General features: G+C 60.2%; 78 protein-coding genes (1 of these 78 cut by a window edge). 44 read left to right on the top strand and 34 right to left on the bottom strand.

The annotated features are described in order from the left end of the window. Positions 1–801, bottom strand: an 801-nt coding sequence (locus tag MOV61_RS00940; RefSeq protein WP_247135191.1) for a GlxA family transcriptional regulator, incomplete at its 3' end; no start/stop codon positions are given. Positions 802–896: 95 nt separating this feature from the next. On the opposite strand from MOV61_RS00940, the gene MOV61_RS00935 reads away from it, so the two are divergent. From MOV61_RS00935 to MOV61_RS00925, 3 genes are read left to right on the top strand one after another with little or no spacing between them, the layout of a single operon-like run. Beyond that, positions 897–2,042, top strand: a complete 1,146-nt coding sequence (locus tag MOV61_RS00935) for a DJ-1/PfpI family protein (protein ID WP_247135190.1) — start codon at positions 897–899, stop codon at positions 2,040–2,042. Between the two features lie 53 nt (positions 2,043–2,095). Beyond that, positions 2,096–3,325, top strand: coding sequence for a flavin-dependent oxidoreductase (locus MOV61_RS00930; protein ID WP_247035783.1), 1,230 nt, complete (start codon positions 2,096–2,098; stop codon positions 3,323–3,325). A 10-nt stretch (positions 3,326–3,335) separates the two neighbouring features. Next, positions 3,336–3,695, top strand: coding sequence for a hypothetical protein (locus MOV61_RS00925; protein ID WP_247135189.1), 360 nt, complete (start codon positions 3,336–3,338; stop codon positions 3,693–3,695). A gap of 1 nt (position 3,696) precedes the next feature. Here MOV61_RS00925 and MOV61_RS00920 read toward each other — a convergent pair whose 3' ends face one another. Both MOV61_RS00920 and MOV61_RS00915 read right to left on the bottom strand, forming a co-directional pair. Then, positions 3,697–5,160, bottom strand: a complete 1,464-nt coding sequence (locus MOV61_RS00920) for a sulfatase-like hydrolase/transferase (RefSeq protein WP_247135188.1) — start codon at positions 5,158–5,160, stop codon at positions 3,697–3,699. A gap of 17 nt (positions 5,161–5,177) precedes the next feature. After that, complete coding sequence (locus tag MOV61_RS00915) at positions 5,178–6,131, bottom strand: dihydrodipicolinate synthase family protein (protein WP_247135187.1); 954 nt, start codon at positions 6,129–6,131, stop codon at positions 5,178–5,180. A gap of 142 nt (positions 6,132–6,273) precedes the next feature. Here MOV61_RS00915 and MOV61_RS00910 point away from each other — a divergent pair, with 142 nt between their 5' ends. From MOV61_RS00910 to MOV61_RS00870, 9 genes are all read left to right on the top strand, one after another. Next, on the top strand, positions 6,274–6,996 hold the full coding sequence (locus MOV61_RS00910; protein WP_040125455.1) for a FadR/GntR family transcriptional regulator: 723 nt from the start codon (positions 6,274–6,276) through the stop codon (positions 6,994–6,996). Positions 6,997–7,027: 31 nt separating this feature from the next. Continuing rightward, the gene (locus MOV61_RS00905; RefSeq protein ID WP_408962330.1) at positions 7,028–8,614 is read left to right on the top strand and encodes an ABC transporter substrate-binding protein; all 1,587 of its coding nucleotides are present in this window, start codon (positions 7,028–7,030) and stop codon (positions 8,612–8,614) included. Positions 8,615–8,687: 73 nt separating this feature from the next. After that, positions 8,688–9,647 (top strand): ABC transporter permease, encoded by a 960-nt coding sequence (locus MOV61_RS00900; protein ID WP_247135186.1) that lies wholly within the window; start codon positions 8,688–8,690, stop codon positions 9,645–9,647. After that, positions 9,613–10,524 (top strand): ABC transporter permease, encoded by a 912-nt coding sequence (locus MOV61_RS00895; protein WP_247035766.1) that lies wholly within the window; start codon positions 9,613–9,615, stop codon positions 10,522–10,524. The genes MOV61_RS00900 and MOV61_RS00895 overlap by 35 nt, the downstream gene beginning before the upstream one ends. 10 nt (positions 10,525–10,534) lie before the next feature. Beyond that, a complete protein-coding gene (locus MOV61_RS00890) occupies positions 10,535–11,452 on the top strand; it encodes a dihydrodipicolinate synthase family protein (RefSeq protein ID WP_247135185.1) in 918 nt (305 codons plus the stop codon). A gap of 2 nt (positions 11,453–11,454) precedes the next feature. Further along, positions 11,455–12,465, top strand: a complete 1,011-nt coding sequence (locus MOV61_RS00885; RefSeq protein WP_247135184.1) for an ABC transporter ATP-binding protein — start codon at positions 11,455–11,457, stop codon at positions 12,463–12,465. A 3-nt stretch (positions 12,466–12,468) separates the two neighbouring features. Continuing rightward, entirely contained in the window at positions 12,469–13,437 is a 969-nt protein-coding gene (locus MOV61_RS00880) for an ABC transporter ATP-binding protein (RefSeq protein ID WP_247135183.1), read from the top strand. Positions 13,438–13,995: 558 nt separating this feature from the next. Then, positions 13,996–14,157: a hypothetical protein gene (locus tag MOV61_RS00875; RefSeq protein WP_157885335.1), complete on the top strand. Its 162-nt coding sequence runs from the start codon at positions 13,996–13,998 to the stop codon at positions 14,155–14,157. A 166-nt stretch (positions 14,158–14,323) separates the two neighbouring features. Further along, positions 14,324–15,055 carry a hypothetical protein gene (locus tag MOV61_RS00870; protein ID WP_247135182.1) on the top strand — a complete coding sequence of 244 codons (732 nt, stop codon included), beginning with the start codon at positions 14,324–14,326 and terminating at the stop codon, positions 15,053–15,055. Positions 15,056–15,075: 20 nt separating this feature from the next. Here the strand turns inward: MOV61_RS00870 and MOV61_RS00865 are convergent, their stop codons facing one another. Together MOV61_RS00865 and MOV61_RS00860 are read right to left on the bottom strand one after the other, a co-directional pair. Then, entirely contained in the window at positions 15,076–16,152 is a 1,077-nt protein-coding gene (locus MOV61_RS00865; protein WP_247135181.1) for a glycosyltransferase family 4 protein, read from the bottom strand. 7 nt (positions 16,153–16,159) lie between these two features. Further along, positions 16,160–17,578 carry an NAD(P)-binding protein gene (locus MOV61_RS00860; protein WP_247135180.1) on the bottom strand — a complete coding sequence of 473 codons (1,419 nt, stop codon included), beginning with the start codon at positions 17,576–17,578 and terminating at the stop codon, positions 16,160–16,162. Positions 17,579–17,945: 367 nt separating this feature from the next. On the opposite strand from MOV61_RS00860, the gene MOV61_RS00855 reads away from it, so the two are divergent. Next, on the top strand, positions 17,946–19,844 hold the full coding sequence (locus MOV61_RS00855) for a hydrolase (RefSeq protein ID WP_309493481.1): 1,899 nt from the start codon (positions 17,946–17,948) through the stop codon (positions 19,842–19,844). Between the two features lie 88 nt (positions 19,845–19,932). Next, positions 19,933–21,369: a lipopolysaccharide biosynthesis protein gene (locus MOV61_RS00850; RefSeq protein WP_247135179.1), complete on the top strand. Its 1,437-nt coding sequence runs from the start codon at positions 19,933–19,935 to the stop codon at positions 21,367–21,369. A gap of 5 nt (positions 21,370–21,374) precedes the next feature. Here MOV61_RS00850 and MOV61_RS00845 read toward each other — a convergent pair whose 3' ends face one another. The 4 genes from MOV61_RS00845 to MOV61_RS00830 all read right to left on the bottom strand — a co-directional run bounded on the left by MOV61_RS00845 (position 21,375) and on the right by MOV61_RS00830 (position 27,169). Beyond that, positions 21,375–22,463, bottom strand: a complete 1,089-nt coding sequence (locus MOV61_RS00845; RefSeq protein ID WP_247135178.1) for a glycosyltransferase family 2 protein — start codon at positions 22,461–22,463, stop codon at positions 21,375–21,377. Then, the gene (locus MOV61_RS00840) at positions 22,460–24,133 is read right to left on the bottom strand and encodes a Wzz/FepE/Etk N-terminal domain-containing protein (RefSeq protein ID WP_247135177.1); all 1,674 of its coding nucleotides are present in this window, start codon (positions 24,131–24,133) and stop codon (positions 22,460–22,462) included. Before MOV61_RS00840 ends, MOV61_RS00845 begins: the two co-directional genes overlap by 4 nt. Continuing rightward, positions 24,130–26,160, bottom strand: a complete 2,031-nt coding sequence (locus MOV61_RS00835; RefSeq protein ID WP_247135176.1) for a glycosyltransferase family 1 protein — start codon at positions 26,158–26,160, stop codon at positions 24,130–24,132. The genes MOV61_RS00840 and MOV61_RS00835 overlap by 4 nt, the downstream gene beginning before the upstream one ends. Before the next feature lie 289 nt (positions 26,161–26,449). Further along, the gene (locus MOV61_RS00830) at positions 26,450–27,169 is read right to left on the bottom strand and encodes a sugar transferase (RefSeq protein WP_247135175.1); all 720 of its coding nucleotides are present in this window, start codon (positions 27,167–27,169) and stop codon (positions 26,450–26,452) included. Positions 27,170–27,454: 285 nt separating this feature from the next. Between MOV61_RS00830 and MOV61_RS00825 the strand changes: the two genes are divergently transcribed. From MOV61_RS00825 to MOV61_RS00815, 3 genes are all read left to right on the top strand, one after another. Beyond that, positions 27,455–28,573 (top strand): glycosyltransferase, encoded by a 1,119-nt coding sequence (locus MOV61_RS00825; RefSeq protein ID WP_247135174.1) that lies wholly within the window; start codon positions 27,455–27,457, stop codon positions 28,571–28,573. A 108-nt stretch (positions 28,574–28,681) separates the two neighbouring features. After that, positions 28,682–29,935 carry a polysaccharide biosynthesis/export family protein gene (locus MOV61_RS00820; protein WP_247135173.1) on the top strand — a complete coding sequence of 418 codons (1,254 nt, stop codon included), beginning with the start codon at positions 28,682–28,684 and terminating at the stop codon, positions 29,933–29,935. Positions 29,936–30,075: 140 nt separating this feature from the next. Further along, entirely contained in the window at positions 30,076–30,369 is a 294-nt protein-coding gene (locus MOV61_RS00815) for a hypothetical protein (protein ID WP_247135172.1), read from the top strand. Positions 30,370–30,413: 44 nt separating this feature from the next. Here MOV61_RS00815 and MOV61_RS00810 read toward each other — a convergent pair whose 3' ends face one another. Next, positions 30,414–31,427: an NAD(P)-dependent oxidoreductase gene (locus tag MOV61_RS00810; RefSeq protein ID WP_247135171.1), complete on the bottom strand. Its 1,014-nt coding sequence runs from the start codon at positions 31,425–31,427 to the stop codon at positions 30,414–30,416. Then, a complete protein-coding gene (locus MOV61_RS00805; protein WP_247135170.1) occupies positions 31,411–33,057 on the bottom strand; it encodes a GMC oxidoreductase in 1,647 nt (548 codons plus the stop codon). The genes MOV61_RS00810 and MOV61_RS00805 overlap by 17 nt, the downstream gene beginning before the upstream one ends. Before the next feature lie 186 nt (positions 33,058–33,243). Between MOV61_RS00805 and MOV61_RS00800 the strand changes: the two genes are divergently transcribed. After that, positions 33,244–34,383 (top strand): glycosyltransferase, encoded by a 1,140-nt coding sequence (locus MOV61_RS00800; protein ID WP_247135169.1) that lies wholly within the window; start codon positions 33,244–33,246, stop codon positions 34,381–34,383. A gap of 42 nt (positions 34,384–34,425) precedes the next feature. Then, positions 34,426–35,355: a family 16 glycosylhydrolase gene (locus tag MOV61_RS00795; RefSeq protein ID WP_247135168.1), complete on the top strand. Its 930-nt coding sequence runs from the start codon at positions 34,426–34,428 to the stop codon at positions 35,353–35,355. Positions 35,356–35,377: 22 nt separating this feature from the next. Here MOV61_RS00795 and MOV61_RS00790 read toward each other — a convergent pair whose 3' ends face one another. Together MOV61_RS00790 and MOV61_RS00785 are read right to left on the bottom strand one after the other, a co-directional pair. After that, complete coding sequence (locus MOV61_RS00790) at positions 35,378–36,781, bottom strand: hypothetical protein (protein WP_247135167.1); 1,404 nt, start codon at positions 36,779–36,781, stop codon at positions 35,378–35,380. A gap of 28 nt (positions 36,782–36,809) precedes the next feature. Continuing rightward, positions 36,810–37,910 (bottom strand): sterol desaturase family protein, encoded by a 1,101-nt coding sequence (locus tag MOV61_RS00785; protein WP_247135166.1) that lies wholly within the window; start codon positions 37,908–37,910, stop codon positions 36,810–36,812. Between the two features lie 582 nt (positions 37,911–38,492). Here MOV61_RS00785 and MOV61_RS00780 point away from each other — a divergent pair. Further along, positions 38,493–39,419, top strand: a complete 927-nt coding sequence (locus MOV61_RS00780) for a transcriptional regulator (protein ID WP_247135165.1) — start codon at positions 38,493–38,495, stop codon at positions 39,417–39,419. A gap of 40 nt (positions 39,420–39,459) precedes the next feature. Here MOV61_RS00780 and MOV61_RS00775 read toward each other — a convergent pair whose 3' ends face one another. The 7 genes from MOV61_RS00775 to MOV61_RS00745 all read right to left on the bottom strand — a co-directional run bounded on the left by MOV61_RS00775 (position 39,460) and on the right by MOV61_RS00745 (position 48,120). Next, positions 39,460–41,007 carry an alpha-N-arabinofuranosidase gene (locus MOV61_RS00775; RefSeq protein ID WP_408962331.1) on the bottom strand — a complete coding sequence of 516 codons (1,548 nt, stop codon included), beginning with the start codon at positions 41,005–41,007 and terminating at the stop codon, positions 39,460–39,462. Positions 41,008–41,051: 44 nt separating this feature from the next. Further along, positions 41,052–41,948, bottom strand: coding sequence for an ABC transporter ATP-binding protein (locus MOV61_RS00770; RefSeq protein ID WP_051900617.1), 897 nt, complete (start codon positions 41,946–41,948; stop codon positions 41,052–41,054). Beyond that, complete coding sequence (locus tag MOV61_RS00765) at positions 41,945–43,012, bottom strand: ABC transporter ATP-binding protein (RefSeq protein ID WP_247135163.1); 1,068 nt, start codon at positions 43,010–43,012, stop codon at positions 41,945–41,947. The genes MOV61_RS00770 and MOV61_RS00765 overlap by 4 nt, the downstream gene beginning before the upstream one ends. After that, on the bottom strand, positions 43,012–43,872 hold the full coding sequence (locus MOV61_RS00760; RefSeq protein WP_247135162.1) for an ABC transporter permease: 861 nt from the start codon (positions 43,870–43,872) through the stop codon (positions 43,012–43,014). Before MOV61_RS00760 ends, MOV61_RS00765 begins: the two co-directional genes overlap by 1 nt. Continuing rightward, on the bottom strand, positions 43,869–44,876 hold the full coding sequence (locus MOV61_RS00755; protein ID WP_247135161.1) for an ABC transporter permease: 1,008 nt from the start codon (positions 44,874–44,876) through the stop codon (positions 43,869–43,871). Before MOV61_RS00755 ends, MOV61_RS00760 begins: the two co-directional genes overlap by 4 nt. Before the next feature lie 64 nt (positions 44,877–44,940). Then, on the bottom strand, positions 44,941–46,839 hold the full coding sequence (locus tag MOV61_RS00750; RefSeq protein ID WP_040125420.1) for an ABC transporter substrate-binding protein: 1,899 nt from the start codon (positions 46,837–46,839) through the stop codon (positions 44,941–44,943). A gap of 249 nt (positions 46,840–47,088) precedes the next feature. Further along, positions 47,089–48,120 carry a LacI family DNA-binding transcriptional regulator gene (locus MOV61_RS00745; protein ID WP_162182364.1) on the bottom strand — a complete coding sequence of 344 codons (1,032 nt, stop codon included), beginning with the start codon at positions 48,118–48,120 and terminating at the stop codon, positions 47,089–47,091. A 178-nt stretch (positions 48,121–48,298) separates the two neighbouring features. Between MOV61_RS00745 and MOV61_RS00740 the strand changes: the two genes are divergently transcribed. From MOV61_RS00740 to MOV61_RS00725, 4 genes are all read left to right on the top strand, one after another. Then, entirely contained in the window at positions 48,299–50,683 is a 2,385-nt protein-coding gene (locus tag MOV61_RS00740; RefSeq protein WP_247135160.1) for a CaiB/BaiF CoA-transferase family protein, read from the top strand. 3 nt (positions 50,684–50,686) lie between these two features. Then, positions 50,687–51,526, top strand: coding sequence for a hypothetical protein (locus tag MOV61_RS00735; protein WP_247135159.1), 840 nt, complete (start codon positions 50,687–50,689; stop codon positions 51,524–51,526). Between the two features lie 244 nt (positions 51,527–51,770). Continuing rightward, positions 51,771–52,883 (top strand): mandelate racemase/muconate lactonizing enzyme family protein, encoded by a 1,113-nt coding sequence (locus MOV61_RS00730; RefSeq protein ID WP_040125415.1) that lies wholly within the window; start codon positions 51,771–51,773, stop codon positions 52,881–52,883. A 35-nt stretch (positions 52,884–52,918) separates the two neighbouring features. After that, a complete protein-coding gene (locus MOV61_RS00725) occupies positions 52,919–54,514 on the top strand; it encodes an ABC transporter substrate-binding protein (RefSeq protein ID WP_247135158.1) in 1,596 nt (531 codons plus the stop codon). 115 nt (positions 54,515–54,629) lie between these two features. On the opposite strand, the gene MOV61_RS00720 is transcribed toward MOV61_RS00725, so the two are convergent. From MOV61_RS00720 to MOV61_RS00695, 6 genes are all read right to left on the bottom strand, one after another. After that, positions 54,630–55,649, bottom strand: a complete 1,020-nt coding sequence (locus MOV61_RS00720) for an ABC transporter ATP-binding protein (protein WP_247135157.1) — start codon at positions 55,647–55,649, stop codon at positions 54,630–54,632. Further along, positions 55,646–56,647 (bottom strand): ABC transporter ATP-binding protein, encoded by a 1,002-nt coding sequence (locus MOV61_RS00715; protein ID WP_247032731.1) that lies wholly within the window; start codon positions 56,645–56,647, stop codon positions 55,646–55,648. Before MOV61_RS00715 ends, MOV61_RS00720 begins: the two co-directional genes overlap by 4 nt. Positions 56,648–56,649: 2 nt before the next feature. Continuing rightward, positions 56,650–57,543, bottom strand: a complete 894-nt coding sequence (locus tag MOV61_RS00710) for an ABC transporter permease (RefSeq protein ID WP_040125407.1) — start codon at positions 57,541–57,543, stop codon at positions 56,650–56,652. Continuing rightward, positions 57,544–58,479: an ABC transporter permease gene (locus MOV61_RS00705; protein WP_040125405.1), complete on the bottom strand. Its 936-nt coding sequence runs from the start codon at positions 58,477–58,479 to the stop codon at positions 57,544–57,546. It abuts the gene before it with no gap. A gap of 93 nt (positions 58,480–58,572) precedes the next feature. Then, on the bottom strand, positions 58,573–61,152 hold the full coding sequence (locus MOV61_RS00700; protein ID WP_247135156.1) for a hypothetical protein: 2,580 nt from the start codon (positions 61,150–61,152) through the stop codon (positions 58,573–58,575). 168 nt (positions 61,153–61,320) lie between these two features. After that, positions 61,321–62,937 (bottom strand): ABC transporter substrate-binding protein, encoded by a 1,617-nt coding sequence (locus tag MOV61_RS00695; protein WP_247135155.1) that lies wholly within the window; start codon positions 62,935–62,937, stop codon positions 61,321–61,323. Between the two features lie 277 nt (positions 62,938–63,214). Between MOV61_RS00695 and MOV61_RS00690 the strand changes: the two genes are divergently transcribed. Beyond that, positions 63,215–64,345: a LacI family DNA-binding transcriptional regulator gene (locus MOV61_RS00690; RefSeq protein WP_247135154.1), complete on the top strand. Its 1,131-nt coding sequence runs from the start codon at positions 63,215–63,217 to the stop codon at positions 64,343–64,345. Between the two features lie 131 nt (positions 64,346–64,476). After that, positions 64,477–66,675: an alpha-amylase family protein gene (locus tag MOV61_RS00685; RefSeq protein ID WP_247135153.1), complete on the top strand. Its 2,199-nt coding sequence runs from the start codon at positions 64,477–64,479 to the stop codon at positions 66,673–66,675. A 90-nt stretch (positions 66,676–66,765) separates the two neighbouring features. Here the strand turns inward: MOV61_RS00685 and MOV61_RS00680 are convergent, their stop codons facing one another. From MOV61_RS00680 to MOV61_RS00665, 4 genes are all read right to left on the bottom strand, one after another. Further along, on the bottom strand, positions 66,766–67,983 hold the full coding sequence (locus MOV61_RS00680) for a GGDEF domain-containing protein (RefSeq protein WP_247135198.1): 1,218 nt from the start codon (positions 67,981–67,983) through the stop codon (positions 66,766–66,768). 147 nt (positions 67,984–68,130) lie between these two features. Next, entirely contained in the window at positions 68,131–70,557 is a 2,427-nt protein-coding gene (locus tag MOV61_RS00675) for a PAS-domain containing protein (protein WP_247135152.1), read from the bottom strand. Between the two features lie 273 nt (positions 70,558–70,830). Beyond that, on the bottom strand, positions 70,831–71,088 hold the full coding sequence (locus MOV61_RS00670; protein WP_247135151.1) for a hypothetical protein: 258 nt from the start codon (positions 71,086–71,088) through the stop codon (positions 70,831–70,833). A 165-nt stretch (positions 71,089–71,253) separates the two neighbouring features. Next, positions 71,254–73,119 carry a chloride channel protein gene (locus MOV61_RS00665; protein ID WP_247135197.1) on the bottom strand — a complete coding sequence of 622 codons (1,866 nt, stop codon included), beginning with the start codon at positions 73,117–73,119 and terminating at the stop codon, positions 71,254–71,256. A gap of 93 nt (positions 73,120–73,212) precedes the next feature. Here MOV61_RS00665 and MOV61_RS00660 point away from each other — a divergent pair, with 93 nt between their 5' ends. Both MOV61_RS00660 and MOV61_RS00655 read left to right on the top strand, forming a co-directional pair. Further along, positions 73,213–73,668, top strand: coding sequence for a MarR family winged helix-turn-helix transcriptional regulator (locus MOV61_RS00660; protein WP_309493466.1), 456 nt, complete (start codon positions 73,213–73,215; stop codon positions 73,666–73,668). 23 nt (positions 73,669–73,691) lie between these two features. Next, positions 73,692–74,135 carry a MarR family winged helix-turn-helix transcriptional regulator gene (locus MOV61_RS00655; protein ID WP_247135150.1) on the top strand — a complete coding sequence of 148 codons (444 nt, stop codon included), beginning with the start codon at positions 73,692–73,694 and terminating at the stop codon, positions 74,133–74,135. Positions 74,136–74,204: 69 nt separating this feature from the next. On the opposite strand, the gene MOV61_RS00650 is transcribed toward MOV61_RS00655, so the two are convergent. Continuing rightward, positions 74,205–75,221, bottom strand: a complete 1,017-nt coding sequence (locus MOV61_RS00650; RefSeq protein ID WP_247135149.1) for a LacI family DNA-binding transcriptional regulator — start codon at positions 75,219–75,221, stop codon at positions 74,205–74,207. Between the two features lie 144 nt (positions 75,222–75,365). Here MOV61_RS00650 and MOV61_RS00645 point away from each other — a divergent pair, with 144 nt between their 5' ends. The 8 genes from MOV61_RS00645 to MOV61_RS00610 all read left to right on the top strand — a co-directional run bounded on the left by MOV61_RS00645 (position 75,366) and on the right by MOV61_RS00610 (position 82,564). Beyond that, positions 75,366–76,400 (top strand): Gfo/Idh/MocA family protein, encoded by a 1,035-nt coding sequence (locus MOV61_RS00645; RefSeq protein ID WP_247135148.1) that lies wholly within the window; start codon positions 75,366–75,368, stop codon positions 76,398–76,400. 11 nt (positions 76,401–76,411) lie between these two features. Continuing rightward, positions 76,412–77,317 carry a sugar phosphate isomerase/epimerase gene (locus tag MOV61_RS00640; protein WP_247135147.1) on the top strand — a complete coding sequence of 302 codons (906 nt, stop codon included), beginning with the start codon at positions 76,412–76,414 and terminating at the stop codon, positions 77,315–77,317. Between the two features lie 78 nt (positions 77,318–77,395). Beyond that, the gene (locus MOV61_RS00635) at positions 77,396–78,628 is read left to right on the top strand and encodes a sugar ABC transporter substrate-binding protein (protein WP_247135146.1); all 1,233 of its coding nucleotides are present in this window, start codon (positions 77,396–77,398) and stop codon (positions 78,626–78,628) included. A gap of 73 nt (positions 78,629–78,701) precedes the next feature. Beyond that, positions 78,702–79,604: a carbohydrate ABC transporter permease gene (locus MOV61_RS00630; RefSeq protein ID WP_247135145.1), complete on the top strand. Its 903-nt coding sequence runs from the start codon at positions 78,702–78,704 to the stop codon at positions 79,602–79,604. Beyond that, the gene (locus tag MOV61_RS00625) at positions 79,601–80,428 is read left to right on the top strand and encodes a carbohydrate ABC transporter permease (RefSeq protein ID WP_247135144.1); all 828 of its coding nucleotides are present in this window, start codon (positions 79,601–79,603) and stop codon (positions 80,426–80,428) included. The genes MOV61_RS00630 and MOV61_RS00625 overlap by 4 nt, the downstream gene beginning before the upstream one ends. Continuing rightward, positions 80,425–81,495, top strand: a complete 1,071-nt coding sequence (locus MOV61_RS00620) for an ABC transporter ATP-binding protein (RefSeq protein WP_247135143.1) — start codon at positions 80,425–80,427, stop codon at positions 81,493–81,495. Before MOV61_RS00625 ends, MOV61_RS00620 begins: the two co-directional genes overlap by 4 nt. A 410-nt stretch (positions 81,496–81,905) precedes the next feature. Next, positions 81,906–82,154 carry a type II toxin-antitoxin system VapB family antitoxin gene (locus MOV61_RS00615; RefSeq protein WP_247135142.1) on the top strand — a complete coding sequence of 83 codons (249 nt, stop codon included), beginning with the start codon at positions 81,906–81,908 and terminating at the stop codon, positions 82,152–82,154. Next, entirely contained in the window at positions 82,151–82,564 is a 414-nt protein-coding gene (locus MOV61_RS00610; RefSeq protein WP_040125380.1) for a type II toxin-antitoxin system VapC family toxin, read from the top strand. The genes MOV61_RS00615 and MOV61_RS00610 overlap by 4 nt, the downstream gene beginning before the upstream one ends. Positions 82,565–82,748: 184 nt before the next feature. On the opposite strand, the gene MOV61_RS00605 is transcribed toward MOV61_RS00610, so the two are convergent. Next, positions 82,749–83,507 (bottom strand): IclR family transcriptional regulator, encoded by a 759-nt coding sequence (locus tag MOV61_RS00605; protein ID WP_040125876.1) that lies wholly within the window; start codon positions 83,505–83,507, stop codon positions 82,749–82,751. A gap of 111 nt (positions 83,508–83,618) precedes the next feature. Here MOV61_RS00605 and MOV61_RS00600 point away from each other — a divergent pair, with 111 nt between their 5' ends. Genes MOV61_RS00600 through MOV61_RS00565 form a run of 8 tightly spaced genes read left to right on the top strand, consistent with a single transcriptional unit; the run spans position 83,619 to position 93,090 of the window. Beyond that, complete coding sequence (locus tag MOV61_RS00600) at positions 83,619–84,554, top strand: polysaccharide deacetylase (protein WP_247135141.1); 936 nt, start codon at positions 83,619–83,621, stop codon at positions 84,552–84,554. A 43-nt stretch (positions 84,555–84,597) separates the two neighbouring features. Further along, on the top strand, positions 84,598–86,091 hold the full coding sequence (locus MOV61_RS00595) for an ABC transporter substrate-binding protein (RefSeq protein ID WP_247135140.1): 1,494 nt from the start codon (positions 84,598–84,600) through the stop codon (positions 86,089–86,091). A 19-nt stretch (positions 86,092–86,110) separates the two neighbouring features. After that, complete coding sequence (locus tag MOV61_RS00590) at positions 86,111–87,031, top strand: ABC transporter permease (protein WP_247135139.1); 921 nt, start codon at positions 86,111–86,113, stop codon at positions 87,029–87,031. A 10-nt stretch (positions 87,032–87,041) separates the two neighbouring features. Next, the gene (locus tag MOV61_RS00585; protein ID WP_247032586.1) at positions 87,042–87,905 is read left to right on the top strand and encodes an ABC transporter permease; all 864 of its coding nucleotides are present in this window, start codon (positions 87,042–87,044) and stop codon (positions 87,903–87,905) included. Between the two features lie 28 nt (positions 87,906–87,933). Continuing rightward, on the top strand, positions 87,934–88,716 hold the full coding sequence (locus tag MOV61_RS00580; RefSeq protein ID WP_247135138.1) for an SDR family NAD(P)-dependent oxidoreductase: 783 nt from the start codon (positions 87,934–87,936) through the stop codon (positions 88,714–88,716). A gap of 9 nt (positions 88,717–88,725) precedes the next feature. Next, positions 88,726–89,718, top strand: coding sequence for an ABC transporter ATP-binding protein (locus tag MOV61_RS00575; protein ID WP_247135137.1), 993 nt, complete (start codon positions 88,726–88,728; stop codon positions 89,716–89,718). Beyond that, positions 89,715–90,692: an ABC transporter ATP-binding protein gene (locus tag MOV61_RS00570; protein ID WP_247135136.1), complete on the top strand. Its 978-nt coding sequence runs from the start codon at positions 89,715–89,717 to the stop codon at positions 90,690–90,692. The genes MOV61_RS00575 and MOV61_RS00570 overlap by 4 nt, the downstream gene beginning before the upstream one ends. 43 nt (positions 90,693–90,735) lie before the next feature. Next, entirely contained in the window at positions 90,736–93,090 is a 2,355-nt protein-coding gene (locus MOV61_RS00565) for a penicillin acylase family protein (RefSeq protein WP_247135135.1), read from the top strand. 104 nt (positions 93,091–93,194) lie between these two features. On the opposite strand, the gene MOV61_RS00560 is transcribed toward MOV61_RS00565, so the two are convergent. Both MOV61_RS00560 and MOV61_RS00555 read right to left on the bottom strand, forming a co-directional pair. After that, the gene (locus tag MOV61_RS00560; protein ID WP_258718732.1) at positions 93,195–93,641 is read right to left on the bottom strand and encodes a transposase; all 447 of its coding nucleotides are present in this window, start codon (positions 93,639–93,641) and stop codon (positions 93,195–93,197) included. Then, positions 93,526–94,018 carry the final stretch of a LacI family DNA-binding transcriptional regulator gene (locus tag MOV61_RS00555; RefSeq protein WP_247135196.1) on the bottom strand. It continues 539 nt past the right edge of the window, so 493 of the gene's 1,032 nt are visible here — the last part of the coding sequence; its start codon lies off the right edge, out of view; the stop codon is at positions 93,526–93,528. The genes MOV61_RS00560 and MOV61_RS00555 overlap by 116 nt, the downstream gene beginning before the upstream one ends.

Here is a 94,018-nt window from a genome sequence, read left to right as displayed (position 1 = left end):
CGCCATCCGCGCCGTTTCGAGCCGCAGGCGCTCCACGGCCTTGGCCGGCGTTGTGCCGGTTTCGGCTGCAAACGCCCTGGCAAAGTTGCGCGGGCTCATCGCCGCCTGGTCGGCGAGGCGCTCGACGGTCAGCTGGTCGGCCAGATGCTCGCGCATCCAGCCGATCAGTGCGGAGAACCTGCCCGTGTGCCCTCCAAGATCGACAAGCGCTGAAAACTGGGACTGGCCACCGGGCCGGCGTTGATGAACGACAAGCTGTTGGGCGGTCCTGCGCGCGATATCCGCGCCCAGATCATCTTCGATAAGGGCAAGCGCCAGGTCGATACCGGCAGATATGCCGGCAGAGGTCCAGACATGACCGTCCTGGATATAGATACGCTCCGCATCGAGCTCTATCTTTGGATAGCGGCGAGAAAAGTCATGCGAACTGCTCCAATGCGTCGTGGCCCGACGTCCATCGAGGAGCCCGGCTTCGGCGAGCAGATAGGCCCCGGAACACACGCTCGTCACGCGCCTTGCGCTCGTGCGTTTCAGCCATTCGAGAATTTCGCGCACTGCCTCCATGGAGCGGATGATCTCGCCGCCCGAGATCATCACCGTGTCGAAAGGCCCATCCCGGAGCGGGGCAGCCGACAGCTTGAGGCCCGACGAACTCTCGATCTCGCCGCCACCCGGCGCCATCAGGATCAGGTCGTAACTGCCCGGCCGGAATCGCTCCGCCATCTCGAAAGCCGACGTCGGCCCCGCCGTATCGAGAAGCTGGAAACCCGGATGCACGACAAGAGCAACTGTGCGAACCATGGCAGTTTTTGCCCGATTAATGTCATTTCAGTCAGACGATAGCAGCGGTAACTTTCCCTGCAAACAGGGCAACCGATCGATCGGGCGAAACTATCATGACGTGGCGGTTTGTTCTTACAGGCGGGTTGGGGCTTGCTGCGGTCTTCCTGGTGGTCGCCGGGGGCTGGATAGTCTCTCTGCCGTCTGCGTCCTCGGCCGGGACCGTCAAGCCTATTCCCGGCGAGGAGACACGCGCCACAATCGAGGCTTTGAAGCCGTCCAAACGCGTCCGCCCGGTGATCGCGATCGTCGGCATCAACGACGGGACGGAGATCACCGACTACCTGATGCCCTACGGTATCCTGCGCCGCGCCGATGTCGCGGATGTCGTGGCGCTGGCGACGCAGCCCGGGCCGATGGTTCTCTATCCGGCGTTGAAGGTCGAGCCGCAGGCGACGATCGCGGATTTCGATGCGCAGCATCCGGAAGGCGCCGATTACGTCATCGTCCCGGCGATGGTCCGCGAGGACGATCCGGCGGCATTGCGCTGGATCAGGAGCCAGGCGGAAAAAGGCGCGCTGATCGTCGGCGTCTGCGTCGGTGCCAAAGTGGTTGCTGCCACCGGCCTTCTCGACGGCCGGAAAGCGACGACCCACTGGTATTCGCTGGACGCCATGCTGAAGGAACATCCGAGCATCCGCCATGTCGCCGACCGCCGCTTCCTCGTTGACGGTCGCGTTGCGACGACGACGGGGATCAGTGCCTCCATGCCGATGTCGCTGACGCTGATTGAGGCGATCGCCGGGCAGGAGAAAGCCGAGGCTGTCGCGGCCGATCTGGGCGTCGCGAATTGGGATGCGCGACACGACAGCGGCGCCTTCACGTTCACGCGTCCTTTCGCATTGACGGCGATCGGCAATTCGCTCGCCTTCTGGCGCCGCGAAACGCTCGGCATCGAACTGTCGAAAGGCGTGGACGAGGTGTCGCTTGCGCTTGTCGCGGATGCCTGGTCGCGCACCTACCGCTCGCGCGTGATGACCTTCGCAGCCAGCGCGGATGCGGTGGAGAGCCGCAACGGCATCCGCATCATCCCCGACAAGGTGAGCGCGTCGACAACGCGCGTGCCGGCAGCGCCGCTGGGCAGCAAACCGGCGGAGGCGCTGGACGATACGCTGAAGGCCATCGCCGACCGCTATCGGGAAAACACGGCCGATTTCGTGGCCATGCAGCTCGAATACAGGAGACGAGTGACGCCGCAATAGATCGTCGCGGCTTACATCCTGCCGCTCGTCCCGCAAACGAGAAAGGACCAGTCATGAAAGCTCTCATCGCAGGCGCCGGCATCGGCGGATTGACGACCGCGCTTCAACTCCACGAAGCCGGGATCGAGGTCGAGATCTTCGAACGCGTCGGCGAGGTTCGTGAACTCGGGGTCGGCATCAACATGCTGTCGCATGCCGTGGCGGTGCTGGCCGATCTCGGACTGCAGGCCGGCCTCGACGCTGCAGGGATCCGTGTGCGGGAACTGATTTATACCAACCGTTTCGGTCAGGTCGTGTGGCAGGAATTGCGCGGCCTGGACGCCGGTCAAGAGGCTCCGCAGGTCAGCATCCATCGCGGCAAGCTGCTCGGCGTGATCCATAGGGCGGTGATCGCTCGTCTCGGACCCGACGTCATCAGAATGGGTTGCCGGGTGGAGGGCTTCGAGCAGACGGAAGATGGGGTCGCGGTTCATTTCAGCGGAACGGATGGATGGCGCGGCACGGCCCGCGGGGATCTGCTGATCGGCGCCGACGGCATCCATTCCGCGATCCGGGCGCAGCTCTATCCCGATGAGGGGCCGCCGATCTGGAGCGGGATCATGTTATGGCGCGGCGCCACACGCTGGCCGATCTGGCGCGATGGCCGGACGATGGTGATATCAGGCGGCAATTTCGCAAAATTCGTCTATTATCCGATCGGAGCCGATCCTGCGGAGCCTGAAATGCGGCTGACGAACTGGGCCGTGATGGCCAAGGTGGGCGAGCCCGGCACATCGCCGCTACGCCGCGAGGACTGGAGCCGGTCCGGCCTGTCGGACGAGGTGTTGCCCTTCGTGCGTGACCGTTTTCACCTCGATTTCGTTGATCCTGCCTCCATCATCCAGGCCACCGAAAATTTCTACGAATACCCGAATTGCGATCGGGATCCCTTGCCCCGCTGGTCGTTCGAGCGAGTCACGCTGCTCGGGGATGCCGCCCATGCCATGTATCCGGTCGGTTCCAACGGAGCGAGCCAGGCAATCCTCGATGCACGCTGCCTGGCACGGCATCTCCAATCCGGGGACGGTATCGAGGCGGCCCTTTCCCGCTACGATGCCGAACGGCGGCCGGTCACGTCGCAAATCGTTCTCTCCAACCGCCTGGGCGGTCCCGAAGGGGTCATCGACATGATCGAGGCCCGTGCGCCCGACGGTTTCGACGACATCGATACCGTGGCCTCGTTCGAAGAACGTAAAGCAACGGTTCGTGGTTACGCTTCGCTCGCTCGTGGGCGGAGCCAGTGAGGATGGTTCCATGGTTGCCACCGCCGCAATGCTTTTTCTCGCCGAAACGTGTCTCTACGCGATTGCATCGCTGACCCACGCGGGCCTCCTCGTCGAGGGTCATGAGCACAGGCAAGCAATGATCGCCGAAGCCGTGATCGCAGCGATCCTGCTGCTCGGGTTGTTATCCGTCAGGCTCCGCCGGCCGTGGAGCCGCGTGGCCGCAATTTCCGCGCAGTCCCTGGCTCTGCTGGGCACGCTCGTCGGCGCATTCACCATCGCAGCCGGTGTCGGTCCGCAGACCACGCTCGATTACGTCATACACGTAGTGATGATCCTGATCCTGGTCTGTGGTCTCGTCTGGTTGGTGAGGAGCCGAATTGTGTGGTGACCTACTTAATCCTGTTCTGCATCCGCTGAGCCGCATTGGGAAGGGACGATGTCGCGCGCGGTGCTGCGCCGGCGGCTTCCGCCTGCAGGAACGCGGCGATTTCGCCAAGCAACATGAGTTCGGTCGGGGCGTAGGCAGGATCCCCGGAAAGATTGATGGTCTCCTGCGGGTCGGTCTGAAGGTCGAACAGCTCCCGCTCGCTCGACCCTCCACTCGTATAGAGCGTCAGCTTGAAGCGCTGGTCCCGTGCCATGGTTGCCCGCATCGGCGGGTCCCAGAAACTACCGCTGTCGTTGACACCGGAATTGCGGTAGACGCAGATCGCGCTGCTGCGCCGCGTCGCGTTCCGCGATGCCATGGCCACCAGATCCTCGCTTTCCGGGCAGGATTGCGTATCGAGGCCTGCTGCTGCGAGGCACGTGGCCGCCACGTCGCGACCTTGCGCAAGCGCGGTGCATCGGGTGCCGGCGTTGACGTGGCCCGGCCAACGCAGCAGCAGCGGCACTCCGACGGTAGGTTCGTAGAGTGCAACTCCCTTGACGAAGAGCCCGTGATCGCCAAGCTGATCGCCATGGTCGGATAGGAATAAGACCAGCGTGTCGTCGGTCATCCCCGCTTCGTCCAGCGCCGCCAGAACGCGGCCGACCTGCTTATCAAGAAAGGTTATGGAAGCGGCATAACCGAGACGAATCCTGCGGATCTCCTCCGCAGAGAAGTCTGAGAAACGTCCGAGATAGGAACCCTGCTGCTCCCGGCGGACGCATCCGGGTTGTATCGTGCGCGAAACCACCGGCTCCGGAATCTTCGCCGCATCTATACAGTTTCCGAAGGCGAGGGGGTAATCCTCATAGGGGTCGTGAGGGTCGAACAGGCTCATCAGGCAAAAGAAGGGCTGTCTTTCTGCTTTCATCGATTGGATGAAGGCAATGGTTCGGTCTGCCGCCCACTTGCTCATGTGTTGCGCTTCGGGGTGATGAAGTTCCTTTCGGCCGTTGCGCTGGAGGGCGGCGAGGAAATCCGGCGCCGTCTCGCGAAGCCAGGCTGCATAACCGTTGAAGGAGCTCCCGATCGAAACCGATGGCTCGAGGCACCATTCGTAGATATCGAAACCGTCATGTGGGTGACGTTGCCGTTCTTCCTGAATGCGGCTGCTGACATGCAGCTTGCCGAAAAGTGCGGTCCGATAACCAGCCTCCCGCCGCAGCCGTTCGGTGAACAGCACTTCGTCCGGTGGCAGGTTGTCATGCACCCGCTGGACCGCATGATCCGGCACGGGCTTGCCGGTGAAGATGCTGGCCCGGGAAGGCGTGCAGATCGGGTTGTCGACTGTGCAGTGCTCGAATACCGCTCCGGCTTGGCCCAGCCGGTCGAGGTGAGGTGTCGGAATCCAGTCGCAGCCATAGATGCCGAGCGTATCCCGACGCTGCTGGTCCGTCATGATCATCAGGATGTTGGGTCGTGTCACGATGCCACCTCGACGTTTTAGAGCATGATCTCGGGAAGGGCGATCCTGGCCTTCTCACGCAGTGTGGAAACGACCGATGGATCGATCCAGCGATAAGGCCGACGTAGCCGGGTGCCGATCTCCGCCCATCCCCCGATTGCAGCCAGGAGCTTGTCCAACGCGGCGTTGGAATATCCGTGCACCCTGGCAAAGGGCGCTATGTGGTCATCTAGGAAGATGCGCAGCCGCTGCTCGATATCAAGCGACCGGTCGATATCGTCGGCCATCGACGCGGTCCACCGCTGTGCACCGGACGGGCTCAGGCAGGCAACGTTGGAGAATGCCCCGACTGCAACGCCCTGCTGGACACCTGTCGCAAGATGATGCCCCGGGACATAGATTCCCCACGCATCGAGATGCTTGCGGGCCTGATCGTACCAGGATGCATCTCCATCCCCAAGCTTGATGCCCACGACTTGCGGCACGCCCGCAAGGATTGTCGCCAGTTCCTCCGGGGTAAAGACGCGCTTGGCATGCGGCGGCTGGTAGAGCACCAGCGGAACCGGGCCGGCAGCGTCAGCGGCCATCTGCAGAAAATCGGTCGCCTCCGAGGCCGTCACAGGCCACCAGTCGGGAAGGATCACCTGGATTGCCTCGGGCTCAAGCGCCGCCGCCCGGCGCACCCGGTCCAGGGATATGCGGGGATCGGGCTGACACGCACCGATGACGAATGGCATCGCTGCAGGACTGCAGCGGTCTGCCAACAATTGTTGAATCTGGTCGAACTCCGCTTCTGTCTGATTGTGGAATTCGCCGGCGGTGCCGTTCGAGTAGATGCCGTCCACCTTGGCGGCAACCAGCCGGTCGATCGCGTCGGCCAGACGCGGGAAATCGATTGAATCGTCTTCATTGATCGGCAGCAGGAGCGTTGCCCAATTTCCGCGAATGCGGCCCCAGCGGTCATTCCGCCGCTCAAACTTCGTGGTCCCCACACTCCGCCTCCCCTTTTGCTGAAACCGAATCCATCCCAGCCGGACCCGTTCAATCGCTATCTAGAATTTATCGACTTGCTAGATATCCTACAAGTCGATATACCTCAATCATGTTGATTGTCGAAATGTGCATGGAGCAGTGTTGGCCAAGCCCATAAAACCTCTTGAGCGTCCGCCGCTTCTGCATGTCAGCGTGCAGGAAAGCCTGCGCAGCTATATCGAGGATAATGACCTGACGGCCGGCGCGGCTCTGCCGCCGGAGACTTTCCTGGCGCACCAATTGGGCGTGGGGCGCAATTCGGTTCGCGAAGCGATCAAGGCGCTGGAATCCGTCGGCATCCTCGAAACACGGCGCGGCATTGGCGTTTTCGTCAAGGAATTCTCGTTCGCGCCGCTTCTGGACAATCTCGCCTATGGGTTGCAGGCGTCGCTGCGTGATGTGGAGGAATTGCTGGAGATCCGTCGCGTATTGGAGACGGGCCTCATCGACAAGACCATCGAGATGATCAGTGACGATGACGTGGCCGAGCTTCGACGCCTTACCGATCGCATGCGCCAGCGCGCTGAGCGCGGCGAAAGTTTCGCCGAGGAGGACCAGCAATTTCATCAGCTTCTGTTCCGTTGCCAGAACAACAAGATGCTGAGCGCGCTGATCGATATCTTCTGGTCCGCCTTCTACAAAGCCTCGGGCTTCGCAAACCTGGCAAGTCCCACGCCCCTGGCGACCTGGCAGGATCACCACGAGATCGCGGAAGCCGTAGCGGCGAGAGATGTCGAAGCGGGCCGCAAGCGCCTGAGCGCACACTATTCCGGCATCCGGAAAGTCATCGCGATCAACCGGCCCGAGGAGGTCGATCCGGTTTAGCGATAGTCGAAATATAAAAGAGGAGGAGAGCATGCATCGACGGAATTTCGGTCGCCTTCTGGCGGCGGGAGCTTTGCTTTTTGCCACGACTGCCGCAATGGTGCCCGCAACGGCCCAGGCGCAGACGGGCAAGACCATTGTTGGCGGGTTCGACGTGGGTCCAGGCGGTTTCCAAGGCAATTTCAACCCGCTGACTGCAACAGCCGGCTTCACCTGGCTTAATACCTATTTCGAGCCGCTGGTAATCTACACATCCGATCTGTCGAAGCTTACCGGCGCTCTGGCTTCAGAGTTCACTCTTGGCCAGGACAACCTGACATACACGTTCAAGCTCGCCCAGACGAACTGGCATGACGGCACGCCTTTTACCTCGGCGGACGTCAAGTTCACCCTGGAGCTTGCCAAGAATGCCGAGAGCGGCAGCATTTTTGCCGCGCGGCTTGCCGATATCGCATCGGTCGAGACGCCGGATGCGCACACGGCAGTCGTCAAGCTCAGCAAGCCGAACTCGGCATTCCTCTCCGTTCTGTCGCAGCTGATGATGCTGCCGCAGCATGCGCTGTCGTCGGTGAACGTCAAGGAGGTCGCCAAGAGCCCGTGGTGGTCCACCCAGCCGGTCGGAACCGGTCCATTCAAGTTCGTGAAGCATGTCAGCGACCAGTATGTCGAACTGGCTGCCTATGATGGCTATCGGGGCGGAAAGCCGAAAGCGGATCGCCTGATCAACCGCTATTTCGCCAATCCGGCTGCGGCTGTCGCGGCCCTCAGGGCGGGCGAGATCCAGTTCACCTTCGCCGAACCCGACGACGCCAAGACCTTCAAGGGCAACGGCAGTTTCCGGGTCATCGAGGGCGACTCCTACGTGGTGAACTATATCGGCTTCAATCACCGCGCCGGAATCTGGGACGACCTTCGCGTCCGTCAGGCGGTCATGTACGCCATCGACCGAAACGCCATCGTCTCCAGCCTGTTCGGCGGTGCCGCCAAACTCGCCAACTGCGGCTATGTCGCGCCGCAGCTTCTTACGAAGGATCTGGCCGGCTATGCCTACAATCCGCAAAAGGCAAAGGACCTGCTGGCGGAGGCGGGCTGGGAGAAGATCAACGGCGGCAAGCCGATTCCGTGGCTGACCTACTACAATACGCCGCAGGTCGCCAACGTCATGGCGGCGGTGCAGGCGATGCTGGCGCAGGTCGGCGTCAACGTGGTTCCGCGCGCGCTCGACGTTCCGAGCTATAACGGCATCGTGCGAAGCGAAAAGTGGCAGGATTTCCCGCTGGTCTATGCGGGGCTGCAGAACGGCCCCAATCCGGGATCGCTCAATGTCGGGCTGAATGCCGCACAGACACCTCCGTCCGGCAACAACATCATGCGCGTCGAAATGCCTCCGCTGACCGATGCGTTGAATGCGGCGATGGCGGAAACCGACCCGGCCAAGGCCGACGGCAGATGGCAGAAGGTCTGCAAGGAAATGAACGCTGCGCTTCCCTGGGCACCGATGTGGGTGGCGAGCCGCTATGGGGTCGTGTCCAGCAAGCTCAAGGACTTCTTCTGGACGCCCGCTCCAGGCGGTGGCCCCTACGTCTCCCATCCGGAAAAATGGGATCTCGCTCCTTGATGTGCCCGTGAGCCGGGATGCGGTCTGGTGAACAAGCCCGACCGCATCCCCTGCGGACCCTGTTGGTGAAAACATGCTGCAATACATCCTTCGCCGTACGGCTGTCGGCCTGCTGATGCTGCTGGCCCTGACGGTTCTCATCTTCACGTTGCTGCGGCTGACGCCCGGCGATCCGATCGATGCCTATGTCAATCCGTCTGTGCCCATTTCCGCGTCCGATCTCGAGATGCTTCGCACCCGGCTCGGTCTCGATCGGCCGCTGCCGGCGCAATATTTCGCCTGGCTGGGTGCGGCCCTGATGGGGGATTTCGGCTATTCCATCCAGTATAATGGCGAAGGAGTGCTGCCGCTTGTCCTCAGCCGCATCGGCCCGACGATCCTGCTGATGTTCAGTGGGCTTGTCATCGCCGTCGTTGTCGGCATCTCAACCGGCATCTTTGCGGCCGTCCGCCGCAACAAATTGGCCGATCTTTCACTTTCGACGGCGGCGTTCGTGGGAATTTCAAGTCCGGCTTTCCTGACCGCCCTGCTGGGGCTCTATGTATTTGCGGTCAATCTGCGCTGGGTGCCGGCCGGCGGCATGCTGACGCCGGGCGCGCCTTTCTCCGTCGGTGACCTGCTGGCCCACCTCATCCTGCCCGCTACCCTGCTTTCGATCGGTCATGGCGCACTGATCATGCGATACATGCGCTCTTCGCTGCTCGAAGTGCTGTCGCAGGACTATGTGCGCACGGCGCGCGCCAAAGGTGTCCGGGAGTTCTGGGTCATCGTCAAACATGCCGTCCGCAACGCCCTGCTGCCGGTGATCACGCTGATCGGCTCCACCATCGGCATCGCCATCGGGGGTGCGATCTTCATCGAGAGCGTGTTCGACTGGCCGGGCATGGGTCTGCTGATGGTCAATGCAGTCGTCCGGCGCGATTACCCGGTCATCATGTGCGCTACGCTGCTGACTGGCGCCTGCGTCATCCTGGTCAACCTGTTGACCGACATCGCCTATGCCGCTGTCGATCCGCGCATCAAGGTGGCATAAGATGGCGAGCTTGACACATGCCAGCTCCGCCGGTCCCATCCGACGCGCACTTTCCCGCTTTTTCGAGAACGGTGCGGCCGTGGTCGGCTTGGCCATCCTGATCCCGATCCTTGTCCTCACGCTCACTTACGATCTCTGGTGGCTCCACAAGCCCAACGACATCGACCTTTTGGCGATGAACCAGGGGCCGTCGTCGGCCCATTGGCTCGGCAGCGACGGGGTGGGGCGGGATATCATGGCGCGGCTGCTGCAGGGCGGACGGATCTCGCTGCTGGTGGCGACGGTATCGATGGCGATCTCCACGTTCCTCGGTTTCTTCATCGGAGCCATCGCCGGCTTTGCCGGACGTTTCGTTGATGGTGCCACGATGCGGTTCGTCGATCTCGCCATGACGTTGCCGCCGGTCATTTTCCTTCTGGTTCTCGCCTCGATCGTCGGCAGCGGCATAGTCCCCACGATCTTCGTGATTTCTCTGCTGTCGTGGCCGGTTCTCTCCCGCATGGTCCGGGCCCGGCTGCTGGAACTGCGCGAACGTGACTTCGTCGTGGCGTCCCGGGGCATGGGCGCCGGCCTCTGGCACCTGCTGATCCGGCATGGTCTGCCCAATACGATCGATATTCTCGTGGTCTACGCCACCCTGCAGGTGGCAAATGGGATCCTGCTGGAGGCCGGTCTCTCATTCCTGGGGCTTGGGGTCACGCCCCCGGAAGCGAGCTGGGGCAATATGCTGAACGCTGCCCGCGCCACGCATGTGCTCGAAAATTATCCCTGGCAATGGATGTTTCCGGGCGGCGCGCTCGTCGTGACCGTTCTTGCCATCAACTTCGTGGGCGATGGGCTTCGCGATGCCTTCGATCCGCGCTCCGAACTCAAGTGAAAGGTTGCACATGCCCCTCTTTACCGGCGTCATTCCGCCCGTCGTCACTCCGCTCACCACGACTTTCGCGGTGGATTATCCTTCCTTCGCGCGCGTCATAGACCATCTGCTCGATGGCGGTGTGCACGGCCTGTTCGTTCTCGGCTCGACCAGCGAAGTGGTGTTCCATGACGAAGCCACGCGCCGCCACATCATCGAACATGCGGTCGAGCAGGTGCGCGGCCGGGTGCCCATCCTGGTCGGCGTGATCGATCCCACAACCGAGCGCGTGATCGCCCATGCAAAGGTGGCGCAGTCGGCGGGCGCCGACGCGGTTGTCGTCACGGCGCCGTTCTATGCCCGGACAAACCAGGCCGAAACCATCGATCACTTCCGCTATATCCGGGAGGCGATCGACATACCGGTCATCGCCTACGACATCCCTGTCTGCGTCCACACCAAGCTCGAACGCCGGACCACCGTGACGCTTGCCCGCGAAGGCACGATCGTGGGCGTCAAGGACTCGAGCGGCGACGACGGCAATCTTCGTTATGTCATGGCAGACACGGCCGATCTGCCGGATTTCTTCGTCATGACAGGATCCGAGATCGTCGCCGACAGCGTCGTGAACATGGGCGCGCACGGCATCGTGCCGGGCCTCGGGAATGTCGATCCGCACGGTTATGTCCGCTTGTGGAACCTCTGCCAGGCGGGCGATTTTGCCGGTGCACGGCAGGAGCAGGAACGCCTGTGCCGGCTTTTCGAGATGGTCTGGGTCAGCTTGGGCCGGACCAGTGCGGGTTCGGCCGGGGTGGGGGCCTTCAAGACCGCCATGCGCAGGCTTGGGGTTATCGACACCAATGTCATGGCGCGTCCGCAGCGATCCCTGAACGATGAAGAGGCGGCCATCATCGACGGCATCCTGCGGCAAACCGGGCTTCTGGATTGACGATGAGTGCACAGCCGATCCTCGAAATTTCCGCGCTCAAGACGGTGTTCCGCATCGGCGATCGGGAGATCGGCGCCGTGCGGGACCTCAGCCTTACCGTGGCGACGGGAGAAACTGTGGCGCTGGTTGGCGAATCCGGCTCGGGAAAGTCGGTAACCAGTCTGTCGATCATGGGTCTTCTGCCGCGCGGCGTGGGCCGTATCGCTGCGGGTACGCTGCGGCTGAAGCGCAAGACGGGCGAAGTCGTCGAACTGCAGACCCTTGGCAGCGACACCCTGCGCCGGGTGCGCGGCAATGATATCGGCATGGTCTTTCAGGAGCCGCTGACCAGCCTCAATCCGGTTTTTACGATCGGCGAACAGATTGCCGAACCGATCCGCATCCATATGGGCAAATCCCATCGGGAGGCCTTGTCGGACGCCATCCAGCGGCTGGAGGATGTCGGCATTCCCGATCCGCGCCGACGTGCCGGGCAATATCCGCACGAACTCTCCGGTGGCATGCGGCAGCGAGCGACCATTGCCATGGCGCTCGCATGCAATCCGACGCTGCTGATTGCCGACGAGCCCACGACTGCCCTCGATGTCACCATCCAGGCGCAGATCCTCGACCTGCTCGGACGGCTGCAGAAGGAACGCGGCATGGGCATGTTGTTCGTCACCCACAATCTCGGGGTCGTTGCCGAGATCGCCGACCGCGTGGCCGTCATGTATGCCGGTTCGCTTGTCGAGACCGGTAGCGTCGCGCGGGTCTTCTCCCATCCGCGTCATCCCTATACCAAGGGGCTGATGCGCTCGGTGCCGCAGCTTGGAACCGCGACGCTCCTCAGGGAGGCGGGCACCCCGCTGCCGACCATCGCAGGATCGGTTCCGAGCCTCATGGACCTGCCGTCAGGCTGTCCTTTCGCTCCCCGCTGTCCCTACCACATAGAGGCCTGTTCAGAAGCCTACCCGGCGTTGGCGGACACCGGCGAGGGGCAGTTCAGCCGCTGCATCCGATGGCAGGAGATCTGACCGATGTCACAGGAATTTCTCCTCGAAGTGAGCCGGCTGGGCAAGGATTTTGCTCCGGTGGCATTTGCCCGCGGACCGGTCGTCCGCGCCGTCCAGGATGTCTCCTTCAACATCAAACGTGGTGAAGTCGTCGGGCTGGTTGGCGAATCCGGCAGCGGCAAGACCACCATCGGCCGCATGGTCGCGCAACTGATCGAACCGACCTCCGGCAGTATCCGTTTTGAAGGCTCGGAAACGACGAGCCTGACGCGCCGCGAACTTCGCAGCCTGCATGCGCGGGTCCAGTATATTTTTCAGGATCCCTTCGCCAGCCTCTCGCCGCGGATGACGATCGGCGAAATCCTCACGGAAGGGCTGGATATCCAGCGGATCGGTAGCAGGTCGGAGCGGGCCGCAAAAGCTGCCCAGGCGCTCACCTCGGTCGATCTGCCGCCAGATGCGATTTCCCGCTACCCGCACGAGTTTTCCGGCGGCCAGCGCCAGCGCATCGGCATCGCTCGGGCGCTGACGCTTGCGCCCGAGCTGATCGTCGCCGATGAACCGGTGTCGGCGCTCGACGTGTCGATCCAGGCGCAGATCGTCAACCTGCTGCGCGACCTGCAGACGCGGCTCGGCCTGACCATGTTGTTCATCGCCCACGATCTCGCGGTGGTCGAATATGTCGCCGATACGGTGATCGTGCTCTATCTCGGGCGGATCATGGAGATGGCGCCGAGCCGCGAGCTTTATGCCAGCCCGCAGCATCCGTATACGCGCGCCCTGCTTTCGGCTGTTCCGTCGCCCGACCCTTCACGGCATGCGAACCGGCAGATACTCAAAGGGGATATCCCAAGTCCCGCCAATCCCCCAAGCGGTTGCGTCTTCCGGACTCGTTGCCCGGTTGCGATTGAAGCCTGTGCGAGCGTCGTGCCGCCACTCAGGGAAGGGGGGAAAGGACACTTCAAGGCCTGCATCCGTGACGATCTCCATTAATCCGGCAAAGCAGGCAAATCATTGGCCATGAAAAACAGGCTCCTGTCGGCGTCTGGGTTGTCCGGCACGGTCCAGACTTCGACGTGGATTTACGTCATTGGGCGTAGCGCATCATCACAAAGAGTTTCTTCCTTCCCGGTGCGATTTGCTGTTCGCTTCCAATTCCGAAGCGGAGCCGCATTCTCGTCTTGTCTCATCGAAGGGCGGACGCGGTGAAGCCTTGAACCATCGATGGCCTGAATGGGGTGTTGATGCACATTAGGAAGGCCAGCGAAGCGAGTGGCGCGCATGAGCTTGCTCTTGAGAAAATCGGTGAAATTGATGGCGCCAGCAGCGTTGGCGCAGATGACCATTGCCTCGATTGTCTTTGGTATAATTACATATGATTACCAAGGAAATTTCCTGAATTCATTGGTTTATACTTCGTTGTGCTTTATTCTGATGCAAGCTGGCTATTTCGCAGGTATCTTCTACATGGTGTGGTCCGAGTTTAAGCGGAAATCACCGTAGGTCGATTCTTTGGGAATGACGGATTTTATCCTGATCGAAGGGTGAGTTATGACGAGCGACATCTGGATATCCATCAGGCTGCGGCTTGAAAGAGAGTGGCGGTTGCTTGATCCGGAGCGGATGACCTCTCCGCTGCTGTTGGAAGGAAACCAGGACGATCACATGCCGGCTTTGCCCAGACGGCGTCTGCGCATCGGAAGGGTCGATTGAGCCTCGACCGTCGGCCCGCCCCGTTGTCGCCGGATGGCGTCAATAGCGGGGAGCAGGGCAATTTCAGCCAAGTCAGCTCGTTTTCCGAGTGATCCTGTTGATCGCCTGACCCTGGTGTTTCCTGATGTGTTCCAGGACAGAATCGCGTGCTGCTACGGAGCCTGCCATGTCTTATCTCAGCAATGCCAAACAGTGGCTGTCTGCGCTATCGGATGGGGATGTTCATGGCATCGCTCATGAAATCAACAAAGACGGAATTTTTTGCGCTCCCGACTTCCTGGCAGCCGAAGATCTCAGCCAGATGCAAAATTTTGTCTCCACCACGATCACGCGCGAGGGCCGCCAGACGATTTCGCTGAAAAGCGATGAGCTCGCGGGATCAGGCCTCGACGACCTCGGCAATTCCCCGGAATTCAAGGCTCTCTTTTCCCGCCTCTATTCCATCGGTCTAGGCCGGCCAGCGCCTGACGTTAAATTCTATCAGATTCTTCGCTGCCTCACGGGTAAAAGCGTCACGGAACATTCCTTGATATTTCACTACGATTCCTACGCGATCACGGCGCTTCTACCGATCGAAATCCCGAAATTCGGCAAGCGCGGCGACTTCTTGATTATCCCCAATACCCGTGGAATCCGATCGAATTACCTCTTCAATCTCGCCGACAAAGCGATCCTCGACAATGCGCTCACCCAGCGGATCCTGCGCAGTCGCGCATCCGGCGGAAAGGGCGTGAAGCATGTGTCGTTGGTTCCCGGCAATCTCTATCTCTTCTGGGGTTACCGCAGCATTCACACGAATGAGCCTGTCGATGAAGGCGCTGTGCGGGCGACGGCGCTGTTCCATTATGCCGATCCACACGCCGACAGTTACCTGAAGCGGCAGCTCGGCCGAGGTTAATCCGATACGTCCCCCGACAACTAGGCCGGGACGACCTCGGCTCCAGGCGATAAGGCGGACTTGTAGACGCTGAGCGTCTCGCGGGCGACGCGCTCGATCGTCAGATTGTTGATATGCAACTGGCTCTTTGCCTTCCACATATCCAGCCGCTCGGGATCCGCCAGCAGGTCGCAGAGAACGGCTGCCAAGGCTTGCGGATCGCGCGGTGGGACAAGGATCCCGGCCTCTCCGAAACCGAGCAGCTGCGGGATGCCATCGACGTCCGCGCCGATCACCGCACAGGCCGCCTCACGCGCTTCCGACAGGACGAGCGGGGCAGGATCGGCATGGGAGGGAAGGACGAAGATGTCGGCGCCTAACATGTAGGGAAACGGTTCGTCGATGGCGCCGACGAATGTGATGGCGCTTGCGCAGCCCGTTTCGCTGGCCAATTGCCGGTAGGCGTCCTCAAAGGGCCCGCCGCCGGCGATATAAAGGTGGCTGTCGGGATATTGCTTGTGCGCCAGGCGGAAGGCTTCCAGGAGGTCGGGTAACCCTTTTCTGGGATGCAGCCCTCCGACGAAAAGTATGCTTGGGTTGTGAAGGGACGCGGGCGTCCTGTCGCGCCCTTCGAACCGTGCTGATCCGATTGTGCCGTTGAGAACGACGCGCAGTTTCGATGCCGCTATGCCGCGTTCCTGCATCGATTTCCCGACGGCATCGCTAACGGCAATCACGCATGTGCCAAGCCCCATCAGCACGGCGCTTTTTTCAAACGCATTGTGAACGGTGGTAATGAGCGGCGTCGACGATAAACGACAGGCAGGAACCGAAAGAACGGCGCTCGTCATCATATGCGCATGCACGATATCCGGCTTCCAGTCACGGACGAGGCGTCGCAGCGCCCAAAGCGACTTGAGCACGGTGAGAGGCTTTCTCTGCTGATCGACGAAAACCGTTTCCACCCTGTTGCATGCAAGCAATCCGCCGAAATCGCCTCCACCGCTTGCCATGCAGACAGTGTGGCCGAGCTTTACCTGAGCGCAGGCAAGGTCGACAGCCGCATGCACATTGCCGTTCAATCGCCGGGTGTGGTTCAGAACATGCATGATCCGCATAGTGGGCTCACGGGGTTGTGGGAGAGGATATCAGAAGCGGCGAGGGTGCCGGCTCCGTCTGGGGAGAAGTCTCGACCGCTCCCGGCGGCTGAGAGACCTTCCGTTCGAATCCGAGAGCGGTTTCCGCATCGAGGGTGGAGACACGGGCTGTCGGCTGGTAGTTGAACCCGCCGTGGCGTCCGTAGGACTGGATTCCAAACGCACGCAGTGCAGCGATGGCTTCATCCGCCTGGCGCGCGGCGTCCCGGCTGTAGACCGGATAGGCATTGGTCAGGACTTGGGCGCCTTCGAGTTTCAGATCCCCTCGAAACAGCCCGTTCGCCGCAACGTGCGCCCGAAAATCCAATTCGGCCATTTCAACCGGGCTGTCCGGTCGGTCGGCAACGACTTCGACGGCGAAATATTCCCGCCCATGGGCCTGGCCGTAGAAGTCGGAATAGACCGTCAAGCGCTTCCATGCACCATCATGCGAGAAATTGTAGATGATCGGCTGCTGAAAGCCACGCTCTCCGCTGAAGCTGAAATAGAGGCTGATGAGGGTGGTGGTATTGAGAACGTGGCGCCGCTCGATGGCACACAGGGCCTGCACCCGTTCGATCGGGATCGTCGAGAACAGCCGGCCTGCGGTAATCACCCGGTCTTCCAGCCTCAATTGAAAGCCGTTCTCCAATCGGTCGATTGCGACTGGTTTGACGCCCAGGGCGAATTGCACCCCTCGGTTCTCCAGGTTTTGTTGAGCGAGCCGGTAAAGGGGCGCAAATCCGGATTTGGGGCGGGCGAGCTGCTTGTTGGTCGGACCCTGGCGTCGGCGACGAAAAAGGCGATGGGCGAGGTTGCCCAGCGAGGCATGTTCGCTGATCCACAGCATCCTTTTTTTTGCCAGATCGATATCGATCTGATCAAGCGCGATCCCGTAAAACCTTCGCATATAGGATTCCAGGCCGGACCGCCGGAGAAGCTCGGCGCCAATCCAGTAGCGTGAAAAGTCTCTTGCGTTACGCATTTCGCGCTGGAACAGCCGCGCATAGAACACCGACCCGAAGATGCGCATCATCCCCTTGGCGCCGGCCCGCAAAATGTCGTCGCGCAGCGAAATCGGATAATCCGTGACCATCTTCTGGGGATTCAACCGTCCCCAGCGAGGCTCGATCGGCACATAGAGAGGGAGGAGTTCGGGAAAATGCGTCAGCAGAGGGGAATCGTCCTGGAAAATCAGGCTTCCGATGTCGAATGTATATCCATTCGTCGACCAGTCCATGTGGTTCCCGCCGATGTGGCCGTATTCATCGACGACCAGGATTTGCTGACATCCCTGGTTGGCCAGCACGGCGGCTGAAACGAGACCGCTAACCCCCGCTCCCAAAACAATGGCATCATACTCCAGATCGGCCGCCTTTTGAGGGGTGGGGAACGTCGCCTCCTGCATGCAGGTCTCCATCGTTTGATCTAGTACTTCCGAGTTATTACAGAACGGGAAATCCAATATATATTGCGTGTGCCTCGTTATTGTTCAAATAAATACCGGAGTGGTGATATTTTTGGCAGATATACTAATTGGTATATAGTAATTTAACTTGAAGGCATTTGTCTATGTCTGTTACACTCTGCCATCGGCACGAATACGTTCTTCTTCGGACGCGTTCGGGGGAAATTTTCTATCAGAGATTTGGATTGGCGCTGGCCCGCCAAGGCGCGCTGGTTCCGGTAATTTGCGAGGGGTATGCTGGATGCCGCGACGGAGCCTCGACGATCTCAATCGGCCCCTTCATTCCATAGAGCTGATTGCGACAGACGTGTTCGATACCCTTTTGTTGCGCAACGGCCTGTCCCGGCGGTCGCGCATCATTGCGGGTGAAAAGATGTTTGCCCGTTTTCTGCAGGGCCAGGGTTCGCCCATGTGCCCCGACGAACTGATCCGGGCCAGGCTGCTTGCCGAAAAGATGGCATATCGTGCCTTGAACATGGGAGGCGGTCGGGGCGAGGTGTGCCTTTGCGATGTCATCAGCCGCCAAGTTGCCATTCTCGGGCTGTCGCGTTCCGTGATAGAGAAGCGGATCGCCATCGAGATTGAAGTCGAAAAGCGGGCGCTTTTTGCGAATGGTGATTTTGCCATGCTGTTGCGGCGCCATCGTCAAGCCGGTGTGAGGGTCGTGGCAATCACCGATACGGGGCTGTCCGGTGAAAAAGTCGGTGAGCTCATCGACCATTTTCACGGCCCGGGCCTCCTGGACGAGATCTATTCAAGCGCGGACCTGAAGGCCAGCAAGCGGCAGGGCGACCTGTTTTCTCTGGTTCTAAAGGCTGAACGCGTGGATGCTTCGCGCGCCCTGCACATCGGTGACGACCTCCTCGCCGATTGCCTCGTCCCAAAGAGCATGGGGATACAGACCATCCATATGCCGAAGAACCGCCTCAAACGGCTCGTTTCACGGGGCAACGGAGCCCTGGCGGAAGGGCTGCGGCAAGTCAAAAGTGGATCGGGCTCCCGCGGGGCCATACCGCCAATCGGCGATCAGGTTCACTTCGGCGAACATGTATTCGGTCCGATCGTCGCAGAATTTTGTCTCTTTTTATGGCTATATGGTCAGCAGGCGAGTTCGGACCGCGATGCGACAATGCTCTTTTGCGCGCGCGGGGGACTTGGCATACGGGAAGCTTTCGAACGCCTCCAGTCCGTGCTCGACCTGCCTCTTTCGTTGAAGCGCGAGAACATCCTGATTTCGCGCCTGATTGCTGCCCGCTCAGCGGTGGCGGCCAGAAGCCCGGCTGTCCTCGACGAACTGGCGCGCGAATTCGAATGCGCAAGTTTCGCCGCCGTTGCCCATGCGCTCGGCAACGGTTCTTATAATCTACCTGACCAGTGGCAGCAGGTTTTCGATGCGAGCCGCTTTTTCGGCATGCTCGATACGACAGCCGGCAGCGCCGTCGCGCAAGACATCGACAGCCAGAATGACTGCTTCAAGATCCATATCGGGCAAATCGCAGGTGATGCCAAACGTATTATTCTCTGCGATACCGGGCTCTACGGCAGCACCCAGAGGCTTCTGTCCGCCGGGCTGCCGGAGCATCGTTTCGAAACGGTGCAGTTTGCGCGATGCAATTACAAGGGGCTTAGCGAAGACCATTTCCCCAATGTGGCTGGTCTCGTGGTGGAGGATCGCTTCTACAATCCCTTCAAGACGAGGACAGTGGTCCTGCGGTACTGGCACATCATCGAGAGCCTTTTCGAGCCGGCCATACCTTCCGTCAAAACGCTCAGCATGGGACATGACGGTATGGTGATCGGCAATTCGGGAGAGATTCGCTTCGGCAGGCTCGATCCGGCCGCTGGCAATCCGCTTCTCACCGGCGCGCTACGCTATATCGATGGCCTCTCCAGCGGCGCTCAGGTTTTAGGCGATGCGGATCGGGCCTGGCTGAGACTTAAGCAAGCGATCATAAACCCGTCCAAGGCGGATGTGATCGCCTTGGGTGTCGCTCCCCGATCGGTTGATTTCGGGCGAGGTGAGTTCATAGCGACTGTCGCGCCGGCGACACGGGCCGGAATGGCGCGCAAGTTGATGGCCGTGAAATCTCAGCTGTGGCGCGAAGGAGCGATTGCGCAGGAGTTTCCGCGGTTGAAGCCAGCCTTGCTCCGCGCCGTTGGAATGGCGCATGTCCTTCGAGGCTTCTCGGCCAAACTGAACCGTTGAAGAGCATTCGAGGACAATACCAACGACGGAAAAGAAGCCGGCCTCCTCGTTCGTGGAGCCCGGCGGTGAGACAGGGGCGTGGTGAAGAATGCTTGCGTTCGCAGCTCTCAAAGGAGCCAGTTGGCTCGTCTTTTCCCGCTTTGTCGGGCGGTTTATCGACTTTTTCAACGTACTCATTCTCGCCCGCCTGTTGTCCCCGACGGATTTTGGACTGGCGGCACTCGCAATGGCGCTGGTCGTCGTCATCGATACGGTTCTGGAGGTTCCGGTCACCCAGGCACTGGTGCGACTGCCGGTGCTCGATAAGAGCCACCTTGATACCGGCTTCACACTCGGCGTGTTGAGAAGTTCGGCGATCGCCGCGATCTTCCTTGTTGGGACCTGGCCGTATTCTCTGGTCAATGGAAATCCATTGCTCGTCCCGGTGATCGCCGCCATGGCGCTCGGCCCTATCGCGAAGGGATTCATGAGCCCCGCCATGGTGCATTTTGCCCGCGCGCTCGAATTCCGCCCGACATTCGCGATCGAAACGATCAGCAAGCTCTGCGCTTTTGCGGCCGCTGTCATCACCGTGGTTGCCGGAGGCGGCTATTGGGCGATCGTCGTCAATTTCGTGACCACCGCATTTGTCGCCACCGTCGCCTCTTATGCCGTGGCCCCTTACAGACCAGAGTTCTCGCTGAAGCGGCTCCCGGATTTTGCCGGCTTTATCGGCTGGTTCAGTTCGGCGCAATTGGTGTCCGCCTTGAATTGGCAGTTTGATCGTTTCCTGATCGGCTCTGCCGGAAACAGCGCCATGCTCGGCCGCTACGCCGTTGCAAGTGACATCGCCGTCATCCCGACCCAGAGCATAATCGGTCCGGCGCTGCAGCCGGTCATGGCAGCTTTTTCGCAGATTAGTTCGAATGCAGACCGAATGAGGACGGCCTTCCTCAAGGCAAGTCGTTTCGCGATGCTGATTTCGCTTCCCGTTTGCGTCGGCCTCTCCCTGACGGCAGATCTCGTGACCGCTATCCTGCTCGGAGCGCAATGGAGCGACGCGGCTCCCTATCTCAGCCTGCTCGCCCTTTCAGTCATTCCGATACCGTATTTCCAGACGCTTTATTCGGCGAGCCTCGCTCTCGATCGACCCTCCGTCATTTTCAGGCTCAATACGGTCGACCTGTGCTTCCGGGTCGTTCTGATCTCCATTGGCTTCTATCTGTTCGCCGCCCATGGAGCGAGCATTGCCCGAATTCTGGTCGCTTCCGTCATGGCTGTTTTCTACATTGCCGAGGCACGGCGGCTGTTCGGGCTGGGGCCATGGCAGCAGATCCGGAACCTTTGGAAAGTACTGGCTTCCGCTACCGTCATGGCAATCGTCGTCATCTGGTTGCGAACGGGAATGCCGGCCTCCGGTCTGCCCGTTGTGATACAGCTTGTCGCGGTAGCGGGCGCGGGCGCAGCCACTTATATCGCGACACTGTTCGGGCTGGGCATGCGGATTGCCCTCGCATCCGGAAGACCTGACCTGGTCGATCGCTAATCCGCTCAGGTCAGTGCTCGAATGAGCCCGCGCGTCGAGCGGGTCCCGGCGCCCAGACGATAGGCAAGCGCCTTTCGGGCGCGATCTCTGGGAAGCAGACTGACGGCCGTGAAGAACAGTGTCATGGAAACCTTCATCCGCAGCGGGTTTTTGTCCCGCCACAGTCGCCCAACAAGTCCAGACAGGCTGGCGAAGGAAATCCGTTCGCCCTCCGCCACGGCTAGATAAAAGCGCCGCTCGCGATAGAAATAGGCGTGCTCGGTGGATACGAGACCGGACCGATAGCCATAGCCTGGCAGGATCCGGCGCAGATGCTCAGTCCTGGCGACGAATCTCTGAAGATCCCGATGCAAAGCCTGCGTATTCAATTCGTCACCGAAGCCGGAATCGTTGCGGTCATGGACCCGGTAAAGACCGAGCGGCTGCGGCAGGCTCACCACGTCGCCGATGAATGGAGCCGCGAACAGGATAATGCCATCGACTGCCCTGTCATAGTCGGCGTCCTTCAGGAGCTCGCACACGTCGCGTCTAAAGACGTTGCCCGAGGTCGGGGGCGTCGCGTAGACACCGGTGCGTAAAACGCGCCCGGCCAGTTCACGCCCTCTGAACGCCTGGAGTTCGGGTATCGGGCCGCTGATGACATTGCCGTCGCCATCGATCCGCTTCAACGGAAACTGAAGTTTCGCAACGCCGTCGTCCAGGTTGCCGATGATCACTTCCAATGCTTCGGGAAGGAGCTCATCATCGGCATCGAGGAATAGGACGAAGGGTGCCTGTGTCTGCTCAAGGCCAAAAAGACAGGCCTTGCGTTGACCGCCATTTGCAAGCCGAAACGCACGCACTCCCAATCCGCGGATCACCTCCCACGAACCATCGGTGGAACCATCATCGATCACGAGAATCTGGCACTGCCTACACTTTTGCGAAAGGACGCTTTCAACCGCGCGCCGGATGAATTGCGAATAGTTGAAGCAGGTGATGATGATCGCGAGCTTGCAGATACTGCCTTCCGGATCATCCGCGGATCGGTAAGCTTCGAAGGAATCCTGCACTTGTGGAGGCGGTTCTCGGGAAACCACGGGGTCTGCGGTCATGACCTGACCCTGTTGACTACAGTGCCGATCACCGGCGCGCCAGCGCGCCGCAGCTGATTGTGAACGTCCTTCACCTCGTCAATCGTCGTGCGTCCACTTTTTGCGACGATCAAGACGGCATCGGCATGAAATGCCAGTGCCAGCGCATCCAGGGAGTTATCAAGGGCCGGAAGATCGAAGATGACATCTCCCTTCAATCGAGCAGTTTCCAGAATCCGCAACACGCTGGAATGACGGAAATCTGCAAAAATGTTGATATGCGGCTCTATCGAGTGGATCGGCAGAGTGGCAATGCCATCGAGATTGCCGAACGACAGCTGATCCGCCTTCAGACCTGAGATTGCGACGTCGGCCAGGGAAGTTGAAGAACTGGATGTCTCTTCGACCATGGACGGTAGCCCCGAATAGAAGAACGTCACATGGTGGCCGCTTCGGCTCAGAAGCTGCGCCATGCTGAGAGACAGGGTCGAAACGCCGGTCGCAGCGGTGGCCCCGATAAACGCGATCACGATGTTTCTTTCCCGCCGTTGTGATGCGCAAGCGACATCGACGGAGGTTTTCAAGTCACGAATGACGCTGGCGTATCGTTGAAGCGCCGGGCTATCGAAACGCCACCCGATGCCTGCCGTTTTTCCGGTGTCCGGAACCATCGCCAAGCATGGAATGCCAGATTCCTGCGAGAGTTCCTTCGCATCGCGTACCCGGCGATCAAAGGCCACGTTGATGGCTATGGTCGACATACCGATCAGGAACCCCAACAGCCCACCCAATGCGGCGATCAGTGTCTTGCGCGGGCCGGAGGGATCGAGTGGCGGAAGTGCGGCGCCGATGATCCGGGCATCGGCATCCGGTGTGGCCACCGCCGGCAACGTGCCGTTCCTCATTGCCTCCCGGGCAGCATTGACCTGGATAGCCAGCGCGTCCAGTCGTCCTTGCAGCGTGTCCGTGCCAGCTCGGGCCATTTGTTCTTTTGAGGCAATCGATTGCAGGATGTATCCCGACACCATGGCGTTTGCGACGCGGGCAGGGAGGTTCTGATTGTATGACCAGAATTCGATTTCGACGACGTAAGATTGCCCCACCCGCCGCGCGCTCAGCCGTTTGACGAAATTCGCAAAAGCAATGCGGCGTGCGTTTTCGCGGGGATCTGCGGTCGGATCCAGTGAATCCTCGGCCCGCCTCGACGTCTTCCCAAGCGTCGTCAACCCATTGTCCACGAGCGTCGACATCGTGTCCTGCACCTGAACCGCCAGGCCGCTGAATTCCTTGGGCGGCCGGGGGCCGAGTTCGGCGTCGCCTTGAAGGACAAGGCTTTCGAACACGGCGGATAGAAGCCGCTCCGAACGAATGATCTGCAATTCGCTCTCGGCGCTGTTCAGGTCCAGGTTCTGCTGCCCGCTGATGTCGCGGCCGGCGGAAGCAAATTGCCGCGGCTCCAGCAGAAGCGTTGCCGTGGCATTGTACACCCGGGGAAGAGAGTTCGCATAAAGAAAGGCGAGCAGGAACCCCGCCGCCGTACACGCGATAAGCCGTATCTTGTTACGCCACGCAAGCGCGATCATCAGGCGCAACAGCGCGAGTGGGCCCTCGCCGGCATCGCTCATCGGTTCGCGATCCATGCGCCACAGACGGGAAGCGTCCTCCAGAGGGCCGGGCCTGTTGAAAGTCATTTGGCCTTTCCTCCGGTCCGCAGCGCAAGAGCGTCGAAAACTGGCAATCGAGCAGCACGCTCAGGCTCCAGGCGTCCCCGCAAAACATCGGCAAAGCCCATGAGATTGCCTTTGACCCTCCCGCGTCGATCGATAAACGGTTCCGCCCATAGCAGCCGGCCGAAATTGCTGGCGATGTTGCGCAGAACCTGGTCGGCGACCTGCGCAAGCGTCATGGTGCCCTTGCGCATCATGTAAAGCGGGTTGACGATCTGAGAATATCCCAGCCGCTCACCGCTCACGCGGCCGCTCTTGACGCCCATATGTACGCCACAGGCCTCGTCCGATTTGACGAAGCGTCCACCCTGCCTGGCAAGTGCGGTCGCGAAGTCACGATCCTCCAGCCAGCCGTACAGGACCAGCCGTTCGTCGAACCTTGCGTCGCCGATGGCCGACATGCGGAAGGCCATGTTGCAGCCATAGGGACTGTAGGGTTCATGCCACCTCGAACCAGGGGGCGGTGCGCGATCCAGAAGGCGAAGGGCCTCATCGAAGGGGATGCCGGGGCCTTTGATTCCGTCGGCGATCACGTGCCCCGTCAGCCCGACGAGGCGGCTTTCATCGCGAAACGCGCAAAGGGCGGACGCCAGCCAATTCCTATGGGCGACGAAATCGTCGTCGAAAAAGACGACCACGTCCGTTCCGGCGGGCAGGTTGGCGAGCGCTCGGTTGCGTTGGGCCGCAAGGCCGGCCTTTCCGGTGACGATCGTCACTTTGGGATCGGAGACCAGGTCGCCGACGTCGGACGTATCGACGCAGGACACCACCAGCGTATCCGGTCGAACCGTCTGGGTTGCGAGAAGATGGCGCACCGTCGCGCTGACGATGGCCGGGCGACCGCGCGTGGCGATGACAACCGCCAGGCTGAGTTCCGTCGAATTGGAGGATTTACGGAGAACGAGGCTTTTCGTAGGGTCTTCGAGCAGTTCCCGATAACCCGCTGCGGTGTTCGCCCAGGAGAAGTTGCGCACCTGCTCCAAGCCCCGGCCGCGCAACTCGCCTTTGAGCAGATCCGAGCCCTTCAGGGCGGCGATATGTCTGATCCACGCCTCCGGCTGGAAGGGAGAGGCCATCAGCGCCGCCGAACCGCATACTTCGGGCATGCTTGCGCAGTCGGACGCTACGACGGGGCAACCCAAGGCCATGGCTTCGACAATCGGCAGCCCAAAACCCTCGGTGATGGAGGGGAACGCCAGACAGAGTGCTTGCTTCAGGAAATAGGCAAGGTCGTCGTCCGACACCCGCCCCACGAGGAGGAGGTTCGGCCGTTTTTCGAGAAGGTCGGAGGCAAAAATGCCGGCGCTTCCGCCGGCGACGACGATGTCGATATCCAGGTCGTCAAGAGCCGCCGCAGCCTTCATCAGCAAGCCAAGGTTTTTGTGCGGGGCACGGGAGGCGAGCGCCAGAACGAACTGGCGGCCCCTTGCGCTTATGGCACTGACGATTTGCGGGGCGACCCTCGCCAGCCCGGCGTCCCACTCGAGAGCGTGTTCATGGCCATTGGGAAGGACGGCAATGTCCTGCTGCCGGACAGGCAGGTAGCGGGCAAGTTGCCGCGCTGATGCGTGGGAGACCGTGGCGATGCGAGCGGACCGTCGAACCAGAAGCGGATGCAGCCGGGAATAGGCCATACGGAAGGCGCGGCCATAACTTTCCGGGGCGGCGAAAATGTTGGCGTCATGGATGCAGACGATCTGATCCTTCTTGAGAACGGGTGCCGAATTGCAAAGATTGAGCAGCGGCCCCCGGCAAGTCCGGGCAAGCACGGCCTGCTCCCACGCGTGCCCGCCGAAGCCACCGGAGGTGACCAGCGGAAGTTGGGCAAAACCCGGGTCCAGCGTGCCGACGGGCGCGATTATCGGCAGGCGCTCGTCATGACTGAAGGTGCGGTCGAGAGCCTTGACGACATTCATCGCATAACGTTGAACGCCGGTCGCACTTTGCGTCAGGAACCGCCCGTTGATGGCGCAGTGCTCGATTGAGCTCACGGCTGCCCTCCATCATGGTTCGCGCGGAAGGAGGGCGCTATGTCCAAAGACCAAGGGCGGTGGACGAGGGAGCCCCGCCCATCTACAAATTTTCCGGTTTGCGAAAAACGAGGCCGCAGCGAGAAGCAGATGGCGGTCTCTTTTTGCTGAAAGTTTATGCTTACGATCTCAAAACTGGCTTGCAAGATGTGCTGATCCCTCGATGCTATTGCATTGCGTCTGCCGTATGCGCTCGATCCCGCGGAACGTCCGCCGTGTCTTAACCGCCCCCGCGGGATCGGGTAATTGATCAATAGCTGCCGTGTGCGCGCAGGACCGCCGGGACGGTCTTGGCCATGATGACGATATCCCCCCAGATGCTTTGTTCCCGGACATAACGCATGTCGAGTTCGACGCGTGCGTTGTAACTGATGTCGTTGCGGCCGCTGATCTGCCAAAGCCCAGTCAGGCCCGGCCGAACCCGGATGTAATCCACGAAGTGGCGACCATAGAACTCCGCCTCGCTCGGTACGATCGGGCGAGGGCCGACGACGCTCATCTGCCCCAATACGACGTTCAGGAGCTGTGGTATCTCATCCGCACTGCTCTTGCGCAGCAAGGCGCCGAGCGGCGTAATCCTGGGATCGTTCTTCAGTTTGCGCGTGGCGGCCCATTCCGCCCCGTCCGATGGATTGGCGGAGAGATGCCGAAGCAGAGCCTCGTCGGCATTGGGGACCATTGTCCTGAACTTGAGACAGGGGAACATCACCCCATTCTTGCCAATCCGGCGGTGCCCAACGAAGATCGGGCGACCCTGAACGGCATAAAGCAGGGCGATCAGCATCACGATCATCGGCATGAGAACGATAAGGGCGATAAGGGAAATGACCGTGTCGAGAGCCCGTTTCAGATAGACTGAGAGGCGATGAGAGGCCTCGTTTCCGATCCTCGGGAAAGCGAATTGTTCGGGTGCCTGAAGATGCGTGCCGTTCATCGCATTCAAATTACCACTGACATTCATGTCATTCATCTGCGGGCTCCGTACTCTAGGAAAAAGACGAAAGGGTATGGGCAGACAATCTATAGCGGCATCCACACCACGTTAGCTCTTGGTATTTCATTTGACAATACTTTTATTGCGGCGCACTATTTAGGCAATCATGGAATGTATCGTAATATTTACCGATATATGTGCGAATTAAACTGCACATTCTGGGGTAGATAATTATATTTACTTCTTTCGATCTAGAGCGTGAGCCAAATTGCTGCAATGGCTAAAGAACTTGGCCTATTGCTCGGTCATTGGGGAGACTTCATGCGGGTGGCAATCATCCATTACTGGTTGGTCGGGATGCGGGGCGGTGAAAAGGTCCTGGAGGCGCTCTGCCGGATTTATCCGGGCGCCGATATCTACACCCATGTGTATGATCCTGCTGTAATTTCAGCAGAAATCCGGAAGCATCGCATCCAGACGACCTTCATCGATTCCTTGCCCTATGCGAAGCGGATGTACAAAAAATATCTGCCGCTGATGCCCATGGCCTTGGAGCAGCTGGACCTCAGCGGGTATGACCTCGTCATTAGTAGCGAGTCGGGACCCTCAAAAGGAGTAATACCTACCTCGCCGGCTATCCATATTTGTTACTGTCATTCGCCGATGCGATACATTTGGAACATGTACAATAAGTACTATGAAACCTCCGGCAGGTTGACGCGAATGATGATGCCGCCGCTGGCCCATTATTTGCGGACCTGGGATGTCGCGGCGGCCAGCCGTGTCGATCAATTCATCGCCAATTCCACGACGGTGGCGCAGCGGGTGAAGAGCTACTACCGCAGGGATGCGCAGATCATCCATCCGCCCGTCGATACCCAGGCTTTTCGACCGGTCGCCACCTGCGACCTCGAGGATTATTATCTGATGGCCGGGGAACTGGTGAGTTACAAACGCCCGGATCTTGCCGTGGAAGCGTTCAACCAGATGAAGGCGAAGCTGGTGGTCATCGGCGGCGGCGAAATGCTGGCTCGCCTGCGCAAGATCGCCGGGCCGACCGTGACGATCATGGGTGCCCAGCCATTCGATGTCCTTCAGCACCACTACGCACGCTGCAGGGCACTGGTATTTCCGGGCGAGGAAGATTTCGGCATCGTGCCTGTTGAAGCGATGGCAAGCGGTCGCCCTGTCATCGCCTATGGACGGGGCGGAGCGACAGAAACCGTCGTCGCCGGCAAGACCGGTGTATTTTTCCCCATCCAGTCGGTCGAGGCAGTCATCGATGCCGTGGAGCGTCTCGATAAAATGGATCTCAATCCCGCCGATGCCGTGGCGCGGGCGCAGGATTTCAGGACGTCGGTTTTCATCGACAAGTTCAGGTCCTACGCCAATCATCTCACCGGGCAGGGGCCGATCTGGGATGACGTGCGAATAGCGTAAGCCAACTGGAGAAACAGGAGTGACCGGATGCAGCAACTGAGTTTCTTGCAGTGCCCGTTTGCGACGGATGTCAGTGCATCAGCCGCACCAACCTCCCGGCTCTGTTACTTGGCCAAGCTTCTCCTGGTGCTGATGGCCTGGTTTACGGTTTTTTCCCCGGGCATTCCGGCAAGTGCGGCCGATTACACACTCGGGCCGCAGGACGTTCTTAAAATTCGGGTTTTCGAATGGCGGCCGAATGCCGGAGTGGCGTTCGAATGGGTGCCGTTGACCGGTGAATTCGCCGTTTCCGCCGCAGGCACGTTGTCGCTTCCGATCATCGGCACCGTTTCGGTCGCCGGCAAGACGCTGGATGACGTATCAGGCTTGATCGGGGAGCAGCTTCAGAAACAGGTCGGCTTGCAGAAGCGGCCCAATGCTTCCGTGGAGGTCTCAGTCTATCGGCCATTCTTCGTCACCGGCCTGGTGTCCAAGCCGGGGAAATACGGCTACGTTCCCGGCCTGACGGTGATCCAGGCAATCAGCATGGCTGGCGGGCTTGGGCAGGGAGATCCTGAAATGCTCGCTCTTCAGCGCGATGCGCTGGTTAGTCATGGAGACCTCGGCCAACTGGAATTCGAACATTATGGCCTTCTGGCGCGTCAAGCGCGTGTCGAGGCGCTTTTGGCCGGCGCGACCACGGTCTCGTTCCCGCAAGATCTGACATCGCAAGCCTCCCGACCGGCACTGGCGCGCGTGATGCAGGATGAGCAGGCATTGTTCGAGACCCGGCAGCATCTGATGAACACGGAGCTCGACAGGCTCGGCCAGGCCAAGATTCTGGCGACGAACCAGCTCGAAACCCTGCGGCTCAAGGAAAGCTCGCTCGCCAGGCAGACCGAAATGGCGGCAAAGGATCTGAATGCCATCAACAAGATGGTATCCCAAGGTTTGACGGTATCGTCTCGGCAGCTTGGCGCAAACCAAAGCGTCGCGGATCTCGAAAGCCGCAGCCTGGATGTCTCGCTTGCAATTCTCAAGACGCAGCAGGATATCGCCAAGCTCGATCAGGAAATGGGCGATTTTCGCCAGAAATACAGAGGTGACGCGCTGACCGAGGCCGTGGATCTGCGCGATCGATTGGCGGCCAACTCCGAAAAGGCGAAAACGGCGCGTGCGCTTCTGGCAAACATCGAGTTGCGCGCTCCCGCCGCCCTTGCCGCGCTGGAAACCGACGGCGAGCCGGCGTTTGTCATCAAGGTCAATCGGACAATCAATGGAGCGATGCAGACCCTGGTCGTCAGTGACAATGACGAGGTAGGCCCCGGCGACGTCGTGCGGGTGGAAAGACGAGCGAGAGATACTCGGCCAAAGAATTTCTAGACCGCAGCCGGAGCTGATAGCACAAAATCGCCGTCCGGCCCGAAGCTGGAAGCTAGCCGATTCCCGCTTGCTAGGGACATTCAGCACATGTTAGAATAAAATTCTCAAATACCGGAGACGAAACTGGTCAAAGGACGCTGATGACTTGGGACTTGGTCATTGCATTCATCGTCGGCTTGCTTTGCGCAGCCCGATTGCCAATTTTGATCTTCACGCTTGTCGTTCTGGCAGTCGTCATCATTCTGGCGACAGCCGCAATTGTCCTCGATTATTCGGTATCCGATGCGCTGACCTGGGCGTTCCTGGTGGCAGTGGCGCTTGAGGCGGGTTGTGTCGCCATGAATGGAATCTTCTATCTTCTCTATGTCCGGAGACGGGTAAACGAGCGGGAGCAATCCTCTTTGGGCGTGAATTCGAAATACTCCGGAGAATGAGAAGCTCAAGACCCGGCATTTGAGTGCAGTCACGCGGCGCTTCGTCACCCGGCTTCTCTATTTTCGACGCCCTTTTCGAGGGCGGAAAGCGCAAGCCGTTGGGCCTCTGCCATGCCGTAACGAAAGCGATAGCCGGCCTCCTTCAGGCGCTGGTTGGAAAAGCGCATTCGCCACAGAGGGTTTCTCAAAGGCAGGGTTCTGAATCTCAGGAAATCGTGAAGCCAGTCGGCGACTGCCGGTATCGGCACGCTTCTGTAGCGTCGGTCATGGCTGACGGCGAAAGCCTTTCGCATAAAATCGATATGCCGTGGGTCGGGGCAATCGTCCTCCGCGAGGTTATAGACCTCGACCTGACCCGGCTGGCCGTGTCCCGCCAGGCTACGCACGATAAGCCAGATCATCGCATCGGAGACGTCGCGAACATAGATGTGATGCGCATGGCGGTGGGCGCCGAGCAGTCGCTTGATCGGGTTCCAGTCACGGATGCCGATGATCTGGTTGATGTCGACGACCACGGCAGGCCGCACGATCGTAAAGCGGGTCTGTCTTGCAACGGCGCGCAATGCAAGCTCGCCTGCCAGTTTGGTCCGCCCATACATCCGGACATAATCGAGAGCCCAGTATTGCGAGGGGATATCCCGATCGGCGGTCAACACCGGCGACGCCTCGTCGATCAGGCGCTTTCGTCCACTCCCGTAAACCGAAACGGTGCTGGCATAACAGAAGGCGGCAATACCCTGACGCTCGCAGGCTTGCGCAAGTTGTCGGGTGGCCTCCACATTGACCCGCTGCATACGCTCCATCTTGCCGAGCTCGGCCGCAAGGTGCAGAACCGCGCAGCAGCCCTTGACGAGCCCGTCCCAATTGTCATCCGTCATGAAGTCGAACCGCCGCCACTCCAGGAGATCGTCAACCTCGCCCCTATCCGTCGCCAATGGTTTCGATGTGGTGGCACGTACGGCATAACCGCGTTCAATCAGATCCGTGACGACGATCCTGCCGATCCTGCCGGTCGCGCCAGTCACCAGAACTGGCTTTGCCTTAAGCAAATCTGGCATCGGCCGCCACCGGAACTGGTTCTCGATATGTGTGCTTCATCTTGATGTGATCGGCGAGGCGAACAGCCAGTGCGACGATCATCTGGGTGGGATTGCAGTGCCCGGCCGTTGGGAAGACAGAACTGCCCTGCACGAAGAGACCGCTGACGCCATGTACTTCGCAGTTGGCGTCGACGACGCCATGCCTGGGCTCTATGGACATGCGCGTTGTTCCGGTCGGATGAGCGACATCGACGAATGTCGAGGGAATTTCGGCGCCGTCCTTGACCCATTCCTCCAGCTTCGGCGCGGGCAGCCCGGCCTTCGGCAGTTCCTGGACAGCTAATTCCGCCATTCTGCGCATCGTGCGGGACTCGTCGCTGTGGCTGCGCCAGTCCACCCGCGGCAAGCGCATGCCCAGCCGATCGCGTCGTCCCGACAAGGTCACGCGGCTATCGGGATTGGGCACCTGCTCGCACATGCATTGCAGGTCGAGTTCGGTCAGCTTGCGCGGGACCCCATTCTTCGCCCCCAGAAAGTCCTTCAACCCCCTGACGAGCAAATTGCTGTTTACAATGATATTGAACAGGTCCTGCGGCAGTTTCGGGGTGCGCCCCGCCACGCGTCGCAAGGCATCCCAGGGATCATCCTTTGCCAACACCTCGCCGAGCCAGCCGGCGCAGTTGAGCAGCTGTTCGCGCCGTTGGATATCGGGACTCAGCCGAAATCCGGCGCGAAAGAAATGGCGACTGACATTGTATCGGCCAAAGCGTTTTTGAAGAACATCGGAACCCGGCAGCGAAAAGGTCGCCACCGAACCCCTGAGATGGTCCATGAGATAGCGTCCCACCTGGTCATGGTCGTTTCCCACTCCATGAGGTTTCGTCTCGTCGGAGTTCATCAGTATGCGGGCGTTTTCTATGCCTCCGCAGCACAGGATCACGATGGATGCGGTCAATACCTGCTGGCTGCCATCGGCCGCCGCAAATCGCACGCCGCGCACGGCATCCCCCGACGCCGATACCTGGACGCTCTGCACGGTCGCCCCGGTAACGAGTGTGACATTGGGGCCGATCCGCTTGGCCACATGACGACCGAAGCGCATATATTCATAAGGGTAAGCTTCTTCCGTGTCCCGGCTGAACTGCCAGAAGAAAGGGATCAGGATTGCCGGATCGAGGTCCGGTGCCGGCCGCTGGCGGTTGGCAATCACCCAGAACCGTTCATCATTGTAGCCATTGCCGAGAGCCAGGCCGAGATGGGAGGCAGTGCGCGCCAGATAAGGTTCGAGGTCCGCGCCATCGATCGGCCAGCCGGAATACGGAACCCAGGGACGCTCTTGATAATCGATGGCGTCGAAGGGGCCGCAACGTCCACCCCAGGTGTGGGAGCTTCCGCCAACGATACGATTGCGAACGGACCACTGGTCACCCGCCCGCGGACGACCGACATTGTCGATCTCGTCAAGCGCATCCATCAGGGGATCACGGGCCATGCCGCCGCTCTCCAGAAGAGTGACGCGCAGGTTCGTATTCGACAATTCCTGCGCAAGCGTCGTGCCGGCAGGTCCTGACCCGACAATGCAGATGTTGCAGGCTGGTAGCGGAAGTACAGTTTTCCCCGAAATCGCGTTTAATTCGATGACGGACATCCAGAAAACCTTTGCTGTTGCAATCTCATCGACATTGTATCAATGTTATTGCGCTAGGCGGTGAAGAATTTCTTTGTATTCCGCCAGTTTTAACTTAATGTTTCAGCAGGGATGTTTCCGACGTTTTTTTGTAGGGGATTTTCCTTACTATACATGGTCTTCGGAAAATTCAAAGAGGTTAGGTATATGCAAATAGCAACCATGCCCTACTCCGAAAGACTTAGTGCCCATACACCTTTGAAGATCCTCTACGTCCAACCGGGTACGAGCGCTTTCGCCGGTATCGAAAGGGTCGTGGATACGATCTGCTCCGGCCTGACGGATCAGTACGGGAGCGACTTCGAAGTGGACGTCCTCTACACGTCGGTTCACAAAAATCGCCCGGAGGGCAGGAACTACACGATTATCGACCGCGTGGCTTCGAGCCGGATCGAGCTGATGCGCAACTTCCGGAAGGTCATTGCGAGCAAGGATTATGACCTTATCGTCGTGCCGCAGATCGAGCCGACGGTGATCTGCATGGCCTCCTGCATCGGCATCCGGCGCCGGTTTGCCGTCCATCTTCACGGCAATCCGAAGCTGGAGCGCAGCCATATCAAAGCCAAGATACTCTTCCTGTTGATGAAGACACTTTTCCTGCCGAAGATCGCCTCGGTTTTCGGAACCTCGCCGCGGCAGCTCACCTCATTCAATGCGATGTTCAAGAGCAAGCGGCCGCATTATTGGGTGCCGAACCCGGTGCGAAAGTTTGACCTTTCCGATGCCGGCCAAGCACGCGTCGACGATAACGTCACGTTCATCAATATCGGTCGCTTCTCCTTTCAGAAAGGCCAGGACATTCTTTTGGCCGCGTTTTCCGAGCTGAGGAAAAAACGCAGCAATGTCCTGCTGAAAATCGTCGGTTATGGAGACGGGGAGGCGGCCCTGCGCGCCGAGATCGACCGTCGCGGCCTCGCGGACGTGGTAAGCCTGGAGCATCATCCCGAAAATCCCCAGCCCGCGCTGGCGGCAAGTGACGTCTACGTCTCCACGTCCCGATGGGAGGGATGGTCGCTGGCAATCTGTGAAGCCTTGCGGTTCGGCCTGCCGGTCATCGCGACGGATTGCGAATTCGGCCCGAGCGACATCCTCGTCGACAGCAGGCTTGGCCTGCTCGTGCCGGTGGATCGTCTCGAGGAGCTCGTGAACGCGATGATCTATTATTGCGACAATCTGCGTGCCGAGCAGGCCCATGCCAGCTTCCGGCAGGAGTTCATTGACTGTTACAGCCCGGAGCGGGTGCTTGAGGTGCATGCCAACGCGTTGCGGAGTGCGGCAGCGGCATAGATCTCTGTAGGCCTGCCTGAATGAAACGACGTGAGGTGGATCATGACGACGTTATTGTCCCGCCGCTCATTCGCGGTCGGCGCCCTGGCCTCGGCGGGCCTCGCCGGCGGTCTCGTTTGGCGGTCGGCGGCATCTGCGCGCCTGGAAGACCCGACCAGCGGGCGAGCCTTGATATTTGAGGACAATTTCACCAGGCTCGATTGGTCGACCTGGAGCGCCGGTCCGAAGCCGACGACCTCCGATCCGGGCTTTTACGGCCGTTCGGCTTTCGCGAGAGATCGCGGCGAAGAGGGCTTCAACCCCTATGCGATCGTCGACGACCCGAACGCGAGCGACGGCAAGGCGTTGGAAGTGGCCGCAAAACACATCGGACAGCCGATGAAGGTCCCCAATTATTACGGCAACGACCTCGCCGAATTTCAGTGGGTATCGGGCAATATTCAGACGGCCAAGCGCGACGGCACGGTCCTCAAAGGCTGGCGGCGCGGCTATTTCGAGGCGCGGATGCTGTTTCCGAGACACCCGCTGAGCTGGCCGGCTTTCTGGATGATGAACGGACGCAGCATCCTTCGTCCTCAGACGAGCATCGAAATCGACGTCGTCGAGCACAAGGGCTGGGAGCCGACGCTCTACGGGGCCTATCTGCACGAATGGGGGCAACCCGGCGAGCATAATGAAGGAACCGGCGTGCCCACTCCAATCGACATGACCGCCGGTTATTGCCGATACGGGGTGCTGGTCACCGACACCGAATGCACGATCTATTTCGAGCGGCAGCCCATCGTTGATACCAAGACCGGAATGCCGGCGGTCTGGACGATCAACCGCTCCGCGCAACTCGACGCCGATCAGGACGTGTTCTGGCCGGTCCTCACGCTTGCCTTGCGTTCCGATGTCCCTTATCCGCAGCCGCTCTTGCCCGCGGACACGCTCACCCGCATGCGGGTCGATTATTTCCGGGTCTATGCCTGACGGACAAGCTTTCGGTGCGCAATCAACTCACCTTTGCCGTCATGTAGCGGGTCGCCGGAGCGGTCAGCGTTTCGCCATCCGGCTCGGCGCTCGAAAGGCCAGCCAGGATGAAGAACACAAGGCCGAGATCGACGGTCGGTCCCGCAACCATGGCCCCGATCATCAGGCAGGCGCAGCCGTTGCGCGCGGCAAGCCGGATATCCGAGGTGAAGGTGCGCGGCGTCCCGCGCCGTTTCGAGAATGCCGAAATCGCAAAGAGCGAAAACATGATCGTTCCGGGTATTCCCACATTGGAGAGCAGAGCGAACAGGAAGCTCGACGTGCGGGAGGTACCGAGGCCAACCCCGAGACCGTAGGAATCGAGAAAATTCTGGTATCCATAGGTGTTCCAGGAGCCGCGTTCGACCGCGGAAGACGAGGTGGACTTGCTGAAGATGAGCAGGTCAAAATAGTCGTAGAGCTGCCGGAAAAGCGCATCGTTGAGGGCAATCACCAATGCGACGAGACAAATCAGCGGCAGTGCAAACAACACGACCGCCGAACTGTTCCGGGTTCCGGATTGCCCGCCGGAACGGAAGAAGGCGGTGATATACAGGATCACGAAACATAGCGGCAAAGCCAACAGGCCCGCCGACGACGTAGACCGTATCACCAGCAGGGTCGTGACAAGGAAAAGGGCGCCGCTCCATCTCAGGTCGCGCCCGCAGAGCCACAGCGTGCCGGTAAACCCGACTGAGGCGAGGCTGATGCCGGCAAATGCCGACGCTTCCGGCCATGAGCCGACGATACGCTTGACACCGGCGACGACGTCATCGTCGTGAAATGTGTATTGGGCGTTGCGGATGTAGAGAAAGACGTCCTGAGCCCCCGTGCCATAGGTCGCGATGTCGAGCAGAGCAAAGAAGGCATTCGCGCCGGCGAATACCAGAACCCCGACGGTAATCGCCCTGAAGCCGGCCATGGTGGATCCGATTGCCAGGATCAGGACATAGGCAAGAAGATCTGCGGAAACGTAGACCGCCTGGGTAAAATTGCTGGAGACCGGCCCCAAAGGCACAGTGCGGCCGGTGGATGGATATTCGGAAACGCCGAGCGGGATGATGTCCGTCATGCGGGCAAACAGGCGCGGTGCGAAAAAACCCAACACTGTTCCGTAGATCAGCAGACACGCCAGCCAGAACCCGGGCTTGGGGAAGGACAGTGCCTTGAGCGCGATGTTGAACTTGTCTCGATAGGTCAGGACGCTGAGGGCAAGGAATGCGAGAAAAAGATGCGCCGGCTGGATGTTTGCGGATCCGATCAGGATCGCGGCTGCAGCACCGAAAACGGAAAGGCCGATGAACACGACGATGCTCGCATGGTATCCTGCAAACAGGCAATAGAGCCCCAGAACGAGCGTGAATATTCCGATGGGCTCCAAACTCATGCGCGATACCTGTCGTTGCCAGCGCCCATCAGCCGATCGTTCCGCTATTTGATGCCGGCGAAGGAGATCGCGGACCGATGGCGGCCGGAGCCGAACCGGCCGTTTCGGCGCCTTGCTCCGTCCTCTTCTGCGTTTCGATAATGAAAGTCGGCGGGTCCCTTTTGGCGCCAGGCTTGGCATGGGCGTCGGGGCGCACCTGCGCGACAATCGCCTTCCAGCTCCTCAGGACCGGATCGAAATAGGCGCCCCTGAACGTATTGAATTTCTGCAATGAGGCGTCGCTGTAGCCGGAGATGCCGAACACCGCCTTTTCTCCTCTTTCAGGCCGGTAGCCGGTTCCAAACATCCAGTCGAAGATCGAAAGGTTGGTTCCGAAATTTTTGTCCCAATGGCGCTCGACCTTGCTGTGGTGGATCTGGTGCATGTGGGGGCTGATCAGGAACCGGTCGAACCAACCCAGGCTGACCGGAATATGCGAGTGCTTGAGGGGATCGAGCGTCCAGATGGTGAATATCTTGCTCGCCACGGCCCGCAGGGCGACGGCTTCGACGAGGCTGATGCCGAACAGGAACATGAACAGCCCGGCAAATGTGCCGGTGATCACGCCGGCGACGATCCCACCATAGACCAGCGGGAACGAGTGGCCGCGCTTGGATGTCAGGGGGTTGAGGAAGTCGGCCGAGTGATGGACTTTATGCAGCTCCCACAGGGCGGGCACCTTGTGTTCGAGGTAATGCACCAGGTAATCGGCGAACTCGGCGGCAATCAGCATCACGATCGTGCACGAGAACGTCACGACGTAATTGATACCCAGCGGCGAAAAATCGGCAAAGACGGATTGCAGGCCAAAATCCGTCGCGCTGGATACCAGAGCCGTGACCGCGAGCCCTGGGGCGACGAAAACGAGATCCGTCAGCTTTCTCCAGACATAGATGATGACATCCATGTGGAAACTCTTCGATGTGAGCACATTGAAAGGCACGCAGTGTTCGAACATTTCCCTGAATGAAAAGTCCGAGCGGTCTCTCCACAGCAGGAAGAAGAAGCTCAGCAAGCCCGCGCCGAAGAAGATCCCCCACGTGACGGCGAACTGCGGAAAATTCAGAAAATATGCCTGTAGATTTTCCATCGTGATCCCTTTCACTCGTTGCGTGGAGCCGAACGTGCTTCACGTCAGGACGCATTGGGGGACTGTGTATGGTCGCTATGGGTGGCAAGGCATGCAACGCAGCGACGAACTGCCGGACGATCCGTTCCAAGGCTCGTGCCCTATCCGCCCCAAGGCTCGAGCCTTCGCCATGCTTCGTAAGTTACGGCAAAACCCAAGGTCGGTCGTTTTCCGAGCCGAGCCCTAGGTTATCTCCGTATCGCCGGTGGATCGTATCGCGTTGAGCCGTCCTGGCAACAGGATCAAAAGGTTTAAGTCTTGAGCAGCTTTCCATGGGTTTCTTGGGCAAATGGCCGACGATCCTGCCGGCGTTCTGCGGAAGCCAGCCTGCCCATCCTCCGAAAGGCGTATTTTGCAGAACTGCGGAAGGATCGGCTACTTTCGCGCGATCGGGAACAGTGGTTCTGTGAAGCTACTCGGGCTGGCGTCTGTAAAACGCCCAGATCATCCGCTGACCAAGAGTATCGCCCGGTCTTCGAAAATTTGCTCTTAGTAAATCAAAATCTCTGATACAAAGGGAGGGCAACTGCATGATCATGAAGCATGAAGCCCAATTTTCTCACCGTCTCGGCCAATACCGGCAGCTTGGTTCTCAGGGGCCTGGCTTCACCTATTCGGGTCAACATTCTTCAGCTTCTCCATGATCGCGGCAAGCTCAACGTCAATGAAATCAGCGCGGCCTTGTCGCTGCCGCAGTCGACGGTCGCCGTGAACATTCTGACCCTTGAAGAGGCCGGTCTCATCGAGACCTATTCTGTCAAGGCGACCAAGGGCAATCAGAAGGTCTGCAGCGCCAAATACGACGAAATCATCGTTCGTTTCGATACCGCCGAGAAAGCAACGAGAAACAACCAGATCGAAGTTGCGATGCCTCTGGGCCTCTACACGAGCTGCGAAGTTTCCGCGCCCTGCGGACTTTGCTCGCCAGACGGCGTCATCGGGCTGCTGGATGTTCCAGATTTCTTCCTCGATCCCGGCCGGGTGCAAGCGGCATTGATCTGGTTCGGCCGCGGCAATGTCGAATACAAATTTCCGAACAATGCCAAGCTTGTTAACTCGGCGGTCGAGGCCATCGAATTTTCGATGGAACTTTCATCGGAAGTGCCCGGCACGAACGTCAACTGGCCTTCCGACATAACGCTGTGGATCAACGAGCATCGTATCGGGACCTGGACGTCACCCGGTGACTATGGCGACAAGCGTGGGGTCTATACGCCTCACTGGTGGAAGCTTGAAGGCTCTCAATACGGCAAGCTGAAGACTTGGCGCGTCACCAAGCAGGGATCATTTATCGACGGCGTATCGATCTCCAATGTCACTATCGGCGACATCGGCTTGGCCGAGCATCATTCGATCAGGATGAAAATCGGCATAGAAGAAAATGCCCCCCATCCGGGGGGCATCAACATCTTCGGTCGCGGCTTCGGCAACTACGACCAGGACATCATCATGCGACTCTATCTTGCCTGACGGCGGATGGGGCCTGTACGGGCCGTCTTCGACTTCGGTTTCACAGGGAAGCGCCGAACCGAACGACGCTCCATGACGCCGGAGGGACGGTGATCGTGACACTGTCACTCGTCACCTCTATGTCCTTCAGATCGCAAGGCGCCACGGTGTTCGGCGCATTTTTGGTGTTACTCGCCTTGAGATCATGGTGATGCAGCGAATGTGCTCGCTGCAGCTTTAGCCCGCCGAAGCCGGTTGCCGCGATATCAACCTGCATATCGTCGGAAAGGTGCCGGTTCAGTATGAAGAGGGTGACTGTCTTGTTCTCTTCCGAATGCACCGCCGAGAACTTGAGGTACGGAACCGAGTCGATCTTGTCGTACAGGTCTTCCGTGTGAGTAGGGTCGTAGTAGCGGGTGGCATAGGTCGGCGTATCGACGCGGGTTCTGAGGACGCTGCCCCTGCCGAGATTGCTGAAGTCCGAGAAGGGCCAAAAGATCGTTTGCCGCCAGGCCGGTCCACCGGTTTCCGTCATGATGGGGGCGATGGCGTTTACGAGTTGGGCGAGGCATCCGGCCTTGACGCGATCGGCGTGATTGAGGAGTGAGATGCATGCGCCGCCGAAGGCAAGCGCATCCTGCATGTCGTATTCCTCCTCCAGGATGGGTGGGGCGACGGGCCAGCCTTCCTTCACGCGGTTATGTTCGCCGCGCCGAGTGCGATACCAGACGTTCCATTCATCGAAGCTCAGCATGATGCGCTTGTGGGAGCGACGTCGCGCCGCGACGGCATCGGCAATCGAAACCACCTCTTCGATAAAGCTGTCCATCAGGTCGGGACTTGCCAGGAACGATGGCGTGTCGTCGGCATAGTTGTTGAGATAGGTGTGCAGCGATATGAACTCGACGTGATCGAACGTGTGCTCGAGGACGATCCTCTCCCATTCGCCATAGGTCGCCATTTTTCGTCCGGAGGATCCGCAGGCCGCCAGTTCGATGGTTGGATCGGTCATCCGCATCATCTTTGCGGTTTCCACCGCGATGCGGCCGTATTCGTCGGCCGTTTTCGCCCCCATCTGCCAGCCGCCGTCCATTTCGTTGCCCAGGCACCAGAATTTGATGTCGTGCGGTTTTTCCCAGCCGTGCTGTTTCCGAAGCTCAGAAAGATGGGTGCCGGAAGGATGGTTGCAGTATTCGAGCAGATGGCGGGCTTCGTCTGGCCCGCGCGTGCCGAGGTTGACGGCCAACATCGGTTCGATACCGGCCACCCGGCACCAGTCCATGAATTCGTTGGTTCCGAAATGATTGGTGTCGACGGATTTCCATGCCAGGTCGAGGCGGCGCGGGCGCTGCTCCACCGGCCCCACTCCATCCTCCCAATTATAACCGGAAACGAAGTTGCCGCCGGGGTAACGCATGATGGTGGGATTGAGCTCGCGCACGAGCTCCAGAACATCCCGCCTGAACCCCTTTTCGTCGGCCGTCGGATGGCCGGGCTCGAAAATACCGCCATAGACGCAGCGGCCAAGATGTTCGACAAACGCGCCGAACAGGCGGTTGTCGGTGTCACCAATGATAAAGTCCCGGTCGAACCGGGCTTGGGCCTTGATCATCTCTCAAATCTCACTTTGCTTCAGGAAACGGTAATTCGCCGCTAATGCGACTGCAGCTCTGTCTCTTCGATCGACGAATCCGGCGATGCGCGCGCTTGCTGAGATGCGGCGCTGTCGCCGGTCAGCACGCCGCGACCGTTCGGGTCGGGAGACAGGATGGCGGACTTCAGGAGCTGCGAGTACGGATGCTGGGGGTTATCAAGGACCGAGCGTGCGTCGCCGCTTTCGACGATTTCACCCTTGCGCATGATGATGATCCTGTCGCTCACGTAATAGGCCGTCGCAAGATCGTGCGTGATGTAGATGATCGAAACCTTGAGGTCATCGCGCAGTGCACGAAACAGATTGACGATCGACATTCTCAGCGAGGCATCGACCATCGAAACCGGCTCGTCGGCGACAAGCATCGAAGGGCCGGGGATCAGCGCCCGGGCAATCGCCACCCGCTGGAGCTGACCACCGGAGAGCTCGTGAGGAAACCGCCCGCGCACTTCGGCAATCGAAAGGCCGACATTGTTCAGCGCCTTGTCGGCCACGGCTTCCAGCTGTGCGGATGAACGGGCGTCGGTGAAGTTTCTTGCCGTCATGAACAGATAGCGATCGACGCGTTTCAAGGGATTGAACGCCTCGAAGGGGTTCTGAAAAATCGGCTGGACCTCTTTCATGAACCTTCGCCGCGCTCCAGTCCCGCGGATCGAAACCAGGTCGCGGCCCTTGAAAAAGATCGTCCCGGCGCTTGGCCGGACCATGTTGAGGATCATCCTCGCAAGCGTCGTCTTGCCGCTTCCGGATTCGCCGATGATCGTGAAGACTTGAGGCTCATCGCCCTCCAGGCAGAACGATACATTGTCGACGGCCCGGAATTCCTGACGGCCAAGCAGGCCTCCTCGTTTGTAGAGCCTGGAGACGCCGTCGAGCTGCAGAAGAGGAGCCGTCATCGCTCGGTCTCCAATTCCTCGGGCTGGTTCGGCTTCTCGTCAGGTGTCGGCAGGACGTCCGAACTCGCTGCGAAACATGCCACCTTGTGATCTTCCGCGAGGGTGGTAAGGGCCGGGTTCTCGTGTCGGCAAATCTCCATCGCCAGTGGACATCGCGGATGGAAACGGCACCCTTTCGGAGGATCGGCCAGGTTCGGCGGGCTTCCATGAAGCCCATCGCGTGTGTGTCTGTCGCCGATCGTCGGCAAGCTGGCGATCAGATGGGCCGTATACGGATGCAAAGGATTGGCAAAAACGTCAGCGGTTCGCCCTTCTTCGACAAGACGGCCGGCATACATGATGCCGAGCCTGTCCGTGATGTTTGCATGAACAGTCAGGTCGTGGGTAACGAAGATCATTGACGAGTTGAATTCATGCTGTGTCTCCCGGATCATCGCCAGGACGTCTTTCTGGACGACGACATCGAGCGCGGTCGTCGGTTCATCGGCGATGATGAACTCCGGCCTGCAAAGCGTAGCAAGGGCAATACAAACGCGCTGCCGCATCCCGCCCGAGAGTTCGTGCGGATAGGACCGGAGGATCTCCGCAGGAAGGCGCAGCCGCTCCAGATGTCGCCGCACCTCCTGGTCGAATTCGGCGCGTGGCAACTGCATATGCCGGAACGCGAAGTCCTCGAAGGTCTTGTGAACGCGACGAACGGGATTGAGCACGTTCATCGACCCTTGCAGGATGTAGGAGAGGTGCCGCCAGCGAATGGCTGTGCGTCGTGCCGGGGGCAGCGCATAGAGATCATCGTCGATGAAGCTGTATTTCACCTGCCCGCCAACAATTTCCAACGGGGGCCTGATCGCAGCCGCGATCGCTTTGATGAACGTGGTCTTGCCGCAACTGGATTCGCCCGCAATGCCATAGATCTCGTGCTTGCGCACATGCATCGAGATCCCGTCGACAGCTCTTACTTCGCGGTCGATCCCGAAATATTTCATCCGGTAGTAGGCGCGGAGATTACTCGTTTCCAGGACGTGCGCGTGTCCGTTGCCGGCTGAGACGGGGATCTGCGTCATCAGGAATTCCCCATCCGATCGAGCCGGCTGCGCGGATCGATGTATTCATTCATCGAGATGGCCAGAAGGAAGAGGCCGATGAACGTCAACGTCACGAAGAGGGTGGGAAAGAAGTACCACCACCAGACTCCGGACACCATTGCACTGTGCTGGTTGGCCCAGAAGATCATGCCGCCGACGGTCGGTGTGTCGACATCGGTAAAGCCCAGGACTGCAAGCGTGACTTCGAGCCCGATCGACCAGTTCATGTTATTCATGAAAGTCGAGAAGACGATCGGCAGCACATAGGGCAGATGTTCCTGCGTGACGATCCTCGGCATCGACATGCCGGAAAAAACGCTGGTGTTGGTGAATTCACGGGTTCTGAGGCTTATCATGACCGATCGAATAAGCCGCGCATCATAGGCCCATCCGAGGCCCGCCATGACGAGTGCCAGCACGAGCCAGGTCATGTCGTCACGCAACACGAAATAGAGCAGGACCAGAAGCGGGAACAGTGGAATGACGATAAACGTGTCGTTGATCGACATCAGGATGCGATCGACGATCCCGCCGACATAACCGGAGATCAGTCCGATCGTCAGGGAGAGTATGCGACTGATGAGCGCTACGATGAAGCCGAAGGCGAGGGTATTGCCGATCGCAAAGGTCAGTTGCCAGAAAATGTCCTGACCGCGCGAATTGGTTCCGAATATATATTCCAGCGACGGTGGCGCATCCAAGGCCACAACGTAGGAGTCGATCGGTTCGTATGGCGAGAAAAAAGAAGCTGCGGCAAGGCCGAGGATGATCGCCATGATCACGCATCCGATCGCGAACTCGCCGTTATAGCGGAACAGGTCTCTGAGGACGGCAGTCATTGGCTCACCTGTACGCGCGGGTCGATCAGCGGATAGATGATGTCGATGATGAAGACGGCCGCCGAGACCGCGATGATGGCAATCGAGGTGATGCCCAGTACGAGCGAATAATCGGCGGCGTGGACGGCTTCCACCAGAAGGCGCCCGATCCCCGGGTATCCGAAGACCTGTTCGGTGATCACCGCGCCGTTGAAGATGGCGCCGATCGACATCGCAAGCCCGGTGATCTGCGGCAGGAATGCATTGCGCATGACGTAGGACGTTACGAGCTTTTTGTCCGGTACGCCGGCGAGCGCAGCATAGGTGACGTAGTCGTCGGTCACGATATTCGAGACCAGCGCCCGCATTCCCATGAACCAGCTTCCGACACCGACAAGGATGAGGGAGAGCGAAGGCAGAATGGAGTGCATCAGGACACTGCCCACGAATTGCGGCGTCCAGCCAGTCCGAAGGTTCATCTCGTAGCCGCCGCTGCTCGGCAGGATCGGCAAGAGGAATGTGAAGACGATCAACAGAACGAAGGCAACAATATAGTAGGGTACCGGATGGAGCCCCATCATGATCATGCCGAGGACCCGAAGGATGCGATTGCGGCTGTAGTAGCCTGCCAGTCCGCCAAGGACATTGCCAATAAACCAGCTCAATATCGTCGACACTGTAAGGAGACCGATCGTCCATGGGATGGCTCTCCCGATCAATTCACTTACGGGCGTCGGAAATGCCGATAGCGAGGGGCCGAAGTCGAGCATCGCCAGTCGTCGCCAGAATATGAGATACTCCTCCCACAGATTGTCGCCGACGCCGTAGAGTTCCTTAAGGGACTGCCGAAGAAGCTCAATGGATTCGGGGCTGGAAAAGCCAAATGTGCTCACTTGTGCGACGGCATGCTCGACCGGATCTATCGGCGTGAGATGCGTGATCAGAAACGTGATGCTGATGCCGACAAAAACGACCAGCGCGAACTGTAGGATGCGCTTGGCCACATAGATGGCGTAGGATCGCATTGATGCCTCGTATATCGGGATGAGGTCTCCGCCCGGTGCCTTGGAGGCTCCGGGCGGCAGTTTCTCACTTTGCCGGCTTGGTCGGCTTCAAATTGACCATCATGTATTTAGTGTTGCCCCAGTTGGGGACCGGGTCGGTGTAAGGCTTGGTTGCGAGGCTCGGGAAGCCGGTCCAATACGTCGTGTCCATGGTCGTGAAGACGTTGTAGGCCATGAGCGGAATGATCGGCATCTCTTCGGTGGCCAACTTCAGATAATCGAGACCGAGCTCGACCCCACGCGGATCGTCGAAATCGATGGTGCGGATCTCCTCGATGATCTTGTCCAGCCTCGGTTCAGCCCATCGTTGCCAGTTTCTCGGCGGTTGCACCTTGCCGACGTCGACGACAAACTGGGAATGCCAGCTGTCGAGGAAGAACGACAGGTCCGGGTGGCCGCCCCAGGTCTCGACGCTCCAGCCTATGAAGGTGTCGAAGTCGCCGACACCTCGCCTGTCAATCATCGTTCCCTGGGCGACGTCGATAACCGCATCGATGCCAAAACGCCGCCATTGCTGCGCGATGATCGATCCGGCCCGGGTCATGACCGGCCGGAGATCGCCTTCGACCATGACCTTTACCGAAAATGGCTGCCCGTTCGGCTGAAACCAGCGCTCGCCCTGTTTGGTGAAGCCGGCTTTCTGGAGAAGTTCGGTTGCCGCCTCCGGATCAGGTTTCCACCATCCCTTGCCAAACGCGGTGGCAATATCTGCCGGGTCCGATGGTATCTGGTCCTTGAGGGACGGGCGCAGCATGTCTGCGATCTGCTTGCCCGTCGTCGGGTCGTAGGGCTTGATCTTCCGCTTGCCCGTGTCGAGTTCGAAACCCGTCAGCCACTGCTCCATCGGTTCGAAATAGTATTTCGGATAAAGACCGGTGGGCGGCACGCCGATTGCGGAGATGGTGGCGGCGCCTCGATAGGAAGCCATGCTGACAGCCTTGATGTCGATCAGCAGCGCCAGCGCCCAGCGGACGTCCTTGTTCTGGAATTTTTCCAGCCGATGGTTGAAGATGACCGCAGGCAGGGTCGGGTCAGGGTGCGCATAGGGAAACCCCTTGAACCAGCTGACCGAGGACGGCGAGTCCTTGGCAAGCGTGAACATGCCTTCGGGGGACAGATCGTGGATGACGTCGAGACGATGATTGAGCTGCTCGATAACCCGTTTTTCGGGCGGTCCCGGGTCAATATAGGCTAGGTAGCCAGGGCCAGGTTCACCGAACCGGGCGACCGTGGTCCGCTTCCAATCCTCGCGTTTCTTCCAGATGAACCACTTGCCGCCGCGGTCGAAATTGTGGAGCGTATAGGCACCGAGCCCAACCGGCGGGTTGAAGTCGAACTTGAGAACGTCGCCGACTTTCTCAAAGACATGCTTCGGCATCATCCACATGGCGTTCCAGCGAACCGTGAACAGTGCATGGAAGCGCGAATTGGGCTTTTTGAGCTTGAAGAGCACTTCTGTCGGGCTCTTCTTCTCGATCGCCGCGACGTTGATCTGAACCGGTGCACTCCAGCGCAGGCCGCTGGTCTTCATGTGGGTCTCGATCGTGAACACCACGTCGTCCGCAGTGAACTCCACGCCATCGCTCCAGAAGATGCCGGAGCGGAGCTTCACGGTCATCTCCGTGAAATTCTTGTTATAGATCGGCTTTTCTGTTGCGAGCGAATTGTCCCAGACACCATCGACACCGTGGTCGGGATCGATGTACCAGAAGGTGTCCATCATGTTCTGGTGGAGACCCGTCGTCTGCCCGCCGGCATTGATGGCCCAAATGTTAAACCATCCGGCGTTTTTGATCGTTCCTTCAGGGTTTTCGAGAATCAGCAGCTGTTCTCGGGGTAAATCGTTGCTTGGCACTTGCCCAAGCGCCGGCCTGGTCGCGAGAAATGTCCCCGCGAGCCACATAAATGTCCTTCTCGAAAGCATGCCGTATTCCTCCCAGTTTCCAGCGTGCTGATCGGCTACCCGACTAAACGAATACTGCCTGGGCGGGGCGGAAAGTCAACCGTTTTCGTGATTTGTATCATGTTTCGTGATATATTCGGTCGGCCGCCGATGAGCTCGAGACCCGGGAGTTGGCTCGCGAGCGTGGTACGCTGTGCAAAAATCGGTTGCCCCCGACTGTCAGTCGCTGGTTACCTTCGGCGATGCCGCGAGGTCTGTCGCCGACTATTCCTATGAAACGCCGGTCGAACCTCGCTTGATGAGCTCGCCGGAAATGCGGCGGATGACCGGTGGTTGGCCTGGAGCGCATGAACCGTTCTCAAGCATCGTCACCGCCACATCGACGATCGTATCGATCGGCTGACGGAACGTAGTTAGATCGTAATGCGGCCAGGCGGCCATGCTTATATCATCGAAGCCTGCGACAGCGATATCTTCGGGCACGCGTACACCGCTTTCCTTAAGCGCGTCGAGGCCACCGGCCGCAAGTATGTCGTTGGCAAAAAAGATCGCGTCAGTTTCTCCTCGCGCAAGAATGTCGAGCGCAGCGGACCTTCCGGCATAGTAGCTGTATTCATTGCCATCGATCAGGGCGGAAAGCGTCATGCCATGCTCGGCGACGCGGGTGATAAAGGCGTTCTGCCGCTCCCGATTGGTTGTTGTGTGCGAAAGGCCTGCGACATAGGCGACGCGACGGCGGCCGATAGCATGAAAATGGTCGGCGATGGCCCGCGCACCCTCGGCATTGTTGCAGATCACACAACTGAGTTCGGTGTCTTCCGCCACGCGGTTGATCAGGATCGCGGCCCTGCCGTCGGTTGCCCACTGGAGCGTCGGGCCGGACAGGATGGTCGCCGAGATGATGATGACCGCATCGACATTGTAGCGCCTCAGCGCCGAAAGCTGCTCCTCGAGATCGGTGCCCCTGGTGATGTTGAACATCAGGCTCTGCAACCCGATGCGCTGCAGGGCGCGCGATAGCTGCTCGATCAGCGCCGGATAGAACGGGTTCTGCATATCGGAGATGACGATGCCGACGATATTCGTGCGGCTCTTCGACAGCATGCTTGCAATCGCATTGGGATGGTAATCCACGTTCTCGGCAAAACGGACGATCTTTTCGCGTAACTCGGGGGCGATGCTCGCGCCCGGCGTAAAGGCGCGTGAGACCGCCGATTGGCTGACGCCGAGCATGCGGGCGAGTTCACGCGCCGTCATCGGCTTGCGTCTGCTTTTTTCGCTGGCGGTCTCATTCCTGCTCAATGACGGCTCCCCTTGGTTTGGCTGCAACCGATGCGCGCTTCTCACTATGCCTCAAACAGCCGGCCATCAATATGAAAAATTGAGACAGTTCCCGATCTTGCATCCGTATGCAACGCACGTTAGGTTCGGCATCGGTCGGGAGGACACCCGCCCAGACAATCGGATGGTGGAGACGCGGATGTCCAAAGCCCTGGACGGCCTGCGGGTCGTCGATTTTTCGGATGCCCTGGCGGGACAGTTTTGCGCGCGGCTGCTGGCGGATTTCGGCGCCGAGGTAATGCTGATCGAACCTCCGGAAGGCTCATCTATCCGGCATATGCCGCCGTTTTCCTTGACCGATCCGACCCTCTCGCTGCGATTTTGGCATCTGAACACCGGCAAAAATTCCGTCGTCATCGATCGGACAGGCACGGGTGGGCAGGAGGTGTTGGAGGCCATGCTTTGCGGGGCGGACATCGCCCTCCTGCCGGAGGATTTCGATCCCGAGAAGGTCATGCGCCTCAATCCCGCCTGCATCGCGGTCTGTGTCACCGCCTTTGGTTGCGACGGGCCGTTGAAGGAGTGGCGCGGGCCGGAGATCGTTCTTCAGGCCCTGTCCGGGATGATGAACAACAATGGCGCCTACGGGCGGGAACCTCTCTATGGCGTCGGCGAGCGTGCATCCTTTGCCGCAGGGCAGGCGGCCTATATCGGCATCATGACGGCTTTGCACGAGCGCCATTCCAGCGGTCTCGGCCAGATCGTGGCGATCGATGCCGCCGAAACCGCTGCGGCCATGTGTTTCCCTTATGTCATGCGTCACATCTATAACGGTTCGATTCATACGAGGCAGGACCAGACGATCCCGGCAGGGCAAGTGAAGTGCCGCGATGGTTGGGTTTGCATCTGGATCTACAATCACCGTTGGCGCGCGGTCTACACCGCGCTCGATCTGCTCCCTCTGGAAACCGACCCGCGCTTTTCCGATCCTCAGGTGCGGCGGGCAAATTGGGATACCCTTTACGAGATCATCCAGGACAAGGTCGCGAACTGGTCTGCTGAGGACCTGGTGGATCGGCTGCAGAAAGCCCAGGTCATTGCCGCAAAAGCCTATCGTCCATCCGAGCAGATCCATAACCGTCACCTGAACGGCCGACACTATTGGGAAAAGGTCGAGGACCGGCTGATCCTTGGCCCGCCGTTCCGCTTGAGCGCCACGCCGCGCGTGGTCAGATCCGGCGCGCCCGCACTTGGGAAGCTGAAGATCGATCCCGCGGTCTGGGAGGCCAAAAGCCGGCAGCCGCGGCAATCGTCGAGATCTTCAAAAGTGCCGCCGCTCGATGGTCTGAGAGTGATTGAGATCACCACGGCCTGGGCAGGCCCGATGGCGGGCCGGGTCCTTGCCTATTTCGGTGCGCAGTCAATCCATGTGGAATCACCGAACCGGGTGAATTCCTGGCGGCTCAACAAGGAGAGGCCGAACCCGATCAATTTTCCGGATGGCGAACCGGGCGCCCGCCCGTTCGACCGGTCCTTTCTCTTCAACTCGCAGAATGTCAACAAACTCTCCTGCATCCTCAACCTGAAGACGGAGGAGGGGCGCAGTACGCTGCGCCGGCTCGTCGCCGTCGCCGATATATTGATCTGCAATTTCAGGCCCGGCACGCTCGCAAAACTCGGGCTCGACTACGAAAGCCTCACAGCAATCAAGCCGGACATCATTGTTGCGGAGCTCCCTGCTTTCGGAGGCAGCGGCCCGATGTCGGGATACGCGGCGCTTGGCCCAACCATGGAGATGGCAACCGGAATGTCGGCAATGATGGCCTATCCGGGTGGGCAGCCGGAAAACAGCGGGCCTTCCTACCTCGATCCGATCGGCGGCTTCAACGCGGCTGCGGCGATCCTGACGGCGCTTCATTATCGGGACCGGACGGGCAGGGGCCAGTATGTCGAGGTTCCCCAGGTCGAAGCGGCGATGCAGTTCATCGGCGCGGAACTCCTGCTGGCGGCCGAGAGCGGGGTCGACCCCCTCCCGGATGGCAACCGCGTTGCGAACATGTCGCCGCATGACGCTTTTCCGGCAAGGGGCGAAGACCAATGGGTGGTCATCGCTGCCGAAAACCAGGCGCAATGGCAGGCGCTCTGTTCCGCCATCGGACACCCTGAGCTCGCGACCGACCCACGGTTCTCCGATCTTGCGGCCCGCAAGCGCCATGAAACGGAACTGACTGCGATACTGTCCGAATGGACTGCGGTGCGGAACAAGCACGCGGTCGCAAGGCTTCTTCAATATGCCGGGGTCGCCGCCGCCCCGGTTGCCAATGCCGCCGATGTCGCCTCCAGCACCTATCTTGCCCATCGGGGGTTCTTCACGGAGCTTGATCATCCGGATGCCGGGCGGCATCGTCATCCGGGCCTGCCGATCCACCTCAGCCGGACGCCGGGCAGCCAGCGCCGCCCGGCCCCGCAGTTCGGCGGAGACAATCGGTATGTCCTCGAAGATATCCTCGCCCTGCCTGCCCTTGAAATCGCCCGCGTTTCGGCAGGCGATGTTATGGCCACGGTCCCTTTTCCGGATAGTTGATGGATGGATCAGGACGATATGCCCCCAGTTTTCCCCAGAGATCTGACTGTCTATATCAAGCTCGACAACGACCCGCGTTATATCGGCACGATCCACGATGATGCCGTCGCCCGGACGCGGGGTTACAAGGCTGCGCTCATTCCGGGGGCTTTCGTTTACGGTCACATAAGTCGCGTTGCACTGCAGGCCTGGGGAGAGGCTTGGACGAGACGCGGCGGCATGGGTGCACGCTTTCGCCGGCCCGTCTATAACGGCGATCGTCTCCTCATCCGTGCCGGAATCCTGGAGGGCGACGGAGCCATGCGCCGTGCGCAGGTTTTGGTGACCAACGAGGAGGGCGAAGAGGTGGCCAGCGGCTGGGTCGGCCTGCCTGACGGGGCTCCGGTCGTGCCCGATATATCGGCGTTTGCGCCCATTCCGAGACCGGCGGTTCCCTCGAAAGGCGACGTGGGAAGCCTCCGTCCGGGCATGTCACTGACCACGGCCAACCGGGTGCTGACCCAGGGTGATTTCGAGGCATCTCTGCGGGCTTTCGGAGAGGGCGAACCTTTCTACAAGCGTGAGGGCATCGTCCACTCCGGCTGCGCCATGCGTCTTGCGATGGGAGATGCGCATAATAGTTTCCGGTTTCCCTCGCCGGTCGTCTTGACGGAGATCGAGACCCAGCACTTTGCGCAGGTCAGGCCCGGCCAGCGGCTTGCAACGGTAGGGCAGGTCGCCCAGGTCTATCAGCGCAAGGGCAAGCATTATCTGGGGACCGAGGAATTCCTGCTGGCGGATGGGCTTCTCGTCGCGCGCTTTCGGCGCACCCAGATCTATGCCTATGACACTCCCGGCCCATGACTGCCTCAACCATATTTTTCGGAAAGCGGCGCTTGCATACGGATGCAAACTGCGCAATGCTGCAACGACGGAAGAGGGTGACGGCATCAAGTCGGTCACATGATCGATGCGGCCGGGGAGGGGCGTACGATGTCAGCAAACTGCATGTCGGTATCGGGCTAACGGCCATTATGGACGGACATGGCTCCTATCGAGATTTTGGGACCGGCTTCGACCGGGTGATTTCGTTTTAATGAGGTGCGCAGTGGCGACGGCGACGACGATCAAATCCATCGAGGCTTTCCAGGTTAGCTGGGAACCGAACGAGCCGCCGGGTCGGCGTAGCGCCATCGTCCGCGTGACGACCACCGACGGCATTGTCGGGCATGGAGAGGCCTCGCCGATGATGGGTGGCGAACACTCGCTCGGGGTGGTTCGTGATTTTGCATCTTCGCTGGTTGGCGTTGACGCTCTGGACCATGCGGTCCTCTACGACAAGCTGCTGCATAAATATGTGAAGCTTGGCCCGGAAGGGGCCGTCACCGGTGCGCTCGCGGCCCTCGATATTGCGCTCTGGGACATCAAGGGCAAATATTTCGGCCAGCCGGTCTTCAAGCTGCTCGGCGGTGGTTGGCGCACGGAAATACCGTTCTATGCCTCGATCGGGGGAAATGCCGGACGCACCGTCGACGAGACCGTGAAGGCGGTCGAGGCGCGCTGGAAATCCGAGACGCCCGCTGCCATCAAGATCCGCTGGGACGGCGACCGCACTCGGCAGGACTATGACATTCCGGGCGATATCGCCAAGGCCAAGGCAGTGCGCAAGCTGGTCGGCGACGATTTCCCGCTCGCCTTCGACGCCAACAATCAATATTCGGTCGGTGGAGCGATCCGGGTGGGCCGGGCTTTGGAGGAGCTCGGTTACCTCTGGTTCGAGGAACCGGTCCAACACTATAACGTGCGCGCGATGGGAGAGGTCGCGCAGCGTCTGGACATCACCGTGTCGGCGGCGGAGCAGACCTACACCACCCAGGCACTGATCGACATCATCAATGCCGGTGTCCGCATGGTGCAGCCGGACATCATCAAGATGGGCGGCATCACCGGGCTGATGCAATGTGCTGCGATCTGCTACGCATACGGCGTCGAACTGGTGCCGCATCAGACCCAGCCGACCATCGCACACGCTGCCAACCTGCACGTTCTGGCAACCATCATGCATCTGACGAAGCCGGCGGAATTCGCCGATCCGTCGACGCGCATGCATGGCGCGTTTGCCAATCCGCCAAAACCGTCAAATGGAAAATTCGAAGTTCCGAGCGGTCCGGGTCTCGGTCTGGTGATCCACGACGCCGAATTGGACAAACGGCGAAGCTGAAAAGCGAAGCTTGTCTTTGGGAGGAGATAATGAGCTTGAACAGAAGAGAATTTCTTGAATTGGCGGCAGCCGCCACGGTGCTGAGCGCGACGGGTATCCCCAGCACCGCCAATGCCCAGAAGAGCACCGATGTCATTCGGATCGGCATTGCTGCGGGCGGCCCCCGCACCAGCGACCCCAACTTCACCACACAGGGTTCCGACAACTGGGCGACGGAGCAAATGTACGAACAACTCGTCCGGCCGGAGGATGGCGATTTCGCCACGACGCCCGACAAGTACGTGCCGACGCTCGCGACCGAATGGAAATCGTCGTCGGACGCCAAGACCTGGACTTTCAAGCTGCGTCAGGGCGTGCAGTTCCACAAGGGTTACGGTGAGATGACGTCGGAGGATGTCGTCTTCTCCTACAAGCGCGCTATGGCCGATGGCACCAATAAGACCATCATGTCGAATGTCGCCGATGTGGTCGCCAAGGGGCCGTACGAGGTCGACGTCGTCCTGAAGACGCCGGACGTGAACCTGCTGGGTACGACGATCTTTTCCAACAATACCTCGATCGTTTCGAAGAAAGCCTTCGACAAGATCGGTGCCGAGAAATTCATGACGGATGCGGTGGGAACCGGTCCCTATGAACTCACCCGTTTTGACAGCGAGTGGGGCGAAGCCATGAAGCGCCACGAGGGCTATTGGGGAACCAAGGCGAAGATCGCCGGCGTCGAATGTGTTTTCATCGCCGATACCACTGCCCGGACACTGGCGCTTCTCTCCGGCAATGTCGACATGATCGAGGCCGTCCGCGCGCCTGGCTGGGTGGATTCCATGCTTCAGCGTGACCCGACCCTGCAATTCGACATGACGCAGCCGGGGTCGTTCAACACGCTCCACATCAACCTGAAACGCAAGCCTTTCGATAACCTCAAGGTCCGCCAGGCGTTGATGTATGCGATCGACCGTCACGCTGTCGCCGACGCGCTGAAGCCGATGGGCGGGTTCATGGCCGGTCTGCAGCCGGACTTTTTCCCGGCCGGTTTCAAGACGGAGGACCTGCCGCCGGAATTGCAGTACAAGCCCGATCCGGCAAAGGCGAAGGCGCTGCTGGCGGAAGCGGGCTTCCCCAACGGCTTCGATTTCGACAGCAATTGCAGCCAGCGCGAAGACTATGCGTCGACGATGCTGATCGTGCAGGAACAGCTGCGCGGTGTTGGCATGCGCATGAACCTGAAGATCGGCGATCATACCGCCTATCACGCCGATAATCGCAGCGACAAGAATACGCTTGCGATGCACTCGTCCAGTTATCCGCCGATCCCGACCCAGCTCTATTTCCAGCAGCTTTCGTCGAAATCGGAAGCCAAGCCGGATGGCAAGGGCGGCGGTGCCTATAGCCACTACGGTGTGGTGATGCCGGGTATCGACGATCTGCTGAGCCAGGCCCTGCAGGCGACCGACTACAACACCTATCTCGAACTCTGCAAGAAGATCGAGCTGCAGGTCCTGCGAGATCTGCCGCTGATCGCGCTATCGAGCCTTTCCTTCACCGTGGCTCGCAACAAGCGAGTCAACCTCGGCTATCCGGTCAAGAGCGGTTACGCCCGCTGGCGTTTCCATCGCGCCACCAAGACCGCCTGACGTCGTCGATCGGGTTCCAGATCCGCCATCCCCCGCAAGCGCGTCGCACTTGCGGGGGATGGCTTTTTGCTGCTCGGAACATGACGGCAATCCTGAGGCTTGCCGTGACGCGCCGTCAGCCCGGGATGGCCGGAGACGGCCTGGTGAGCGGGATGGGAAACGGCTTTGCGAAATGACAGGCCGCCAATTGGCCCGGTGCGACTTCGCGCAGTGGCGGTCGCTCGATGCTGCAGATCTCCTGGCGGATCGGGCATCGGGTATGGAAACTGCAGCCCGGTGGCACGCGTTTGGGGCTCGGGACGTCGCCTTCCAGAATGATGCGCTTGCCCTTGCGTTCGGGATCCGGTTCAGGCGCTGCCGATAACAGCGCCTGCGTATAGGGATGCTGCGGCATCCCGTAGATCTGTTTCTTCGGCCCGATCTCGACGATCCGGCCAAGATACATGACCGCCACGCGATCGGCGATGTGGCGAACGACAGCAAGGTCATGGGCGATGAACAGGAAGGAGAAGTTCTTCTTCCTTTGAAGGTCCTGCATCAGGTTGATGATCTGCGCCTGGACGGAGACATCGAGAGCGGAGACGGGTTCGTCGGCCACGATGAATTTCGGATCGACCGCGATCGCGCGTGCAATGCCGATGCGCTGGCGCTGGCCGCCGGAAAACTGCCGCGGGTTGCGGTCCATGAAGCTCGGGGAAAGCCCCACCTGGTTCATCAGGTCTGCAACGCGTTCCCGCCGGTCGCGCCGGGACCTGACCAGGCCGAACACATCCAGCGGCTCGGCAATGATCTGGGCCACTGTGCGACGGGGGCTGAGCGAGCCGTAAGGGTCCTGAAAGATCATCTGCAGGTGGCGGCGCATGTCGCGCATCTGTGCGGGCGCCAGCCCGGTCAGCTCGGTATTGTCGAAATGGACCCTGCCGGCTGTGGGATCGATCAGCCGCAGCAGAAGGCGGCCGAGGGTGGATTTCCCGCAACCGGATTCGCCGACAAGCGCCAGCGTTTCGCTGTGATTGACCGAGAAGGAACAGCCGTCGACGGCACGCACCTCGTCGGACCGCTTCCCGAGGCTGAAGCCGATGCCGGAACCGAACGTCTTGCCGAGGTCTTCGACGCGAAGGATGGGATCGGTCATTGCAGGGATGCCTCCTTCTTTTTTGCATCCGCCTGTCCGGCGGTCACCCAGCATGCCGCCCGTTGGTCCGGTCCGAAGGAGAACATCGGCGGCATTTCCCTGGCGCATTTTTCAATGCGCAAGGAACATCGCTCGTAGAAAGGACAGCCTGTCTTGATCGATCCGGCCAGCGGCACCGATCCCGGGATCTGGTAGAGACGATCGCGGTCGTCGTCGAGCCGCGGGATCGATTGCAACAATCCCCGCGTATAGGGGTGACTGGGCGTGCGGAAAATCGAAAGGACATCCGCTTCCTCGACAACCCTGCCGGCATACATCACCACCACCCGCTCGCAGACATCCGCAATAACGCCGAGATCGTGCGAAATCAGCAGCACCGCGGTGTTCAGCGTGCGACGCAGCTTGTGCATCAGGTCGAGAACCTGTGCCTGGATGGTTACGTCGAGCGCCGTCGTCGGTTCGTCGGCGATCAGTAGTTTCGGATTGCAGGCCAATGCCATGGCGATCATCACGCGTTGACGCATTCCGCCGGAGAACTGATGCGGATAGGAATCCACCCGCCCGGCCGGATCCGGTATGCCGACCAGTCCCAGCATTTCGATGACACGCGCGCGCCTTTGCTCGCTGGTCATTGCTTCGTGGAGCATGACTGCCTCGCCGATCTGGTCGCCGATCTTCATGACCGGGTTCAGCGAACTCATCGGCTCCTGGAAGATCATCGCGATGTCCCGACCGCGGATTTCGGGCATTTTCGAGCGCGGGAGGTCGAGCAGGTTGACCCCGTTGAATTCGATACGGCCTTGCACGATGCGTCCCGGCGGTTCGGAGATCAGCCGCAGGATAGAGAGCGAGGTGATCGACTTGCCGGATCCGGATTCCCCGACGATTCCGACCGCCCCTCCGGGTGGGATTTCGAAACTCACGCCATCGACCACCCGGATCGGGTTGGCCTTCGGGCCGAATTCGACGGCGAGATTGTCGACCTTCAGGAGCGGCATCGTCATTCGGAGATCTCCGGATCGAGCACGTCTCGCACAACGTCGCCCAGAAGGTTGAACGAGAGGACGACGCAGGTGATGGCGAAGCCGGCGCCGATAATCGGCCATGGCGAACCGAAGAGATTGTTGAGGCCGTCGCGGATGATATTGCCCCAACTCGGGTTCGGCGGTTGGGTGCCGATGCCAAGGAAGCTCAGCGACGCCTCAAGGCGGATCGCGGAGGCGACCCAGAGCGTCATCAGGACCACGATCGGTGCTGCGATATTGGGAATGACGTGACGGAAGATGATGACCGGTGTGCGCAGGCCGATCGCCGTGGCCGCCTCGATATAGGGCTCCTGCTTGACCGCGAGCGTCGAAGCGCGCGCCACGCGGGCGAAGCCGGGAATGAAGGCGACGGTGATGACTGCTATGACGTTCCAGAAGCCGCCACCCAGCACCGCCGCAATCATGATGGCGAGCAGCAGTTCGGGAAAAGCCAGCAGCAGGTCGATCAGGCGCGAGATCACCCGATCGATAATGCCGCCGAAATACCCTGCGACGACGCCGAGGACAGTCCCGCAGATCGCCGCCAGTACCGGAGAAATCAGGCCGAAAATCAATGAATTGCGGGAGCCGTGGATCATTCTCGAGAGCACGTCGCGTCCGAACTGGTCGGTGCCGAGCCAGTTGCTGGCAGAGGGGAGCCGGTTGATCTTGAGGATGCTCTGGGCAAGCGGATCGTATGGTGCGAGGAGCGGCGCGAAGATCGCCACTACAATAAAGATCAGCACGACCATGAACGCTATGATGGTCGAGGGGCGCGAGAACAGCGTATAGCCGATCTGGCTGAGCGGCTTCGGTTCCGGGGCAAGCAAGGGTGAGGAGAGTTGGGAGTTTTCGGTGGTGACGACCATTTACTGCACCCGGATTCTGGGATCGACGACGATGTAAACGAGATCCATCAGGAGGTTGATGAGCACGACAAACAGCGCGAAAATCACAACACCGCCCTGGATGACCGCGTAGTCACGTTCAGCAATAGCGCTGATGAGCAGCTTGCCGATCCCCGGCCGGTTGAAAACCAGTTCGATCGCGACCGACCCGGACAGGGTCGCAAGCATGCTGAGGCCGATACCTGTGGTGAGCGGAAGCATCGCATTGCGCAGGCCGTGCCGGTAGATGACCCGACGTTCCCGTGCGCCCTTGGCACGTGCGGTGCGAATATAGTCCTTGCCGAACACCTCCAGCAGGGAGGTTCGCGTCAGTCGTCCGATGAACGCGGCCTTGACCATGGCGAGCGTTAAGGCCGGCAGGAAGACGTGATGCATGCGGTCGACAAAACCTTCGCCGCCGCCATTGATCGGAAATAACCCCATGTTCAGTGAAAAGGTGATCAGCAGCAGGGCGCCGAGGTAAAAGTCCGGCACGGCATAGCCCAGTAGCGAGAAACCGCGAACGGCGGCGTCCGGTGCCTTGTTCCTGTGTGTCGCGGCCAGCACGCCGAGTGGAATCCCGACGCCGACCCCCATGATCATGGCGACGATCGTCAGCTCGATCGTGTAGGGCAGGTTATAGGCAATCAGCCTGAGCACCGACTGGTTGTTCATCAACGACGTGCCGAAGTCGAGCGTCAGCATCCCCCACAGGAAGCTGAAATATTGCATCCACAGCGGGGCGTTGAGCCCCATCCGCTCGCGGAAGATTTCCAGCTGTTCGGGTGTTGCCATGTCCCCCAGGGCCGCGATCGCCGGGTCGCCGGGCAAGATGCGCATGGCGATGAAGACGAGCGTCAGCACAAGCAGAACCGTGGGAATGGCATCGGCCAGTCTCAGCAGCAAATATCGCGCCATGGTGTGTTCCTCCTCCCTGGTCGCGGTTCCGATCCTGCCTCCTCGCATTCCGGAACACGCTATTTTCACGCAGCAAACCGCCGACAGCCAGCCTCAATTTTGTAACGACGTGAAATAAGGCTCGTTGGACAGGTTCGGCTGCAATCCCGGCGACAGACAAGAGCGCCCATTTTGCCGAAAGCTGACGAAATATTGCAGATGATATCGCGACTGCGTGTAGGTGCCCGGCACCGTGGCGGCAAAACCTCCGGACTTGTCCTTCATCGGAAGCGACTTCCACCGTTCTGCCTGGTTGATGTGGCGGTAATGCAGTGTCGGTTCACCTTCCGCCTTTCCATCGAACCGGACTTCGAAATCGGCGCCCGGCTTGAAGGTCGGTGCACCGGTCACGCCGGAGGGCTGGGACAGAACCGGAAAACGTGCCTCCAGCGCGGCGATTGCCGCTGCGGCCTTCGGGCTTGCCTCAACGCTCTCATAGCAACCGCCGCCGCGGAGCGACTCCAGATCGGCCACTTCCGCCTGCATTTCCGGCAACCTCGAATGCCAGGATCCACGCAGCCATGATTGCGGACCATAGGTAAGGTCATCGGCGTAAAGATCGCGCGAGATATCGGCAATCTTTTCCCATGCCATCAGCGAACGTCTTGCATGGTCGATAACGCGGTCCATCAACGGCGTGACCTTGGTCGCGACGAACAGTTCAGCCCAGCATGCTGCCCGGAAGCGTTCTGCAAAAAACCGCGCCAGTCCGGCGCAGATCCGGATATCGACGAGCATTCTCTGGACGGCAATCCTGCCGAAGCTGGATGTGCTGTTGGCCTTCAGGACTTCGCTTTCGCAGCCATTTGCCATCTCGTCCAGCCAATCGGCGACATCCAGCGGCGTAAAGCGATGCGACGGTTCTCCGGCGAGCAGCAATTCGGCATATTCACGCGCATTGGCAAACAGCGTTGGATCGAATGTCGGTGCATTGCCGAACCGAACCGGACCTTCCATGTCGAACCCATAGGCGCGTCGACCGGAGCCTTCGACGAGCGCAAGGTTGGTGTAGACCTCCGGCCAGTAGTGGTTGTTCGAGGCGGATGGCCCATGCGCGAGAGTGACCAGCGGCAGAACACGGCTTGCCCAGGACATGCCTTTTTCGCATTCCTCGGCGGCATCGCCGCAGACCTGCTGGAGATAGCGCATCCAGCTTTCGCGCGGCGCATCGGGGTTGTAGAGCAACCGACCCCAGACCCGATATTGATAGTCGTATTTCTGCCAATCGTACCGCGTGGCATAGCCCTGTTTCTGGTAGTTGAAGCGTCCGCCCGGAATGCCTGTCCCCATGCGGCCCTTGAAGCCCAGCGGCTCGCACCATTCCACGCCGTCCGACCCGGCAAACATCGAGCTGCGGCCGTAACCGGCTGCAAATTCGGGGTCTCCCCACAGGAGCACGCGCTGCGTGCCCGGCCAGATGCGGTAGATGACCTTATAGTCCTTGTCGGCCGTCAGCAGATCGCCATAGGAGTAGCGCAGGAATTTTCGCGACCCCTCGCTCAGTTGCTCCCGTTCGCTGCGAGCAACCTCCGGCGGGTATTCCTTCTCGCGGATTGCCGATTGGTGGTAGGGCGGTCCCATATGCTCCGCGAGATATTTTGGCGAGGCGGCGATCGGCATGCCGCTGTCACGGGCAATCCCGATCATCTTGTGGTCGAGACCCTTGCCGTGCATGTCGATTTCGACGGGCCGGCCCGCAGCCGCAACGCCGGCGAACGCGTCCTCCCAAAAACCGTATTCACCCTCGGCGATGCCACCTTCCACATGCACCCGGAAGGTAAGGCCGGTGATTTCCGGTACTTCCTTCAGAAGCGTGGTGATCGCGTCGCGGCAATAGGGTGCGAGATTGTCTTTGGTGACGCCGCGGACGGTATAGTTGGCGCGTGGTACGTCATCGAAATCATATCGCTGGGTCCACAGCGCAAGCTGGAATTCAAGGCCGCGCCTGGCGGCTTCCCGGCCGATGAATTTGAGCATGTCGAGGTTCCGCTCGCGCTCGCCCTCCGGCAGTTCCACCACCTTCACGTCATGGCCTGGAAGGTCGAGCAGATATGGATAGGGGAAATAGAAGTAGACGTCGGTGATCCAGGGGTTGTGATAAGGGTAGTTGTATCCGAAGCCGAGCGCGAGCGAGAAACGGTTGAAACGATTTGTCGCGAGCATCGAGAGATAATCGCGCCACTGCTGGCGGTCGTAAAACCAGACCTTGTCTTCCTGTTCGCTGCAAAACATTCGGCTCATGCTGCGCACGCGGGCGGATGGCCGCTCGACAAGGGGGTAGGTTCCCTCGAAGAGATCCACTCCGGACGCAAACTGCACACGGTCGGCGAGTTCGGTCAAAGCGAAGACCAGTCCGCGGATGTCGGAGCCCCAGGCGGAAATGCGATCGCCCCGCCGGGTAAGAACGAAGCTCTCCGGTGTCTCCGGCAGGTCGACCGCCATGTCGGGGCTCCCGGGGAGACCGGCTCCGGAGACGGTGATGATCGTTCCCGATTGTGCGGCGCTTGCGATTTGAGCCTGCACATTGCGGCGGGCAAGGGCCGCCTGCAGTTCGGTCGCCGCCCAACGGACCGGATGAAGCGCGGCGTCATCCGCATCAGGCAGAACAATGGTGACCGAAGTCGGTGCAGTCATAACGTCATCCTTAGAATATGAAACCATTCGTCGTTGAATGCGGCGGCGATTGCCTGCGCTCCGCGGCCTTCGCCGTCCCGGCAAACGAATGTCTTGAACTGGCCATGGTCGGACCAACCGGGAAGGGTTCCCGGCCGGCGTCGTCGTTTGGAAGTCACGCGGCGTCGATCAGCCGATTTTCGCTCTTGTCAGACGCCAGTGGGCGTAACCCGACTTGAGTTCGTAACCGAGGTCGACATTGGCGGCGCGCACGACCAGATAACCGTTGTCGCTGATCGGCAGGAGCGGCATGTCGGTCAGGAACTTGACCTCGATCTCCTGGACCAGCTTCACACGCTTCTCGAGATTGGGCTCCTGCATCGCTTTCTTCAGCATCTCGTCGATGCCGGGAATGGCAACGCCGTAGTGGCTGAAGTTCGGACCGCCCGAGCCGTCGGACTTGACCTCAGCGGCGGCCGTCAGCTGCTCGATGATCGCCTGGGTCGGGACCGGAGGATAGGCTGCCGAGCGCTGGAACATCGTATTGGTGCCCTTCGCCTGGTCGGCATGGAAGGCCGTGTGGTCCTTGATGTCCAGCTTCATCTCCACGCCGCCGGCGCGAAGCTGTTCCTGGATGATCAGCATCACCGAGGAATAGTCTTCTCGCTGCGAGGTATAGGCGTTGAAAGACAGCCCGTTCGGAAAGCCTGCTTCGGCCAGCAGTTGCTTGGCCTTTTTCGGATCGTGGTCGTAGCGCACGGCCGCCGGTATGGTATCGGCGGTGAAACCGCCGAGAAACGACGGCGGATTGAGGCCATACGTGCGCTGGCTGACCGGTGCCATGGCGCTCGCGAGTTCGTCGCGATTGATCAGATAGGCAATGGCCTGCCGAACGCGGATATCGTCGAAAGGTTTGACAGTCAGGTTCATGGACACGGTGAAGAAGCTGCCCGGTGAAGCCACATCGAAATGCAGCTTGGCATTCCGCTGCTGGATCGACGGCACCCAGCCCGGCGCGCGCACCCCTTCGATCATGTGGACGTCGCCGGACAACAGGGCCAGCGTCCGGGCCGTGGTATCGGCGATATAGCGGATCTGAAGATTGGGAGTTGCCGGCGCGTCTCCGAAATAGTCCTTGTTGACGGTCAGCTTCACGCCCTGTGAGGGATCGCTTTCGACGCTGGCGAGCTGGTAAGGCCCGGTTCCGATCGGATCCTTTTCGAAGGCCGGCGCCCCCTTTTCCTCAAGCGCCTTGCGGGAAATGATGCTCGACGAATAATGGCTGAGCGGGCCCATGATGAACAGCGGGTCCGGCTGGTTGAGGGTGAAGATCACCGTCGCCGGACCGTCCACCTTGACGTCCGCGATATTGTCGAACAGGACGCGGTTGCCGCCCAGTGCCTTGTCGTTGCGCAGGCGATCGAACGTGAATTTCACATCGTCTGACGTCAGGTTGCCGTAGCCCTTGTGGAATTTCACGCCCTGGCGAAGCTGGAATGTCCAGCTCTTGGCGTCCGGTGTCACCGACCAGCTGGTCGCAAGGCTTGGCTGGACCTCGGCGACGCTGGTCGGGAAATGCCCGAGCGGCACTTCGACCAGTTTGTCGAAGATATGAATGATGGCCCATTCGTCGGCGCCCTGAATCGAACGTGCCGGATCTATGGTGCGTACGCCGCGGGCGGCAAAGGCCAGCCGCAGCGTGTCTGATGCCTGTGCGAAAGCAGATCCGCTCAAACTGGTCGCTATGCTTGCACCAGCAATAGTTGCAGCCGTGCGGCCGATAAACATGCGCCGAGATATTGCCATGTCACTCCCTCCCTGGGCGTACCGAACCCTGTTCCGCCTCCACGGCACAAGACGGTTGACGAACAATGCAATCCGATGGTAGCGCTGCCATCGACGGATCGTCAAGCACTGAAGAGCGATTTTTTAGCATGCGCGGAGACAAAGGCCGAAAGGTCCGGCAGGGCAAATGGATTACCTCGGGCAACGCGGATAACATCCCGGCCATCGCAAACATGGCCGTGCGGCAAACATCTCTGCAGATGCGACGCCGTCGGACATTCACTTGATGGAGCCTTAGATGTCGAAACGCCGGACGGACGGTAGACCCACGATAGCCGACGTGGCCGCACTGGCGGGTGTGGGAGCGATTACGGTCTCCCGGGCCCTGCGCGATCCATCGCTGGTGTCCGATATGCTTCGGGAAAAGATCGATACCGCCGTCCGCGAGCTTGGCTATGTTCCCAATCTCAATGCGAGGGCCCTGGCATCCACCCGCAGCGATGTGGTCGGCGTCCTCGTTCCCTCCCTGACCCAGCACATCTTCGCGGATGTCCTGCGCGGCATCTATGACGGGATAGGCCATACGAGGCTGCACATCCAGGTCGGCAACACGCGTTACGATCTGGACGAGGAGGAGCGACTTCTGGCTGAACTTCTCCGGCACAAGCCGGCCGGCCTGATCGTCTCGGGCATTGACCAGAATGCCGGTTCCCGGCGGATGCTGGAAAAAGCCAACTGCCCAGTGATCCAGATCATGGATCTGTCCGACAATCCGGTCAACAAGATCATCGGATTTTCCCATCACAACGCCGCCAAGGCGATGACCCAACATCTCATCGAAGTCGGATATCGCCGTATCGGTTTTCTCAGCGGTTGGATGAACAGCCGTTCGAAGGGGCGTCTGTCGGGTTACGTCGAAGCGCTCGAAGAGGCCGGGATATTCGATCCGCGATTGACGAACGCAGCCGGTGATCTTGGCGCGCTCGCGCTGCGGGGCAGTTGGGACAAGCATCAATATTCGACGCCTGCAATGGGTCGGGAACTGCTTAGCGAGCTTTGGAACAGGGAACCCCGTATGGATGCGGTTTTCTGCAACAACGACGTGCTGGCGCTTGGCGCCCTCTTCGAGTGCCAGGCCCGCGGTTTGTCGGTTCCGAATGATTTCGGCATCGCCGGGTTCAACGACGAGGATTTCATGGAGGCGGCGTCGCCCGCCATGTCGAGTGTCAGAACGCATCGCTGGACCGTCGGACACGACGCGGTGATTGCCCTGCGCCGACAGCTGGACGGCGAGCCGGACGATGAGCGCATCGTTGACGTCGGGTTCGACATCGTCAAGCGCGCCAGCACCGATCGCAGGGCGCAACCGGTGCGGGATGACGATGCTTCGGCTCCCCAACAGACGCGTACTGCAGGCGACGATCGCTGAACCCTTGCCGCGCGAAACACCTGCTGGGTGGACGAATATGATCTGAGCAAGCGCGTCGAGGAGGCGCCGCGCGGATCGGCAGACAAGAGGTTGATCGCAGAGGAAGCCGACAGGCCAAGGGAGGATATTTAATGGCTGAAGAACCCTGGTACAGAACCACAACACGTTGGGGACAGACCAACCTGGTCGAGATCGATCCGGATCGCTACGATGGTGCCTGGTGGCGGGCACACTGGAAAAACACGCGCATCCAAGGCGTGATCGTCAATGCCGGCGGCATTGTTGCCTATTATCCTTCCGCTTTCCCGCTTCATCATCGCGCTCACACGCTTGGGGAAAGGGACCTCTACGGCGAAATCGTCAAGGATGCACGGGAAGCGGGGCTGAAGGTGATAGCCCGCATGGATTCGAACCGGGTTGCGGAAGACTTTTACCGCGCTCATCCGGATTGGATCTGTGTCGACGCGACCGGAAAGCCATATCGTCAGGCGGACAAATACATCACCTGCATCAATTCGCCCTACTACTGGGAATATCTGCCGCAGGTCATGCGGGAGATTATCGAACACAGCAATCCGGACGGTTTTGCCGACAACAGCTGGGCCGGCATTCCGCGCAAGAACATCTGCCATTGCCGGCATTGCGCAGAGCAGTTCCGCGCCCATGCCGGCATCGACCTGCCGTCTGCTCAAGACTGGTCCGACGAGCGTTATCGGCGATGGGTGCGCTGGAACTATCAGCGCCGCACCGACATCTGGGAACTTAACAACTCCGTCACGATGAAAGCCGGCGGCAAACATTGCCGGTGGATGGGCATGATCAGCGGCGACGTGCTGAACAACAGTTCGCGCTTCATCGATCTGAAAGCCATTCTCGCGCGCACCGAAATCGTCATGCTCGACCACCAGCGCCGCAATCCCGTGGATGGGTTTGCCGACAATACGGAAGCGGGCAAGCGGCTGCATGAAGTGGGCGGTTGGGAAAAGCTCATTCCGGAAAGCATGCCGCAATACCAGCTCGGAAGCCCGGCCTTCCGGCTCGCAAGCATGCCCGCGGCAGAGGTGAGGTTATGGTCGTCGGCCGGCTTTGCCGGGGGCATCCAGCCGTGGTGGCACCATATCGGCTCACTCCACGAAGACCGGCGCCAGTACAAAAGCGCAGAGCCGATCTTCTCCTGGCATGAAGCCAATGAGGATATTCTTCTCAATCGCAGGCCGCTGGCCGACGTGGGTGTGGTGTGGTCGCAGGACAACCATGACTTCCACGGCCAGGACAAAGCCAACGACCGCACGATGAACCCCTACAGGGGAGCGATCCGTGCCCTCGATCGCGCCGGGGTCACCTATTTGCCGATCCACGCCGATGACGTGGCTGGTGCGATCGGCCGCGTCGGCGTCCTCATTCTGCCCAATCTCGGCGCGATGTCGGACGATCAGGTGAACGCCGTAAAGGCATTCGCGCAAGCGGGTGGCTCGGTAATCGCCACGTCGGAAACCAGCCTCTATGATGTTTCAGGCGATCAGAGGCGAGATTTTGCACTGGCGGATCTTTTTGGCGTGCGCCGTGGCAGCGGGTCACGGGGCGGGCAGGAGCTCGCCAACCCGGATATCGAGGTTGCCGCAAGACATACCTATCTCCGCCTTGTCCCGGAACTGCGGGCTGCCCTTTATGGCCCGACGGATAACACGGCGCCGGCTGCCATCGGAATACGCCATCCGCTGTTAAGCGGTCTGGAAGGAACGGACACGATTCCGTTCGGCGGCTTCCTTCCCGTCGTCGGCGTCGATGATGACGTGGCGGTCCTGGCGACCTTCGTTCCCGAATTCCCGATCTATCCGCCGGAAACCTCCTGGATGCGCCAGCCCCGGTCGGATCTACCGATGATCACGCTCCGCGAGCCGGCCAGCGGCAGCAAGCTGATCTGGTTGGTTGGCGATCTCGACCGGTGTTTTGCCCGCGACGAGCATCCGGAACATGCGACGATCATCGCCAACGCTGTCCGTTGGGCTCTCGCTGATCGGCAACTGGTGTCGATCGAAGGTGGGCACGGTGTCATAAGCCCGGCGCTTTACGAGCAGCAAGGTCGCTATGTCCTGCATCTCAATAACCGCCTGATCATGGCGAAAATGCCTGGACGACAGGACGAACTTCTGCCCGTTGGTCCGATCACGGTCCGCCTGCGCATCGGCTCGAGAATAATATCCTCTAACATCCGCCTGACCGTACGCGGCCGCTCTGTTCCGGCCATAAAGCAGGGCACCGAGCTTGTTTTCGAGGTGCCGGCCATCGCGGATCACGAAGTCGCGGTTATCGACTTCGATCCGGCATAGCCAAATCCGGAACCGCAGGCTTCCGTCGGGGCGGCGCCAATCGTCCGTCATGGTCTTTGACTTGAAGACCCGATACAGGGAGCCGGCAGGTCAATCGGAGGCCTGGCCGGTCTCTGGAGAATGGACCACCAGGCAGTTGCGGCCGGCCTTTTTGGCAAGGTAGAGGGCCGCATCCGCCTGGCGCTGAAGATGTTCCGCCGACACCAGCCCGCAATCTTGCATCAATATCGCCACTCCAATGCTGACAGTGACATAAGGAACGACGCGAGAGGTGGGGTTTGGAAGAGACGCAGCTTCTACTCTGTTGCGGATTCTCTCTGCGATCACCCTGGCCTCCTGTTCGTCGGCGCCCGGGAGGAAGACGAGAAACTCTTCCCCTCCATAACGGGCGACCTGGTCTCGCTCGTCTCTCATACTGCTTTGGATGATGCCGGCGACTTTCACCAGGCATCGGTCGCCTTCGGCATGCCCGAGATTATCGTTGAGGCGTTTGAAGTCGTCGACATCGCACATCAGCATCGCCGCACCGCTCGTTTGTTTAAGGTCGGCGTTCCAGAACTGATGGAGCGTCTCCATCATCGAACGCCGGTTGGCGACGCCGGTCAGCGGGTCGGTTCGGGCCAGCAGTTCCAGCTGGGAATTGGCGTCAGTTAGCTCCGCGAGGCGACTTCGATCTCGTAACTCGAGCAGGAAGGTCTTGTGAGCCAGAATCGTTGCGGTGCGTCGGGCAACGATGGTTGCTACGACACCGCTCGCGAAAAACAGCGTTCCGGCGAGAGCACTTCCCACCTGGATGTTCGGATTGTGCAGTTGAAAAACAAAATAGATACCGAGAGCAAAAGCACTGATCGCCATCGCCCAACCAAGCGGAATGGGAAATATAATGACGGCGGTGACCGCCACAAAAAGCATGATGGTCAGATGGCGCTCGTAGAACTCGCCACCCGCGTGAACACCGACCAAAGCGACGGACAGGAGGATGAGAAAGACTGCCGAGAGAATGATAACGCCCTGCAGCCATAAAGCGTGCGGTCGCAGGAAGACCATCGCGGCGACAAGAGCTGCGGGAGGAAGGAGGGATGCCGGCCACAGCATCGTCATCACGGTTTCGGTCGGGAGCAGGATTGCGTAGAGGCCCAACGTCAGGACGTCGAGCACGATAACCCAGATCATCCACGCGCGGATGATCTTGGCAGTCTGCGGCCAGGAACGTTCGCGAAAAAGCCGGGCCAGATCCCCATTGAGCCGGATATCCCGCGTGCGTCCGCCCAGGAGGCGCTCGACCTGTTCCACTATGGCCGGACTCAGCCTCGGCAGAGGTTTCCGCGAAGACGCTGTTGCCGATTTGGTAGAACCTATAATTCGCTTGGCGTCCATGTGCCGGATTTAGGGTGCAGATGACTGGGGACAAGACGGGCTAGCGAGCCGACCGGACTCGGGTCGCCAGTTTTACTTTTACGCCTGGGCCTCGATCGGCAGGTTTGTCCGGACGATCGTCCCGGCCGTGTCCGCCTCCATCTGCTCGGGCCGCGCGATCGGCAGATTGACCGTAAACACCGTTCCTTCGCCCTTCACGCTGTCGACGTGAATTTCGCCGCCATGCAACTGGACCACCTGCTTCACCAGGTTCAGGCCGATACCCGTGCCAGCGATGCCGGACGAACTTCTCGCTCGGAAATAACGTCCAAACATCTTCGGCAAGTCATCCGCGTCGATGCCGATGCCTTCGTCGCGAACGGTAATCTGGACACAGTCGTTTTGCTGCGACCCCGTGACATAGACGTTCGGAGAGTCCGGCGCGTATTTCACGGCGTTTGAGAAGAGATTGGTGAACACTTGCTCCAGCGCCGCGCCGTCGCCATAAATAGTCGAGGGAAGCCGCTCCAGATCGAGCAGGAACCGGTGAGATTTGCGTATGCTCTCTTGCCGCGCACTGCAGGTCCTAATGATGTCGCCCAGTGCGCATGGCTTGCGAACGATATCGATATAACCGTGATCCAAGCGCCCGACCGCCAGAATGCTTTCCATCAACTCAAGCATTCGCGAAACTGCGCCGCGGATCTGCTCCGTCTTCTCACCGATAAACTCCGGTGTGACCGCGTTCTTGCGGCGGACGAGACGCTGCGCCGCGCCGTCGATGATCGAAAGCGGAGTCCGGAATTCGTGAGACGCCATCGAAACGAATTGCCGCTGCAACTCGTTGACCTGCCGTTCTTGATCAAGCATCCGTTCGAGTTCCGCAGCCTGGCGCGCGATTTCCGCGGTTCTGCTGCGCACTGTTTCCTCGAGATCATCGCGGTGCTGAAGCAGCGCCCGTTCCGCCCGTTTCCGCTCGGTGACGTCGACAGCGGCAATCAGCGACGCCGGACGACTGTCGAAGGCGAGTTGGCTTGAGTAGATAAAGACCTCGATTTCGGCTCCGCGAGCTGTCCGATGCCGCTGAGACCGATTGGCTTCGCGGCCATGCTCTGCGGCGGCGGCCGCGACCCTCATTCTTTCCCAATCCTCCGGCGGAAGGATGTCCAAGAGTGTCATGGAAAGAAAAAGGTCACGATCATAGCCGTAATGATCAAGAGCCGCCTGGTTGACGTCGAGAAACTGGAGGCTCTCCCGGTCTTGAACCCACATTGGCAAAGGGTTTCCTTCGAACAATAGCCGGAAGGAAGCCTCGCGCATCTTGAGATCGGTGATGTCGACGCGAATCCCCACGCTTCCGCCACCCGAGACGCGTCTTTCCTCGATCCGCACCCAGCGATTCCCCGGCAGGCGCTGCTCATGAGCACTCTTCGGCTCTGCGTGACGGGCCAACCGATCGGTCAGCCATTCTTCCTCACGGCCGATCGCCTCGGGATATTGGCCACGCTGCAGCCCGCTGCGAAGTCTGTCCTCGAAACCCATGCCTTTGACGAGGGGCGCGCCGCTATCGGCGTAAAGCTGCTCGTAGCGGCGATTCCACATCACAAATCGATCGTCTTCATCGAACAGTGCCAAGCCTTCGGGGACGACTTCGAAGGCGGCCAGCAGGCGCGCATGCGCTGCCCGCGCCTCCTGCTCTGCGTGTTCGGCCTGGGCATGAGCCTGAGCAAGGGATCGTTCGGCTAGTCGCGCCTCGGTAACGTCCTCATGCGTCGACACCCATCCCCCGTCGGCGGTGCGCTGATGGCAGCCTCGGATGACTTTGCCCGATCTAAGTTCTTTTACCCAGACCTGCGACGACCCCGCGGCGTTCGTGTCTTCCGCCCATGCGAGATATTCCTCCGTGGACATCGTCGGGACGGCGCCGACTTCGTTCCGCAGCTTTAGGATGTCTTCGAGCGACTGCCCAGGGTGGATCAAGGCTGGGTCCACGCCGTAAACCTCGGCGTAGCGACTGTTGGATAGCGCCAGCGTGCCGTCGGCGTTGAAGAGGCAAACCCCCTGGCTCATGCTGGCGAGTGCGATGCGGAGCTGTTGTTCGTGGCCAAGAATCTGCTTGCGGCCGCGGCTTGACGCCAGTTGTGCATTCACGCGCGCGCCAAGTTCCCTGCTGTCGATCATGCTTGAGACACAGTCAACCGCACCGGCCTCAAACCCGGCGATCCGTCCTTCGATATCGCCCTCAGGAGTGACCAGGATCACCGGTATTTCAGATGTCCCCGAACTAAGCTTCAGGCTGCGGCAGGTCTGGACGCCGCACAAATCTGCAAATGTGATGTCGAGCAGGATAAGGTGAGGGTGTGACGCCTCCACGACTGTTTGTAGGTTCTCCAGGGTGTCGCATGGGGAGACAACCGAGATCTCAATGTTTTCCACCGGCAGCTGACTGAGATCCAGCTTGGCTGCATCTGCGCCGATGACAAGAACTGTCGTCCGTCGATGAGCGGTGTTTTGGGCAATTGCCATCGAAACCGCATCTCCGTCCGGAGCCGCGGGCAGTGAAGACGAGTGTAACTGTAGGGGAAATGCTGTCGCCAATGAAGATCGCCTACCATTCCGCCGCTGATCTGTCGCAGGCCTACAATACGTATCGACTATTAAGGAGAGCTTATAGAGGCGTGTCGCGATATCCTTAGGCTTAACAGCCTATTGCCGAAATCCGCCGCATCCGCGCGCGGTTTCCGTCGGGGCTGAGATCGATATGGCAAGCTCGAAAATCAGGCCGAAGACTTCTATACGTCAGTCGGATTTGAAGCGCCGATCGATATACCTTATCCAATCACCGAGATTCCCGAAGAGAACCGCGAGATCGTATTGCCATTCGAGCAGAAGCAATCTCCAACTCATGCGTTCTGAAGCCAGACCTCGCTGAGCAAGTTGGGCACGAAGGAAATCCATCTTTGCGGTCGGCGAAGATAGGACGGTGGAGCCGTAGCCGGCCTCAACATCTTCAGTCATTCGTTGCAAAACACTGGGCACATTCCTGTGGTCGCTCATACCTTATGCTCCTCATCAATGGATGCCGGGGAGGAGGAGGAGGATGCGAAAACGTGGCGTTCTCCTCACCCATCGAATGTATGTCGTGAGGCGATGTATATCAAGAAATTCACGAGCGGACATGTACACGAACGCGGCATTGATCGGGCCGAAGTGGCCAACGGTTCAATCAATTTCTTTTCGTTGCGCGGCTTGTCCAACGCCGGCGTCTTTGCCCATGCTCGCGTGATTTCGCGTCGTCGTCGAAAGATATGGCCGTCGTTCGAATTCCGAGGTTCGCAACAAACTTCTCAGGCGCAGAAGATCTTTTCGCGCAACGAGCCCGCACAATTTTCCGCTGACGGGATCGACGATCGGAACCCGTCCGGTATCGGTTGAAAGCATTACATCTGCGACGAAACCGACCGTGTCTTCCGGATGGCAAACCGGGACCGAAGCGTCCGAAACCCGTTCGGCAAGCGTTTGCTCCGCCAGTTCGGCTTTCCCCTGCCAGCCAAGTACGTCGCCTCGGGACACAACCCCCGCCAAGCGCCCGGCGCTGTCGATCACGGGGTAAATGCGGTGGGTTTTTTGCGGAGACGCAAAGAGGTCACAGGCGTCCCTTACCGTCATTGTCGCCGGCAGCGTGTCCACCTCCTTGATCATGATCTCACCGGCCCTTGTGAATTCGAACGGATCGATGCCGTATTCGCGGGTGATGTGTTGCCCCCGTCGCGCAATCTTCTCGGTCAGGATCGAACGGCGCAGGAGCAGGACCGTCACGGCATAGGCGACCACCGTCGCTGCCAAAAGCGGCACCAAGGTGTTTATATCCCCCGTGATCTCGACCGCGAAGAACGTGCCCGTCAGCGGCGCGCGCATCGTCCCGCCCATCATCGCCGCCATTCCCAGCAACGCCCAGAAGCCCGGATCATGACCCGGCATTACCAGACCGACAAGCCAGCCAAGAGCACCGCCGAAAATCAGGAGAGGGGCGAGGACCCCGCCGGAGGTCCCGGAAGACAGCGCAAATAACCAGATACAGGTCTTGACCAGGAGGATGGTCAGGACGGTCGAGGCGAGCAGCTTGTTGTTGAGCAGACCGTCGATAATGTCATAGCCGACGCCCAAGCTGCGAGGTTCGATCAACCCCCCGACGCCAATCACGATGCCGCCGAGCATCGGCCACCACATCCAGTGTATCGGAAGCTCTTCGAAGAGATCCTCGATCTTGTAGAGCAGAGTGGTGAGCAGCCCGGATTGCAGACCCGATACGATGCCGATCGCGGCACAGGCCAAAATGCCCCACCATGGCAGAGCGATGTCATAGTGCGTGGGGAACAGCGGCCCCGTGCCGAACAACATCGGCCGCCAGCATATCGAGACGCACGCTGCGACGGCAACGGGGATGAAGCTGCGAGGTTTCCATTCAAACAGAAGGAGTTCGACGGCGAGCATGACTGCTGCGATCGGCGAACCGAAGATAGCCGTCATGCCAGCCGCTGCCCCCGCCACCAGCAGCGTCTTGCGCTCGGCTGCGCTCATATGGAAGAATTGCGCGAACAACGATCCGATTGCTCCGCCCGTCATGATGATAGGGCCTTCCGCACCGAAGGGGCCACCCGTGCCGATCGAAATCGCCGACGACAGCGGCTTCAGCACCGCGACCTTGGGCGACATCCGGCTGCCGCCGATGAGGATCGCCTCGATCGCCTCGGGAATGCCGTGACCTCGGATCTTCTCTGATCCGAAGCGGGCCATCAGACCGATGACAAATCCTCCCAAGGGAGGAATCAGCAAGATCCACGGGGACCGCGGCACGCCTGCGAGCGAGGCCGGTTCTATGCCGATATGGCCGAACCAGACGATGTTGGTGACCAGCGCAATCAGGCTCACAAGACACCATGCCGCGAACGCGCCGCCGGTGCCCACGACAATCGACATCCCGACCAGGACGAGAACACGCTTGTCCGTGGTGAAGTCTCCTGCCTCGCGCCTCGAAAGTCCTCCTGTGAAGTCGTGCGGTCGGTTGCCGGGTTGATGCTGCGACATGGCTTTCCTTTGGCGGGTCGGAAACGGGCGTGGCTTGAGCATGTCGAATATATCGTGATACGATGTAAATCAAGCCGTAAATCCGGGAGCAGCATGATCATGAAACATCAGGAACGTCTCACCGCGGGAGATTACGAAGCACTCGCCGACTTGCGTTATAGCATCCGCCGGTTCCGGCAGTTCAGCGCGCAAGAGGCGGATAAGCTCGGTCTTAAGCCCCAGCAACATCAGGCGCTGCTGGCGATAAAGGGCTTGCCGAGCGGCAGACAGATGACCGCGCGGATGCTGGCCGAGCGCCTCCTGATGACCGGTAGACTGGTGGATGACCTTATTCAGCAACTGATCGACGAAGGTTATGTCGAGGCAGGGCCGTCAACGGTGGGTCGCGCCAAACACGTTATTCGTCTTACGCCCAAGGCGGAAGATGCCCTTGACCGACTGGCAAGTGCCCATCTATTCGAGATCCGGAAGATGGCGCCGGAATTGATGCAGGCGCTCCGGGTCCTGCAGGATCGCCAGAAGATGCAGCGCATGACATGGATGCTTTGACTGCTGACGAAAACGGAGAGCAGATGAAGAAGCTCAGTAGGCTCAGGCAGGTAGACTACGAAACGCTCGCCGACCTTCGTTATGCGCTTCGGCAGTTCATGGATTTCAGTGCATCCGCCGCGCAGGTAGAAGGATTGCCGCCCCAGCAGCACCAGGCGCTTCTGGCGATAAAAGGCAATCGCAACGGCAAACCGATGACGGTCGGAATGCTCGCCGAACGGCTCATCGTCGCCCCTCATACCGCGACGGAACTGATCAACCGGCTTGTGGATGGGGGGCTCGCAGCGCGACAAGTGGATCAGGAAGACCGACGGCGCCAGACCGTTCGGCTAACGGACAAGGCCGAGGAACTGCTAGGCCGCCTAAGCGAAGCGCATATCGTGGAAATCCGCGAGATGACACCGAAGCTGGTGGCGCTGCTCTCTCAACTCGAAAAGATGCCATTGGCATCTGCCGACGACGAGTAGGCAGAAATCGGCCTGAACGCACTTGGTGCTCGGCAATGGCCGGGGGGCAGCGGCGCAGAATGAGGCCGTTCAGCCGCTTGTGCCCTCGATCAATGTCATAGGCCAGATCACGCGGGATGTCTGTCCGACGTAATGGGACTGATAGTCGGGTATGACTGACAGCAGATGCTCCGCCAGGCTGATCCCCAGATCACGAAGAGACAACGTAAAGCAGGTCAGGGCCGGAGAGAGGTACTGAGCCTGGGGACTGTAGCGACCGATGATCGCAATGTCCTTGCCCGGCTTAACGCCAGCGTCCTCAAGCCCTTTGTAGAGTCCTGTAACCAGGATCTCATTGACCAGCACGATTGCCGACGGGCGTGGAGATCTGGAGGCGATCTCATGGGCTACAGCGTAGCCCCCCGCTTCGCTCGGTTTTGCCCGGAAGATATGATCCTCGTTGAGGGCAAGCCCATGTTCTGCCAGCACCTTGCGGCATCGCTCGGCGAACACGTAACCCAGATTGAGATCGCCGTGAGGCCAGATGATCCCGATATCTCTGTGGCCCGCCTTGACCAGCCGTTCGATCGCGACCTCCGCCATTCCTTCGAAATCCAGATCGATCCAGGGTTGGCCGACATCGGTCAGGCTGCGGCCAAGCGAGATGAACGGAATGTTGTGCCGGTGCAGCAGCTCGAACCGTGCATCGTTGCGCCGGGTGGCCGAGAGGATGATGGCATCGGCAAAGCCGCGCGCCACGGTGCGTTGCAGATAGGCATAGGGATCTTCGTTGGAAGAGCAGAGCAGGGCGACGAGATCCAGCTTGTGTCGGCTAAGCACAGTCTGCACCCCGTCGAAAACGCTCATGAAGAAGGCATCCCCCTGGCTGTTGATTTCCGGCCCGGTCTGCATCATGAAGCCCACGACGCCGGTCGAGCCCTTGCGCAGCGAGCGGCCCGACTGGTTGGGGACATAGCCCAGCTTCTCCGCCGCCTCCAGCACGCGCCTGCGGGTTTCCGCATTCACGTCCGCCTTTCCATTGAGAGCGCGGGACACGGTGCCAATGGAAATATCCAGATAATCGGCAAGTTGGCGGATGCCTGTCACAGGGAGCCTCTTGAGGGTTCGGTATAAGACCGTAATCGTTTTCGGAAGCAGTATTGACAAAAAAATTGATGCGTTCATAGTACCGTAAACGTTTACGGATGCACAGGAGGTGTCGTGCCGTAAACATTGCATGGGAGGAAATTGGTGACATACAAGGTCGTTTTGTGTGGCTGCGGAGCAATGGCCAAAGGATGGCTGCGCGCACTTCAGTCCACGCCGGCGCTGAAGCAGGCGCTGACCGTCGTGGGTCTGGTCGATCTCGACCTCTCGGTTGCGCAGGCGCTGGCCGCTGAATTTTCGCTTCAGCCGGTCTCTATCGGATCCGATCTCGCCGCGGTGCTGAGCGAAACCGGCGCGGACATTGTATTTGACGTCGTCATTCCCGCCGCCCGCCATTCTGTCGTCAAGACCGCGCTTTCCCGCGGATGCCATGTGTTGAGCGAAAAACCCATGGCGACCTCGATGGAAGAGGCGGAAGACCTGATCCGCGCCGCAGAGGCTGTCGGGCGCATTCATTCCATCGTGCAGAACCGGCGGTTTATTTCGGGTGTGCGGCGCATGCGGCGGTTTGTCGAAAGCGGCGCGATTGGCGCGATCACCGCGATCCATTGCGATTTCTTCATTGCCCCGCATTTCGGCGGCTTCCGCGAGCAGATGGACAATGTCCTGCTTCTGGACATGGCGATCCACACTTTCGATGCGGCCCGTTTCGTCTCCGGTAAGACACCGCTTTCCGTCTACTGCCTGGAAACAAATCCACCCGGCTCCTGGTATGCCCACGGCGCCAGCGCCAATGCGGTGTTTCAGCTCACCGACGACGTGGTTTTCACCTATCGCGGCTCCTGGTGCGCGGAAGGCCAGCGCACGAGTTGGGAAAGCGAATGGCGCATCGTCGGCTCGAACGGAATGTTGACCTGGGACGGAGAAGACACTTTCCGCGCCTCCGTTGCGGGAAGCGATAGCGGGCTGCTGCGCGGCGCGACGCCGATCGAGGTTCTGCCGCCCGCCCGTGAGGAGGAAACCCACGGACATGCCAGCGTCATCGCCGATTTCCTCTCAGCCATCGAAACCGGCGGCGTGCCGGAAACAGTGGGCTGGGACAACATCAAGAGCCTTGCCATGGTGTTTGGTGCGATCGAAAGCGCCAGATCCCGGCAAACCATCGACCTCGCAGCATAAGGGCCAGCACTATGACCGGACAGCGAAACCATTCCATCCGCATCGGCACGATGATCAGCGCCACCAAGGGCCAGGCGGCCGAGCGGATTTCCCAGATCGCCGATATGGGCTTTGAAAGTTTCCAGCCCTTTTTCTGGCAGACCACCAACGGCCAGGACATCGCCGAGCTTGGCAAGCGTTGCCGCGAGGCCATCGGCGCGCGGGACATTACCATTTCGACCATCGGCATGTTCGGCAATCCCCTGGAAGAAACGGAACTGGATCTCCAGACGCTTCAGGGCTGGAAGGACTGCATCGACAATGCCCATCACTTCGGCGCCACCTGCGTTGCCGGCTTCACCGGGCGCATCCGCAATAGGCCGCTGACGGAAAGCCTGCCGCGTTACCGGCAAATCTGGAGCGAGCTTGCCCGCCGCGCGGCCGACAAGGGCATCCGCATCGCCTTTGAAAATTGCGCCATGGACGGCAACTGGGCAACCGGCGACTGGAATATCGCCCATAATCCGGATGCCTGGGAACTGATTTTCAACGAGACGCCGGACGAGCATATCGGGCTTGAATGGGAACCCTGCCACCAGATGGTCTATCTCATCGAGCCCTTGCCGCAGATCCGCAAATGGGCGCAGCGGATTTTCCACGTGCACGGCAAGGATGCCACCATCCGCTGGGACGTGATCCGCGAGCACGGCATCTTCGGAAAACATCCCTTCGTGTTCATGCGCACGCCCGGTTTCGGCGACAGCAACTGGACCGACATTATTTCGGAACTTCGGCTGGCCGGCTGGTCGGGCTCCATCGACATCGAGGGATGGCATGATCCTGTCTATCGGGATGCGCTGGAAATGACAGGGCAGATCCACGCCCTGAACCATCTGAAACAGGCAAGGGGCGGCACATTCGTCGTCGATCCGGTCTGATGCGCAGGCCGGCTGGCCATAGAAGGAGCTCTGCGCCAGCCGGATGAGAATTGAGGATAACCAAGAAGGAGGAGAACCATGGGTATCCGCAGGACTATGATTTCCATTGCATTGGCTCTAGCCAGTGTCTCACTTGCCGGCATAAGCGCCAGAGCGGAGGACGTGAAACTCGTCCTCTGGTCGCTGGACCGCGATATCCAGCCCGCGCCAAGCCTCATCAAGGAATTCAACGCGCAGAATAACGGCATCCAGATCGAATATCGCCAGCTTCAGTTCGACGACGTGGTGAGCGAGGCGATGCGCGCCTATTCCACGGGCAAGGCACCCGACATCATTGCCATCGACAATCCCAATCATGCGATGTTCGCCTCCCGCAAGGCCTTTCTGGATCTCACCGACATGATCCAGCAATCCAAGGTCATCAAGCCGGAGAACTATTTTCCCGGCCCGCTGAAATCGGTGATGTGGGACAACAAATATTACGGGGTGCCGAAGGCGACCAACACGATTGCGCTTTATTACAACAAGGATCTCTTCAAGGCCGCAGGTCTCGATCCCGAAAAGCCGCCGCAGACCTGGACCGACCTGGTGGCGACGGCGAAAAAGCTTACCAATCCTTCAAAGAACATCTACGGCATCACCTTTTCCGCCAAGGCCAACGAGGAGGGCACTTTCCAGTTCCTACCCTGGGCGCAGATGGGCGGCGCCACCTATAAATCGATCAACAGCGAAGGTGCCGTCAACGCGCTTACCACCTGGAAGCAGATGCTGGATGAAAAGCTGGCCTCGCCGGATACGCTCACCCGAAGCCAATGGGATTCGACAGCCACCTTCAATGCCGGAAATGCGGCCATGGCGATTTCCGGTCCATGGGAAATCGACCGGATGCTGAGCGATGCCAAATTCCAATGGGGCACCGCTCTTCTGCCGGTGCCGGGCGAGGGCGCTCAGCGTTCATCCGCCATGGGTGATTTCAACTGGGCGATCTTTTCCAGCACCAAACATCCGAAAGAGGCCTTCAAGGCATTGGAATTCTTCGCTTCCAAGGATGCCACCATGTACAAGAATTTCGGCCAGCTTCCGGCCCGATCCGACCTTCCGGTCCCGCCCACGGGCAATGCCCTGAAGGATTCAGCGCTCAAAACCTTCGTGGAACAGCTGAAATATGCACAGCCTCGCGGCCCTTCGCCGGAATGGCCGAAAATCTCGAAAGCCATCCAGGACGCGATACAGGCGGCCCTGACAGGCCAGATGGCGCCGAAGGCCGCGCTCGATCAGGCGGCCGCGAAGATCAAGTCGATCGACGGCTGAAGCAGCTACCCTCCCGCGACGACGGCCCGGCACCCATCCGCCGGGCCGTCCTGCAGGCTCTAGCGAGGTTTCGATGAAAAGAGTGTTCTCCAGCGTAACGGATGGCCGCGGTTTCGACCTTGTTCTGGTCGGCGTGCCCTTCACGTTTCTCCTGGCACTGGCAGGGCTTCCGCTGCTCTACAACATCCTGATGAGCTTTCAGGAAGTGGACATGCTCAGCCTTGCCAGCGTCATCCGGCCCTTTGTCGGCTTCAAAAACTATGTCGACCTGTTCACCGAGCCTGAAACCCTATCCATCCTCAAGAACACGGTCATCTTCGTGGTGGGGTCGATCGCTGGGCAGTTTCTCGTTGGCTTCTCGTTGGCCCTGTTCTTCTGGATCAATTTCCCCGGCGCGTCCTGGCTGCGCGGCCTCTTTCTGGTTTCCTGGGTCATGCCCGGTCTCGTTGTCGGCGCCATCTGGAACTGGATCCTGTCCGGGGATTTCGGCGTGCTCAATTTTCTGTTGCAGCAAACCGGCCTCGTCAGCGGCAATATCTTCTGGAGGTCCGATCCGAATTTCTCGCTCTGGGCGGTTATTCTGGCCAATATCTGGCTCGGCACCTCCTTCAACATGATCCTGCTCGCCACCGGTCTTGCCGCCATTCCTGCCGATCTCTACGAGGCGGCGGAAATGGATGGCGCCAATGCCTGGCAACGCTTCTGGACCATCACCCTGCCGATGATGCGCTCCACCATCGGCGCGATCATCGCGCTCGGGCTGATCTTCACACTGCAGCAATTCGATCTGTTTGCCGCGATTACCGATGGCGGACCGAACAATTCCTCCAATGTCGCGCAATACTGGGCCTGGGATCTGTCCTTCCGGCAGTACGACTTCGGCAAGGGCGCCACCATTTCCGTCATCATGACCGTCTTCGTGATGTTTGCCGCAACCGTTTATGTCCGTTCCACACGCCATGAGGTGCGCGGATGAGCGAAATCGCGCGAAACCGGCTGTTGCTTGCCCTGTCCGTGGTCATGGCGGCCGTCTATCTATTCCCGCTCTACTGGATGTATCTGACGGCGCTGAAAAGCGGCTCGGAAATGTTCGCCACACCGCCGACATTCTGGCCGTCCTCTGCCCAATGGCAGACCTTCACCTATGTCTGGGAAAGCCGGAACATGGGCCGCTACCTGTGGAACTCCACGGTCATTGCCTTCGGTGCGGTGGCGCTGATCGCGCTTCTGGGCACCGGCTGTGCCTATGTGCTGGCGCGCTACCGCAATGTCTGGGTGGATATCGGGCTTTTCCTCATCCTGATGTTTCAGGTTCTGCCGGCCTCGCTGATGATAACGCCGATCTTCGTGGGTTTTTCGCAAGTGGGCCTGCTCGAATATCCGCGCTTTGCCGTTATCCTGGCCATTACCGCGAAAAGCATGCCCTTTTTCGTCGTGCTCGTGCGCGCAACCTTCATGGCCGTGCCGATGGAACTCGAAGAGGCGGCGCTGGTGGATGGCAATTCCCGCATCGGCGCCTTCTTCAACATCGTTCTGCCACTGGCGCGCAACGGTATTCTGGTCAGCGCCATCCTCATCTTCATGCAGGCCTTCGGCGAATTCGTCTATTCCAAATCGATGATCCAGGACATTCAACTCCAGCCCGCCAGCGTCGGGCTCAATTCCTTCATGGGGCCGAACACCAGCGAGTGGAACAACATCATGGCCTACGCCACCATGTATGTGACGCCCATCCTTGCCATCTTCGTTCTGTTGCAGCGTCGCATCGTGTCCGGGCTCACATCGGGAGCATTGAAATGACCCACCAAATCGAACTCTCGGCCGTCAACAAATATTACGGCGCCTATCATGCCCTGAAGGATATCGATCTTTCCATTCGCAAGGGCTCGTTCGTCGCGCTGGTCGGCCCGTCCGGCTGCGGCAAGTCCACGCTGCTGCGCTCGCTGGCGGGGCTCGAGACCATATCGAGCGGCGACCTCGTCATCGCCGGAAAACGCATGAACGGGGTGCCGCCCCGAAAGCGCGATCTTGCCATGGTGTTCCAGTCCTATGCGCTCTACCCGCATATGACGGTCGAACAAAACCTGACCTACAGCCTGAAGATCAACGGGGTCAGAAAGGCAGAGAGGCAAAGGGCGGCAGCCGACGTGGCGGCCATCACCGGATTGTCGAACCTGCTCCACCGGTATCCCCGGGAACTGTCTGGGGGGCAACGTCAGCGCGTCGCGATGAGCCGAGCCATCATCCGCAATCCGCAAGCCTTCCTTTTCGACGAACCGCTCTCGAACCTCGACGCAGCATTGCGTGTTCACATGCGCAAGGAGATCAGGGCGCTGCACGACCGCCTCGGCGCGACCTCGGTCTATGTGACCCATGACCAGGTCGAGGCGATGACGATGGCGGATCATGTCGTCGTCATGCGCAATGGCATTATCGAACAACAGGGCAAGCCGCTCGATTTATACGACCGCCCGGCCAATCGCTTCGTCGCCGGCTTCATCGGGTCGCCGGCGATGAACTTCATTCCGGCGCGTGCGACGCCTGACGGAAAAGCCCTTGTTCTGGATCTTGCCGAGCCGCAAACCGTCGATCTCGGTTGTCCGCTGCCGGCTGGGCGTGCCCTGATCGTCGGCATCCGCCCGGAGCATCTCACTCTCGCCGCGGCCGACGCCGTCGGCTTCAAGGTGGATGTCGCGACAGTTGAAACGACCGGCGCGGCAACGTTCATTACCACCGCCACCACGCCTGAGATTGTCATCGCCTTGAACGGCAGGAGCGTAGTGGCGGCGGGCGAAACCGTTCGGCTGACATTTGCTGCAAGCAACGTCCATCTGTTCGACGCCGCGACCGAACAGAGCCTCAAATGATCGTGCCGGCTCGCTATCGGGTGTGTCGATTGCCGCTGGGTACCGACTGCCGGTTCATGGGATGTGTAGCCAAGTATTGAAGGCTGACTGAGCTGAGCGCAAATGAGAACGCATCCATCGCCCTGCCCACTTCGATCAGGAGAGCTCGGCATGTTGTTCTTGCCCCGATAAAGCCTCGAACTCCTCATGCAGGATCTCCGGAACCCTGCTGAGCTCTCGCTGCGCGGAGGTATATATCGGGCGCCAGTGGCGGAAAATTCCCAGAGGCTGTCCGGATTCGAGCAAGTTCATCGCGCGCACCGCTGATTGCTCCTTCCACGAAGGCAAGGTGTCTCGTGGATGGCACGCCGGCATCTGCCATCTTGATGGCAGCACGCGATGAGCTTATATTTTCTGCAAAGGAGACTGTAATGGCCGCACCACAACTCTCTGTTCGAAGCTCCAAGGCAAGGGATCTGGCTCACCGGCTCGCGCGTCGTGAGAATCGTTCGATTGCCGAAGTGGTCGAACGCGCGCTTGAAGCCTACGAGACACGCGAGGCGGGTCGCGAACCGGCGGCGACCTTTTACCCGCGGGTCAACGCGCAAGCTGCCACCGATATTGACCTGGATACCCTCATCCGTGAAAGCCGTAGTCCTCACCAAGGCATCGAGCTTTGATATTTCTCGATACCAACGTTGTCTCGGAGACGTTGCGGAAGGATCCTCACCAAGCCGTCATGGCCTGGCTGGTTCGGTTCGACGCGGAATTGGCATTGCCCACTGTGACAATTGCCGAGATTGCTTTCGGCATTCAAAAGATTAGGCCGGACCAGCGGGCCGAGCGTTTGGAACAGGGGCTGGCGGAATGGCGTCGTCGGTTTGCCGATCGGATGTTTGGTCTCACAGAAGAAGCGGCGCTCGCTTATGGTGAGATCATGGGGCAGGCGGCTCGTCGGGGGCACGCAATGTCAGCACCCGACGCAATGATCGCTGCAATAGCTCGTGTTAACGGAGGGCGCTTGGCCACGCGCAATCTTAAGGATTTTGAAACGACAGGTCTCGTACTCCTCAACCCGTGGGATTTTTAACCCGTTCAAGCGGGTGAGCGTTCATAAACCAAACTCGCCCCGCGGGCCATTTGATCGCCGCCCGATAAAGTGACAACTTCGAAGGCCGGCTTCGTTTGTTCAAAAATGCTCGGACGAAGGAGCGTAGCTTTCCAAATGATGCAGGATTTCAGCGCTTTCCATCATCCCGCGGTGCGAATGAACGTCAGCGGCGATAACCGAGCGCCCGGCTGATATCGTCTGCCGCACTGCGCACCATCAGCAGAAAGCCTTCGCGTCGCTCATTATAGCGCACTGTCGGAACGCCGAGATTGAGCGCGGCGGCGACCGCGCCGGTGCCGTCAAAGATCGGCGCGGCAATGCCGGTCGAGCCGGTGACGAATTCCTGGTCGTTCAGTGCGTAGCCATCCCGGCGGATCTTCACGAGCATCTCGCGGATGCGCTCGATATCGGTCACCGTATAGCGGGTATAGGAGAGGAGCTGGACGCGGGAAAGATAGTGCTCCAGCGCCTCCTTCGGCGTGAAGGCGAGCAGCACGCGGCCGGTCGCGGTGCAATAGGCGGCGATCGCTGCGTCAAGATTGACGTCATAACGAACCCGATGCCGGCTGACGCATTTCGCCAGCCGGCGGATATCGCAATGAGCGTTCATCGTCGCGAGCAGGATGGTCTCGCCGGACTCGTCGCGCAGTTTTTCCATGAATGGTTTCGCTACCACGACCAGCGGCTCTTCATGGCGTCTGAACGGGAAGCCGTGCCGGCTCGCCTCGACGAGCATATAGCGGCCGGCATCGTCCTGGACCACATGACCACGGGCGGCGAGTGTCTGGACGAGGCCATGGGCGCTGCTTTTCGGGAACGAAAGATCACGCACGATCTGGGCGAGCGGAACCGCTTCCCGGCGGGACGCCATATATTCCAGGAGATCGAGAATCCGGCCAGCACTTTTGATTTCGGAGTTCATATATGTGAACAAGACCCCCATTGATGGTTATCGGATCGGCTCATAACAATTCTGCCTAGAAAGCAGCCACTCACGTTTTCGAGTGTTGCGCTGATAAGGATGAACGATCTCATGAATGCGCCGAATAAGCAAAACGATGCCTCCGAACCTTGGACCTGGCCGGATAGTGTCTGGCAGCAAAAGGTTCAGAAGGTGCGTGCCGGGCGTAGCCTGAGACCGGCGAAATGGAAAAACGGCGCGCGCATGGCAGTGGCATTGTCTTTCGATTCCGATCACGAGACGATGGAACTGCGCCATGGCGGAGCCTCCTTCGGCACAATGAGCCGCGGCCAATACGGCGCCCGCGCCGGCATGCCGCGCATCCTGCGCCTGCTTGAAAAATATTCCGTGCCGGCGTCTTTTTTTATGCCGGCCGTCTCGGCGATGATCAATGCGGACGAAGTGAAGACCGTGGTTTCGTCCGGCCACGAGCTTGGCATTCATAGCTGGATACACGAGTTCAATTCGCGTCTCGACGAGGTGACGGAACGCGACCTGGCGCTGCGTGCCGCCGACACGCTCGAACGCCTGTCCGGCATCCGCCCGGTCGGCATGCGAACCGCATCCTGGGATTTCAGCCCTTATACGCTGAAGATTGCCCGCGAGATGGGCCTGCTCTACGATTCCTCGCTGATGGCCGATGAGGAGCCCTACGAGCTTTTAGAAGACGGCGAGCCGACCGGTGTGGTCGAAATTCCCGTCGAATGGATCCGCGACGACGCGCCTTATGTGGCGATGGACCGGATGACCGGGGCGCGACCCTATGGCGGCCCTGCCATGGTTCTCGACATCTTCGCCCGCGAACTCGAAGTCGCCTGGGAAGAGAGCGGGTTGTTCCAAGTCACCATGCACCCGCATCACGTCGGACACCGTTCCCGCATATTCATTCTGGAAGAGATTATTCGGCTCGCCAAGTCGAAGGGCGACGTCTGGTTCTGCACCCATGCAGAACTGGCGCGCTACTGTGCCGACGAGGCCGGGCTAAAGACCGCAGAGAAGGCGGCGTAAGCAGTTCTTGAATACAGCAGCAACAACAATGAGGGTAAGGAACATGTCTGCCAAATTCGCATCCATAGCCGCCATGCTACTGGCGCTCACCGCGTCGACTGCACTTGCGCAAACCAAGGATACGCTGACCATCGACCTGCCGAACGATGCGGCAACGCTCGATCCGCATCTGCAGTGGAACACCGACAGCTACTCGATCTACCGCAATATCTTCGACAACCTTCTGACGCGCGACGTGAAGGGCGAGATCGTGCCGCAGATCGCCAAGTCGTGGAAATATCTCGACGACAAGACGATCGAATTCCAGATCCGCGACGACGTGACCTTCCAGGACGGTACGAAACTCACTGCCGAGGACGTCGCCTTCTCGATCAACCGCATCATCGATCCGAAGTTGAAGAGCCCCCAGCTCTCACAGTTCGACCAGATCGCCAAGGCCGAGGCGGTGAGCCCGACCGTGGTCAAGATGACCACCAAGTCCGCCTATCCGGCGCTGCTCGCCCAGCTCGTCAAGCTGTCGATCGTGCCGAAGGCCTATGTCGAAAAGGTCGGCGACCAGGAATTCAACTTGAAGCCGCTCGGTTCCGGCCCCTACAAGATGGCCAACTGGCAGAAGGGCGTTCAGACCGAACTCGAAGCCTATGGCAGCTATTGGCGCGCCAAGCCGCCGTTCCAGAAGGTGGTCTTTCGCACGGTGCCCGACGTCTCCACTCGCATCGCCGACCTGAAGACCGGCAAGGCCGACCTCATCCGCGACGTGCCGCCGGATCAGGCCGAAAGCATCAAGAACGACAGCAATTCGCAGGTCCTCTCGGTTCCGACCGAGCGCATCGGTTACCTGTTCATCAACGCCCAGGGCGGCGTTACCAAGGACGTCCGCGTCCGCCAGGCGATCGCCTATGCGATCGACCGTCAGGCGCTCGTCGAAGCCCTGCTCGAAGGCTACGGCAAGCCGGTGGAAGTGCTCGGTGCCGAACCGGTCTTCGGTTACACCGATAAGGTCAAGGGATACGAATACAATCTCGACAAGGCGAAGGAACTGGTGAAGGCCGCCGGTGCGGAAGGCGCGACCGTCGAATTCCTAACCTCGCCTGCCTATAGCCGCGCAACCGTCGAAGCCATTCAGCAGATGGTCAACGAGGCCGGCCTCAAGGTGGAGATCTCGTCCAGCGACCAGGCGACCTTCCTGAAGCGCCGCCAGGGCGATCCCGCCAATGCCGGCGGTCTTGCCTTCGGTGCATGGTCCTGCGCCTGCCAGGACGTGGACGGCGTGATCTTCCCGCTGTTCCGCACCGGCAGCATCTGGGCCAAGTATTCGAACCCGAAGTTCGATGAAGCGGTCGACAAGGCGCGCGTCATCCTCGACCAGAAGGAGCGTCTGAAGCTTTACGAACAGGCCTACCAGGTCCTGAAGGACGACGTTCCCGGCATGGGCCTCTACCAGGCCTATGCGCTCTATGGAGCCGCCAAGAAGCTGAAGTGGCAGCCGACCGCCAACGAAGCCATGTTCGTCATGGACATGAGCTGGCAGCAGTAAAAGACAAGGCAGTGCAACCATGTTGAGATACGCCGTCGAACGTTTGCTACAGGCGATCATTGCGATCTTCGGCGTTCTCACCATCGTCTTCGTCGTCATGCATCTTTCGGGCGATCCGACCCTGCTGCTGGTGCCGCAGGACGCATCGGCCGAGATGATCGCCCAACTGCGCAGCCAGCTCGGTTTCGACCGGCCGATCTGGGTGCAATATCTGGAATATCTGGGCGGTCTCTCGCACCTCGACTTCGGCATTTCCGTCGTCCAGCGAGTGCCGGCATTCGATATCGTCGTTTCGCGCCTGCCCTATACGGCGATGCTCGCCGCTGGCGCGCTGGTGGTGGCGGTCGGCATCGGCATCCCGGCCGGCATCATCATGGCGACCAGGCGCGGCGGCTGGCTCGAACGGTTGCTGACGGCGATCGTCGTCACCGGCCAGAGCGTGCCGACCTTCCTGTCAGGCATCGTGCTGATCTTCTTCTTCGGCGTGACGCTGCGCTGGCTGCCGACCTCCGGCTCCGGCGACTTCGCCTCGCTGGTCATGCCGTCGCTAGCGCTTGGGGCGATCTCGATGTCGACATTCGCCCGCATGACCCGCATCTCGATCATCGACGAGCTCGGCAAGGACTATGTCAGGGCAGGGCGCGCCCGCGGCCTGTCGCTCGGCTCCGTGGTGTTCCGCCACGTGCTGCGCAATGCCGCGATCCCGGTGATCACCATCGCCGCGCTCGAGATCGGCAATCTGCTCGCCGGTGCCGTCATCGTCGAGACCGTATTCGCCTGGCCGGGCATCGGCCAGCTTGCCATCCAATCCATCCAGTCGCGCGACTTCCTGGTCGTCCAGGTCATAGTGCTTTTGATTTCCTTCGTTTATGTGCTGACCAGCGTGATCGCGGATTTCGTCTACGCGCTCGTCGATCCGCGCATCCGTCTGGTCCGATAAGGAGAAGGCTTTGAGCACCGCCGTCCTCGCCCTCCGCCAACGCCTTCGCCGGGTCCCTGTCTCGGTCGTCATCGTATCGATCATTTTCCTGGTGATCGTGCTTCTGGCGATCTTCGCACCCTGGGTGGCGCCAGCCGACCCCAACCGGCAGAACCTGCTCGGCCGCCTGAAGCCGCCGGGCTTCGAGATGCGCGGTATCACCTACTGGCTCGGCACCGACGATCTCGGCCGCGATCTGCTGTCGCGTACGCTCTACGGCGCCGGCGTCTCGCTCTCGGTCGCCGTGCTCTCCGTGGTCGTCTCGTCGCTGGTCGGCGTCACGCTCGGCATGGTCGCCGGCTGGTTCCGTGGCAAGATCGAGATCCTCATCATGCGTCTGGTCGACATCATGATGTCGATCCCGGCGATCCTACTGGCGGTGCTGACCGTCGCGGTGCTCGGCCCCGGCTTTCTGAAGCTGGTGCTGGTGCTCGGCCTGACACGCTGGCCGCGTTATACCCGCGTCGCCTATGCCCAGACGCTGCAGGTGGCGAACCTGCCGTTCATCAAGGCTTCGGAACTTGCGGGCGCCGGGGCGGCGCGCATTCTCTTCCATCACATTCTGCCGAATATCGCAGGCCCGGTGCTGATCGTCGCCACCGCGGAATTCGGCCTGATGATCCTGATGGAAGCCGGCCTTTCCTTCCTCGGCCTCGGCATCCAGCCGCCGGCCTCGAGCTGGGGCTCGATCATGAGCGTCGGCCGTCAATATATCGAGCGGGCCTGGTGGATCGTCGCCTTTCCTGGCGCCTGTCTCTTCTTGCTCGTCTTTTCCGTCAACGTGCTTGGCGACTGGTTGCGCGACCAGCTCGACCCACGTTCCCGCAGCCGTTGAGTCTTTTGGCGCTTTGAGGTTTTAAGTCATGGAATTCGAAAACAAGACCATCGTCATCACCGGCGCCGCCGGCATTTTCGGTCGCTGGACCGCCGCCTATTTCGCCCGGGAAGGCGCAAGGCTGTGTCTCAGCGACGTCCGCATGGACGGGCTGGAAAAGGCGGTCTCCGAGCTCGGTCTCGACCGCTCCAAGGTTCTCCTGCATGCGACCGAGCTGACCAGCGACGCCTCGATGCTCGAACTCGTCGATCTCGTGAAGCGCGAATGGAAGGCGCCGGACATTCTCGTCAACAATGCCGGCATCTATACCCGTTTCAGCCTGCTGGAGATGGAATTCTCCGACTGGGACCGCGTCTTCGGCGTCAACCTGCGTGCGCCTTTCGTGCTGTCACGCGAATTCGCCAAGCTGATGATCGCGGAGGGCAAGGCCGGCTCGATCGTCAACATCTCCTCGGGTGCCGCCCGCAAGATGAACCAGAATTCCGTCCCCTATTGCACGTCGAAGACGGCGATTGAACGGCTTTCCAAGGGGTTTGCGCTGGAGCTTGCCGAATACGGCATTCGCGTCAACGTCGTCGAGCCAGGCTTTGCGCCGGGCAGCGAGGTGAGCGAACTTTCCGACGAATACGTCACCAACATGCTGAAGAATATTCCGCTCGGCCGCGCCAGCGGGCCACAGGATGCGCCGGGTGCGATCGCCTATCTCTGCTCGGACAAGGCCGCCTTCATCACCGGCGCCGTGATCAGCGTCGACGGCGGCAATTCGATCGGCAACTACAAGCGCCCTGAACGGGCGAAGACGGCAGGCTGAGGAGAGATCATGGACGCCGCCAAGCCGCTGCTTTCCGTCGACAGGCTGACCATCGATATCGGTGGCGCCAACGTCGTCGACGACATCTCCTTCACCGTCGCGCCCGGCAAGGTCATGGCGCTGGTGGGGGAATCCGGTTGCGGCAAGTCGCTGACCTCCTATGCCATGCTCGGCCTGCTGCCGCCGGCCGCCAAACGCACCGCCGGCCGGATCATGCTCGAAAACACCGATCTCGCCGCCCTCTCGGAACGGCAGTTCCGCAAGGCGCGCGGCAAGGACATCTCGATTATCTTCCAGGAACCGAGCGCCTCGCTCGACCCGCTGACGACCGTCGGCTCGCAGATTGCCGAGGCCTATCGGGTCCACCACGGCGTCTCAAAAGCAGAGGCCTACGAGAAGGCGCGGCAGATGCTGGTCGATGTCGGCATTCCCGACCCGACCCGGCGGCTGGATCAATATCCGTTCGAACTGTCGGGTGGCATGTGCCAGCGCATCATGATCTCGATCGCGCTGATCTGCGGCCCGCGCGTTCTGGTCGCCGATGAACCGACTACGGCGCTCGACGTGACCATCCAGGCGCAGATCCTCGACCTGATGAAGAAGCTGGTCGCCGACCGCGGCACCGCGATCGTGCTGATCACCCACGACATGGGCGTGGTTGCCGACATCGCCGACGACGTGGCAGTCATGTATGCCGGCCGCATCGCTGAAATTGCGCCGGTGCACGATCTCTTCCGGCAGCCGAAGCATCCGTACACAGCCCTGCTGCTTGCCAGCGTTCCCAAGCTCGATGATGCGCCCAAGGCGGACCTCGCGACGATCGAGGGGACGGTGCCGACGCCGAACGAATTCGGCGTCGGTTGCCGTTTCACCGAACGCTGTCCGCTGGCGACCGACAAGTGTCGCACCGAACAACCGCCGCTTTTTGATTGCGGCGGAGGCCATCGCTCGGCCTGCTGGCATATCGACCGCATGGCGGAAATCCGCGAGGTGGCGGCATGAGCGATCATAAGAACGTACTCGAAATCCGCGACGTCGCGGTACATTTCGGCGGCCGAGGCGGCCTGCTCGGCAAGTCCGGCCCGGTGGTCAAGGCCGTCAATGGCGTCGACCTCGATATCGCCCGCGGCGAGACCGTGGCGCTGGTCGGCGAATCCGGCTGCGGCAAGTCGACGCTTTCCAACACCATCGTCGGCCTGCAAGCGCCGATCTCCGGCAGCGTCCGCATCAGTGGTGACGAAGTGGTCGGCGCCAATCGCCGCGAGCTCAACGACATCCGCCGCAAGGTGCAGATGATTTTTCAGGATCCGGCGCTGTCCCTTGATCCGCGCTCGACCGTCGGGGCCACGATAGGCGAACCGCTGATCGTCCGCGGCGTCGCCAGGGGGAGGGCACTGAAGGAACGGGTCGCGACGCTGCTGCAGCAGGTGGGCCTGCGGCCCGAACACGCGGACCGTTATCCGCACCAGTTCTCCGGCGGCCAGCGGCAGCGCGTGGTGATCGCCAGGGCGCTCGCCCTCGAGCCGGATCTCCTGATCTGCGACGAGCCGGTTTCGGCGCTCGACGTCTCGGTACGGGCCCAGATCCTCAACTTGCTGGTGGCGCTGCAGAAGCGCACCGGCGTTTCCTATCTCTTCGTCAGCCATGACCTCGGCGTGGTGCGGCATATCTGCGACCGGGTCGTCGTCATGTATCTCGGCCGCTTCGTCGAGATGGCCGATCGCGACACCTTCTTCGCCAATCCGAAACATCCCTATACCAAGGCGCTGATGTCGGCCGTGCCGGAAGCCGATCCGCAAGTGCAGCGCGCCAAGCAGCGCTTTATCCTCAGCGGCGAACTGCCAAGTCCTTCAAACATCCCGTCCGGCTGCGCATTCCATACGCGCTGCCCGCTGGCGACCGAAATCTGCTCGAAAGAACGGCCGGAACTGACGCCCCGTGCCGATGGCGCGCGCGTCGCTTGCCACCACGCCTAAGAAGCCACCACGCCTAAGAAGCCATCGCGCATGAGAGACTGACATGACTGACGCCCAGGCACACGAAACCCTCCGGCTGACCGGCCTAGAAGCGCAGGCGGAAATCCGCATCGACCGCTGGGGCATCCCGCATATCAAGGCGGCAAGCGACAAGGACCTGTTCTTCGTCCAGGGTTTCAACGCCGCCCGCGACCGGCTCTGGCAGCTCGACCTGTGGCGCAAGCGCGGCCTCGGCCTGCTCGCCGCCGACTTCGGCCCTGGTTACCTGGCGCAGGACCACGCCGCCCGGCATTTCCTCTACCGCGGCGACATGGCTCCCGAATGGACCTCCTATGCGCCGGATACACAAGCGATCTGCACCGCCTTTGTCGCCGGCATCAATGCCTATGTCGCGCTTTGCGAAGCAGAGCCGGCCCGGTTGCCGCCAGAATTCGTTGTCTTCGGCACCAGGCCGTCACGCTGGCAGCCGGCCGATGTGGTGCGGATCCGCAGCCACGCGCTGACCCGCAACGGCATTTCCGAAATCCTCCGCGCCAACATCATGGCGCTTGCGGATGCGGAGACCGACCTGCTGCGCTTCGAGCTCGATCCGCCGGTTTCGCCGAAGCCGGAGGAGGGGATTTCGCTCGCCGATATTCCGCTTTCCGCGACGCGCCTCTTCAAGCTCGCCACGGCGGCCGTCACTTTTGACAAGGCCCGGCTTGCGGCAGGGCTGGACGACGTCTGGAAATGGACTGAGGTCACCGATCTCGGCGATATCGTCCAGGCGATCGCGGAGGAGGGATCCAACAATTGGGCTGTCCACGGTTCGCGCACCGAAAGCGGCCGGCCGATCCTCGCAAGTGATCCGCACCGAGCGCACGCAGTGCCGTCGCTACGTTATCTCGTTCACCTCCAAGCGCCGGGCCTCAATGCCATCGGCACCGGCGAGCCGACCGCGCCCGGCATCTCGCTCGGCCATAACGACCGCACCGCCTTCGGCCTCACCATCTTCGGCGCCGACCAGGAAGACGTCTATGTCTACGCGACCAAGGACGGCGATCCGGAACAATATCGTTACGCCGACGGCTGGGAGAAGATCACCCGCATCGAGGAGAGTTTCGCGGTCAAGGGCCATCCCGACCAGCCGATGACGCTGTCTTTCACCCGCCACGGCCCGATCCTCCACGAAAACCGGAAGATCCGTCAGGTCATCGCCATCCGCTCCGTCTGGCTGTCGCCCGGTTCGGCCGCATATCTCGGCAGCCTGTCTTATATGCGCAGCGGTTCGGTGCAGGCGTTTTCGCAGACGCTCGGGTCCTGGGGTACGCCCTCGGTCAACCATGTCAGCGCCGATGTGGACGGCAATATCGGCTGGTTCACCGCCGGTTTCACACCGGTGCGCCGCAACTGGGAAGGGCTGCTGCCCGTGCCGGGCCATGGCAGCCACGAATGGGACGGCTTCCTGCCCGCCGGCGAACTGCCGCGTGCTTATAACCCGGCCGATGGTTTCGTCGCTTCAGCCAACGAGATGAACCTGCCGGCCGACCGCGATCCAAGCGCTCCATCGATCGGACACGAATGGGCGGAAGTGAGCCGCGCCCTGCGTATCAAATCGGTCCTGCGGTCCGATCCCAAACACACGCTGAAGGGCTCAACGGCGCTGCAGACCGACATCTATTCCCGCCCGGCCGCGACCATCTGCGCCGTGCTTCAAAAAGTTGCCAGCCGTCAACCGCTGGATGACCGGCAGGAACATGCCTTAAAGCTTTTCAACGGCTGGGATTATCGTCTCGAAGCGGGGAGTGCGGCGGCGGCGCTGTTCGAAGTCTGGTGGATGAAGCACCTGCGACCGGCACTGCTGGCAAGGTTTGCACCGAACCCGACCGTCCGCCAGTTGCTGCTGCCAGGCGATGTCGACCGCATGCTGGTACTTCTCAGCGAACCCGGCGCGCTCTGGGACGCCGCCGACCGCGACTCCATGCTGCTTTCGACGCTTTCCGTAGGCTTTGCCGATTGCGAAATCCGGCTTGGCCCTAATTCGTCGGCCTGGCGCTGGGGCGACCTGCACCGCGCGCTCTTCGAACACGCGACCAGCCGCATCAAGACCGAAGGGGACCCCGACTGGAACGTCGGCCCGCTGTCCATCGGCGGCAGCCGTTCGACGCCCATGCATGCCGGTTACCGGATGGGCGATTTCGGCGTCAACGCGGGCGCGTCCGTCCGACTTATCATGGATGTCGGCGACTGGGACAATAGCGTCTGCATCAACACACCCGGTCAGTCCGGTGATCCCCGTTCGCCGCATTACGGCGACCTTGCCCACGCCTGGTCGAAAGGTGAATACGTGCCGCTCCTCTATAGCGACGCCCGCATCGCGCTGGAAACCACCCACCGCATCACACTTCTACCGGCTTAAGCCGGCGGGAGGGAGCTGGGGAGCTTCTCGGTTAGTGAGGCTTGTACAGCTCACCGCGATCAAGCCTGGATCGCCCGTCCTAATGTATAAAGACGATGCGATCGTCAATTTCGGTGGCGTCGTTTGGCAGTTAATTTGAGAATAACCGTCTTCGTTTCGCACCGATCAACGCCGATTTGGGTCATGTTGATAAAGTGGGGGAGCCAAATATTCGCCGTGGCGATCGCCAGGAATGCCGCGAATGATGTTTTGGTCTTGTCGTAGCGATGCGCGTCCCACACCCCTTGCTCGGCCCGGCGACGGAACAGAACATAGACGGAATTCCACTTTCCGTATCGCTCATGCATATCCCGCCACGGGCAGCCGATTGTCAACATGGCCTCGGCAATTTGGGTGAAGACGCTCATATGTGAGCAGATCGCTGGTTCAATCCCATCAAGAGCAGGGTTTCGCAGACGATTTTCGGGGTATGAGGGTCGGAGCCGAAATACGGATTCGATCGTCAGCTGAAATGGTGCCGCTTGTGAGCAGGTCCAAAGCGTTTGACGCAATCTGCTCGAAGGGGACCCGCAGTGTCGTGAGCGGCGTCGGAAGATGATTGACGATCGGGATGTCGTTGTATCCGACGACTGAAACATCGTTGGGTACGGATATCCCGAGGCGTGACAGGCCGGAAAGAGCACCGATTGCGGTGTTGTCGTTCACGGCAAAGATCGCCGTCGGGCGATCTTTGAGGCGCATGAGCTGCAGGGCCGCATCCGCTCCGGCGTCGATCCCGAAGGTCGACGGCACAATGCAATCCGGGCGGAGCGAGATGGCGGCCTCTTGCAGTGCCTGCCTGTAGCCTTCGACGCGCCCGCGCGAGCTGGAGGCATATGAAGGACCGGCGATCACTCCGATACGACGATGACCGAGATCAAGGAGGTGG

Origin of the sequence: Neorhizobium sp. BETTINA12A (assembly GCF_023006485.1) — a bacterium.
GTDB lineage: Bacteria > Pseudomonadota > Alphaproteobacteria > Rhizobiales > Rhizobiaceae > Neorhizobium.
Note: the sequence above shows the minus strand (reverse complement) of the source record. Positions and strands in the feature narration are given on the sequence as shown.

Coding starts and splice junctions, on each gene's coding strand:
- MOV61_RS00935 (WP_247135190.1), top strand. CDS start 897: ATGACGTGGCGGTTTGTTCTTACAGGCGGGTTGGGGCTTGCTGCGGTC.
- MOV61_RS00930 (WP_247035783.1), top strand. CDS start 2,096: ATGAAAGCTCTCATCGCAGGCGCCGGCATCGGCGGATTGACGACCGCG.
- MOV61_RS00925 (WP_247135189.1), top strand. CDS start 3,336: ATGGTTGCCACCGCCGCAATGCTTTTTCTCGCCGAAACGTGTCTCTAC.
- MOV61_RS00905 (WP_408962330.1), top strand. CDS start 7,028: ATGCATCGACGGAATTTCGGTCGCCTTCTGGCGGCGGGAGCTTTGCTT.
- MOV61_RS00900 (WP_247135186.1), top strand. CDS start 8,688: ATGCTGCAATACATCCTTCGCCGTACGGCTGTCGGCCTGCTGATGCTG.
- MOV61_RS00895 (WP_247035766.1), top strand. CDS start 9,613: ATGCCGCTGTCGATCCGCGCATCAAGGTGGCATAAGATGGCGAGCTTG.
- MOV61_RS00890 (WP_247135185.1), top strand. CDS start 10,535: ATGCCCCTCTTTACCGGCGTCATTCCGCCCGTCGTCACTCCGCTCACC.
- MOV61_RS00885 (WP_247135184.1), top strand. CDS start 11,455: ATGAGTGCACAGCCGATCCTCGAAATTTCCGCGCTCAAGACGGTGTTC.
- MOV61_RS00880 (WP_247135183.1), top strand. CDS start 12,469: ATGTCACAGGAATTTCTCCTCGAAGTGAGCCGGCTGGGCAAGGATTTT.
- MOV61_RS00875 (WP_157885335.1), top strand. CDS start 13,996: ATGACGAGCGACATCTGGATATCCATCAGGCTGCGGCTTGAAAGAGAG.
- MOV61_RS00870 (WP_247135182.1), top strand. CDS start 14,324: ATGTCTTATCTCAGCAATGCCAAACAGTGGCTGTCTGCGCTATCGGAT.
- MOV61_RS00865 (WP_247135181.1), bottom strand. CDS start 16,152: ATGCGGATCATGCATGTTCTGAACCACACCCGGCGATTGAACGGCAAT.
- MOV61_RS00860 (WP_247135180.1), bottom strand. CDS start 17,578: ATGCAGGAGGCGACGTTCCCCACCCCTCAAAAGGCGGCCGATCTGGAG.
- MOV61_RS00850 (WP_247135179.1), top strand. CDS start 19,933: ATGCTTGCGTTCGCAGCTCTCAAAGGAGCCAGTTGGCTCGTCTTTTCC.
- MOV61_RS00845 (WP_247135178.1), bottom strand. CDS start 22,463: ATGACCGCAGACCCCGTGGTTTCCCGAGAACCGCCTCCACAAGTGCAG.
- MOV61_RS00840 (WP_247135177.1), bottom strand. CDS start 24,133: ATGACTTTCAACAGGCCCGGCCCTCTGGAGGACGCTTCCCGTCTGTGG.
- MOV61_RS00830 (WP_247135175.1), bottom strand. CDS start 27,169: ATGAATGACATGAATGTCAGTGGTAATTTGAATGCGATGAACGGCACG.
- MOV61_RS00825 (WP_247135174.1), top strand. CDS start 27,455: ATGCGGGTGGCAATCATCCATTACTGGTTGGTCGGGATGCGGGGCGGT.
- MOV61_RS00815 (WP_247135172.1), top strand. CDS start 30,076: ATGACTTGGGACTTGGTCATTGCATTCATCGTCGGCTTGCTTTGCGCA.
- MOV61_RS00810 (WP_247135171.1), bottom strand. CDS start 31,427: ATGCCAGATTTGCTTAAGGCAAAGCCAGTTCTGGTGACTGGCGCGACC.
- MOV61_RS00805 (WP_247135170.1), bottom strand. CDS start 33,057: ATGTCCGTCATCGAATTAAACGCGATTTCGGGGAAAACTGTACTTCCG.
- MOV61_RS00800 (WP_247135169.1), top strand. CDS start 33,244: ATGCAAATAGCAACCATGCCCTACTCCGAAAGACTTAGTGCCCATACA.
- MOV61_RS00795 (WP_247135168.1), top strand. CDS start 34,426: ATGACGACGTTATTGTCCCGCCGCTCATTCGCGGTCGGCGCCCTGGCC.
- MOV61_RS00790 (WP_247135167.1), bottom strand. CDS start 36,781: ATGAGTTTGGAGCCCATCGGAATATTCACGCTCGTTCTGGGGCTCTAT.
- MOV61_RS00785 (WP_247135166.1), bottom strand. CDS start 37,910: ATGGAAAATCTACAGGCATATTTTCTGAATTTTCCGCAGTTCGCCGTC.
- MOV61_RS00780 (WP_247135165.1), top strand. CDS start 38,493: ATGAAGCCCAATTTTCTCACCGTCTCGGCCAATACCGGCAGCTTGGTT.
- MOV61_RS00770 (WP_051900617.1), bottom strand. CDS start 41,948: ATGACGGCTCCTCTTCTGCAGCTCGACGGCGTCTCCAGGCTCTACAAA.
- MOV61_RS00765 (WP_247135163.1), bottom strand. CDS start 43,012: ATGACGCAGATCCCCGTCTCAGCCGGCAACGGACACGCGCACGTCCTG.
- MOV61_RS00760 (WP_247135162.1), bottom strand. CDS start 43,872: ATGACTGCCGTCCTCAGAGACCTGTTCCGCTATAACGGCGAGTTCGCG.
- MOV61_RS00755 (WP_247135161.1), bottom strand. CDS start 44,876: ATGCGATCCTACGCCATCTATGTGGCCAAGCGCATCCTACAGTTCGCG.
- MOV61_RS00750 (WP_040125420.1), bottom strand. CDS start 46,839: ATGCTTTCGAGAAGGACATTTATGTGGCTCGCGGGGACATTTCTCGCG.
- MOV61_RS00740 (WP_247135160.1), top strand. CDS start 48,299: ATGTCCAAAGCCCTGGACGGCCTGCGGGTCGTCGATTTTTCGGATGCC.
- MOV61_RS00735 (WP_247135159.1), top strand. CDS start 50,687: ATGGATCAGGACGATATGCCCCCAGTTTTCCCCAGAGATCTGACTGTC.
- MOV61_RS00720 (WP_247135157.1), bottom strand. CDS start 55,649: ATGACCGATCCCATCCTTCGCGTCGAAGACCTCGGCAAGACGTTCGGT.
- MOV61_RS00715 (WP_247032731.1), bottom strand. CDS start 56,647: ATGCCGCTCCTGAAGGTCGACAATCTCGCCGTCGAATTCGGCCCGAAG.
- MOV61_RS00710 (WP_040125407.1), bottom strand. CDS start 57,543: ATGGTCGTCACCACCGAAAACTCCCAACTCTCCTCACCCTTGCTTGCC.
- MOV61_RS00705 (WP_040125405.1), bottom strand. CDS start 58,479: ATGGCGCGATATTTGCTGCTGAGACTGGCCGATGCCATTCCCACGGTT.
- MOV61_RS00700 (WP_247135156.1), bottom strand. CDS start 61,152: ATGACTGCACCGACTTCGGTCACCATTGTTCTGCCTGATGCGGATGAC.
- MOV61_RS00695 (WP_247135155.1), bottom strand. CDS start 62,937: ATGGCAATATCTCGGCGCATGTTTATCGGCCGCACGGCTGCAACTATT.
- MOV61_RS00690 (WP_247135154.1), top strand. CDS start 63,215: ATGTCGAAACGCCGGACGGACGGTAGACCCACGATAGCCGACGTGGCC.
- MOV61_RS00685 (WP_247135153.1), top strand. CDS start 64,477: ATGGCTGAAGAACCCTGGTACAGAACCACAACACGTTGGGGACAGACC.
- MOV61_RS00675 (WP_247135152.1), bottom strand. CDS start 70,557: ATGGCAATTGCCCAAAACACCGCTCATCGACGGACGACAGTTCTTGTC.
- MOV61_RS00670 (WP_247135151.1), bottom strand. CDS start 71,088: ATGAGCGACCACAGGAATGTGCCCAGTGTTTTGCAACGAATGACTGAA.
- MOV61_RS00665 (WP_247135197.1), bottom strand. CDS start 73,119: ATGTCGCAGCATCAACCCGGCAACCGACCGCACGACTTCACAGGAGGA.
- MOV61_RS00660 (WP_309493466.1), top strand. CDS start 73,213: ATGATCATGAAACATCAGGAACGTCTCACCGCGGGAGATTACGAAGCA.
- MOV61_RS00655 (WP_247135150.1), top strand. CDS start 73,692: ATGAAGAAGCTCAGTAGGCTCAGGCAGGTAGACTACGAAACGCTCGCC.
- MOV61_RS00640 (WP_247135147.1), top strand. CDS start 76,412: ATGACCGGACAGCGAAACCATTCCATCCGCATCGGCACGATGATCAGC.
- MOV61_RS00635 (WP_247135146.1), top strand. CDS start 77,396: ATGGGTATCCGCAGGACTATGATTTCCATTGCATTGGCTCTAGCCAGT.
- MOV61_RS00630 (WP_247135145.1), top strand. CDS start 78,702: ATGAAAAGAGTGTTCTCCAGCGTAACGGATGGCCGCGGTTTCGACCTT.
- MOV61_RS00625 (WP_247135144.1), top strand. CDS start 79,601: ATGAGCGAAATCGCGCGAAACCGGCTGTTGCTTGCCCTGTCCGTGGTC.
- MOV61_RS00620 (WP_247135143.1), top strand. CDS start 80,425: ATGACCCACCAAATCGAACTCTCGGCCGTCAACAAATATTACGGCGCC.
- MOV61_RS00615 (WP_247135142.1), top strand. CDS start 81,906: ATGGCCGCACCACAACTCTCTGTTCGAAGCTCCAAGGCAAGGGATCTG.
- MOV61_RS00605 (WP_040125876.1), bottom strand. CDS start 83,507: ATGAACTCCGAAATCAAAAGTGCTGGCCGGATTCTCGATCTCCTGGAA.
- MOV61_RS00600 (WP_247135141.1), top strand. CDS start 83,619: ATGAATGCGCCGAATAAGCAAAACGATGCCTCCGAACCTTGGACCTGG.
- MOV61_RS00595 (WP_247135140.1), top strand. CDS start 84,598: ATGTCTGCCAAATTCGCATCCATAGCCGCCATGCTACTGGCGCTCACC.
- MOV61_RS00590 (WP_247135139.1), top strand. CDS start 86,111: ATGTTGAGATACGCCGTCGAACGTTTGCTACAGGCGATCATTGCGATC.
- MOV61_RS00580 (WP_247135138.1), top strand. CDS start 87,934: ATGGAATTCGAAAACAAGACCATCGTCATCACCGGCGCCGCCGGCATT.
- MOV61_RS00575 (WP_247135137.1), top strand. CDS start 88,726: ATGGACGCCGCCAAGCCGCTGCTTTCCGTCGACAGGCTGACCATCGAT.
- MOV61_RS00570 (WP_247135136.1), top strand. CDS start 89,715: ATGAGCGATCATAAGAACGTACTCGAAATCCGCGACGTCGCGGTACAT.
- MOV61_RS00565 (WP_247135135.1), top strand. CDS start 90,736: ATGACTGACGCCCAGGCACACGAAACCCTCCGGCTGACCGGCCTAGAA.